The sequence below is a fragment of the Pseudomonas sp. MWU16-30316 genome (assembly GCF_020515645.1).
GTDB classification, from domain to species: domain Bacteria; phylum Pseudomonadota; class Gammaproteobacteria; order Pseudomonadales; family Pseudomonadaceae; genus Aquipseudomonas; species Aquipseudomonas cerasi.
Genome location: NZ_JAIZAZ010000003.1, coordinates 57672 through 173014, shown reverse-complemented (window position 1 = coordinate 173014; position 115343 = coordinate 57672). Strand labels below are relative to the sequence as shown.

The following is a 115343-nucleotide window of genomic DNA, read 5'->3' as shown; positions in this document are numbered from 1 at the left end:
TACAGCTTGCCGTCGTCACCGTCCTTGGCCCACTCGATGTCCATCGGGCACTTGTAGTGCTTTTCGATGATCATCGCCTGTTTGGCCAGTTCGGACACTTCGGCATCGCTCAGACAGAAACGCGCGCGATCGGCAGGCTCGACGTCGATCACCTTGACCGAACGACCGGCCTTGGCTTCTTCGCCGTAAATCATCTTGATCGCCTTGCTGCCCAGATTGCGACGCAGGATCGCCGGGCGGCCAGCCGCCAGCGTGTCCTTGTGCACGTAGAACTCGTCCGGGTTGACGGCGCCCTGCACAACCGTCTCGCCCAGGCCGTAAGCACCGGTGATGAACACCACGTCGCGGAAGCCGGACTCGGTGTCGAGGGTGAACATGACACCGGCCGTACCGGTTTCGGAGCGCACCATACGCTGCACGCCCGCAGACAGCGCGACCAGCTTGTGGTCGAAACCCTGGTGTACGCGGTAGGAAATCGCACGGTCGTTGAACAGTGAAGCAAAAACTTCCTTGGCCGCGCGGATCACGTTCTCGACGCCGCGGATGTTCAGGAAGGTCTCCTGCTGGCCGGCGAACGACGCATCCGGCAAGTCTTCGGCAGTTGCGGAGGAACGCACGGCCACAGCCAGGTTCGGATTACCCGCAGACAGCTCGGCAAACGCAGTACGAATCTGGGCGTTGAGCTGCTCGGGGAACTCGGCTTCCATGATCCATTGACGAATCTGCGCACCGGTGCGGGCCAGCGCGTTGACATCGTCGACGTCAAGGGCGTCCAGCGCAGCATGGATCTGCTCGTTGAGGCCGCTGAGCTCAAGAAAGTCACGGTAGGCCTGGGCGGTAGTCGCGAAGCCGCCGGGCACCGACACACCAGCACCTGCGAGGTTGCTGATCATCTCGCCGAGGGACGAGTTTTTGCCCCCCACGTGCTCTACATCATGGACGCCGAGCTTATCGAGGGAAACTACGTACTCTACCAAGGTGATCTCTCCACTAACTGTGTTTGTTGTTGGGAAAAGCTCATTCACCTGCGCCACATGCGGTGTGGCTTCAGGCGTGTCTGCCCGGACGTACAGATCGGGCGTTGAAAACCGTGCTTCAAAACCAGGTGTGCAAAAAAGCTGCACCTGCGGGCTCTCATGGCAGGCCAGCACGCCTATGATAGCCAGAATTCGTCAACTGCTTAAGGCCTGGGGCAAAAATGAAACGATCCGCTTTTTTCATCTCGGACGGCACGGGTATCACCGCCGAAACCCTGGGCCAGAGCCTGTTGGCACAATTTGAAAACATTACGTTCAACAAGTTCACCAGGCCCTATATCGACAGTGTCGAGAAGGCGCGGGCGATGGTACAACAAATCAATAATGCCGCCGACAAGGACGATGTGCGGCCGATCATCTTCGACACCATCGTCAATCAGGACATTCGCGAGATCCTGGCGACGTCCAATGGCTTCATGATCGATATCTTTTCGACCTTCCTGGCCCCGCTGGAGCAGGAGCTTAGTTCACACTCGTCCTACTCCGTGGGTAAATCGCATTCCATCGGGCATAACTCCAATTACATGGAGCGCATCGAGGCGGTCAACTTCGCGCTGGACAACGATGATGGCGCACGGACGCATTATTACGACAAGGCCGACATTATCCTCGTCGGCGTCTCGCGCTGCGGCAAAACCCCGACCTGTCTGTACATGGCCATGCAGTTCGGTATCCGGGCCGCCAACTATCCGCTGACCGAAGATGACATGGAGAGGCTGCAACTGCCTGCGGCGCTCAAGCAGCATCGCGAAAAGCTCTTCGGCCTGACCATCGACCCGGACCGTCTCACCGCGATCCGCCACGAGCGCAAGCCCAACAGCCGCTACTCCAGCTACGCGCAGTGCGAATTCGAGGTGCGCGAGGTGGAAAGCCTGTTCCGCCGCGAGAACATCGCGCACATCAACTCCACGCATTTTTCGGTGGAAGAAATCTCCGCCAAGGTGCTGGTCGAAAAAGGCGTGGAGCGACGTTTCAAATAGACGCTGCGGTCACCCCGCCAAACTGATCACTTCACTCGCCTGACTGCGGCACACGTACCCAGCCTTCCATCAGCACTCGGGCGCTGCGGCTCATCAGGGCCTTGGTGACTTTCCAGTCACCGCCCTCCTGGACAGCCTGGGCGCCGACTCGCAAGGTGCCGGAGGGATGGCCAAAGCTGACCGCACTGCGCGCCTGACCGCCAGCGGCCAGATTGACCAGCGTGCCCGGAATGGCTGCTGCCGTACCGATGGCTACCGCAGCCGTACCCATCATCGCGTGGTGCAGCTTGCCCATCGACACGGCGCGCACCAGCAGCTCGATATCCTGCGCAGCGACAGGCTTGCCACTCGACGCCAGGTAATCGGCAGGCGCCGCTACAAAAGCCACTTTGGGTGTGTGCTGGCGTGCGGCAGCTTCATCGATGTTGCCAATCAGGCCCATGCGCACCGCACCGTAGGCGCGGATGGCCTCCAGACGCGCCAGCGCCTGCGGGTCAGCGTTGATATCGCCCTGCAACTCAGTGCCGGTATAGCCGATGTCAGCAGCGTTGACAAAAATCGTCGGAATGCCGGCATTGATCATGGTCGCTTTCAGAAGGCCGATACCGGGCACTTCCAGATCGTCCACCAGATTGCCAGTGGGGAACATCGAGCCGCCCGCGCCCTCTTCGTCCGCCGCCGGGTCAAGAAACTCCAGTGGCACTTCGGCTGCCGGGAAGGTCACGCCATCCAGCTCGAAATCGCCGGTTTCCTGCACCGCGCCGTTGCTGATCGGCACATGGGCGATGATGGTCTTGCCGATGTTGGCCTGCCAGATACGCACCACCGCAACGCCGTCCTGCGGAACGCGGTCAGGGTCGACCAGACCGCTCGTAATCGCGAATGGCCCCACGGCCGCTGACAGGTTGCCGCAATTGCCGCTCCAGTCGACAAACGGCTTGTCGATGGACACCTGGCCGAACAGGTAATCGACATCGTGGTCGGGCCTGCTGCTGCGCGACACAATCACGCTCTTGCTGGTACTCGACGTCGCGCCGCCCATGCCATCGATCTGCTTTTCATAGGGGTCAGGGCTGCCGATGACTCGCAGCAGCAACGCATCCCGCGCCGATCCCGGAATCTGTGCGGCTTCAGGCAGGTCCATCAGCCTGAAAAACACACCCTTGCTGGTGCCGCCACGCATGTAGGTGGCGGGGATGCGGATCTGGGGTAAATGAGCCATGAATTCGTTGTCCTGTTCAAAGAGCGCGCTGCGCGCTCAAAATCGGACGCAGAGCGTCCAGAACTGCATGCCCACGCGGAGCATGGGCACGATAGTGCTCTTGCGCACGCTTATCGTTCTTCACGCTCCAGCGTAGCTACGATGCAGTAGCCTCCAGAAAATCCTGAGCAAAACGCTGCAACACGCCGCCCGCCTCATAAATAGAAAGCTCTTCAGCAGTGTCCAGACGGCATGTCACCGGCACCTCGACGCGTTCGCCGTTACGGCGCTGAATCACCAGCGTCAATGTCGCGCGCGGTGTGCGCTGGCCGATCACATCGAAGGTTTCGCTGCCATCGATACCCAGAGTCAGACGGCTGGTGCCGGGCTTGAACTCCAGCGGCAGCACGCCCATGCCGACCAGGTTGGTGCGGTGAATACGCTCGAAACCTTCTGCAGCAATCGCTTCGACGCCCGCCAGCCTGACGCCTTTGGCCGCCCAGTCACGGGACGAGCCCTGCCCATAGTCGGCACCGGCAATAATGATCAACGGCTGCTTGCGCGCCATGTAGGTTTCGATGGCTTCCCACATGCGAGTGACCACGCCTTCGGGTTCGATGCGGGTCAGCGAGCCTTTCCTGACCTTGCCATCGACCACTGCCATCTCGTTGACCAGTTGCGGGTTGGCAAAGGTCGCGCGCTGGGCGGTCAGGTGGTCGCCCCGATGGGTCGCATAGGAGTTGAAGTCTTCTTCCGGCAGTCCCATTTTCGCCAGGTACTCGCCCGCCGCACTGTCGAGCATGATCGCGTTGGACGGCGACAGGTGATCGGTGGTGATGTTGTCCGGCAGCACGGCGAGAGCCCGCATGCCCTTGAGCGTACGTTCTCCGGCCAATGCGCCTTCCCAGTAGGGCGGGCGACGGATGTAGGTGCTCATCGGACGCCAGTCGTACAGCGGCTCGACCTTCGGCCCGCTGTGTTCTTCGATGGCAAACATCGGGATATAGACCTTACGGAACTGCTCGGGCTTGACCGACGCCTGCACGACCGCATCAATCTCTTCATCGCTCGGCCAGATGTCCTTGAGACGGATTTCCCGGCCCTCGGCGACGCCCAGCACATCGTTTTCTATATCGAAGCGGATGGTCCCGGCAATGGCATACGCCACCACCAGGGGCGGCGAAGCCAGAAAAGCCTGTTTGGCATAGGGGTGAATACGCCCGTCGAAATTACGGTTACCGGACAAGACCGCCGTGGCGTAAAGGTCGCGGTCGATGATTTCCTGCTGGATCAGCGGATCGAGCGCGCCGGACATGCCATTGCAGGTGGTGCAGGCAAAGGCCACGACGCCAAAACCCAGTTGCTCCAGCTCCGAGGTCAGCCCTGCTGCGTCCAGGTATAGCGCCACGGTTTTCGAGCCGGGTGCCAGCGATGATTTCACCCACGGCTTGCGCAGCAGCCCCAGGCGGTTGGCGTTGCGTGCCAGCAGACCGGCGGCAATGACGTTGCGCGGGTTGCTGGTGTTGGTGCAACTGGTGATCGCCGCGATGATCACCGCGCCGTCGGGCATCTGCCCCGGCACCTCGTCCCATTGCCCGGCAATACCTCTGACCGCCAGATCGGCGGTGGCAACCCGCGCATGAGGGTTGGAGGGCCCGGCCATGTTGCGCACCACACTGGACAGGTCGAAACTCAGCACCCGCTCGTAGTGCACCTCGCTGAGGCTGTCCGACCAAAGGCCAGTGTGCCGGGCATACAGCTCGACCAGTTTGACCTGCTCGTCCTCGCGCCCTGTCAAACGCAGGTAGTCGATGGTTTGCGAGTCAATGGAGAACATCGCCGCCGTCGCGCCGTATTCGGGCGCCATGTTGGAGATCGTCGCCCGGTCGCCCAGGGTCAGGCTCGACGCGCCTGCGCCATAGAACTCCAGGTAAGCGCCAACCACCTTCTGTTGGCGCAGGTATTCGGTCAGCGCGAGCACTACGTCGGTGGCGGTGATGCCTGGCTGGCGGCGCCCGGTCAGTTCGACACCAATGATGTCCGGCAGGCGCATCCACGAGGCGCGCCCGAGCATGACGTTTTCGGCCTCGAGCCCGCCGACGCCGATGGCAATCACGCCGAGGGCGTCGACGTGCGGCGTGTGGCTGTCCGTGCCCACCAGTGTGTCGGGAAAGGCTACGCCGTCGAGCACCTGCACCACCGGCGACATTTTCTCCAGATTGATCTGGTGCATGATACCGTTGCCCGGCGGGATCACTTCGACGTTCTTGAACGCCTGCTTGGTCCAGTCAATGAAATGAAAACGGTCTTCGTTGCGACGGTCTTCAATGGCGCGGTTCTTGGCGAACGCCTGCGGGTCGTTACCGTCGGACTCCACTGCCAGCGAGTGGTCGACGATCAATTGCACCGGAACCACCGGGTTGACCAGCGCAGGATCGCCACCCTGCGAAGCGATCGCGTCGCGCAGTCCGGCAAGGTCGACCAACGCGGTCTGACCCAGAATGTCGTGGCAGACCACACGTGCCGGGAACCAGGGAAAATCCAGATCACGCTTGCGCTCGATAAGCTGGGTCAACGAGGCATTCAAGGTCGCCGGATCACAACGGCGCACCAGGTTCTCGGCCAGCACCCGCGAGGTGTAGGGCAGCGTGGCATAGGCGCCGGGCTTGAGCGCCTCGACGGCCGCCCGAGCGTCGAAATAATCCAGTCGGGTGCCAGGGAGCGGTTTGCGAAATTCACTGTTCATTGCGGGACTCGATCACGGAGTGTTCGGAATACGGGTGGGGAGCTCGTCGGCGGCTCCCCTGCCCCCTTTTCAGCGCTGTTCCAAGGGTACGAACGCGCGCTGTTCGACGCCGATGTACTCGGCGCTCGGGCGAATGATGCGGTTATTGGCACGCTGTTCGAAAACGTGAGCGGCCCAGCCGGTCAGGCGTGAGCAGACGAAGATCGGGGTGAACAGCTTGGTCGGGATGCCCATGAAGTGATACGCCGACGCATGGTAGAAGTCGGCGTTGGGGAACAGTTTCTTCTGCTCCCACATGACCTTGTCGATGGCCTCGGAAACCGGGAACAGCACCGTATCGCCCACTTCGTCAGCGAGTTTCTTCGACCAGCCCTTGATCACCTCGTTGCGCGGGTCGGACTCCTTGTAGATCGCATGGCCAAAGCCCATGATCTTTTCCTTGCGTTCCAGCATGCCCAGCGTGCCTTTGGTGGCCTCTTCAGCCGAGGCGAAGCGCTGAATCATTTCCATTGCAGCCTCGTTGGCACCACCGTGCAGCGGGCCGCGCAAGGTGCCGATGGCGGCTGTGACGCAGGAATACAGGTCCGACAGCGTCGACGCGCAGACGCGGGCGGTGAAGGTCGAGGCATTGAATTCGTGCTCGGCGTACAGAATCAGCGAGACGTCCATGACCTTGCGGTGCAGCTCACTGGGCGCCTTGTCGAGCAACAGGTGCAGAAAATGCCCGCCGATGGAGTCTTCTGCGGAGGTGCAGTCGATACGCTTGCCGTCATGACTGAAGCGATACCAGTAGCACATGATCGCCGGGAACGCTGCGAGCAGACGGTCGGTTGAGTCGCGCTGCTGATCGAAGCTGCGCTCCGGCTCCAGGGTGCCGAGCATGGAGGCACCCGTGCGCATGACATCCATCGGGTGAGTGTCGGCGGGTATGCGTTCCAGCACTTCCTTCAAGGCCTGCGGCAGGTCGCGCAGGCCCTTGAGTTTGTCCATATAGGCAGACAATTCGGCTTTATCAGGCAGTTCGCCGTACAGCAGCAGATAGGCAACTTCTTCAAAGCGAGCTTCGGCGGCCAGATCGCGCACATCATAGCCGCGATAGGTCAGCCCGGCACCGGCCATGCCCACCGTGGACAACGCCGTCTGCCCGGCCACCTGCCCGCGTAGTCCGGCACCACTCAATACTTTTGCTTCAGCCATGGTTTTCTCCAATTTTGTTTTTGTGTGACTGGACGCGGAGCGCGGGGACGAGTGTCAGCCTGCCCCTTTCAGCCCTTCTTCTGCGCAAACAGCGCATCCAGCTTCTGCTCGAATGTGTGGTAATCGATCGCGTCATACAGCTCCATGCGCGTCTGCATACTGTCGATCACGTTTTTCTGGCTGCCGTCACGGCGGATCGCGCCGTAGACATTTTCCGCAGCCTTGTTCATCGCACGGAATGCGGAAAGCGGGTACAGCACCAGCGACACGTCCGCCTCGCGCAGCTCATCGACCGTAAACAACGGCGTGGCGCCAAACTCGGTGATGTTGGCGAGGATCGGCACACCTGCACGGTTGGCGAATTGCTTGTACATTGCCAGTTCGGTGATGGCCTCGGGGAACACCATATCCGCGCCGGCTTCAATACAGGCAGCGGCACGCTCCAGCGCCGACTCCAGCCCTTCAACCGCCAACGCATCGGTACGCGCCATGATCACGAAGCTGTCGTCAGTCCGGGCATCCACGGCAGCCTTGATCCGGTCGACCATTTCCTGCTGAGAGACAATTTCCTTGTTGGGACGATGCCCGCAACGCTTGGCACCCACCTGATCCTCAATGTGAATCGCCGCCGCTCCGGCCTTGATCATCGAGCGCACGGTACGCGCCACATTGAAAGCCGAAGAACCGAAACCGGTGTCGACATCCACCAGCAACGGCAGGTCGCAAACGTCGGTGATACGCCGCACATCGATCAGCACGTCTTCAAGACCGGTGATTCCCAGGTCCGGAATGCCCAGTGATCCCGCCGCGACTCCGCCGCCAGATAGATAAATGGCCTTGAACCCGGCACGTTTGGCGAGCAGTGCGTGGTTGGCATTGATCGCGCCGACCACTTGCAGCGGCTGTTCGCTGGCGACTGCGTCGCGGAAACGCTGGCCGGGAGTGCTGTTGTTATGACTCATTGTTTACCTCGGTCGGAAGTCGTCTGGGAAGCCGCCTGATAATGGCGCTCGATGTTACGTCTGGACGCGCCGATATGGCGGCGCATCAACAATTCGGCCAGCTCACCGTCGCGGTCGGCGATGGCGTCGAGAATGCGGTGATGTTCGGCAAAGGCCTGGCGAGGCCGGTTGGGCGTGGTGGAATACTGAATGCGGTACATGCGCACCAACTGGTACAGCTCGCCACAGAGCATCTGGCTGAGGGTGCGATTGCCGCTGCCCTGGATGATGCGATAGTGAAAGTCGAAATCGCCCTCTTGCTGGTAATAGCCGATACCTGCCTGAAAGGCGGCATCGCGCTCATGGGTATCCAGAACGCCGCGCAGCTCGTCGATTTCGGCCTGGGTCATGCGTTCGGCGGCCAGACGACAGGCCATACCCTCCAGTGACTCGCGAATTTCATAGAGTTCGATCAGTTCGGCATGACTGAGCGACACCACCCGGGCGCCCACATGCGGCACACGAACCACCAGTCGCTGCCCTTCGAGCCGGTGAATCGCTTCGCGCAGCGGCCCGCGACTGATGCCATAGGTGCGAGCCAGTTCCGGCTCGGAAATCTTGCTGCCGGGGGCAATCTCGCCTTTCACGATAGCCGATTGAATGCGTCGGAAAACGTTCTCGGAGAGGGTTTCCGAGTCGTCGGCAACCGTCATTGTTTTTTCGACCACATTCAGCATTGTCGACACCTCATGGCTATATGCGCTCAAATCTAGTCATATTTAGTCAATCCGTCAAAGCCAAACCCAGCATTGTCGACAATCAGTCAAAGCGGGTGAACTCTGCTCGACAACGCAACCTGAACAGCTACACAGGTTGATCACTGGCAGCCGCAGGGCTTCATGCTAGAATGCGTCGCGTCCGTACAGCGCGCTCCGCAGCGGAGCCAGCGACTGCGAACCGCCTGCCCTACCATCATCAGGTCAATTCCATTTGCGCCCTGACCCTGAAGTTGTTCGCTCATCGCGCCAGGATTTATGAGACTGACTACCCTCCCCACACTGCTCAGCCTTCTGTTTTTGCCCGGCCTGACCCTGGCCGCCAACAAGACAGTCTATGGCCTCAACGAATACGCCCGGCTGATCGAAATCGATATCGAGATCGCCGCCAAGCTCGACACCGGTGCCAAGACCGCCTCGCTGAGCGCCCGCGACATCAAACATTTCAAGCGCGATGGCGAAAGCTGGGTGCGTTTCTATCTGGCCAGCGACAGCAAGCATGTACACCCCATCGAACGCCCCCTGGCGCGGGTCAGCAAGATCAAGCGGCGTGCCGACGATCTCGACCCGGATGACGACAATCGCTATTCGTCACGCCCGGTGATCAGCCTCGATATCTGCATGGGTGAATCTTTACGCACCATAGAAGTGAACTTGACTGACCGAAGTGCTTTCCAATACCCGCTTTTGATCGGCTCCGAAGCCTTGAAACGCTTTGATGCGCTGGTCGATCCAAGTCTTAAATATGCGGCAGGGAAGCCCGGCTGCGCTTCCGTCGCTCAAAACGCAGAGTAAATCCATGCGCTCTCTTACACTCCATCTGAAGATCCTGATCACTGCCCTGGTGACCCTCGGCATCGCGATCACGGCCTATCAGATTCTGGCGCTGGGCATACCCGTCAGCGAAGACGAAACCGATGACCTGTGGAATATCGACGCCAAAGTCGAATTCGTCGCCAATCCCAAGGATTCGGTGAAGGTACAGATGTTCGTGCCGCCGCTGGCCCACGACTACATCAGCCTCAATGAAAGCTTCATCTCGAACAATTACGGCGTCAGCGTCAACCGCGCCGACGGCAACCGCAAGGTCACCTGGTCGGCCCGTCGCGCCACCGGCAACCAGACCCTCTACTACCGACTGGTGCTGACCAAGCGTTACAGCGGTGAAAAACCCAAGGTCAAAGGGCCTATCTTTCGCGACAGCATGACCGTCGAAGGCCCGGAAAAGATCGCCGCCGAAGCACTGCTGGCGCCCATTCGTCAGCATTCGGCGGACGTGGAGACCTTCATCACCGAGGCCATCAAGCGCGTCAACAACCTGAATGACGATAACGTCAAACTGCTGCTGGCCGGTGATAACTCGGCGTCCAACAAGGCTCGGGTCACCGAACTGCTGCTGTCGATCGCCCACGTACCGCTGGAAAAAGCCCACACCATTCGCCTGGATGCCGAGCAGCAGACGCCGGAACTCTGGCTGCGCAGCTTCAACGGCAAGGAATGGCTGTACTTCAATCCCGACACCGGTGAAGCCGGCCTGCCGGATGACCGCCTGCTCTGGTGGACCGGCGAGGAAGGCCTGGTCAGCGTCGAAGGCGGCAAGAAGGTGCAAGTCACGTTCAGCCTCAACAACAGTGAAATGAACGCGATGCGGCTCGCCAAACTGACCGACGCCAGCACCGATTCGGACTTCCTGGCCTATTCGCTGTACGGCTTGCCGCTGCAAACCCAGCAGACCTTCATGATCATGGTCATGATCCCGATTGGCGTGCTGGTCATCCTGATCCTGCGCAACCTGATTGGCCTGCAGACACTGGGCACCTTCACCCCCGTGCTGATTGCGCTGGCATTCCGTGAAACGCAACTGGGCTTCGGCATTGCACTGTTTACCGTGATCACGGCGCTGGGCCTGTCCCTGCGCTCGTATCTGGAGCACCTGAAACTGCAAATGCTGCCGCGCCTGTCGGTGGTACTGACCTTCGTCGTGGTGCTGATCGCGGCCATCAGCCTGTTCAGCCACAAGCTCGGGCTGGAGCGCGGCCTGTCGGTTGCGCTGTTCCCGATGGTGATTCTGACCATGACCATCGAGCGCCTGTCGATCACCTGGGAAGAGCGTGGTGGCAGCCATGCCATGAAGGTCGCCATCGGTACGCTGTTCGCCGCGTCGCTGGCGCACCTGATCATGAGCGTGCCGGAACTGACCTATTTCGTCTTCACCTTCCCCGCAGTGCTGCTGATACTGGTCGGCTTCATGCTGGCAATGGGCAGATACCGTGGCTACCGGCTGACAGAACTGATGCGCTTCAAGGCATTCCTGAAAGAGGAAAAGGCCAAGTGATCGGCTGGTGGAAGACCTGGAAGGCGCTCGAAGCGCGCGGCATCATGGGCATCAATCGACGTAACGCCGACTATGTGCTCAAGTACAACAAGCGCAGCCTCTATCCGATCGTCGATGACAAGATCATCACCAAGGAGCGGGCCATCGCCGCAGGCATTCATGTGCCGGAGATGTACGGCGTGATTTCCACGGAAAAGGAAATCGACAGGCTCGACGAGATCATCGGCGCGCACCGCGACTTCGTGATCAAACCTGCACAGGGCGCAGGCGGTGATGGCATTCTGGTGATCGCCGACCGTTTCGAGGAACGCTTTCGCACCGTCTCGGGACGCATCATCAGCCACTCGGAAATCGAGCATCAGGTGTCCAGCATTCTCACTGGCCTGTATTCCCTGGGCGGTCACCGCGACCGGGCGCTGATCGAGTACCGGGTCGTACCGGACCCGATCTTCAAAAGCATCAGTTACGAAGGCGTACCGGACATCCGCATCATCGTGCTGATGGGTTATCCGGTGATGGCCATGCTGCGCTTGCCTACCCGTCAATCAGGCGGCAAGGCTAACCTCCACCAAGGCGCCATTGGCGTAGGTGTGGACCTGGCCACCGGTGTCACCCTGCAAGGCACGTGGCTGAACAACATCATCAGCAAGCACCCGGACACCACCCACTCGGTGGATGGCGTTCAACTGCCCAACTGGGATGGCTTCATGAAGCTTGCCGCCGAGTGCTACGAGTTATGCGGTCTGGGCTATATCGGCGTCGACATGGTGCTGGACCAGGACAAAGGCCCGTTGATTCTGGAGCTCAACGCCCGTCCCGGTCTGAATATTCAGATCGCCAACGACAGTGGCCTGACCCATCGTACTCAGGCCGTCGAGGCGCGTCTGGAGCAACTGGCTCTTGAAGGACGCCACGAATCGGCGCAGGAGCGGGTCAGCTTTGTCCAGGACCTGTTCGGCCACGTGCCCGGGGCCTGAACCGACATACCGCTAGGACTGCCGCACCGGCAAGGCTACAATCGCCAGCCGCGTTTCCAAGACCGATATTCGACGATGCCGATCTGCTCGATACACCCCCTGCCCTACAGCGCCGACCCGATCGCGTTCTTTGCGCGAATCCGCGAAGCGCCGGGTGCGGTGCTGCTCGACAGCGGCAGGCCAGCAGCCGTTCGGGGCCGACATGACCTGCTCAGCGCATGGCCGCTGCAGGAACTGAGCGTAACCGATGACGAGGACGGGGCTGCCTATCTCCAGCGCTTGCGCGACAGTCTCGAGGCGCTCGGCACAGCACAGCTGCCTGACGGATGCGAACTGCCCTTCGCTGGCGGCCTGATCGGTTATCTGAGCTATGAATTCGGTCGACGCCTGGAGCCTTTGCCGGATCAGGCCATTGACGACCTGCAACTGCCCGAGGCCCGTCTGGGGCTCTACGCCTGGGCGCTGATCAGTGATCATCAGGAGCAGACCAGCCAGCTGATTTTTCACCCGTCCCTGGCCACACGCGAGCGCAAACGGCTGATTGAGCTGTTCTCTGTCGATGTCCCTGAGCCGCACGCGGAGTTCCGCCTCAGCCAGCCGTTTCAAGCCAGCATCAGCGCGGATCACTATCGCCAGGCTTTCCAACGAATTCAGGCCTACATTCAGGCTGGTGACTGCTATCAGGTGAACTTCGCACAACGCTTTCAGGCGCAGTGCGCTGGTGACCCGTGGGCCGCTTATTGTGCACTGCGAGCGGCTTGCCCGACGCCGTTCGCCGGCTACCTGAGCCTGCCGGGAGCCGATGCGATTCTGAGTCTTTCGCCGGAGCGCTTCGTGCGGGTCAGCGCCCGGCAGGTCGAAACCCGCCCGATCAAAGGCACTCGCCCCCGTAGCGCGGACCCCTCGCAGGATGCCGCCTTCGCCGCCGAACTGCTGGCCAGCAAGAAGGATCGCGCAGAAAACCTGATGATCGTCGATTTACTGCGTAACGACCTGGGCCGCAGTTGCCGCATCGGCTCGGTGAAAGTCCCCGAGCTGTTCAGCCTCGAAAGCTACCCCAATGTGCACCATCTGGTGAGCAGCGTGACCGGCGAGCTGGCCGCTGGCAACGATGCACTGGACCTGATCGGCGGCAGCTTCCCCGGCGGCTCGATCACGGGTGCGCCGAAAATCCGCGCCATGCAGATCATCGACGAGCTGGAGCCGACCCGTCGCAGCCTGTATTGCGGCTCGCTGATGTACCTGGACGTGCGCGGCGAGATGGACAGTTCGATCGCTATCCGCAGCCTGCTGGTCAAGGACGGACAGATTTCCTGCTGGGGTGGTGGCGGCATCGTCGCCGATTCCGACTGCGACGCCGAGTATCAGGAAACTTTCACCAAGGTTCGTGTGCTACTGGAGACGCTTGAGGCGCTCTGAGATCCGGCTTCTGTGGGAACGAAGCGCCGGGAGTTCGCCCCGCCTAAAGCATCAGATCCCGATTCGAGGCCTTGATGAATTCTTTTTTCAGGTCATCGAACGTGTGCACCGCCGGAAACTGCGGGAATTCGCGGATCACGTTATTGGGAGCGTGGAACAGGATACCGGCGTCGGCCTCGCCCAGCATGGTCGTGTCGTTGTACGAATCACCGGCAGCAATGACCCGGTAATACAGGCTCTTGAAGGCCAGCACCGACTGACGCTTGGGGTCTTTCTGGCGTAACTGGTAACTGACCACCCGATCGGTCTCGTCAGTGATCAGACGATGACACAGCAGGGTCGGAAAACCCAGTTGACGCATCAGTGGCTGAGAGAACTCATAGAAAGTGTCCGAGAGAATCACCACCTGAAACCGCTCACGCAGCCAGTCGACAAACTCCACGGCGCCCTCCAGCGGCTTGAGGGTGCCGATCACTGCCTGAATGTCCGCCAGTTTCAGACCTTGCTCATCAAGAATGCGCAGGCGCTGCGTCATCAGCACGTCGTAATCGGGAATGTCCCGCGTGGTGGCACGCAGCGATTCGATACCGGTTTTTTCGGCAAAGGCGATCCAGATTTCCGGGACCAGTACCCCTTCGAGGTCCAGACAGGCAATTTCCACAACACACTCCTCAGACCATTCACGCTCGACGCAAGCAGCACTCTAGCCGCTGGCAACGGCCACTGAACAGCGGATTTTGTTACCATTGCCGCCATCACGAGCGCTTAAGCGCCACTCTTGCATTTTAGGAAGCCGCCTGATGAGCCAACCTTTCGACGTCGCTGAACTGGCGACGACCTATGCGAACAAGTCTGCACAAGACATTCTGAAGCTGGCCTTCGAACACTTTGGCGACGACCTGTGGATCTCGTTCAGCGGTGCCGAGGACGTGGTTCTGGTCGACATGGCCTGGAAGCTGAACAAGAACGTCAAGGTCTTCAGCCTGGACACCGGGCGCCTGCACGCGGAAACCTATCGTTTCATCGAACAGGTCCGCGAGCACTACAAGATCGAGATCGAGATCGTTTCGCCCGACCACAGCAAACTTGAACCTTTCGTCAAGGAAAAGGGCCTGTTCAGCTTTTACCGGGATGGTCACGGCGAATGCTGCGGCATCCGCAAGATCGAGCCGCTGCGTCGCAAACTGTCTGGCGTCAGCGCCTGGGCAACCGGCCAGCGCCGTGATCAGAGCCCCGGCACCCGCAGTGCCGTTGCTGCAGTGGAAGTCGACAGCGCATTTTCGACGCCCGAGCGCACGCTGTACAAATTCAACCCGTTGGCACAGATGAGCAGCGAGGAAATCTGGGGCTACATCCGCATGCTGGAGCTGCCCTATAACAGCCTGCACGAGCGCGGCTTCATCAGCATCGGCTGCGAACCCTGCACCCGCCCGGTACTGCCGAACCAGCACGAGCGCGAAGGTCGCTGGTGGTGGGAGGAAGCCACGCAGAAGGAATGCGGGCTGCATGCGGGCAACCTGATAGCGCGCAACTGACGCAGCCAGAGGCACGCCTCGACCTGCAAGCTACAAGTCAACGCGCGTCCGGCGCTGACTTGCAGCTTGCCGCTGCTCCTAGTGCACCGGCAACTCGACGTTGGCAAACAGCTCTTCCATTTCCTGCTTGTTATGGCACTGAATCGCCTTGGCCATGACTTCGCGGGTCAGGTGCGGTGCGAATTTCTCGATGAAATCGCACATGAAACCACGCAGGAAGGTGCCGCGACGGAAAGCGATTTTTGTCACGCTAGACTCGAACAGGTCACTGGCATCGAGCACCACCAGGTCGCTGTCCACTGCCTCGTCTATCGCCATTCTTGCCACGATGCCCACGCCCAGATTCAGCCTGACGTAGGTCTTGATCACGTCGGCATCCGCCGCCGTAAACACGACCTTGGGCACCAGCCCGCGATGGCTGAACGCCTCATCCAGCTTGGAACGGCCGGTAAAGCCGAAGACGTAAGTCACGATCGGGTATTCGGCGAGCAATTCCAGCGTCAGCTTCGGTGCCTTGGTCAACGGGTGCCCCTGCGGCACGACAATGCAACGGTTCCAGCGATAGCACGGCATCATCACCAGATCGCTGAACTGCTCGAGGGCCTCGGTGGCGATGGCAAAATCAACCGTCCCGTCAGCCGCCATTTCAGCGATCTGCATCGGTGAGCCCTGATGCATGTGCAGCGCGACATCTGGGTATTGCTTGATGAAGTTGCTGATTACCGGCGGCAAGGCATAACGCGCCTGGGTGTGAGTGGTGGCGATCGACAGCGTGCCCTTCTTCTCGTTGGAGAACTCCTGGGCAATCTGCTTGATGCTCTCGACCTTGCGCAGGATCTCGCCCGCTGTGGTGATGATGCGCTCGCCTGCCGGTGTCACACGCGTCAGGTGCTTGCCACTGCGGGCGAAAACCTCGACGCCCAGCTCGTCTTCAAGCAGGCGGATCTGCTTGCTGATACCGGGCTGGGAGGTGTAAAGGCTCTGGGCCGTCGCGGAAACGTTGAGGTCGTGGTGCGCCACTTCCCAAATGTAGCGCAGTTGTTGGAGCTTCATATGTATCCCTCAAAGCAGATAAACCCTATGGGTATCGGCGACGGTATATAACTGGATTAATGGTGAGACGAATAATTCTAGAACTTTTTATCACCTTTGTAAGGTGATCGCACGCTCGATTTCATTAAAACCACCAATTGGACCTTCCCTCTACCCCCGCCCCTTTTTCAACATCATCGGAACCATGTAGACCGGCACGTCGGAAAACTGCAGGACCCTGGCAGCCGTGCGGCCTATAGAGGTGCCCTCTTCCATCCTGCGGCTGTGACTGCCGACCACCAGCAAATCCACATTCAGCCTGTGCGCCTGTTCGAGAATCACGCTGGCAGGCTCGCCCTGAACGACACGCACCGTACGAATCAGGGAAAGGTCCGAGTGCCCTTCGCCCAGTTCTTCACGAAACCCGTCGAGCATTCGTTGCTCTATTCCACTCAGAAACGCATTCACACCCTTGCCGCGAAGCTCTTTCAACGCTTCCTCGCCCAGGTAACTCTGCAGCACCGACTCGGCGAACAGGCCCAAAGGCTCGACGACATGGATAACGTACAGCTCGGCGTTGAACGTTCGAGCCAGCGCCAGCGCGTGCTGCGTTACATAAGGCGCGTACAGACCGAGGTCTGCGGCATACAGCATCGAACGGACCATACAACCTCCCATACAACCGGAATGGCGGAGATTGACTCAGCGTAGCAGCGCATCCTCGGCTGCGACGGCGGACTTCTCAGCCCCCGTCGGCAAGTGGCACTATTTCGTTGCTGATGCCGTGCGGAACGTGCCCCGTCGCCACCACATCACGCGCCTTCTCGCAATGGCCGGGCTGATCGTCGAAAAACACATCGGCGGCGAACGCTTCAAGAAAGGCCGACTTTTGCAAGCCACCGAGAAACAGCGACTCGTCCAGACGAATGTCCCATTCGCGCAAGGTGCGGATCACGCGCTCATGGGCAGGTGCCGAGCGAGCCGTGACCAGCGCGGTGCGAATCGGGCAGCTCGCGTCGGGAAACTCGCGCTGCAGTTGATTGAGTGCGGCGAGAAACGGCTTGAAGGGACCGCCGCGCAACGGCTCGCGAGCCCACTCACGCTCGCTGGCCTGAAAGGCCGCCAGCCCGCCGCTCTGGTACACCCGCTCTGATTCGTCGGAAAACAACACGGCGTCGCCATCGAAGGCAATCCGCAGCTCAGCGCTGGCTGCACGCCGTGCGCCACCCGAAAGGATGGTCGCGGCCGCAAACCCCGCATCCAGGGCGCTGCGCACATCCTCGGCATGCGTGGAGAGAAACAGGTGGCAGCCAAACGCTGCGAGATACGGGTAAGGACTGCGTCCGCCGGCAAAGGCGGCGCGGCTGATGTCGAGGCCATAATGCTGAATCGAGTTGAAGACCCGCAGGCCGGTATCGGCACTGTTGCGTGACACCAGCACCACTTCGACGCGCGCCTTTTGCAGACTGGCATTGAGGCTCAGGAGTTTTTCGACCAGCGGGAACGCATCGCCCTGCGCGAGAATTTCATCCTCATGCTCGATCTGATACTTGCGGTAGGCCTCGACCCCATCGGCCATGTACACCTCATGACTGTCGCGCAGATCGAACAGCGCGCGCGATGAAATCGCCAGTACCAGCTTGTGGTCTTCAGCTTCTGTCATGAATCACTCCTTGCTTGCCGGGTGGTTGCTCCGATCGATGAACGCCAGTGCCTGATAAAGCGCCCGCACGCGAGGCATGTCAAACCCGGCGGCAAGCGCCGCTGCAAGGGGCCGGGCATAAATGGCGTCCAGCTCCAGCGGGCGTCTTTCGGCCAGGTCGTGGTACATGCTGGGCCTGTAATCCGGCATGCTTTCGGTCACTGTAAACAGATGCTGCGCGAAACCCGGCGGCAAAGTCTGCCCACAGGCCTCGGCGCCCTGCACGACCTCGTCCATCAGCGCCCGGATCAAGGCCTGGCTGTCCGGATCGGCCATCAATCGCCCGGTACTGGTCTGCAACAAGGCCGACAGCCCGTTGTAGGGCACATTCCAGACCAGCTTCTGCCAGCGGGCCTGCTGCAGATTGGCCATGACCGGGGCGTCGATGCCGGCCGTGTTGAACAGAGCCGCACAGGCTTCGACGACCGCCATGCGGCTCGCCTCATCGGCTGCCGGGCCGCTGTGATAGCCGATGCTGACCGCGCCGAAAGCTTCATGGGCAACGACGCCGGGCGCAACCCGGTTGACGCAGACGAAACACAGCCCGCCGAGTATATGCAGGCTGTCGGGCAGGACATTACGCAGTTGGTCTTCGACAGCCAGACCGTTCTGCAACAGCAGCACGCTGGCGTTCGGCGCAGCCGCCTGGCGAATGATCGGACCGAGCGCGGCATTGCCGGTGCTCTTGGTGCCAACCAGCAGCCAGTCACAAGGCGGCATTTCAGCCGCCGAGCGATACGCCTGAACGGGCTTGAGGGACAATTCGCCATGCACGGCGCTTTTGACCTGCAAACCTTCGCGCGCCACCGTGTCAAACTCGCTGCGCAGCAGAAAATGCACATCGTATCCGGCACGCGCCAGCATCAGTCCGTAAAAGCCACCGATGGCACCCGTACCTATGATGCCGACGCGCGGACGACCGGAATCAACACTCATGACCTCTCCCTTGACTGTCTCGCTATTTGCGGCCGTACACTATCCGTCGCAGCGGATTGTCTTGCAATAAGGCAGCGCATCTTGGCCAAAGACCTGGCCGATACCTCGTTTACTTATTGTCGAACAACGCGATAACGCGCTAAGGTTCGGCTCCCCGCTGCGCTCAAACCTGCTGGGCACCGCCGCACGGGGGACCGTTGGCGGCCAGTACCCGCGACCTGATGAGTAACACGATGGCTGATTTACCGATTGACGACCTCAACGTTGCCTCCAACGAGACTCTGATCACTCCGGATCAGCTCAAGCGCGACATCCCCCTGACCGATGCTGCCCTGCAGACCGTCAGCCAGGGTCGCGAAGTGATTCGCAACATTCTCGATGGCCATGATCACCGCCTGTTCATTGTGATCGGCCCGTGCTCGATCCACGACCTGAAGGCAGCCAAGGAGTACGCCGAGCGTCTCAAGGCACTGGCGGCGGAAGTATCCGACACGCTGTATCTGGTGATGCGCGTCTACTTCGAGAAGCCACGCACCACGGTAGGCTGGAAAGGTCTGATCAACGACCCGTACCTGGATGACTCGTTCAAGATCCAGGACGGCCTGCACATCGGTCGCCAGCTACTGCTGGATCTGGCCGAAATGGGGCTGCCCACCGCCACCGAAGCCCTGGACCCGATCTCTCCGCAGTATCTGCAGGACCTGATCAGTTGGTCGGCCATCGGCGCGCGCACCACAGAATCCCAGACTCACCGTGAGATGGCTTCGGGCCTGTCCTCGGCAGTCGGCTTCAAGAACGGCACCGACGGCGGCCTGACGGTTGCCATCAACGCCTTGCAATCGGTGTCGAGCCCGCATCGTTTCCTGGGTATCAACCAGGAAGGCGGCGTGTCGATCGTGACCACCAAAGGCAATGCCTACGGTCATGTGGTGCTGCGCGGCGGCAACGGCAAGCCCAACTATGACTCGGTCAGCGTCGCGCTCTGCGAACAGGCCCTGAACAAGTCCGGCATTCGTCCGAACATCATGGTCGACTGCAGCCATGCCAACTCCAACAAGGACCCGGCCCTGCAACCGCTGGTGATGGAAAACGTCGCCAACCAGATCCTGGAAGGCAACGAATCGATCATTGGCCTGATGGTCGAGAGCCATTTGAACTGGGGATGCCAGGCGATTCCCAAGGACCTGTCGGAATTGCAGTACGGCGTGTCCATTACCGATGCCTGCATCGATTGGGAAAGCACCGAAAAGACCCTGCGCAGCATGCATGCGAAACTCAGGGATGTGCTGCCAGCTCGCAAGCGCAAGTGATTGCCTGGCCGACTGCACCGCTATAACGAAAACGCCGAGCAAATGCTCGGCGTTTTTTTATGCTTGCTGTCGGTAGCTATAGGTCGTCAGAGCTTGGCCGCCTGCGACTGCAGATCATGCAACTCCATATAACGCTCTACATAAGAGCAGGACGGTATGACGGAATAGCCCATGCTGTCGGCATAATCGAGCGCCTCCTTGGTCAGCGCCGCGGCAATTCCGCGACCTCGCAAGGCGTCCGGCACAAAGGTCCGATAGAAATCCAGGGTCTGCTTGCCGAGATCCATGTAGGTCAGATAAGCACGGTGGCCGTCGATAATGATTTCGAAATGGTGGCCGACTTCGTCATGGTGGATGGACAACGCCTCGCTCATCGCTACTCCTCGCGGGTCTTGGAATTTGACCCCTACCTTACCGGTCTTTTTCAGGCGAAGGAACATCTACGCCACCCAGTGCCTGTTTTCGACACCGGTAGAGCACTGCCGATCTCGACGGACATCACATTGAGATAGTAGGCGCCATTAGCGACTATGCTCAAGCGCGGTCGATGTAAAAACACCTTTAAATGTTCGCGTGCCGACCGACAGTCGATCAGGCCAGGGCTGATGAGAACTGTCGGGAACGCTTCAGCACGGCATGGGTCCCGTTAAAGTGGATAGTTTTTGTACAGAACGCTTGAGAAGTAACGCGGAACGCTTTCAAAGCGAGGAATTTTAGCAGCTTCTTGCGCCGGGTCCGTTTACTTACTACAAACAATGGGTACTATGTACGCCGGTCGTTTTCTCATTTTCGAGAGATGACTAATTTGAAAAAAAATTCCTTGAAGGTGAACACGATGAACAACGTTCTGAAATTCTCTGCTCTGGCTCTGGCCGCAGTTCTGGCTACCGGTTGCAGCAGCGTATCCAAAGAAACCGAAGCTCGTCTGACAGCTACCGAAGACGCAGCAGCTCGTTCGCAAGCACGTGCCGACGAAGCCTACCGCAAGGCTGACGAAGCTCTGGCTGCTGCTCAAAAAGCTCAGCAAACTGCTGACGAAGCCAACGAGCGCGCTCTGCGCATGTTGGACAAAGCCAGCCGCAAGTAATAATCCCCCGGGGTTATTGAAAGCCGACCCGGCAACGGGTCGGCTTTTTTTTGCCTGTTGTCTGGCTGAGTGATTGCCTGCAGAAGCCTGAATGACTCCAGGGAGAGGGCTAAGACCCGATGACTTTTCTTTTGACTATCATGCCAACGCTGGGCATTGGCACGAGAGCAACTGCCGGCGACGATTTACTGAAAAATCACCGGTTCTTCAGCACTCGCAGGCGCTTTGCCCGGCTCTGCGATCTCCACCGGTATGCCGTCTTCGGCCGCGACTACATCACGCACCACGTCCCAGTTCATGCGCAGGTTATTGGCCAGGTCGTCACGCTTGAGCAGCGCATTGATCACCGCAGTGTGCTTGTCGACCACCGACGGGTTGCCCAGGTCATCAACCGGCGTGTGCGCTTCCAGGTAAACCTTGCCGCCGCTGATCCCGAACTTGTAAGGCTCGCTGATGATGCGCACCGTCGTACCGACCGGGGCCATGTCGGCCAGTTCCAGCACGTTATTGTTATACATGCGGAAACAACCATGACTGGTGCGCATGCCGATGCCGAACTTCTTGTTCGAGCCGTGGATCAGGTAGCCGGAAAGCCCGAGGCCGAATTTGAACGGCCCCAGCGGGTTGTCCGGACCGGCCGGCACCACGTCTGGCAGCGGATCACCATCGGCCGCATGCTCGGCCTTGATCGAGGCTGGCGGCGTCCAGGTCGGGTTCGGCGTCTTGGCCGTCACCTTGGTCACGCCGATCGGCGACCCCCAGCCTTCACGACCGACACCCAGCGGATAGGTGTGCACGACATTCTGACCCTTGGGGTAGTAATACATGCGGTATTCGGCAAGGTTGATGACAATCCCTTCGCGCGGCCCCGGCGGCAGAATGAAACGGGTCGGCAGCACGATGTCCTTGCCTGCACCCGGCAGCCAGGGATCGACACCAGGGTTGGCGGCGATCATTTCCAGGTAGCCCAGATCATATTGGGTGCCAAGGTCGGCGAAGGTGTCTTCGTATTTGGCCTTGATGACCTGCACCTGCCCCACGATGTCTTCGCCGGGCGGCGGCAACGGAAACTCCAGTGCATGGACAGAGCTCGCCGCGCACAGAGCAGCAAGCGACAGACAGCGGGTAACGGCTGGAATGCGCGACAACATCCGGGAAGATCCTTCGGGTAACGACTAAAGGGATGGAAACAAGAACTGAAGTGTACACCGGCCCTTGCCGGATCGGGGATATCTGCGGTTGCCCTTCGGGCAGTCATGACAGCTAGAGTTCAGGCCAGATCGGATTCATCCCTCTGCGCTGCGCATCCATGATGGCCTTGCACAGGGGACACAGACGCTCATCGCGCATGGCCTGCAGTTCGACGGCGCGCATTTGCGGCTGGGCCGGCAACAACGTGCCACATAATGTACGGTCGATCGAGCCGCCCAGCTCCAATTGGCGAGCGATCAAATGGACGCGCACTTCCTGACAGGCGAACAGATCCAGCTGCTCATCGGGTTCAAGCATTTGATAGGCATACAGGGACCAGGCGGGACGCGGCATGGGGGGCTCCAGATCGGGGGCGCCACATTAGCCGAAAGCCCCCGCCCGGGAAAGCCTCAAAGCAGCGGTTTCAGGCTCGGCCAGACATTTTCCAGCAACTTGCCCTGAGCAGCGGCGGCCGGATGCAGACCATCGGCTTGCATCAGTTCAGGCACCCCGCCTACACCTTCGAGAAAGAATGGCACGAAGGGGACCTTTTTCTCCTTGGCCAGGTTGCTGTAAACCTCTTCAAAGGCCTTGGTGTAGCGTGGCCCGTAGTTGGGCGGGATACGCATGCCCAACAACAGCACTTTGGCACCCGCCGCCTTCGAGCGGTCGATCATCGATGAAAGGTTTTGTTGCAATTGAGCAGGCTGCTGACCGCGCAGGCCATCGTTGCCCCCCAACTCCAGAATAACCAGCTCCGGCTTATGCTCTGCAAGCAGCGCAGGCAAACGCGCCTGGCCGCCTGCACTGGTGTCGCCACTGATCGAGGCATTGACCACCTTGTCGTCGAATCCCTCCTTGCCCAGACGCTGTTCCAGCAGGCTGACCCACCCCACGCGGGTATCCAGCCCGAAAGCCGCACTGATACTATCCCCAACGATCAATACCGTGCCCGCCAACGCGCCCTGTGACAGCAGCAGTAACCCCAGGCCAGCACTTAAAAACAACGCACGCATCGGATTCTCCATGAGTGAAAGTATTCTCAGTGCCCAAAGCCTCAGCAAAGTAGTCCCCAGCACCGAAGGTGACCTGACCATCCTGCACGAACTCTCCCTGGAACTAAACAAGGGCGACACGCTGGCCATCGTCGGAGCCTCCGGTTCGGGCAAATCCACCCTGCTCGGTTTGCTCGCCGGACTGGACCTGCCGAGCGCCGGTTCGGTCATCCTTTCAGGCCGCAATCTCAGCGAGCTGGATGAAGACCAGCGCGCCAGAGTGCGGGCCGAGCACGTCGGGTTCGTGTTTCAGTCGTTCCAGTTGCTCGACAGCCTGAACGCGCTGGAAAACGTCATGCTGCCGATGGAGCTCGAAGGCCGCAAAGACGCCCGCGAAAAAGCCCGCGATCTGCTGCAACGGGTGGGCCTTGGCCAGCGCCTGACCCATACCCCGCGTCAGTTGTCCGGTGGTGAACAGCAACGGGTCGCCATTGCCCGCGCCTTCGCTGCCGACCCCGACGTGCTGTTCGCCGACGAACCCACCGGCAACCTCGACAGCCACACCGGCGAACGTATCAGCGACCTGCTCTTCGAACTGAACAAGGAGCGCAACACCACGCTGGTGCTGGTCACTCACGATGAGCGTCTGGCGCATCGCTGCCGTCGCCTGATCCGTCTTGAAGGGGGCCGACTGGTCGCCCCGCTGGAGCCTTGATGGCACGTTTGCCTTTTGCCCGCCTGCTGAGCCTCGCTGTCCGCCAACTGATGCGCGATGCCCGCGCCGGAGAGTTGCGGGTATTGTTCTTTGCCCTTCTGGTCGCTGTGGCGGCGAGCACCGCCATCGGTTATTTCGGCGCCCGTCTGAACGGCGCGATGTTGCTGCGGGCGACCGAGTTCCTGGGCGCAGATCTGATCCTTGAAGGCTCGAGCCCGGCGCGTGCCGAGCAGGTCGAAGAAGGCAAACGCCTGCAACTCAAGCATGCGCAGATCATGGTCTTTTCCAGCGTGATCGCGACCGACGCGGGCATCCAGCTGTCGAGCATCAAGGCGGTGGACGACGCTTACCCATTGCGCGGCGAACTGAAAAGCGCCGCAGACCTGTACCAGCCGGAACAGGCTGGCAGCGGCCCGCAACCGGGTGAAGCCTGGGTCGAGGCACGCCTGCTTCCTGCGGTCGACCTGAAGGTGGGAGACGACCTCGACGTCGGCTCCAAAACCTTGAAACTGACCCGCATACTGACTTATGAGCCAGACCGGGCAGGCAACTTCTACAGCCTGACCCCGCGCGTGATGATCAACCTGCAGGACCTTGCCGCCACTGGCGTGGTGCAACCGGGCAGCCGGGTCACCTATCGGGAGATGTGGAGCGGCCCGCCGGAAGCACTGGCGGCCTATCGCAAAGCCATCGAGCCGGGTCTTGAGCCGCATCAGGAAATCAAGGACGCCCGCGATGGCAGCCAGCAGATTGGCGGCGCACTGGGCAAGGCCGAACGTTATTTGAATATGGCCAGTCTGGTTGCCGTCTTACTGGCGGGCGTTGCCGTGGCGCTGTCGGCATCCCGATTCGCTGCACGACGCTTTGATGCCAGCGCCCTGCTACGCTGCCTGGGGCTGTCGCGCGGTGAGGCGATGACCCTGTTCAGCCTGCAACTGGCGATCATCGGCTTGCTGGCCAGCCTGAGTGGTGCCTTGCTGGGTTGGCTTGCACAACTCGGGCTGTTCGCGCTGCTGCAAAATCTGCTTCCGGCAACCGTTCCGCCAGGCGGCGTGCTGCCTGCGCTGGCCGGCATGGGCACCGGGCTGGTAGCACTGGCCGGTTTCGCCCTGCCGCCGCTGGCTGCACTGGGTCGCGTGCCGCCGCTGCGTGTTCTGCGCCGCGACATGCTGCCGATCCCCGCCAGCTCCTGGCTCGTGTATGGCGCGGCGCTGCTTGCGCTGGGCCTGATCATGTGGCGTCTGAGCCTGGATCTGGTGCTGACCTTCGCCCTGCTGGGTGGCGGTATCGTCGCCGCGCTGCTGCTCGGCAGTCTGCTGTTACTGGCGCTCAACAGCCTGCGCCGTCTGCTGTCCGGCGCCTCGCTGCCCTGGCGACTGGGCTTGGGGCAACTGCTGCGTTACCCGCTGGCCGCTGCCGGACAATCACTGGCTTTCGGCCTGATCCTGTTGTCGATGGGCTTGATCGCCCTGCTGCGCGGTGAGCTGCTCGACACCTGGCAAAATCAGCTGCCCAAGGATGCACCGAACTATTTCGTGCTCAACGTACTGCCAGCCGATAAAGAAAACTTCGCCCAGACCCTGAGCAAGCTGTCCACTCACGCTGCGCCCCTTTACCCGGTGGTGCCAGGACGCCTGACCAGCATCAATGGTGAACCGGTCAGTAACTTCGTGACCAAGGATTCGCGCGGTGAAAATGCCACGCGTCGCGACCTGAGCCTGACCTGGGCCGCCGAGCTTCCCGAGGGCAATACCCTGACTGCCGGCAGCTGGTGGAAGGCGTTGCCTGACTCCGGGCAACGTGATGCAACGCCCGGTGTCTCGATCGAGGCCAAACTGGCCGACAGCCTGAAAATCAAGCTGGGCGACCGCCTGAGCTTCATTGTCGGCGGACTGACCCGCGAAGCCGTGGTGACCAGCCTCAGGAATGTGAACTGGGATACCTTCCAGCCCAACTTCTTCATGATTTTCCAGCCCGGCACCCTCGCCGACCTGCCGACCACCTACCTGACCAGTTTCTACCTGCCACCCGGCCAGGACAAGCAGATCGTCGAGCTGTCGCGCGCCTACCCGTCCATCAGCATTCTGGGTGTAGAGGCTTTGCTGGCACAGGTACGCAGCATCCTCGATCAGGTCACCCTGGCCGTGCAGTTCGTCCTGCTGTTCGTGCTGGCCGCGGGTATCGCCGTGCTGTTTTCCGGATTGCAGGCCACGCTGGATGAACGCATTCGGCAAGGCGCACTGCTGCGGGCACTGGGCGCAGAGCGAGCACTGCTGATCAAGTCGCGACGCATCGAATTCGGTTTGCTGGGCGCCGCGAGCGGTGTATTGGCGGCACTCGGTTGTGAGCTGGTGAGCTTTGTACTGTACCGCTACGCCTTTTCGCTGGAATGGCAACCGCATCCGTGGCTATTGCTGCTCCCGGTGATCGGTGCCCTGCTGGTCGGCGGTGCCGGTGTATTCGGCACCCGCCGCGCATTGAACGTCAGTCCGCTGACCGTGCTACGCGAGGGTTGAGGCTACTCACCAATCCAGTGGGAGCGAGCTTGCTCGCGAAGAGGCCGGTACAGCCTTCGGAAATAGGGCGTTTGGACCAACGTCTTCGTGAGCAATGCGGATCGCCGCCCCGGTCACTCGCACAGAGATCTGCACCCTGCCTGACGCTACGGTTTTAGCACCACTCTCCGGGCTCATCAGGAGTTGTGTATAGCGATGAGCGCATGAGAATGGAGGTCCGGGCGCTCTGCGTCCGGCCTCACTTCTCGTAATCAATCGAGTTCACGAACCACAGCTTCTCGCCTTCGGGCGTATTGACCAGCACCTCGTCGCCGACTTCCTTCTTCAGCAAGGCGCGCGCCATGGGCGAGTCGATGGAGATGTAGTCGTTGCGCCCATAGATTTCGTCATAGCCGACAATGCGGAATTTCTTGAGATCGCCCGCTTCGTTTTCGATCTCGACCCAGGCACCGAAGAACACCCGCCCTTCCTGCTCCGGCGAATACTGCACGACACGCATGTCTTCGAGGCGCTTGCGCAGGTAGCGCACGCGTCGGTCGATCTCGCGCAGCAGCTTCTTGTTGTACTGGTAATCGGCGTTTTCGCTGCGATCCCCGAGCGATGCCGCCCAGGCGACCTTTTGCGTAATGTCAGGCCGGTGCTCTCGCCACAGGTAGTCGAGCTCTTTCTTCAGGGCTTCATGCCCGTCACGGGTGATGATCTTTGTACTCAAGCGGTTTCTCCGGCCCTGCGAAAATCAGTTCGACAGGCGACAAAGACTCAACGTCGCGCCACCTCGTGCTGGATGCAGCCGTCGTAATAGACCTTGGTCACCGCATCAGGCTTGAGCCGCGACTCGCTGTCGTAGGTCTGTTCCGTGATACGCAATGCCATGGGCCGCATCCATTGTTTGGCAAACTTGCGCGCCTGCAGCTTCTGCCGCGCCCCATAGCGGGTAACGCCTGACAACTTGGAGGCCTGCGCACCGCCCGCAATGGCCGAGCCCCAACGACACAGATAACGCTCGTTTTCCGTCGCGTTTCTGGCCTGTACGGAGAAAGCCAGCCCGGAAAGCGTCAGGCACGCCAGAGCACAATAGACCAAACGCATGCGAAAACCACCTAATCCTTTGATAAGGCGGCGATTTTGCCTGTCCGTTCACACGTCGGGGGCCAGCAATATGCCTTCTATGCCAATTGGCTGACTCAGGCCATTCAACCCAGCGTAATCAAGCCCTGCCGGGCAATGCGGGTCAGGTCACTAATCACCTGCCCGACATCATCTGCCTGCGGCGATTGCACCACGGCGAGGTCGAATTGATCGTCGGCAAAATGGCTCAGAGACTGGTGGGTCTCGACGAACTGAATCAGAAACGCACAGGAACCGCCACGCCGACGGGGCCAGCCGTCGAGATAGCGCAACAGCGTGGGCTGATGGGAGCCGCTGAGAAGGATTTTCGGGTTCTTGCGTGACAAGACCGTGCTGATCGGGGAAAGACGAATGAGGGGGCGCAGGTTGTTCATGGTTGTTTCTCTGCCTCGCAAGATCCGCTGGGCAGCGGTGAGAGGCAACACCGAACCAACGTTTTAGCGGTATTTCGACAAGGCCTCAGCCTTGCCAGGCGCCCCGCAAGTAGTTGTTAAATCGGCGCTTGAGCACGCATCCTAGAGAAACGTCCCATTCATTGTCAATTGCCATTCATGGCGGGTGCCTGCAAACGCGCAAGGCCCGCCACAAGAGCGGGCCTTGCAGAGCAAGCGTAGCCGGTTATCGGGCGATGATACGGTCCAGCGACAACTTGCCTGCACCTTCGATGAGTACCGCCACGGCACCGCCGAGCAGTGCCAGCGCGTACTCGTAGCCGTTTTTGGCCATGAAGAAACCGTTGTGGATGTGAACGGTGAAGATCGCCACCAGCAACAGCAGGATCACCACGACCGCAGCCGGACGAGCCAGCAGCCCCAACAACAGACCCAGACCGCCAAAGAATTCGGCGCTGCCTGACATCAGCGCCATCAGGTAACCCGGCGTCAAGCCCAGGCTTTCCATGTACTGCGCAGTGCCTTCCAGGCCATAACCGCCGAAGGCGCCGAACAATTTCTGACTGCCGTGCGCGATGAACGCGATACCGACGATGACGCGCAGGACAGTCAGGCCGTAACCGGCGCGAGTGGTGAGGACCGACTTGATCAATGTGTTCATGGGCGACGTTCCGTGAGTGGTGAGTGATTAACAACGAGTGGCGCCATGATAATCAAATTCACTCATGTAAAAACCGCAAATAACGGCGCATACAAATCGAATAAATCGATCTTTAGCGTTTTACCGCAGGTTTCGTGCCGCTCTTTTCCAGCGAGTCACGCTCGCGGTCGAAAGCCAGGTAGTACTTGTTCACGCTGTTCACGAACGCAACGACATTGGCACCGCCCTGCTCCATTGCCACACGTTCGGTCTGGAAGAACCACTGATTCGGGTTCAGCCCGCGACGCCGCGCTTCCTCGCGCATGCCCTGCACGCGCTCGGGCCCCAGGTTATAGGCGGCCATCACGAATGCCATGCGCTCGCGTTCGTTGACCCGGTTACTGGAGAAATACTTGCGCTGGATCAGCGCCATATAGCGCGAGCCGGCACGGATATTGTCGTCAGCGCTCTGGATACTCGGTACGCCAACGCTTTTTGCCGCCGACGGAGTGATCTGCAACAGACCTGTCGCGCCGCCGCTGCCCTTGGCAGTCGGGTCGAGTCGGGATTCCTTGAACGCGAGGGCAGCCAGGTCCAGCCAGTCCATGCCCTGCGCATCGGCATGGCGCTGCAGCATCGGACGCAGTTGTTCCAGGCGCTGCAGGTTGTTGCGCACCAGCGGGTTGTTGACCTTGTAGGTGTTCTTGTACGCCTTGGCCAACACCTGATCCTGCTGGGCCGAGGGCTTATAGCCTTTGAGGAAATCATCGACACTGGCCCGCAGCTGGGTGGCATTGTCACGCACGAACCAGCTGATATCCCCGTGGGTCTGCAACGTAAGGCCGCGGTCGATGCGCAGTTTGGGCATGATCTTCGCCCAGCGCTCGGCAATCGGCTGCTCGACCAGCGTCATCGGGTAAATCCCGGCCTGGACCATTTCCAGCACATCCTCGACGGCCAGACTGGGGTCGACCCATTCGATTTTTGCCAGGGGCAGCTTGCGCAGCTCCAGTTGTCGATTGACCTGATGCAGGGCTTCGTCGGCCGCACTGCCGGTGGGCAGGCTCAGGGTCTTTCCGGACAATTGCTCCACACGGCGCACACTGCGCTGACCACTAACGCCGACCAGCACCAGAGGCACGTCATGCACGATCGGTGCGCTGGCCTGAATACCCTTGGCGTCGCTGACATCGAGCAGTTCCCCCGGTGCGATCATGTCGCCTTCTCCGCGCTGCAAGGCTGTGAGCAACTGGTTCTTGGCCTTGGGGATGACCTTGATCGTGACCCTCTGCCCCGCTCGGGCATGGCTGTTGAGGTACTGCTCAAAGGCTTGCAGGCGATGGTATTCGATGCCGATTTCCTGGCCCTTGACGTCACCGGAGCTGTTACGGCTCTGATTGACCAGCACGCGCAGCACCTTGCTGCTGCGAATCGCTGGCAAATCGCGCACCTGCACAGTGTGCTGCACCACCTCGGGACCGGTCTGACGAGCAGAAACCTGCAGGGGCAGCAGCGGTAACAGGCACATCAAAGACACAAGCGCGGATCGGATCATTCACTTCCCCAGGGCAATGCCGGAAAAAATCAGGAAAAAGGAAATCTTGAGGTCACGCAGCAGCATCGAACAGCGAAGGAAATCGTTGAACCCTCAGGTTCAATCGCTTGAATACCCAGCGTTTTCTTGTTGTGGCCAGAGCTCTGGTATGCTCGACAGCCTTCAGCTGGAGGTAGCACCATGCAACTCATCGACATCGGCGTCAATCTGACCAACGCAAGCTTCGCCTCGCAGCGACAGGCGGTACTCGACCGCGCCTATGCCGCAGGCGTCCAGCAACTGGTGGTGACCGGCACCAGTGTCGAGGGCAGCGAACAGGCCCTGCAGTTGTGTCACGAGCTGGATGAGAGCGCGCAACGCCTGTTCTGCACGGCGGGTATTCACCCGCATTCGGCGAGCGATTGGACCGGCGACACCGAGAAACAGTTGCATGCCCTGCTCAAGGAAAATCGCGTTCGCGCCGTGGGTGAATGCGGCCTGGATTACAATCGCGATTTCTCGCCTCGCCCTCAGCAGGAAAAGGTCCTCGAAGCGCATCTGGCCATGGCCGTGGAACTGCAATTACCGGTGTTCCTCCACGAACGCGACGCCAACCAGCGGCTGCTGGAGATTCTGCGCGACTACCGCGACCGCCTGCCCGCGGCAGTCGTGCATTGTTTCACCGGTGAGCGCGCCGCGCTGTTCAGTTACCTGGACCTTGACCTGCATATCGGCATCACCGGCTGGATCTGCGACGAACGACGCGGCACCCACCTGCACGCGCTGGTGAGCAACATCCCTCGCGGCCGATTGATGCTGGAAAGCGATGCGCCCTACCTGCTGCCACGCAGCCTGCGTCCCAAGCCGAAAAACGGTCGCAACGAGCCGGCTTACCTGCCGGAAGTCTTGCGCGAAGTAGCCTTGCACCGGGGCGAAACGCAGGAAGACCTCGCACGCCACAGCACAGATTGCGCACGGCAGTTTTTTGCCTTGCCAGTGCTGAAAATAAACCCGGAGGATGAAAATCTGCAGCTTTCTTGACCCGCATCAAGAGTCTCTTCGTTGGCTGAGGCACAGTGATGGCATCTTGCTGCTATCTCAACCGATCACCGAAGAAGACCACTCATGGGCTCATGGCTTGGCAACCTGTCACTGAAATATAAGTTCTGGGCCGTCAACGCGGTCGCTTTCGTCACCACCCTGTTGCTGGTGCTGTACGCCATGCAGACAGAGCAACAAGCGCGGACCGATGCGTCGCGCCAGGCAGCACAAGCGCAGGCGCGGCTGCTGACCGACTGGCCCGTCGACGCAGCGCTGCCCTCCAACGATACATTGCTGACTTACCGCCAGGGTCAGACACCGGTCGTCGATGGCCTTGCGCTGCCGGAACTGGCTGACGCCCGCGACTGGGTGACGCTGGACAAGCCCGCTGGCGATCGATGGCTGAGCGGTGCGCAGATCATCACCCGGAACGCCGAGCAACGGATTGCGCTACTGGCATTCACCCCGACGTTCATGCACGTCGTGCTGGATCGCTTTACGCACTACGCGATTGCGGTTTTCGTGCTGATGTTATTGATGCTCTGCGCTTCGCAACTGCTGATCCGCTTTCTACTCAGCCAGCTCAACGCGCTCAAGGATGTGATGCTGCATGTGGAAAAAAGCGGCGACCTGGCGGCCCGTGTTCCCAATCGCAGTGACGATGAGGTCGGACAGATGGCCAAAGCCTTTAATGCCATGCAGGCCGGTTATCAGCGAGTGGTCAATACCGTTTCACAAACCGCTGGCCGCCTTGATCAGGGTGCCGCGCACCTGGCGGCGGGCATGAAGGAAGTGCGCCAGGGCATGCTCGGCCAGCAAAGCGAAACCGACCAGGTGGCCACGGCCATCAACGAGATGACCGCTACGGTTCATCACATTGCCCAGCACGCCACGGCTACCCGTGATCAGTCGCAGACCGCCGACGCGCTGGCGGGCAGTGGCAAAGTGGTGGTCGACCGCGTGCAGGTGTCCATCGCAGGGCTGTCCAGCGGCGTGCAGCAGACGGCGGAAATGATCCAGCGCATGGCCGAAGACAGCCAGAAGATCAACGGTGTGGTCAACGTGATCCACAGCATCGCCGAGCAGACCAACCTGCTCGCCCTCAACGCAGCCATCGAAGCCGCACGCGCCGGGGAAATGGGTCGGGGTTTTGCCGTGGTCGCCGACGAGGTACGCAATCTGGCCAAGCGGGTGCAAACCTCCACTGATGAAATCACCACGATGGTCTCGACCCTGCAAAGCGGCACCCGCGATGCGGTGGATTTCATGCAGGAAAGCTCGTACAAGGCCGACGAATGCGTGCAGCAGGCGCGGGAAGCCGGTGATGCGCTGGCGGCGATTGCCGGTGCCGTGGCACAGATGCGCGAAAGCAACACGCAGATCGCCGTCGCGGCTCAGCAACAAAGTCAGGTCGCCGAGGAGATGAACCGTGCGGTGGTGAGTATCCGCGATGTCACCGAACGCACGGTGATCCAGACGGTTGACTCGGCCAGCACCAGTGACGAACTGGCCACGCTGGCAGGCGAACTGAATGCCGCCATTGGCCAGCTCAAGCTGTAACAGGCTATCGCCACGATAGACAGGCTTGACTCGTCAGCCATCGGCGCGCGGGCCTATCCTTCAGGCATTGAACGACGCTTTACGCGTTACCTGAAGAGGACCGCATCATGAACAAGCCACTTTCCGATCTGCAGTTGAATCAATGGCGTGACAGCAACGACAGTCAGGAGCACTCGACCAGTCTGGCCCTGTACCTGATCGCCGTACCGCTGTTCATTCTGGCGGCCCTGCTGATCCTCAACGGTCTGTTTTCCGAAAGCCTTTCATCGGTTGCCATCGGCGTGATCGGCCTGGTGGCGGCGCTGGGTTTTCAGCGCCAGGACGCCGCTCGGGCCGCTCGCAAACCTTGATCCGGTTGCCGGTCAGCCAAACACGGTGACCGTCTGGCGACTGATCGCGATCAGCTCGCCGTCGGGGCTCCACAATGCCGCGGCGGTGTGACCATAGCCATCGCGGGCATGCTCGATGACTGCGCGATAGCTGCACCACTGCAGGGTATCCAGCGACGGCTGGGGCTGGACGAACTCAATGGTCCAGGTCAGTGAACTGCCGGGTGCCGGCTTGTCCAGGTGCGGCAACACCGCAGGCGGCCAGGTGTCCACCAGGGCCAGAATATGCGCTTCGCTCATGGGCGTGGCGTGCGGCTCATCGCGAAAGCGCACGTAGCCGCCTATCGCCGGCGATTGGGTGTTACTGAAAGGCATGCCGCCCAACGCCCAGCGGATGTCCATGAAACGCAGGTAATCAGGCATCACGCCGCTGGCGAACGGTAGCTCCGGGCATTGTTCGACCGGTTTGAGGACCGGCGCGGCCTCTGCGGCAAAGGTGATCATTGATTCTCGAGGGGCACCGAAGCTCCCTTGTATCAGGGTCATTACCTGACCATTCTGCACTGCGCGCCCCAGCACCTGACTGACTGCCTTGCCATGGCGCAGGATGTCGACCTCGAAAGCAATCGGCACCCCGGGCGCCGCCGGCCCGACAAAGGTGATCGCCAGCGAACGAACCGGCCGCCCTTCCGGCACCTGTGCACGCATCGCTTCGTAGGTCAGCGCAGCCATCAGCCCGCCAAAGCAGGCACGCCCCTGCGACCATTCGGCAGGGATCGTGACAGCGCGAGGATCACGACGCAGCGCATCGATCAGTTCAGAAAAGGTCATGTTCACTCCACACGTCAACACACAAGTGGATGGATGATAACCATCCTCTTAGTTATCGACAGGCCGCATAATGGCCATTTTTGCGGCCTGAATGACATGCCTCACGATAAATTACCGGATCAGAAACAGGCCTTGGCCAGGCGTTTGAGCGACGCTTCGGCCTTGCGTTCGGCACCTACTATGCCGATTTGCCAGCCCGGCACGCAGGGGGCCAGATCAGGTTGTTCCGCAGCCTGCGCCAGCCATTGCAGATGATCATGCCAGTCGCCCAGTTCGCCTTGTGCGGATTTGAGCCGGGCTTGCATGTTTTTCGGCTGATGACTGAGTTGCGGATAGGCTTCGGCAGCGTAGCGCACGCGCTTGATCAGCAAACGCAGGTCATGCCGATCGTGTCCCGGCTCAGCGATGGCAACACGCAGCTTGTGCCATTGCTTGTCCATGCGTTTTTCAATGGTCTTGCGCAGACCCCGCAACATGCCCTGGCGCTGTTGCAGACGCAGCATTTCCGGGAACCGGTCAATCAGCTTGAGCAGACGGGTCAGCTCGGACGAGCTGGCGACCTTGGGGCAGGCGGTTTCCAGGTAGCGGTTGCGTGTGAACGCGGCCTCGTTCAAACCCTGCTCTTCAAGAAACCCGGCGAGCACCTGCATGTCACGCAGCGGCGTGGTCAATTGGCCGACCGCCTTGGCCGCCTCTTCCAGCTCTGCCGCACTCGGGTTTTCCCGCAGGGGCCGCAATACGCTGCGCAGACGGCGCACCGTGGTACGTAAATCGTGCAGCGCTTCGCTGTCAGTCGAAACGGCAAGGCGTGCCTGACACGCGAGTAATTTGACATCCAGCGCCAGCACTTCGGCGACCAGATGATCCACCATTGAAGACATGCAATTCCCCTTCGACAAACTGATTCATGAATGCCTGTCCCTGACGGCTGACAACCTCCATGGCAAACCCCGACGCAACGTGCTCAGCGCCTGCCTCAAGCGGCTCGCCGAAGCCAGCCGCCCAGCGTAGCGCTGCGCCTGAAATTCGCGGATGAAACCTTCAATGGCCTCGGCATGCTGCGGAAAGTAGAGTACCGCCCTGCGGCAGAATGCGTCAGCGCCTTCACCCGGCATACGACGCAGACCATGACGGGCGAGCAAGCGTTCAAATGCGTTGAACACGCGCAGCTGCGAGTCGCTTTCGCGTTGCCAGGGTTTGAACAGCCATAACGCCACCAGCCCCAGTGAAAACAGGGTTCCCAGGACGAAAACCGGCGCCTGGAAGCCTGAAAACCAGCGACCGAGAATTTGTAACTGCTGTTGTCCCTGATAGCCCAGTACCCAGCGCTGCCAGCCGTAATTGAGGTTATCCCAACTGAGGCGCAGGGCGTTGACCCAAGCCACGTTACGATAGCGCAACGCTGAATAGGGAGAGTCCTGCAGAAATGCTTCGTCCGCCGCCAGCGCCTGCTCCAGACCTTGCTCGATACGTTGCGGCGCCACGGCGGCAGTCGGGTCGACGCTGCGCCAGCCCACGCCTGGCTGCCAGTATTCCACCCAGGCATGCGCATCGAACTGGCGAACAGTCAGGTACTGCCCGTCGGGGTTCAGCTCACCGCCCTGATACCCGGCCACCACCCGCGCCGGAATGCCTGCCGCGCGCAGGACAAAGGTCATGGCTCCGGCGTAGTGGGCGCAAAAACCCTGACGACTGGCAAACAGGAATTCATCGATGCTGTCATTGCCCAATGGCACCGGTTTGAGGGTGTAGTGAAACGGCTGATCGCTGAAGTAGCCGAGCAGCGCGGCGACCATAGCGTCTGGTGTGGTGTAGCGCCGGCGCAGTTCATCGGCCCATTGCCGCGCCTGATCATTGCCCTTGGCAGGCAGTTGCAGGTCCTGACGCTGGATCTGCTCGCTGGACAGCGGATCACGGACGCTCTGCGGCCATGAGTTGACGGCGTACAACAACGACTGCTCGATGGGGCGTCTGCGCTGCAGGCGGAAGTCGCTCATCTGCCGCACGTCCGGCAACGTGGTTTCTGCCACGTCGAGGCTCGGCAACCAGGGCCGGCCGCTGGCTTCCATGACAACGCTGTAGGCCAGCGGCTCACCGCGTTTCTCCCACTGCGCAATCTGCACGGTCTGGGCACGTGCCGACTGCGACCAGCGACGTCCATCGAACTGCTCAAGGGTCAAACCGCGCCAGTAAAGCTGATTGCGCGCCGGGATAGGCCCTTCAAAACTGGCGCGGAACACCAGCGCAGGCGATTTGCTCAGTTCCGCCATGTCGCCGGGTGCCATGTTGTCCGACAGGCCGGTGACGCCTTTGTTACTCGGCTGCGGCAGCGACCAGAGCGGGTCCAGGCGCGGAAAGAATAGAAACAGCAGGAGCATCAATGGCAGTGCCTGCGCCATCAGCTTGAACGCCAGCTTGAGCGTGTCCGCCGACCTGCCGGCCAGGTCTGTGTGTTGCAGGCCGATCAACGCAGCCAGCAGCGCGCTGACCGGCAGCAGACTGAAGAGCGCCCACAGCAGGTTGTCTTCGAACAGATAGCCAACCGCCACGCAGAAGAAACCGAGGAAAATCAGCACGCGCGCGTCACGGCGACTGTTCATTTCCAGCATTTTCAGAACGAATGCAGCCACCAGTAACGCAGCCCCGGCATCCAGCCCGACCAGGCTGCCGCGCGCCAGATAAACGCCACCTGCGGTGCCCACCAACAGCCCGGACTTGACCCAGGTGCCAGGCAAGCGCACGCGCATCCGGAACGCCTGCACGCGCCACACCGTACAGCCGAGCCAGAGGATCGTGATTGACACCGGCACATGCAGCGCGAACGGCAACACCACCAGTGCCTGCGCCACCAAGAGCCAGGTGAGGCTGACGCGCGGAATGGGCGCGGATTGAACTGTCTTGACCTTGTCGTTCATGATCGATGGCCGTACAGCGCAAGGGCGCGCAGACAGACTTCGCGGTGTGCATCGCCGCTGTCCACCGCCGACAAAAAGCCCGGTAACCGCAGGGCAAACGGCTGCTGCCGCTGCGACAGCTCCAGCACCCAGTAACACAGGCGCGACAGGCGCTCTTCGATATCGCCGCCCAGCGCCATGAAGTCCAGGCACAGGTCATGGCCACTGAGGTCGGTGAAATCCTTGATCAGCAGCCCCTGCCCGCGGGAATAGGCTTTCCAGTGCAAGCGACTGCGATTGTCACCCGGCTGGTAACTGCGCAAGCCCTGATAATCATCGACACCGGCCCCTTGGGTGGCATGGCCATCGTCCTCGGCATGCGGCTGCACGCCCTTGAGCAGCGGCATGGTCCCGGACAAGGGTCGAGGGTAGATCAAGGCGCTCTGCTCCAGGTCTAGCCAGCTCCAGGCGCGAAAGATACCCAGCGGAAACACACTCTCGATGCGCAGCCTTGGCGCACGCAGCCAGCCGCGCTTTTCGGCGGGCAGAGTCAGTTCCAGGTCGGTCAGCCCACGGGGCTGCACGTCGCCTGACTGCAATGCTGTCGCACTCCAGCCCAATCCCAATGCCTGGTGGGCCTGCCCGGCACTTTCCAGGCGCAGGCGCAATTGCACCGGCTCGCCGACGAATACCGAACGCGCCACGCCCGCACTCAGAACCAGACCGCTGATGTTGCGGTAGGTGTGCAGGATGGCCAGCACGCCTATCGACAGCAATAGAAAGGTCAACCCGTAGGCCAGGCTGTTCTGATAATTGATCGCCACCAGCAGCATAAGCACCAGCACTAGCGCGTAAATCATGCCGGTGCGTGTCGGCATGATGAAAATGCGCCGGTGGTCGAGGGTAATGCGTGACGCTGGAGGAATTCGCCTCGACAGCCAGCGTTGCCAGAGCGGTTTGAGCGGTTCGATCAAAGCACGGGCACCTCGCGCAACAGCCATTGAACCAGCGCACCGCCGCCATGCCCGGTCGGATCGCTGCGTTCACGCAAACGGTGTCCGATAACCGATGGCAGCACCGCCTGCACGTCTTCGGGAATCACGTACTCCCGCCCCAGCAACATCGCCCAGGCCCGTGCTGCGGCCAGAATCGCCAGGCTCGCCCTGGGTGAAAGTCCGTACGCGAACTGCGGCTGACTGCGCGTCGCCTCGACCAGTCGCAGGACATAATCAACCAGCGCGTCACTGGCACGCACCTGCCGCGCCTGCGTCTGGAGCTGGCCAAGCAGGGCGTGATCCAGAATCGGTTGCAGACGCGGCAACAGCTCGCGGCGCGACTCGCCCAGCAGCAGGGCTTTCTCTGCGGCTCTGGCCGGGTAGCCCATGGAAATGCGCATCATGAACCTGTCCAGTTGCGACTCGGGCAACGCAAAAGTGCCGCCGGAACTGAACGGGTTCTGGGTCGCGATCACAAAGAACGGATCGGGCAACAGACGCGTCGCGCCTTCGATGGACACCTGCCCTTCTTCCATCGCTTCCAGCAACGCGCTCTGGCTCTTGGGCGTGGCGCGGTTGATCTCGTCGGCAAGCACCAGCTCGGCGAAAATCGGACCGGGATGAAAGGTGAACTGCCCACTGTCCCGATCAAATATCGAAGTCCCCAGGATGTCACCTGGCAGCAGGTCAGAAGTGAACTGAATACGCTGATAACTCAGGCCGAGAATTTTCGCCAGCGCATGACTGAGGGTCGTCTTGCCCATCCCCGGCAAGTCCTCGATCAACAAATGCCCGCCGCCGACCAGACACGTCATCGCCAACCGTACCTGCGCCTCCTTGCCCAGCACCACCTCATTGATCGCGCTCAGGCACGCATCGAGTTTTCTACCCATCGAAAGCCCCTTCCGGCAACTGCTTCATGACTGTGGGACTGCAAGCGATGCCAGTGTCCGAACACTTTAAAGTGAGCGTAGGCCGTTTCGCCAGAGTTGGTTAGGCTTACCGTCTCGCCAGACTGAAAGATTTGTGACGCAGAGCGTCACCAACGGCATTCCACGCGGAGCGTGAGGAACGATAGCCATCAGCTCCCGGGCCGTGCCTTTAGCCAAATGGCCTAAAATGCTTTTCGAGCGCGATGGCACAGACGACGCAGAGTACGACGTCAGTGACAGGGCAAAGGAACCCGACGAAGTCGGACCGGAAACGGAGCTTGGGGGTTTGCTTACTAAGTGAGTCGCCGAGGGGCGAAAAGGCGACTTGAGTCAGATGGAGAAGTCACTGAAACCACAGAACAGCTGCGTGACGCAGAGCGTCACGAACTGCATGCCAACGCATTGGCACGATAGTCATTGTCCAGACGCCCCATTTTCAGGGGCTTTAATAGCCTCTTCGCGAGCAAGCTCGCTCCCACGGCCTTCGGCCAGAATCAAGAGCAGACCTGTGTATCGTCAGGTATCAACGGCCAGCGCGGGACTCGCGGATGTAGAAGCGGGCTTTCTCGGACTTCTCGGTGCAGCCTTCAAACGCCTCGAACTGCTGCTGAGTCTTGGCACCCGTCAGCAGCGACAAGGCCTTGGAGTAACTGACCGTTCCGGCGAAGCCTTCAGCCTTGGCCAGATCAAGCTCATGCCAGGCAGCGTCGAGCTGAGTGGCACAGCTGTCGCGATATCCAGTCTTGCCAGCACAACCTGCAAGAACCAAAACAAGCAATGGCAGACAGATAAGGGCTTTCATGCGGGTGTTACCTCAGAGTGAACAGGGAGTGTGCGGCTTTGACGGTGCGGGGCAGTAAAAGTGCCGCAGCACGGGGCTATGCTCGCTTTTTTCATCTAGTGATCAGCCAGCAGACGATACCCTATTCCAGGCTCGGTGAGGATGAACCGCGGAGCGGTCGGATCGTCCGCCAGCTTCTGCCGCAAATGCCCCACCACGATACGCAGATAGTGACTGTCTTCGGTGTGCGTGGGGCCCCAGATATCCTTGAGCAACTGCTGCTGGGTAATGACCCGCCCGGGATGCCGCGCCAACTGCGCCAGCACCGCGTATTCCTTGCGGGTCAGCGCCACTTCCTGGCCGTCGAGCAGCACACGCCGATAGGCCAGGTCCACGGTAAGCGGCCCGAACTCAAGCGCAGACTCGGGCTTTTCGCTGCCCGACGCCTGCCTGAGCAGCGCCCTGATTCGGGCCAGAAACTCCTGAATGCCAAACGGCTTGGTCACGTAATCGTTGGCGCCGGCGTCCAGCGCCTGAACTTTCTGAGCCTCGCTGGCGCGCACCGAGAGCACCAGCACCGGCACTCCCGACCACTCGCGAAACTCACTCAGCACCTGCTGGCCGTCCATATCCGGCAACCCAAGGTCGAGCACCAGCAAATCCGGTTTGTTCAGGGCAGCTTGAGTCAGGCCCTCAGCGCCAGTGGCGGCTTCCAGCACCTTGTAGCCCTGCGAAACCAGACTGATGCGCAGGAACTTGCGAATCTGCGGCTCATCATCGATGACCAGAATGGTGGTCGCCTGGCTCAAGCGGATTCCTCCAGTTCTACGTCCGGCTGCGCCTGCAGCGGCAGAAACAGCGTGATGCGCGTGCCCAGCCCGTCAATGCCGTCCTCGACCGTGAGCCGTCCACCGTGTGCGCCGATCATGCCCTGACAGATCGCCAGGCCCAACCCTGTGCCCTGCCCGCCCCGATCGCCGCGCGCGGCGGTGTAGAACATGTCGAAAATCTTCGCTCGCTCATCCTCGGGAATGCCCGGGCCTTCGTCACTGACCGAGAAAAACAGTTCACTGTCGACCACACCGGCTGCTACCTGCAAGCGCCCGTCGACGGGTGAAAAGCGCGCAGCGTTCTCAAGCACATTGACCAGCGCCTGCTCGATCAGCGCCGCGTGCACATACAGCAGCGGCAGCTCGCCGGTCACCTGGGTGCTGACCTGCAAGGGCGCCAGTACGGCACGCAGCCGGTTGAGCGCGCTGCCGACGATATCGGCGGGCGACACCCAGTCGCGGGCGAGCTTGAGAGCGCCATGCCCCAGACGCGTCATGTCGAGCAGGTTCTGGATATAGCGGTCCAGGCGCTCGGCTTCGTCACGGGTACCCTCCAGCAGCTCGCGGCGATCCTCCAGTGGAATGGCTTCGCCCAGAGCCAGCAGGCTGTCGATGCTGCCGCGCATCGAGGTCAGCGGGGTACGCAGGTCGTGGGACACCGAAGCCAGCAAGGCGCTGCGCAATTGCTCGGTTTCGCCGTGCAGACGCGCCGCCTCGAGTTCCTGAGCCAATTGCGCACGGGCCAGTGCCTGCGCCAGTGGCTGGGTAAGCGCGGCCAGCAGACGTCGATGCTGCGCGGTAAACGACTGGCCTTCTCGCGCGCAGACTCCCAATAGAGCCAACGGCCCTTCTTCTGCGGTGATCGGCCACCACCACCAGCGCCCGGATGGCAAGGTGCCGGTGCCGCTGCCCGCGGGTTGATCGTGCTGCCAGGCCCAATCGGCAGCAGCGCGCTCGGGCTCCGAAAACGTCAGTGGCCCACCGGTTTCGACCACCCAACCGCCCTGCCCGTCGCGATCGACCAGGCACAGATGCAGTTCCTTCCAGCCGGAAAAATGCTGTTCGGCGGCGGCGAGCACCGCCTTGCGATCCGTGGCGGCGGTCATCTTGCGCGACAGGTCGAGCAGCTCGCTGGTCTGTTCCTGGGTATCGCGCAACGCCTGCAACTGCCTGCGCTGGCGCGCCGCGAGCTTGCCGGTCAAGGCCGACATCAACAGGAAGAACAACAGCGTCAGCACGTCTTCTTCGCGCTGGATGTTCAGGGAAAAACTCGGCGGAATGAACAGAAAGTCATAGGCCAGGAACGATAACCCGGCACAGGCGAGCGCTGGGCCCATGCTGCTGCGCACGGCGACCAGCAATACCGCAGCAAGAAAGATCAGGGATATGTTGGGCAGCGCCAGCACGCCTGCAACGCCCCAGGCGACCAGACTGGCGATCAGCGTGGCGACGAAGGCCAGACCGTAATCGAACCACACCACTTCGTGAGCCGGACGGGCACGCGGCGGCTGATCAGGCAGTTCCTCGCTGTCGTCGAGCACCGAGATTTCCAGCCCGTGCCCTTCGCGCAATAAGCGTGCCGCGACGCCGCCACCAAACACGCGACGCCGCCAATGCCGTCGCGACTGGCCGACCAGCACCACGCTGGCGCGCCGTTCGATGGCATGCTGCACCAGCGTTCGGGCGACCTCCCCGGCGCGCAGCGAAACCGCCTCGCCACCGAGCCGCTCGGCCAGTTGTTGGGCGCTTTGCAGACGCGCGCGAGACTGCTCGTCGAGGGTTTGCCCGTCGTCCACATGCACGGCGCTCCACGGCAGATGGCGACGCTGGGCAACCCGACTGGCGTGACGCACCAGACGCTCTGCATGGATATCACCGTCGATGCCCACCAGCATCCGCCCACGAACTGCCGGGGCCGACTGGCCCAATTGCCGGTAGCCCTGCGCCAGATCGTTATCGACCTGGGCAGCCGCCGTCTGCATGGCCATTTCACGCAGTGCAGTGAGGTTGGTCTGGGTGAAGAATGCGTCGATGGCCGCGCGTGCCTGCTCAGGCACGTAGACCTTGCCGTCGCGCAGGCGCTCCAGCAGTTCGCGGGGCGGCAGGTCGATCAGCACCAGATCAAAGGCTTCCTGCAACACCCAGTCCGGCAGCGTTTCGCGCACCTGCACGCCGGTGATGCCGCGCACCTGGTCATTCAGGCTTTCCAGGTGCTGGACGTTGACGGTGGTGTACACATCGATGCCGGCCGCCAGCAGTTCCTGAATATCCTGCCAGCGTTTCGCGTGGCGACTGCCGGGCGCGTTGGTGTGCGCCAGTTCGTCGACCAGTACCAGGCTCGGCGCAGCCTTGAGCAGCGCGTCGAGGTCCATTTCTTCGAGGGTCATGCCGCGATACTCAGTGCGCAGCAAGGGCTGTTGCGGCAGACCGTTGAGCAGCGCCTCGGTTTCTGCGCGGCCGTGGGTTTCGACCACACCCGCCAGCACCTTCACGCCTTGGCGCAGCTGCGCGTGAGCCGCCTGGAGCATCGCGTAGGTCTTGCCGACGCCTGGCGCGGCACCCAGAAACACCTTCAGCCGCCCGCGCCCCTCGCGGGGCAACTGGGCCAGCAGTGCGTCAGCTCGACCGGAATCACTCACGTTGGTTACCACCCTCTTTCTGATCAGCTACAGCTTAGTGAATCTGCTGCGTACAAGGCGTACTTTGTTACAACTGCGCGTTGCGCGGTGCAGACGGTAACTGATTCAGGCTCATATTCAAGGCCAATACGTTGACCACGGGTGGGCCGATCAGCGGACGCTGGGTATTGGCGTCGATCAGCGCCTGAACCTTGTCCAACGGCAACTGGCGCGCCGCTGCAACACGACCGGCCTGCCAGGCAACCGCTTCAGGCGAGAGGTGCGGGTCCAGTCCGCTGCCGGAGGTGGTCAGCAAGGCCATTGGTATCGGTTCCTGAGAAGCGTTGGCCAGTTTCGCAGCGTCCTCTTTCACGCGAGTCGCCAGCGCCGGATTGCTCGGGGCAAAGTTACTCGCGCCGCTGGCCACGGTCGCGAATGCGCCCGCCGAAGGACGCGACTGGAACCACTCATCGCCGGTGAACGACTGGGCGATCAGCGTCGAGCCGCGCACCTTGCCCGACGCGTCATACACCAGGCTGCCGTTGGCCTGCGCCGGAAACGCCACTTGCGCAACCCCGGTGACCACCAGTGGATAGGCCACGCCGGTGATCAGGCTCATCAACACGATCAGGCTCAAGGCCGGACGCAATACATTGGACATCTGCACATCCTCAATCAGGTGAGGCTGCACGCCGACCGGCATGCAGCACAGGCTTCAAACAAGGCCGAGTGCGACCAGCAGCATGTCGATCAGCTTGATGCCGAGAAACGGCACAACGATGCCGCCCAGGCCATAGATCAGCAGGTTGCGACGCAGCAAGTGAGCGGCGCTGGCCGCCTGCACACGCACGCCACGCAGGGCCAGCGGAATCAGTACGACGATGATCAGCGCGTTGAAAACGATGGCCGAGACAATCGCGCTCTGCGGGCTGGCCAGTTTCATGACGTTGAGCACGCCCAGTTGCGGGTAGATCGAGGCAAACAGTGCGGGCAGTACCGCGAAGTACTTGGCCACGTCGTTGGCAATCGAAAAGGTGGTCAGCGCACCGCGGGTAACCAGCAGTTCCTTGCCGATCTGCACCACGTCCAGCAACTTGGTCGGGTCGCTGTCGAGGTCAACCATGTTGGCCGCTTCGCGCGCCGCCTGGGTGCCGTCATTCATCGCCATGCCGACGTCGGCCTGCGCCAGTGCAGGTGCATCGTTGGCACCGTCGCCACACATCGCCACCAGACGCCCTTCGCCCTGCTCCTGGCGAATGCGCTCCAGTTTTTTCTCCGGCGTGGCTTCGGCCAGCACGTCGTCGACACCGGCCTCGGCAGCAATCGCTGCGGCAGTCAGCGGGTTGTCGCCGGTGACCATCACGGTACGGATACCCAGTTTGCGCAGCTCTTCGAAGCGTTCGCGAATACCTGGCTTGACCACATCCTTGAGATGGATCGCGCCCAACAACCGACCGTTGGCGCAGACCAGCAGCGGTGTGCCACCGGTCTTGGCAATTTTGTCGACCTCACGGGCCAGTGCAGGCGGCAGCTCGCTGCGCTGCATGTTGATGAAAGCCAGCAGCGAATCCACCGCGCCCTTGCGATACACGTGGCCCTGATAATCAACGCCGGACAGACGTGTGTCAGCGCTGAACGGCACGGCCGTCACCGAGCTCAGGGTCGGCTCGTTCATCGGGTGCAGGTTGCGCAGAAACTCGACGATGGATTTGCCTTCTGCCGTATCGTCGGCCAGCGAGGCCAGCAAAGCACCCTCGCCCAGCTCCTTGGGCGTCACACCCGGTGCAGCGTAGACAGCAGCGCAGCGACGGTTGCCAAAGGTGATGGTGCCGGTCTTGTCAAGCAGCAGCACATGCACATCGCCCGCGGCTTCCACGGCGCGACCGGACTTGGCAATCACATTGAGGCGCACCAGGCGGTCCATACCGGCAATGCCGATGGCCGACAGCAAACCACCAATGGTGGTGGGAATCAGCGTGACCAGCAGCGCCACGAGAAATACCAGCGGCAGGCTGCCACCGGCGAAGTGGGCGAACGGCTGCAAGGTGATGACCACCAACAGGAAGATCAGGGTCAGGCCGATCAGCAGAATATCCAACGCGACTTCGTTGGGGGTCTTCTGCCGTTTGGCGCCTTCGACCAGCGCGATCATGCGGTCCAGCGTCGATTCGCCGGGGTTGGCGCTGATGCGTATCAGCAGCCAGTCGGACACCAGCCGGGTATTGCCGGTCACGGCCGAGCGGTCACCACCGGATTCGCGGATCACTGGCGCAGATTCGCCGGTAATCGCGGCCTCGTTGACGGCCGCGATGCCCTCGATGACTTCGCCGTCACCGGGAATCATTTCGCCGATCTCGACCCGCACCACGTCGCCCTTGCGCAACTCGCTGGCATTGATGATGCGCAGGCTGCCGTTGTCGTCCCTGATACGAGCCTTGAGCCCTTCGCTGCCCGCCTTGAGGCTGTCGGCGCGCGCCTTGCCACGGCCTTCGGCCAGCGCTTCGGCGAAGTTGGCGAACAACACGGTGAACCACAGCCACAGAGCGATCTGCACGCAGACCGAAGTCGGCACCTGCGGGTTGGGGATCACGCACAGCACGGTGGTCAGAATGGCGGTCAGTTCCACCACCAGCATGACTGGTGAACGCTTGAGCTGACGCGGGTCGAGCTTGACGAACGCCTGCACCAGCGCCGGACGCCACAGGGCCGCGATTCCGGTTTTTGCCGATTCGGCGGCCTGCGATTCAGTAGATTTCGCAGCAGCATTTTTTGCAGGATTAATAGGTAAGTTCATGATCGGTTCCTCAGAAACCCAGGCTCAGGTGTTCGGCAATCGGCCCCAGTGCCAGGGTAGGCAGGAAGGTCAAGCCACCCACCAGCAGAATCGTGACGGTCAGCAGGGTGACGAACAGCAAGCCGTGGGTCGGGAAGCTGTTCTGGCCCTGCGGCGCGGTCTTCTTCATGGCCAGGCTACCGGCCAGGGCCAGCACCGGCAGGATGTAACCGAAGCGGCCGATGAAAATCGCCAGGCTGAGCATCAGGTTGTGGAACACGGTGTTGGCACTGAAACCGCCGAACGCCGAGCCGTTGTTGGCCGTGGCCGAGGTATAGGCGTACAGCAACTGACTGAAACCGTGTGCGCCAGGGTTGCTGATCGCACCGGCCGGGCCTGGCAGGCTGGCAGCAATCGCGCCCAGCACCAGCACGCCCACCGGCATCACCAGCAAGGTGGCGACCAGCAGTCGGACTTCCTGCGCTTGCAGCTTCTTGCCCAGGTATTCCGGGGTACGGCCAATCATCAGACCTGCGAGGAACACAGCGATCAGTACGTTGAGCAGCATGCCGTTGAGGCCGACACCGACGCCGCCGAAGATCACTTCGCCAACCATCATGTTGACCAGCGCGACCATGCCGGTCAGCGGGTTGAGGCTGTCATGCATGCCATTGACCGAGCCGTTGGAAGCCGCAGTGGTAGCGACTGACCACAGCACCGTACCGGTGGTGCCGAATCGGGTTTCCTTGCCTTCCAGCGGTGCGGTCTGTTCGACACCGGCGATGTTCAGTGCCGGGTTGGGCTGGTACTCGGCCCACAGCGAGACCGCGCCGCCGATCAACAGCAGCGCCAGCATGCAGCCGAGAATCGCGCGGCTCTGGCGCATGTCCTTGACGTAGTGACCAAAGGTGAACACCAGTGCAGCCGGGATCAGCAGGATCGATACCAGCTCGAACAGGTTACTCCAGGCAGTGGGGTTCTCGAACGGATGCGCCGAGTTGACGCCGAAGAAGCCGCCGCCATTGGTGCCCAGTTGCTTGATCGATATCTGACTGGCCGCAGGGCCCATCGGCAGGCTCTGGTCAGCGCCTTGCAGGGTCAGTGCGTCGATGTAGTGGCCAAAGTTCTGTGGCACGCCCTGCCAGACCAGAAACACCGCCAGCACGATACTGATCGGCAACAGGCCGTAGAGCGTGGCGCGGGTCATGTCGGCCCAGAAGTTACCCAGGCTCTGCGACGAGCGACGGCTGATACCGCGACACAGCGCGACCAGCACTGCCAGGCCGGTCGCGGCGCTGACGAAGTTCTGCACGGTCAGGCCGACCATCTGGCTCAGGTAGCTGAGCGACGCTTCGCCGCTGTAGGCCTGCCAGTTGGTGTTGGTGATAAAGCTCATCGCCGTGTTGAAGGCCAGCGACCACTCCATGCCCGGCAATTGCTGCGGGTTGAGCGGCAGCATGCCTTGCAGCATGAGGATGGCGAACAGCACGACAAAGCCCGCCAGGTTGAACGCCATCAACGCCCAGGCGTATTGCTTCCAGGACTGTTCGGTTTTCGGGTCGACGCCGGAAATCCGGTAGCAGGCGCGCTCGACCGGCCCCAGCACCGGGCTCAGCCAGGTGCGCTCGCCTTCCATGACCCGGTAATAGAAACGTCCCAGCCACGGCGCGGGGGCCAGCAGCAGGACCAGAAAGGCCAGGATCAACAGATAATCGTAACTGTGCATGATCACTCCTGACTCTGGTCGGCGCGCAACAGCGCCACCAGCAGATAGATGAACAGCCCGACTCCCATCAGCAGAGAGATACCATCCATAACGCTCATTGAAATTTCCCCCATCAGGCAACACCGGTACGGCGCAGGCCGCGTGAGGTGATTGTCCGCAGGCAGGGTGTAAAGGCGCGAGATCGACAGGCTGGCCGGGGCGTAAAGAAGCTGTAAAAAAGCGCTACAGCCTTGACGGCGCAAGGCCTTCACGGCCCTGCGGCGCTGTCATTTATGTCAGGTTCGCGTTAGGGGATGCAGGGGTATCGTGGTGCGGCGATCTTCAGGGAAAGGACTTCACCATGCTTCGCGACAATGGAAAACCACCCGGCACCACGCCGCCTTCCCAAGCAACACCCGCCACTGTCCAGTTGACTGTCAAGGAACGACAAGTCCTGGAATGGGTGGCGCTCGGCAAATCCGCCTGGGAGATATCCCGAATACAAGGCTGCTCGGAAGCGACCGTGCACTTTCATACCAGCAATATCCGCCGCAAGTTCGGGGTGACGTCATTGAAGGCGGCATTGGTGATGGCGATCAGGCAGGGGGTTATTTTGGTGGAGTGATATACAAACGTACTTCAAGCGTCTGGTTTAAACCGGGCAACGGGAGGTAGGTCGTTGACCGGTTATGCTAAAGCACCAGGTTAGTAATCAGGATTCGAACCCAAGTAATGTCTTTCACCCTCGGGGAGTCTTATGTCACTGGGCTTCGCCCGTTTGTTACCCAGCGCTATCCTTTGTTGTTGAGCAGCGACAGCCTCATCAATATCAAACTCTTTCGCCGAGCGCTTGAACACATCTCTTGCATATGGAGTGATCGCTCGTTGCCCGACATTAGTTTTGGCAAACGTTGAAGCCTCGTACAGGTCCTGAAACGGTTGATAGTTTGCTTGTGCTTTTTTGTATTCTTTGGCGAGCCTTGAAGTATCAAGCCCTTTGGAAACTGCAAGATCAAGTTTCGTCTGAACACTTTTCAGTTCCTTGAACGCGACATCCGATTTTACCGCCTGTCTCGCCACGTGCTTGTCAATATTTACGACATCCTTAGCCGTCACTCTACTTAATCGGGCTGACTCACTGTATCTGGTCTTGAGGAGGCTTTTGGGGATATTCTTGGCCGTCGAACTGAGAGGCGCCGTAAGAAGCCTGATCAACGCCCCCCAAGGACTATGCCCCGACGGATCCACCCTGTTCACCGGATCGCCCTCAACATACGCATACCCATTCACCCCTCCCTCGCCAAACGGACTCCAGCTATCGGGACTGTTGAAGCGCATCAACACCGGGCTGTAGGCCCGATAGCCATTACCCAGCATTTGCCAGCCGGTATCCGCCTCGCTCAGTTCGCCGTTGAACCCCAGTCTGCCGTGCGGTGGATCTTCGCCGCTAGCGTGGCCGTAAGCCGTATACCACCTCCGATTGATCCCGTTGGCATCGACTTCACCGAGCACGCTGTCACTGTCGTTGGTGGCAAGCAGCACCGTCCGATCGATCTGCTGTTCGGCCAGCAGGTAGTCGTCGCCACGCATGAAGGTGCTCTGGGCATGGCTACCGAGTTGATTGGCCAGCTCTCCGTCGCGATAGAAGCGCAGGTGCCTGTCGCCGCCACGGGTCTCCCCGGTCAGTTGGTCCTGGGGGTCATACTGGTAGTGAATGCCGGCTGACGGCGTGCCTACTTCGATCAGGCGGCCGAGGGGATCGTATTTGAGCGTGCGCCCGGCTTCGTCTATGTCCAGATTGCCGTCCAGGTCATAGCGAAGTTTGATTTCAGCCGGGTAATATTGATCATTGCTGTTCGTTACCCGGCTCAACTGCACGGGATCGTCACCTTCGTAAAAATACCGGGCATTGTTGGTACCGCCATCGAAGCGGGTCGTGACAACCGTCAGGTTGTTCGCGCCATCGAAAATGAAATTCTGCGCGAGCAGGGTCCTGCCATAGGGGTCCACCGGCCGTTGAGTTCCCGTGCATTGGTATTGAATCAGGCGACCGGATGTATCGTAGCGGTAGGCTTCGTCACGGAGTATTTCCGTGCCCTGGCTCAGGGTACGCTGGACCATGTCATCCACATCGTCATAGACCTGAACCATCTGTTGCTCGACACCGTCGAGGTCAAACGTACGCTTTACTTCCCGACCCAGGTCATCATATTCAAGGCTGATCGCGACGGTTCTTTCGCGGCTGCTGTCGGCTTTGTCGGTGGTGGTGATTTTTGCGAGGCGACCAAAGACAGTGTCGTAGTCGAACGTTGAATAGACCTCACCCAGCGAGGTTTCGTAAAGACGACCGCAGTTGTCATAGCGATTGACCTGCTCCTGTCCCAGTACGTCGGTGTAAGACAGCAGCAGACCCTGTCGGCTGTAGCTGTAGAACATGTCGTAGGTTTTGCCTGCCGAGGTACGCTTCTCGCTTTTCAGCGATCCGGTACTGTAATACGTGCGATCCAGTGTCTCGCCCTGCTCCGAGGAATGAATCAGACGAGCATTCTGCTCATCGTAAGTGTAATCGGCAGCCACACCCGGCTCCGCAATCCGGGCCGGCCCCGACTCTTTCAGCGGATCGACTTCGCGAGTGGTTTCAGGTTCAGGCACAGCTTCGGACTGCACCCTGCGCCACGGCTCATCGCCGACCTGGGGCTTGTATTCATAGTCGATTTTCCGCTTGCTGGGCAGGGTTACCGTTTTGGGTTGCAGCAGACCGGGGTCGTAAACAAGCGTACGTTTACGCCCACCGGTGACAGAACTGACCAGACGATCCAGCCCATCGAACTCCTGCTCTCCCAGCACAATGCTTTTGCCGTTGTGCTCGATGCCGATACTGACGGGCAAGTCTTCGCTGCTGTAGCTTGCATAGCTGCGACGCACGATGGCCCGGCTTGGTAATGTGGACTCGATCACCCGATCGAAGACGTCGTAAACAGAGGTGGTGCGCCGCCCGCCGTTTGCCTCCCCGACAATTTCCTCGACACGGCGGCCAAGGCCGTCGTAATGGTACTGGCTCAGGCTGACCGAGTTTTCAGCCTGATCCTTTCGCTCGCTGCGGGTCGGCTGTTCGAACAGGTTCATCCAGGTCTCGGCGAACTCGCTCTTCCCGCCACCGTTGCCTTCGATCCAGCTACGCTGAATCGGGCCCTGCGATTGCGCCGTACCAATGGGGTCGGTCTCTTCGAACGTCTTGACGTTATCCGGGCCGGTGACGCAGCGCTGTTCGCCCCAATCGTCGTATTCGAAGACGCTCTTGAGCGCCAGATCCTGCTGGCCCAGCCAGTCGAACTCGGTTTCACTGACCATGAGCCCCCACGCATCGTAAACAGCCGCGTAGGTCTGGCGAGGCTTGCCGGCGCGCGCAGGGTTATCTGCGTCATCCCGCTCCTCATAGACGACTCGGTTGAGGCCATCGAAATGACTGCAGGTTTTTACCCCCTTGACGTCGATGAGCGTCTGCATGGCCCGATCAGTCGCCTTGGCACATAGCTGATACTCGTAACTTCTGGTCGCCCTGTAGGTTTCATCATTTGGTGCCACGGTTTCACTCAGTACACGACGCAGGCTGTCGTAGACGTAGCGAATTTCCACATTGTTGTCATCGCGATTGAGCAAGGGTTCGCCGTTGAGCAGAGAATCCTCCAGCGTGATGACCTTCTTCGCGCCATCGAAGCCGGTCACGGTCTGTACGGTTTGCAGCACCATCGCGGCGTAACGGTTGCTCTCAGGGGAACCCTTAACGAAGCGCTCAGCGAAGCCATCAGGCGAGCCTTGGGCCGGGGTCTCGAAGGAGCGCTTGCAGATGCTGTAGGCATACGCTGTGCTGGTCACCTTCCCGCCCATGATCACTTGCTGCAGTTTGAGCCGACCGTGCAGGGCTGCGTTGCTCGGCTCATCGAAGTATTCATAGGTCGTGCGTTGCTGTTCCTGCTCAGGGGCCTGCGTCAATAAGGTCTCGCTTTGCGGTGCAAGCCATTCCTGTCGCTGGCCGCCATCCACCGCAGGCAACGCCAGGTAGCGATAGCGGGTGACAAGGACCGGTGCCTTGCCGTAGCTGGACAAGGCCGGGATGACCTTGCTGCTTTTCATCCAGCGGACGAAGCCTTCGGGGTCTGGCGGGCATCCGTCCTCACCGGCGGCCGGATACCACTCACTGACCTCGACCACACCGTTGGCCTGAGTCTGAGTGAGCAGATTACCGTGCTTGTCATACGTGCTGCTGACAGTCTCGCTGCGCGGCACACTGCCGTCTGACGACAGCCGCCAAGTGGTCTGCACCTCTTTGGGTAACTGGCAGTAGGCTGGCTGAGTCAAAAAGGGTTGTCCCGGCTCGATGTAGTAACGAGTGTCCACCTGCTTGACGGTGAGGTTCTTGCGCGTGGTTTCTCGAGTGAGCAGGTGAAACTGGTTGAAGGTCCGTTCGATGCTGCGCTCGGCATCAGCCTTGCCCGCGACCTGGACACGCCATGTCTCGGTCGACGAATACTCGTACGGCTCCGCCCCGAGGTATCGATACAGATTGTCCAGACCATTGTCTTCCCAGGCGATATCCAGCCCTGCGCCCAGAAAGTTGCGCTCGCGCCCGGCGCTGTCCTGGTAAGTGTAATAAACGTCCATTTGCGCCTGACCCAGGCCGGGCGTCGTGCGATGGCGCGTGACTCTGGGCAGAGCGGGACGTGCCGCCCTCGCAGGAAACTGATGGCCGCTGTCGGTATAAAAGACCTCTTCCCGACCGCCAACGGGTGTTTCCACCGACGTGATGCATAAATGCTCACGGATCGTGCTGTATGCAAAACGCCAGGAAGCAGCATTGTCGGTCGGCAATTCGATACGGTTGACATGGTGATTCGATCCGGCCAGCACCATCACGAAGGTCGCATCCGGGCCCTCGCCAGTGGTCATGCGCAGCTTCACCGACGTTGCGTCGCGGCTGATGCCGAGCAGGACCTGACCCGAGTCATCCTTGATTTCGCTGAGCATTTGATGCACGCCGAAAGAGGCATAACCCAGCGTGACACTGTGGCCTTCAGGGGCAAATACGCGCACCGGCAGCGCGACTCTGTTGGTGCCGCTGCCGCGCATTTCAAGCTGCTCAACCAGACCGGACTTGTGCATCACCCGGTAGTGGTTATCGTCCTCCTTGTACAAGTGGAAGCTGTCGATTTTCTTTTCCGACATCAGCATCTGGCCGTTGCCGGTACTATCGACCTTGAATGTCTCGCCGCTGCTCAGCGATACGATCTGGTTACCAGGATCGTACTGCGACAATGGCAGGTTCCAGCCAAGACCAAAGCCGCTGTCCAGGCGGTTGAGAGGGTTATAACTGAGTGCCAGCGGCATGCCCGGGCCACGCAATCCGTTGGTCTTGACGTCGGGCAAGGTGATCGCCACCGTGTATTGCCCGGTGCGGGGGTCAACGCCGCTCTGTACATAACTGAGAAAGTTGAACGCGTTGGAGTGTACGGAAGTCGATGCTGTCATGTTCCATGAACCTCGAACGTTATGTATTAAGATAACCGCCGCCCACGGGGGCGACGGTTAAGCAGGCCTGACAAGTTCAGTTGTACTAACGACTAACTCGATACATCGACACGGACGCAGGACAACTTGCCTTTTATATTTTCATCACCGTCATACGCTTTGATCACAACAACGCCGCGACTGACGATGGTGCCGACCGGTTTGCTTCTGAGCTGGTCGATGGATATCCATTTTGTTGTCAAGGGGTCGATATACGTCTCGAGCCCAAATACCCAGCCTCCCGAATCATTACAGTCTCTGGATTCCAGGTAAATCTTCATGGCTGAGCGCACATTATCCAGCTTGATAAAACTCATCTCATCGTTCGTGCACGAATGATCGCCCTTGTTGAGATAAACCGTGTCGTCCTGGGCGGTAAAGGTGCAGTTCTTGCCTCCGCCATCAGCGTTTGCTGCGAGCATGATCAGTCGAACCGCCTGTGCCTGGGGCTTTGGCACGGGGCTGTGGGACGGGACGAGCGTACAGCCTGTCAAACCCGTAAGCGCCATGCAGGCCAAGGTTTTACTTAACGCATTCATGATAATGACTCCCTGTCAGTGTGTTGCATCAATGCCTCATTCGGGCAGCGTTTCCGAATAGAAGGTATGCATGAGACGGTTGCGCCTACCGGCGCCGTCGGCCAGAAAACCGATTCGCCGTTTATGGGCATTGCCTTGCTTATCGACCAACAGAACTACCAGTTCACCCGTCAATTTATCGCGTGCGGGGTCACCTTCCGGGATGTATTGAAGGCCCCGGAGGCGGTGCAGGCTGATGACCAGTTTGCCGGCCTCGAATACGGACATCTTGACGTCAATGTCCAACGACTTAATATCGCCCATCACGTCCTGAAGCGCGTCGTCGAAGTGCACTTTGCTTACATCACCGGGAACCGCCGGGTCGTCGAAGATAAATCCCGTCCAGCTGAACATGACTTCGTTTTCCTGCTGGCTCTCCCAAAGAATGATCGACGTATTGATCACATCACTGTCAGGCTCGGAGGGCAGAAACTTCAGCGTCTGGAAACTCACCCATTGCTGGGTATCGGGGTTAATGGCAGCCAGCGTCCAGTAATCAGTAGTCTCGAACTGGTAATCGAAATGCACATCCTCACCGAAGTCCGGAGGCCCCTCCACCGGCGGCTCAACCGGAGGATCTCCGCCATCCCCATGAGCACGCCGAGGAAGGAAGGTGTAATTGCGGGAATCGAACGTTGGCAAGCGTCGCGGCGTTATTTCAACCGTGCTGTTCACATCTTCATACCGCACAGAGGTCCACCAAAAGCCGGTAGCGTCGGCCCGGAAGGTCGCGTGGAAGACGCCGACAAAACCCGTTTCCGCCCGACTGTGCAGGTAGAAGTCCTGCACGACTGGCCGTTGCGCATCCAGGCCCGATTCAGCAGCGGAGATGCCGGTCCCGGACAGCTCGAAACGGTTATGTTGACTGCGCACGCGCCACGCCTGCTTATCGCCCTCGGACATGCCGTCGAGAGGGGGGAGTACTGACTCGATATTTTGGCCGGTTTCATCGTCTACCAGACGCATGGAGGCCCTTTCAGTGGGACTCAGCTCGTACTCGATTTCGTTGTCCGGCATCACCTGGGTCTTGACCTGCAGCCTGATTTGCTGATAACCGTTGGGGTACAGATTACCTTTGGTATTGTCAGGCGATGACGAGCCAGGGACCGTGATGGTAAACATCGACATTTCGGTCCAACTGCCTTCATCGATGACCTCGGATAATTCGATGACGCTATAGCCGCACGCCAGAACCACCCCGTTGTTCACCACTTCACAGCTCACCACGCTACTGGCGACAAGCGTCTGATCGGGAGGCATGAAAAGCCCCTGCCGATCAACAGTGCCTGGCCCCCCCACCACCTTCCAGCGTCGCTCAAGCCCGGGCAGCAGTGCGCGGTCATCCTGTAGCTGCACCGCTACCTTTGGCCGTGCTCTGGGTACGAAAGCCGGCTCGACACGCAGCATTTGCTGCCCGTTGGCAACAAGCACCGTTGCGATGCCAAGGTCATTGCCCGACGCTTCTATCTGTTGCACGGCCAGCGCTCTTTTCCCGGACCTGGCATCCGGACTGAAAAGCGCGCCCTTGCCGGCCTCACTCAACCTGCCAAGCTCGGAGCCCAGCAACGCCCAGCTCACCGGGCTGCCGTCAAGCGTCGAAGCCGCCAGCGAGACCGTTTGCAGCGCAGCCCCCCCTGGCACTACCGTTACACGTGGCGCCAACTCCATGCTGCGTGATACCACACCCACCAGCGCCGAGACCTTGACGACAGCGCCTGACTCTTCATACGTGGCTGTGATTACCACGCGCAGCGCGTCATGGCCGATCGCCTCAATACCCGCCGCCGTGTAGACGCCGCTGGAAGAGATGCTGCCGCTTCCGGCAGCCAGGTGGCTTTGAATGCTTAATGCACTCCAGCTGGTGGCCGGTATTTCTTCGTCTTGCGGGTTGCACAGGACAAAACGCTGGGTCTGCCCGGCCGTCAGGGTCGAGAACAGGGGTGTGATACTGGCCTGTTTCGACCGAAGGCCGCCAAACAACAGCAGGTCATCCGGGCGGTGCTGCTCAAGTGGTTCGAATACGCATCCACCGGTGAACTTCAGGCTGTCCGCCACCTGCAGGCCTTCACGCTCGATCATCGACTGAGTCTCCTGCGAGAGCATCAGCACCGTGCCGTAGGTTGACTGACCGTCTGCCCCACGATCATCAGGTATCGGATAAACGAAATCATCTGTCGGCGGAAACACGCCTTCGGCGTCGCTATCCTGCGCGTGCATGAACAGCACAAGCGCGCCATCACCGGTCGTGTCCATGCGCGCATCGCTTGAACGCGGCGCGGCGCGGGTAACAAGCCGCAAGCTGCCTGGAGTCTGAACATGGTAGCGATTGAGCTGTGCCTGCAGCACTGAGAAAACCCGGCGATGAAGCGCAATGTCCTTGAACGCCTCAGCAAAGAAATCCGCCAGTCGCTGGTTGATCGCCTCATTGACGCCCCCCAGACTACAGGCAACGCCAGCCCCGCCGGCCAGATCGAGCAGCACATGCCCCTCCTCATCCACGAAGAGCTCGACAGTCATCGCCAGCCTGAAGCCCATGGGCTCGCTGATGATGAAGCTGCCGGACACGGTAGTTACACTCCCCTCCGGCTGATGCAAGCCGCTGTAACGGCCAGACACGATGTTCATCGTGACGAGGACACTGCTGGAGCCCGGCGAGTCAGGCAGAAACGACAGGACCGGCACGCCCAGCTCGACCTGTTTCAGACGAACAGTGTCGCCTTGTCGCTCATCCACCACGATGTCGCCGGTGAACAACGGCAAGAAGGCCAGATCCTGATAGCGCTCGATGTATTGTTGCTCTATATGCCGGTTGAGCTCGCTGCGACTGACTGCCGCGACGGCTCCCCAGCCTTGGGTCAAGGTACCTGCACCCGCTCGCTGCACAATACCGCTCAATGAACGGGGCATTGCGTTAGCCGCCGTGCCCCCCGCTGTCCCGGTCAGTGCCTGCAACACACCGGAGGAACCACTCAATGGCAGCGGCAGAATCAAGTGCCCGGCCATTGTGCCAAAAACCTCGTCTTCAAATTCTGCAAACACGACAACGTAGCGTTCGGGTGCTTTGGCATCACTGCTGTACACACCCGTGGCGTCTATAGAGCCCGGCCCGTCAATACTCCAGGTGACTGGAAGGTCACGGCCATTGACGACGACTTTCAGCTCGGCACGCTGATCATTGACGCTGGCAAGCGTTATGAACAGCATCGGAGGGTGGCGAACGACCAGTACCTGAATCGATTGGGTGTGCTGATCGTCGCTGACCGTTATTGTGTCAAGGACATAGGTATTCCCTGCCCCCCCTGCACCGGCGACGTAAAACTTCTCATGCGATGCATCAACGCCGTCCTCAAGCGTCCCGCTTTCTCCGGCTACCGGATCGACCACCGTCCATTTCAGGCTGGTTGCACGCGAACTGCGTGCTGTAAGCGCTACCCGCTGACCGTGATTACACACCTGAATCAACGGGCTGACGCTGACGCTGCTGGTGAGCACCGTCACCACAGCGGTACTGTAATGCCCCGACACCGGGTCCATCGCCTTGATCAGTACACGCTGAAAACCCTGCTTTGCGGGCAGCGCTGCGGGCGCCGTATACCGACCCTGCTTATCGATTTCTCCCAAACCTTCAGTACCGTCATCCGATGGATCTTCCAGGGTCCAGACGATGCCCGACCGCGCAGGCTGGGTGGTCAATTGCAGCGCTTCTCCCGTAGCGATCAATGCCTGGTGCCCGGCGATACTGAACGTCGACGCACCGGGATCGATGCGTCCGAACACGACCTGGTCATAAGGCAGGCGCTTGAGTACAGGTTGCAACACTTGCTCGTCAGGCAATAACCAGCCGCCCAGAAAACGCTCGGCGCCCGTTGCATCCAGGGTTTTGCTCAACCCTTGCAGCAACGCGTGCTTGACGGTGTAGGCCACGAAACCATTGACCTGCTCCAGCTCCCCGGAACTCAGGTTGTTCAGTGTTCCTGGAGCGGCGCTGACTTCATGGTCGAACAGGTAAGGTGTATAAAGATGCCCTTCCACTGCCTGACCATCCGACCCACCTTCGGTCAGATGAAACTCATGCCTGAGGCTGATGTTGAAGGTAGCGTTGTGCGATTGCCATTCATCGCTGTCCAGCGCTCTGTAGCGAAAGCCCAGCGTGCAGGGAAATTCCCAGGTCTGCGTGGTCTGGGCGTACTCGAAGTCAATGGTCAGGGGATGCTGGGCGTTGAAGGCCTGAACGCTGAACGGTTCCGATTCAAAGACGAATTCCGCGCTGCGATATTCTCCAGCCGGAACTGCAAACGTGCCGGCCTGAGCGACCATCCGCTGCAGCGGTTTATCGTCCGGAACGCTGAAACTGAAGTCAGGCGCTTGCAGCATTTGTATCACCGCATGGCCAAAGGCAGCACGGTGCAGTGCGTGAGAGGAAAACACAGCGGTCGCCGAGTACGACTGCTGAGCATCGTTGGGAATCAGGTAACGGAAGTCGGAGTCGCCACCCGGAATCCCGCCCGTCACGCCGTATTCCATGGTCGCAAACAGCAGCAACGCGCCTTTTTTATGGACCGATACAGCATCGGGGCTTTCAAGCTGTGATCGCACATCGATTCTACGTACATTGAGCAATTCGTTGCTCTGCTCGTTGAAAATACCCAGCCTGAACTGCTGCTCATGATTTTCCGGGTTGCTGAACCAATCCTGAAAAAAGTCGCCGATCTTCTCTCGTTCGGTAGAACCGCCCGGAAAATCCAGTGAAAGGTTTTCAGCCAGACCAAGGTCCACCACCAGATCCGCGCTTTGACTGCTCAGTTCCAGATCGAAATCCAGGCCTGGCGCGTTCAGTGGGTCGTAGGCTGCGATTCTGTGAATATTGTGCTGCCCTTGAGCGTTCTCTATCACGGTATGCAAACCGGCGATAACTGAAATGCGCCAGGCCAGCAGCGAATGCTCCAGAACGCTGTGCTTGAACGACAAGCCTGGTGGCCCGAGAACGCAGCCCGAGAAAATATGGCAATCATGTGTATCGGGAATCGTGATACTTCCGTCCGGCACCGGACGCGACATTCCCTGGGCCAGACTCTGTTGGTAAACCTGGTCGAGGAGCTCGTTGACCTTGTCGCCATCCAGAGCAATGATCGCGTCCCAGCCTCTGAGACGCGTGGTATTTTTCATCCATGCCAGCAGACTTTCCGCTGAATAACCAGCCATGACATCACCTCCTGTGATGTTGATATACAAAGACCGATGCGCATTCGGTCAGGACGCCGGTACTTCTTTGCCCTTCATCAATTCCAGCTCCGGGGCAAACCCGCCCACCGGTAGCGGCAATATGATATGCCCCTCCATGACGTCAAAGACTGGATGATCGGCCTCGGCAAAAATAAGCACAAACCGGTCAGTCGACGATATGTCGGGGGTGTACAAGCCGTCACTGATGCTCCCGCTCCCGGCGCCTACTCTCCATTTGACGCCAGGCAGCGCAACGGCATTGGCAAACGCTTGCAGTTGAACCTGATCGGCACGAATGGTCACAACGTCCACGGGCTTGTCGACCTTCGCAACCTCCAGAACTTCAGAAACCTCCACGGTTTTTACGACTTTCACCGTTATCAATGGGGTCTGATGCTTTACCAATACCCACGACGAAACACTCGCCTGCCCGCCGGTCACGACTATCTGATCCAGAACATAGGTTTTGCCGGGCACCTTGTGCGCCGCGACGTAACGGTGATCACCATCAGCCAGTGCACTGCCCTCCAGAACACCGCTTTCGCCGGGAACCGGATCCTTGAGCGACCAGTGCATTTCTTCTGTGCCGAGCGAACCTGCCTCAAGCTCCACAATCTGCCCGGCGTCACACACCTGAATCAACGGATTGACGGTGATCGGGTTGGTCACGATCGTGACCAGCGCCGAACTCTGATAGTTGGAGTTCATGTCAGTGGCCGTCACCCGAACACGCGTGAACGCAAGCTCGGTCAAAGAGGCTTCTGGCGCGTAATATCGGCCGGTGCCATTGATGGCACCGAAGTTCTGCGCATCGCCCTGCAGACGTTCGACACTCCAGGTCACATTCGCACCCGGCGGTTGAATGGAGAAGGTGGTGGAACTGTCGACCACCATCAGATGCTCCGCCGGGCTGACGACAAAGTCTGCCCCGGAGCTGTTGATGCGGCCGAAGGCGGCTATGTCTCTGGGCCCACGCAGTACATCAGGCACAATGGCTTCGTTGAAATTGAGATCGATACTGTCCCGGATGAACGAACTGATCGGCACACGAGTAGCGAGTTTGCGTGCCAGTGCGGCTTTGATGTCGGACTCGAACGGGTCCTTGTTCAACTTCTCAAAATTGCTTTTTACCGCCTCTATTAAAAACAGTAATGAAAAGCTGTTTGCTGGTGGAGGGATCTCCACGAAAGTCAGGCCATCGATGATGGTGTTTATCGTGAGGCTGGGGATCAAAACCAAGTCGTTGTTTTCTTCGGCGAAGGTATAAATGCACCGTACATCGACCGTGACGACCTTGCTCATGACCAGCAGCGCCCCATGGCCTGGCAACGTAAGCACAACGCCGGGGGTTGCTTTGGACTTCCAGGTCAATGCCACCGTGCCATCGGCAATGAGCTCCACAGACAAAGGCGTGCTCCCCAACGCATCAAGCCAGGTCTCGGTTTTGTAAACATTTGCCAGGACTGACACGCCATCGATTTGAACCTGGACATCCTGGCTGCTCGACTCGGACGTCTTCAGTCTCCCCGACGTGGCCGTCGCCTTGACCAGTCGGCCGGAGCCATCATGAACAGGTTTGAACACCACGCCTTCAATAACCGAAGCAATGGTCTTGGTCACTTCACCTATGAACAGTGCCGCCTTGAACGTACGCTCCGCACTGAACAACACGGTGGCCGAGTAATCTTTCCCGACATCATCCGGTATCAGGTATTGGTACTCTACCGGGATGTCGCCGCCTTCCTGACTGCCTTCCAGACGAATGAACACCAACACGGCCCCGTCGCCGTAGTTGGCGGCATGCGGGTCGAGAGGTGAAGCGGGATTGGTCTGGGTGCGCAGTTTGAAAGACTGTGGGTGCATCAGATTATTCGTGCCACGCTTGATCACGCCAAGCGTCCATATGCGCTCCTCGTCCGGCAACGCATTGAACAAGGCTTTGAAAAAAGCTCCGCCGAGTGCGCGGTCAGTCCTGTCAGCCGCGAAGGTAAGAATGAAATTGTCACTGTCCTTGAGGTCGAGCCGCAGCCGGCCATCGCTCTCGATATTGCCCGGGACCCTTTCCAGCGCGAGATCCAGTGTCAGCTTCGGACCTTGCAGCGCATCGATATGGATGACCCTGTAGGCTTCCCAATTATCGACGTTATTCTTCATCGTCAATTGGGTTCCGCCCAGGATCGAACAGGTCAATGTCGCATGAGACTGACCGAGGTTATCGTTCGAGAAGGCCAGCCTGGGCGCATCCAGAATAAAATTGTGAATGCATTCTTTAAACCCTTCGCTCAGTCTCACCTCTCCGCTCACAGGCTTTAGATAGGTATCCGACGAAAAACGCGCGACATACTCCTGAAGCAACAGGTTATTCACCTTGCCTCGGGCCATTGCAGCGATGGAGTCCCAACCCCACATAACATTATTGTCGAGGTCTTTCATCCACTCAGTCAGGTGGTTCAGCGTGTTATTGGCCATGGGGTTACGTCCGTGTATGTGTGGGGTCATGCCAGTGGCTGTTGCGTCCTGCGCCAGCCTGCCGGCCTATAAAAAAAGACCATCCAGTACGATGAAATTAATAGACGGAAACTGTGTGTAATTCGCCCCGTCATCAAAGCTGACTTCGACCGTGACGATGTTGGTCAGACTCTTTCTTTGCAGACTGTCCAGGAAATCCCTCGGGATGATCACCGGCACCTGCCTGGCATCGTATTCCGCCTCAGTGAGCGGTTCGGCGGCGCCGGTACGTAGCCCGAGCGCTTGTGGCGAACCCGACTGGGACAAGCCAGTAACCTTGATTCGTACCCGTTGCCCGGGTGCCATGTAGGCCCAGGATGCCAGCTCGAGAAGCGCACCTTCCGGTGGCACACAGCCAAGGTAAAGCAGGGTATCGGTAACGCGTGGTCGCATGATCTGGATATATGGCCAAACGGGGCCCAGGCCTCTGACTTCCAGCTTGAAGACTGGCGAAGTGCCTGATTGCAACGGTGAAACGACGCTGTAATAGACGCTCACCCACTTGTCCATATTGGCCGGGACCGCTGTGGACGGGATGATGAACAGGTGCGGGTTGTCTGGCGAAGGATCGGCGATAAAGCTGCCCGTGCCTGTATTGCCCTCCCAGTGCATCTGTATCGTGTAGTCGTCGCCGATGAACACATCTTTCGGTATGCGAATTCTCACCCCGCTCAGCAGCAACGAGGCATGGATATAGCCCACTACTCCCCATTCTTCAGCGCTCTCGATCTGGGCGTCGTCGATAACGGGCACAGGAAGATCGAGCGGACGGCTCAGCGTTACCTTGAGCGGCAACGAGCTGGCGGCATGGCCCGGTCGCGCATACTGATACATCAGCTCGATGTTCTTGCCGTTATTGGCAGAAAGCCAGGCCTTCGCCAGCGAGAACTGCAGCACGCCACTGTCGATATTGGATATGTCGGCCCTCAGGGTCTGCACCAGCTGATTGCCGCTGGAGATGTAAACCACGACATCGTCATTGATCTGCATGCCGAAAGGATCGATCAGCAGGGTGATGCCGCCAGGGAAGGCTTCCGGGTCCAGTGAGCCGCCGCTGAAATCCTTGATCTTCAAGGCCGGCAATAACGCCAAGGAGGGTATGACCATGGCCAGCGACTGGGTGACCGAAACCGTTGTCAATGCGGGATCGCCGTACTCGATGAGGTAGCTCATCAGCGCGAAGCCACCCGTTTCAATTGGCACCAGTTCGTTAGTCGGTATCGACCACTGCAAAGGCTGGCCCACCTCTTCCAGCGCCAATACCCGGGACAGGATAACAGGGAGCGCGAAACTGCCGTCACTGTAATAAAGATCCAGTGTGAGGGTCACTCTGTCGCCCTCGCGCATGGCCAGATACGACGGCGTCACGATCGACAGCTCAGAAAGATCCCACAGCAGGCCGGGGTCAAGCTTCAGATCGTGAGACTCCTTGCATTGCGGCACCCCCAGCCCGGCGGCGGCTGACGGACGTTTGCCGACATAGAAGAACAGGCGCTGGGATTCCTCGATGCTGCCTTCGACTACATACGAGTAAAACACCCAGCCCTGGTCAAGCCTCATCAGCAACGGGTTAGTGATCATCAGCAGCATACCTTCAGGCTGCAGCCCCGCGACCTCGATCAAATCGTTGACGTAGTCGTCCACTTCGCCCAGGGCGCCGCAACCTCGCCAGTTGGGCATGAACCGATCGCCGTTCTTGATCCCTGGGTAGTCGATCCAGGTGGTCAGGTCGGCACTGCCCAACTGATCCAGATCGAGGTAGTTCCCGGGCTGCTGCAAGTCAGGCACCTTGGGGGCGGGGAAATTCAGCGCCATGAGTGAGACTCCTTTCTCGTTTCCGCTGAAATGGGTAGGTCGCAAGGGTTGACCCTGCAAGTGCGGATAGGACTTTTTTTACGCCGATGCCCATCGGTTGCCCACTAGCACTACTGCTAGGTTGTTGCCCGGGTAAGGACTGTTAGGGTTAGGCAAGACTTCCAGCCACACGGACGCCTCAGGGCGTTCAGGCTTGGGGGTCGTCAATGACCAGAGCGCAAGGACTGCACAATCGTCAGACACCGCTGCGCTTGGCACGCATCAATCAGCGAGGTCCGCTCCATGGCTGCTTCCACTTCCGTGCACTCCAACGCGCTCAATTTCATGAGTTGTCTGAAAAGCGGCGTCGACCCACGCACCGGGCTTTACAACATATCGATCAGCATGCCCGATCTGCAGAGCAATGACCTGCGCGGGCCAGGGTTCCGACTCGACCTGTCCTACAATCAGCTCAATACGCTGGACAGCGGCTACGGCCTGGGCTGGAACCTGCAGTTGTCGCAGTACGACCCTGCCACCCAGATCCTGTCCCTGAGCACAGGCGAGACCTTCCGGGTCGACGGCACCGGCAGCAACGGTCTACTGACGATGACCGAGAAGAAAATTGACACCTTCCACTTCTACAAACAGGACGATACGTCTTACCGGGTGGTGCACAAATCAGGTCTGATGGAAATCCTCAAGCTGCACAGCAGCGGTAATAAAAAAATGGCCTGGGCGGTAAAGATCATCGCCCCGTCGGGACACAGCATCGCGCTCGAGCACACGGTGTTCAACAGCAGCACCTACAGACTTGCTTCGATCACTGACGACCTGGGTCAGACGCTGTTGGCAATTGCACGCAGTAGTACATCCGTCGAGCTGAAACTGCATCCGTACGCGGGCACTGGCGGTACTCCACTGGCGCGCTTTTTGATGACCCTCACCGGCACAAAACACGTAACGTGCATCACCCTGCCCACCGAGAACAATGCGTCGTGGCGCTTCGAATATGCCCTGAAGAACGGCAATCAGTTATGCATCAACCATGTAGAGACGCCCTCTGGAAGCAGCGAAGAAATTTACTATCAGGATGAAGGCCATGCGTTTCCATCCAGCGCCGCTCGCCAGCCCATACCCAGAGTGACAAGACACATCACCGATCCCGGCCTCAGTCAGGCAAAGGTCGATGTGCGATATACCTACAAGGACGGCCAGCAACGCTCACGAAATTTTCTCGGTGCCGGGTTGCCCATCGCCTGGAAAGACGACGGCCTGGACAACCTCTATAAATATCTGCAGGAGTACAACTATGTCTGTACCGAAAGCCTGTGGGTCGACAACAAGGCCGTGCGCAGCATAGAGCGCACCTTCAACCGCTTTCACTTGCAGACCCGCGAAGTCACCACCCAGAACAAAAACCAGCAAACGGTCACCACCGCCTACAACATCCTGGAGGACGTGCATTACTCCAGACAGCCCGACGATTGTCAGCTACCCAGCGAAGTCACCACCCGTTGGCAACGGCTGGACGAGCCTGAGCGCACGCGCACAGAAACCGTCACCAATACCTATGACCGTTACGGCAATCCGCTGGTGCATACACGCGCCGACGGGATCCAAGAAGTCAGCAGTTGGTACCCGGCCGCCGGTGGCGACGGTTGCCCGGCCGATGCGGAAGGGTTTGTCTCACGACTGAAAGAAAAAGTGGTCAAACCCGCCCTGTCGTCGCAGCCAGGGGCCCCTACCCTGTCCAAACGTTATCGCTACAGCGCGCTGCCTGCACTGACCGGCAGCGAGTTACCCGACTGGATCGTGCCGGAAACCGAAACACTGCTGCAGCTTGAAAGCGATGGAACCTCTGTGGAGTTGCAAAAGATCCTGCTGGAGCACATCAACCAGCCGGACGCGCCTTTCCAGCATGGTCGAACCGGGAAAAATATCGAGTCCCTGAATGGAAAGGACACCGTTACCGTCTACGAGTACAGCCACGCCAGCATCAGTCACAGCAACAGCAGCAACCGCAAGAACAAGGGTAAGGGCAACAACAAGGACAACAGCGAACACTTGCAGGTCCCGGTACAGCTGATAGAGATCACCACTATCGGCTTCGACAATGCCCGCATAAGCAAGCAGCAACAGCAGTCGTTGTTGACCGGCCAGGTGCTGATGACCCTGGAAGAAGGCGTGGAGATCCGCTATGCCTATGACGCGCTCAACCGGCTTACCAAGGAAACGATCGCACCGAATTCAAGTGCTGGCTATGAAGCCAGTCGCGAGTACGAGTACACCCTGTGTTCCGCTCCGGGACAGCATGCAGAACAAGTGCTGACCGACGCCCGCAAGGTCAGGACTCGCTCTGTCATGGATGGCCTGGGCCGGGCAATACTCGAGGAACGGGACCACATCGACAGCAATGATCTGAAAGCGATGCGCATGATCCATACAGCGCAATACAACGCCTGGAACAATGTGCAATACGAAATGGATTACGACTGGTTCGACAACCAGCAACGGTTCACCACGCAAAGTACCTACACCTACGACGACTGGAACCGCCAGTCTGTCATTACCTCGGATCACGGCGTACAGACCCACCAGTACTACGACCCCATCGGCAGTGAAGAACATAACGGTCCGGTCCAGAAGACGTGGGTGCAAAGCAGTGACGCAGAACCTCTGATCAGTGGTCGTAGCGAGACCTGGCTGAACATGTTCGGCAAACCGGACAAGATCAAGAGCCAGAACGCAGCAGGAGAAGATCTGGGCTCACAAACCTTTCTCTACGACGGAATGGGGCGCTGCACGCAGCAGACTGACGAGTCAGACGACACAACCCTGTTCAGCTATGACGCCTGGTCGCGCATGGTCAGAACACGCTTGCCGGATAGCAGCGAGGCACATCGTGAATATGAACCGTTCAGCACCACCGAGCTGCCGACCAGCCTGAGCGTGATTCATCGGGACGGTATTACCAAAACCCTGACAGGCGAACAGAAGTTCGACGGGCTGGGCCGTCTGACACGGACGCAGGCAGGGCAGCGTGTGGAGCACTACAAGTACGAGGATGGTCAAATGCAGGTCAAAACCCGCACGACGGCCATGGGTGATGCCATCAGCTACACCTACAAGCGGGAGCTCACCGACCAGATCGTCTCCAGTACTGCACCGGATGACGCTGCCCGTTTCGACTATGACAACGTCAGTGCCCGCCTGGTCTCTGCCACTAATCAGCAGGGCAAGCGCGCTTACGCTTATGACGCGCATAACCAGCTGACCAAAGAGACCTGGGAAGATCTGCAAGGCCGGACCTGGCAAACCCTGCATCGGACATCCTTGCAGGGCCGTACGATGTATCGCACCGATGTCGAACAAAAAGAGGTCAAAAACCCGGTTAAAGACGTAGTCAAGGGCCGGGTTAGAGGCGGCGTCAAAAACAGTGTCAAAGGCGTGGAAACGACTTACCGGTATGACTCGTTCGGCCGACTCGAAAGTGCCGCTCAGGGCAACGTGAAGGTGACCACCCGGTATGACACACTGGGTCAGCCCTGCGAGATGACAACCCATGACATCGTCGCCGGGACCCGCCTGATAAACCGTATGGAATATGACGACCAAGGGCAGGAAGTGCTCAGGACGCAGATTGCCGGCAATCACCCTGTACGTACGCTGGAACAGCAATGGCAACCCGACGGGCTCATGCGAAGCCGCCACTTGCGGGAAGCGGGCAACACGCTGCTGCTGGAAGAGTTCAGGTATGACACCCGAGCCCGGCTGACCGGCATCACCTATTCAGGCAGTAAGTTGCCAGTGCACGCTTCCGACAAGGCGATGCTCAGCCAGACGTTCACCTTCGACGAGCTGGACAACATGACCCTGAGCTATACCAAATTTGCCGACGGCAACACTGAAACAGCCACTTTCCGCTATGGCAAAGAGGGTGACCCCGACTCCGAGGACCAATGCCAGTTACTGGGCATCACCTACAGGCCTCCACGGGACACGCCGGACCCGACGTTCAGCTATGACGCCAACGGCAATCAGTGCACTGACGAGCATGGCAACCAGTTGCACTACGACAGCCAGAGCCGCCTTCTTCGGGTGGCAAAACCGGCGGGTGAGCCCATCAACACCTACACGTACGACGGCCATAATCATCTGGCCACCACCCGCAATGGCAGTGACAGCGAAATACTGCGTTTTTATCAGGGCCAGCAGTTGAGCAGCACGGTGCAGGACGACCGACGTACTCAGTTTCTGCACATTGACGAGCAACCCATAGGCCAGCAGATCATCGGAGAACCTGCCAAAACCCTGCTGTCGCTGACGGATGCGAACCAGAGCGTTCTCGGTGAGTTCCAGCAGGACACGTTGCGAACGGCTGTCTACAGCGCCTACGGAGAACGCCACAGCGATGACGTGCTGCTCAGCGTTGCCGGGTTCAACGGCGAGGTGTGCGAGACAGATACGGGCTGGTACCTGCTGGGCAACGGCTACAGAGCCTACAACCCGGGCATGATGCGTTTTCACAGCCCTGACTCCTTGAGCCCCTTTGGTGCAGGCGGGGTCAACCCCTATACCTATTGCCTGGGCAATCCCATTGCCTGGCGCGACCCCACCGGGCATGACGCCAGCTCCCAGAGTGGCAGGCTGCGACGACCCGATGAGGATGAGATACCTGCAGAGATGTCGGGGGGTATTGGAATGATGACCTGGGTCATGCTTGCGGTTGGCGTAGCGTTCACGGCAGCAGGTGCCTACGCGACATATGCATCGTTTGGATTGGCCGCGCCCGCCTCGGTTCCTGTAACGGTCCTGGGTATCACGATGACCTCACAGGCGGCGGCCTACGTCGCAACCGGGGTGCTGGCGGCAGGGACCGTTCTGGGTGCTGCATCAACGGCTGCCACTGCTTATGGTGCGGCGAAAGGAGACGACACAGCCCTTCGGATAGGGGAATACGTCGGCTACGCCGCGATACCTTTGGACGTCGGTGGGATGCTATTGAAAAGTGCGGTTAAAAGCGCGCTCAAGGCTACGACCAAGGCTTTAGACCAAGGAAGTAAGATATTGAGGAGATCACTTGACGATTTGCAGGCCGCGCCTGGAATAGCTGCGCGACGTGGGTCTGCCCCAGCGAATTTGGCCGTACCCGGATTGGTTAGGGATGGGGAGATTCCAAGAGCGTCCATCTTGAGGGGTGTGCCACCTCAACCGAACCCGCGGCCGACGAAAGGGCCTAACGCCAGGGTCAACCAGCAATCGGCAACTAATACAGCAGCATCCAGTGGCCCTTCATGGCTTCTACAGCGAACGGCTTTTCTTAAACCGATTCCCGGCTTAGGGCCAGACGTATTCCAGGTTATACGCGATATTCGCATGTACCAAAGCTGAACTTCCCGCCGCTGACAAAAAACTCGTGACTGTCGGCGGCATTTCAGTCATCGCCTCTAATTCTATACCGTTACATTTGCCCTTCGGGTTCTCTGCCCGAACAAAAAATCACAGCCCCATGAAAAACCCGGAACAACATAAAACTCAAGATTTTAAATGTATGACACTAGTTTAGGAAATATCCTACACCTCCCGCCATTAAACAAAGTGCTTCAGAGACTTTGCAACTAACGCTCCTGCTGTAAACTCCCGCCCCGTCATGACACACAACACAAACCGTCTACCAAGACACCATTAATAGTTACATTTTTAGTCCTGCAACTTTAATACTTATAAGGTTTTAATCGTGAACAAAATGCTATCCGTATTGGGCCTTGCTCTGGCGACTACACTGACCGGCACTGTCGCATCCGCCAACCCCGGCCCCGGCACCATCCGTTTCGAAGGCAAGATCACCGCCACCACCTGCCCTATCGAAGTGGTCAATCCGGGCGATGGCTCTATCGGCAACGTGGTGAACATGGGCTCTATCGAAGCCAACCGTTTCACCGGCATCGGTGACGAACTGTCTGGCAAGAGCTTTGCCCTGCGCGTCAATGACGACGGTAGTTGCGGTCTTACGTCTGGCGGCGCCGCGAACACTGCCAAAGTCACCTTCATCGGCGCCCCTGACAGCAGCGGCGACTACTTCGGCGTCACCCCTACTGTCGACGGGGCAAAGGGCGTTGCGATCGTGATCAAGGACCAGACCGGTACCTCCATCAAACCAGGCGACGCCTCGGCGCCTTATCCACTGGTCGAGGGGGGTGTCACCGACATGGTGTTCAACGCCTACTACCGTTCGACACTGGCTACCGTTCAACCCGGTGCTGCTTCGGCGGATGTCCAGTTTGTTGTCGCGATCAACTGATACATCGACCCACTCGCTCACTGTGTAAGGATCAATAGTCTTTTCACGTGAAGCATCTTCACTACGTTCAGGTCCGTTCGGATCTGAACGTACAAGGTAACTTTCCATGATTTGCCAACAGGCTTTTAAAAGACCTGCCCTCGCGGGGTGCATGATGTTATTCATATGCGCAGCTTATATACCCGCCAGCCAGGCAGCACTGACCGTCAACGCAACGCGTATAGTGTTCGACGGCGACAAGCGCAGTACGTCGGTGGTCATATCCAATCCTAGTGATCGCCCGTTCGCGGTGCAGACCTGGGTAAATACGGAGGCAGACGACACTGTCACCGTCGTTCCATTCGCACCTTCGCCGCCACTTTTCCGCCTTAATCCGGGCAAGGAACAACAGGTACAGATCAATGGCCTGCCCCACGACCTGCCCTCTGATCGTGAGTCATTGTTCTACTTTAACGTGCAGGAAATACCTCAAGCCGACTCTTCGCAAGGCAATGTACTGAATATTGCCCTGCGTACCCGTATCAAACTGTTTTATCGCCCGGTTCTGCTGACTGACAACCCCATTGCCCGCCTCAAGGACCTGCAATGGTCGGTCCGGCAGATTGCCGGCAAGGCAGAGCTGACCGCCATGAATCCGACGCCCTTTCATGTGTCGTTCATTCGCCTCGACGTCTCCGGCGGTGGCAGGACTGAAAAGGTCAGTGAAGTCGCCATGCTTGGCCCGTTCAGCTCTCGCCATTACACGCTCAACGAAACGAAAGCGGTACCGGGCCTGCAGGTGGTGTTTGCCGCGATCAACGATTACGGCGGCTACAGCCAGCCGCAGACAGCTACGGCCACGCTGACTGACTGAAACAGCGCTGGCACGCTTCATCCCCAGGACATTGAACATGACCCTATTACCCGATTCCGGGTTCATACCGGTGCGCCTGCGTTTTATGCAGGTGCTGATTGTGTGCGGCAGCGTGACCGTTCCGCTGGAACTGACCAAGGCGGCAACCCCTGTCAATTTCCAGTCCGGCTTCCTGCGTCAGGGCCAGGACTATGACAGTGCGGCCGCGGCCAGCGTGCTGAACCAGTTGTCAGTTGTCGAGAGCCTCGGGCCAGGCGACCATTGGGTAGAAATCCACGTCAATATGCGCTATTTCGGCCAACGGCAAATCCGTTTCGATGCCGACCCGCAAGGCAACGGCCTGCTGCCCTGCCTGTCGTCGGAATTGCTGGAGCAGATCGGCGTACGCCTCGACAGTCTGGCCGACCCGGCCTCGTTGCAAGTCGCCTGTGTCGCGTTGGGGCAATTGATTCCGGACTCCAGGGTCGTACTCGACGGCGGCAAACTGCAACTGTCGATCTCGATACCGCAGATCGCCATGCGCCGCGATGCCAACGGTCGAGTGGACCCGGCGCTTTGGGATTACGGCATCAACGCCGCCTTCATCAATTACCAGACCTCGGCGCAACAGACGACCCACAGGGAGACAGGCACCAGCAGCAGCGCAGACCTGTACCTAAACACCGGTATCAACCTGGGATCATGGCGATTGCGCAGCAATCAAAGCGTGCGCCAGGATGCACAGGGACATCGCGAATGGACCAGAGCCTACGCTCATGCACAGCGAGACCTGCCCGGCACGCACGCTAACCTGACCCTGGGTGAAACCTACACCGGCGGCGATGTCTTCCGGAGCGTGCCGATCAAGGGCGGGTTGATCAAAACCGATCAGGAGATGCTCCCCGATTCCCTGCAGGGTTACGCACCGGTGATTCGTGGCGTGGCGCAAAGCAGGGCCAAACTCGAAGTGCTGCAGAACGGATACCCGATCTACTCCACGTATGTCAGTGCGGGCCCCTATGAAATAGATGACCTGAACACGGCGGGCAGCGGCGAACTGGAGATCGTGCTGACCGAGGCCGATGGTCAGGTCCGGCGCTTTACCCAACCTTACTCGACTATCAGCAACCTGTTGCGCGAAGGCGTCTGGAAATACAGCACAGCCCTGGGCCGCTTCAACGGCGCCTACGCCACCGAGCATCCCTGGCTGTGGCAAGGCACTCTGGCCGTTGGAACAGGCTGGAACTCGACCCTTTATGGCGGACTGATGACCAGCGACTTCTACCACGCCGCTGCACTGGGCGTGTCGCGGGACATGGGCCTGCTGGGGGCAATGGCGTTCGATGTGACCCGGTCACGCGCCAATATCGATCAAACCGGTCGGTCCAGCGTGCAGGGCATGAGTTACGCCATCAAGTATGGCAAGGCGTTCACTACCCATACCAATCTGCGCTTCGCAGGTTATCGCTACTCCACCGAAGGCTATCGGGATTTCGACGAAGCCGTCAGTCAGCGCAGCAACGACGCTACGTTCACAGGCAGCCGCCGAAGCCGTCTGGAAACTTCGATTCATCAAAGAATCGGCGCACGCAGCAGCGTAGGTCTGACGCTGTCGCAACAGGATTACTGGGGCCGCGATATCGAGCAGCGGCAATTTCAACTCAACGTCAACACCCATCGTGCCGGGATCACCTACAACTTCTACGCCTCACAGTCACTGAGCGTAGACAGTAGCCGCGGCAACGACCGGCAGTTCGGCCTGAGTATCTCGATGCCCCTCGACACCGGCCATTCGAGTAATGCCACACTCGACCTGCAGAGCAGCGCCAATCGCCACAGTCAACGGGGCAGCCTGAGCGGCAGCTTCTATGAAAACCGCGTCAATTATCACGCCAGTCTTAGCAACGATGACGGCAAACAGCAAAGTGCAGGCCTTGCGGCAGGCTATCAGGCGCCCTTCGCCAGCCTCGGCGCCGGCGTGACCCAGGGCAATGATTATCGAAGTGCATCAGTCAACGTCAGTGGCGCCTTGTTGCTGCATGCGGACGGCATCGAGTTCGGCCCGAATCTGGGCGACACCATCGCCCTGATCGAAGTACCCGATACACCCGGCGTTGGCATACAGAACGCTACCGGTGTCAGGACCAATAGTCGCGGCTACGCATTGATGCCCTATCTGCGCCCCTACCGCTATAACCCGATCACCTTGCAAACCGACCGACTGGGGCCCGAGGTGGAAATCGATAACGCCAGTACTCAAGTGGTACCTGCCAGGGGGGCCGTGATCAAGACCACCTTCGCTGCGCGCAAGGTGACGCGCCTGGTCATCAATGCAACCACTGACAGTGGCAAGCCGCTGCCATTCGGCGCCCAGGTCAGCGATGCGCAGGGCAACATCCTGGGCATCGCAGGGCAAGGCGGGCAGATTTTGCTGTCTACCGGCATGCAGGCCCAAATCCTCGATGTCCGCTGGGGTGAGAAAAGCGACCCTCAGTGTCGTCTGCACATAGACCCCGCGGGCATGCCTCTGGCCAAGGGTTACCGAATGCAAGACATGACGTGTACCCAGTGACATCAGATCTGAGCCGTCCGCGACATTGTTATTTCAGGAATCACTCCATGAACACTGCATTGAATGCCCTGCTCCCCAGTCTGATCCTGTTGGGGACCAGCTATAGTGCTGCGGCTTACTCCGAAGAACCGGATGACACACCGAGCAACGATTGTTATTGGGTTTCCTCACCGGGAATAAAGGATTACCGGCGCGACATCGGCACGCTCTACGTCCCCAAAGACGCCGCAGTGGGTACCTTTATCGGCAGCATCGATATGCTTAACGCCACACCAGACCAGGCAGGCCTGGAGGCGGCCTGCAAAAATGACGGCACGGCGCTTCTGGAATTCAACGCTACGGCAACGGCTCCGATCTTTCCGGGCACGGTGGACCCTATAAACGGGGAAGACCTCACAGGCAAGATACTGCAAACCAATATTCCGGGCGTCGGGGTGCGGGTAAGACTGGAGTTTCCGTATGACAGGAACTGCCCCAATTGCTTCACGCCTGTAGGTGGCAGCGCCTCCGTTCCGTTCATCGGCCTCAACGACCACGAGAAAATGCTCACGAGCCTGCGTTTTCTTCATCTGAACAACTATGTCACGCTGGTCAAGACCGGACCGATTCCCTCCGGCCCCAATGTGCTCAATGGCAGTGAACTGTTCTCCGGAAGCGTGACAACGCTTGGCAGGATCATGAAGTTCGGGCTAACCGGCACAATACTTCAGGCACAGTGCAGCGTCGGTGCAGATCCGGTCAGTGCCGACACGGTGCAGTTGGGTGAGTGGGACAGCGCTGACTTCACCGGTCCCGGTTTCACCACACCTGCGGTGCCATTCAGTATTGCGTTGAGCAACTGCGAGACCTATACGGGTGACGGCTTCGTGGCAACGGCGCATATCCAGCTCGATGGTGTCGAAGGCTCGGTCCCCGAGGGCCCTGTCGGCAGCGGGGTTTTCACCCTGACCAGCGATTCGGACGCCAAGGGCATGGGGATTCAGGTTCTCAAAGGTGATGGAGTCACGCCCATGGAGTTGCAGACCGAAGTGCCAATCATGGCGATCACACCCGGTAACGTTGTGCTGAACTTCTACGCCCGCTTCTATCAGACACAGGCCAGCAGCGCGATCCGGCCGGGCAAGGCCAAAGGAGCCCTCAGCTTCACGATGACCTACAAGTAGCAATGCATCATGGACTGCCAACTGGCGGTCCATGACCTCCTCCTCAGGGGTACAACGTTGGTCTGAGCGAAGGAAAAGACTGCCAGGAGAGCGTCTGGTCGAAACTCACACGCACCCGGACATCGAGCTGAGTGCCTATATTAAATGCCTTCAAATCCGTTTTGCTGATAACACCGGCGTCGATTTTATCGTCCACCCGCGGCACCGGGTATTCATCCAGAACGTTAACGATCAACAATTGATTATCAGCACTGCTGACACCATGCACCTCGATGGTGAGGAACTGGTCAGTGCCCATGAATGACCAACTGTCGAGCGTGAACCGTGCGTAGCCTCCCTCTGCAATGTCCTGCAGGCTCAGACGCCCCCCGGAGACTTTGTCACACTGCACCACCGGAAAGCCTGTCATGACCATGATACTCAGCGTATGCAGGTCCGAAAGATAAGGCGGGGCGGCGCTTTTTTCGAATACCTCATAATAAACGGGGATCGACTTGCCGAAATGCTGGGCAATCTGTGTGGAAGGAATGTTGAACAGTCTCGAGTCTGCTACCTCCGTAAGAAAGGCCCCCACACTGCCGGGCTCGGCCCATTGGACGCGGACGGTGTCACCGGGAGCAATCACGGCACTCTCAGGTATCGATACCACGGCGCCCTGATAGGCATCCAACGGATCGAGCGTACTGGCGCTTGCCGAGCCTGACGCCTTCTGAACCCGCGGGGGTGGCAGCACACGCGGTACTGGCTGAGCACGCACCAGCAGCGAAACAGCCAGCGCACGGGGCCCGGCATTCCCCGAGCGATCCTTCAACCTGTAGGACACATAACGAATGCCATCGCCACTCTCGAGAACCATTTGCTTGTCGAAGGCAATATTGATCGTGCTACCGATGTCGGACGCTTCAAGCGTCAGGGTTCCGGTGTGCTCCGAGCCCGTCAGCGTACTGCTCCAGTACCAGATAATGAGATCCCCGGCGCTCGGCGAAAAATACGCGGGCACTTCGGCCAGCACGGTGTTGCCATGAGAGTCCAGCCAGGCCGAGGTAAGACCATCCCTGATGATTTCTTCCGGAAAAATCAGCGCCCCTTCGTCTGCGAATACCGGTGCCGTTTTATCAATGACAAAGGCCAGTGTTTCGGATTCGGTCTGCACCTGATTGGCGGTCTCGACGCTATAACGGAGTCGATGCTGGCCTTCGCCCAGGTATTGCTGCGCGATCATGATGAACAGATCGACAGGCTGTACAGGTTTGGTCCAGACCTTCTCCTCCAACAGCAGGTCATTCCAGTACACGCGCAGATACTCAGGGTCGCCCGGAGTGGGCTCGGAGTTTTGCCACATGGGAAAATCGACCCGCAACGGCACGAGCCAGGCACTGCTGGGAAGCAGATTGGGTTCACCGCCGGGTACGTCAGGCAGGAGTTCGGCGATCACAGGCGGCGCAAGCAGCATGCTCTTGCGTCTTGAAGCCGGCCAGAAGAGGACTCTGATCCGTTCGATCCACTTTGAAATGACAGACATGAGCCAGGCCTCCAGTAGGAGAAAGCGGTGGCCGACCCGTTTGCCGACCGCCATGCCCGTCAGTTAACACCCTGTTTTTTTTTGCGGATACTGGCACAAGTGATAGGACCGTTGGCGCATCAGCGCCATCGATCAAGCATCAGCCCCCCGCTTCGCTGTCGCTACCAGCTGTAACGCAAGCCTGCACTGGCGCCCCATGGCTGCTCAATGGCATCGCCATTGCTGTAATCGAAATCAGCATGCAACTGCAGGTTGTCAGACAGTGACACCGAAACGCCCGCCCCCAACTCGCCACGGGAACCGGAGAGGTCGTTACTGAAGACGTTGTCGTTGACCTTGACCTCGTTCCGGTTGACGAATTCGTGAGCCACGGCAACCCGCACGTAAGGTTGCAGCGTACGTCCCTGGCCCAGATCGAAACTGCGCCCCGCCGTCGTACCGACCTTGCCGAGCAGCGACCGGCTGCGGTCACCCTCAGCGCGCATACCGTTGTCCAGTGCGTAGTCCTTGCCCTGAACGACCAGGCCCGCCAATTGGGTATAGGGTTCAAGAAAATAACCGTTGTTCAGTTTGATGTGCCGACCCAGTTCCAGCGACGCGCCAACACCCAGATTGTCGTAGTTGCCGCGCGTGCGGGAACCATCGCTGAGATTGACTCTGGCCTTGTTTTTGAACTGATTGAGTTTGATCACGCCATCGACGTAGTAGCCGCTCTCGCTGTCCAGCCAGGTGCTGTAAGCGCCCAGCGAGTAGCTGTCGACCTTGCCACTGGCACCGTGATCCAGGCTGAGGTCAGACGAGCTCTGCCCGATCATCACACCCGCCAGCCATTGTCCCGACCCCACAGGCAGCTTGCCATCTGCGCCGAGAGCAACACCGTTCTGAACCTGCCGATATCCGAAGCCCGAGGCGTCGGCCACGTTGAATTTGTTGCCGTAGGTCCGTATCCAGCCGCCGGAACGGGCCTCGTCCATGCGCAACTCCCCCATGCGCGAACGCAACGTGCTCAACTCCCCATACCAGACAGTCGGCGCCGTGTTGAACAACGCCATGACAGTCTGTGCTCCCGGGCTGATGGTCCGGGTGGCGGTATCCAGATACCAGTCGTTATCGCCCTGTTTGATCAGGTCATAGGACCAGGCGCCCAGGTCCACTGCGCCGCCTGAGAGCGAAAAGCTGGCATCGCCGGCTGCCGCATGCACGACGTGCAAGCTGGTATCGCTGAGCGGATCAGCCCCCGTGCTACCGATAAGCAAGGTATGACTGCCGGTCGCACTGCCCGTGATGTCAAGAAAGTCAGTGGTCTTGCCACCGAAATCCACGTCCATCATGAACGTACCATTCCCCGACAGGCTGGCGAGCGACAAGGTGTAAAACGAGGCCGCATCGCCAAACCTGACCGATCCGCCGTCCATGGACAATTCATTCACCTGACCATTCTCGACCATCACCCACTGGCCTCGGCTGCTGAGCGACAGGCTGGATACGTTCTCCAGGCGTCCGGTCAGGGTCGCGTTATTTTGCAGTGACAGGCTGGCGGTACTGCCCTCACCCGCCGATACATCGCCCTGCAGATGGCTGTTGTCCACGGTCATCTGCGCCGTTGAGCCGTTGATCAACTCCAGTATCTTGCCATTGCCGCCGGTCAGCGTAGAACCATTGTTGACCTGGATATCGGCAGTCGCGGGCGCACCGGTGGGCGTTCCGACGATCAGCGCCGACCCGGTGATACCTTCGACCCGGGTTCCCTCAAGGACCAACAAATTGCTTGAGGGTACGGCCGGGTCAGCGCGCAAGCGCACGCCATATTGCTGCCCGGTGAGGGTACTGCCGGACGCCTTCACCGTGGAGTCAAACATCTCCATGCCTCTGCCATTGGTGCCGGTGGCCGTCACCGAAGTACTTTCCAGGGTCAGGTTGCTGAGCGAGCCAGCATTTATCCCGCGATTCGTGGCAGTGATCGTGCTGCCGATGACGGTGGCAGTGGAACCGACCAGTCGTGCACTTTCATTGCCCATCCCCAGGCCATCCGCACCACCTGTCAGGGCGCTGCCGACAATCAACGCATCTGCCCCGGTCAACGAGACGGCTGAAGAGCTGGTGCCTGCACTGACCTGACTGCCAGTGAGCGTCAGCTGCGCCCCGGTGATCGTGGATATTTGCAGGGTTGTCGCGCCGTTGGCCGTCAGATTTCCGGTGCTGACAACCCGATAGCTGTCCAGCGGACCTGTTGCATCAATGGTCTGCGGCGTGTTGACAAGGATTTGCGCAAAGGCATGACTGCCAGGCAGCAAGGGAGAGAGAAAAATAACGGTTTTCAATGTCCATGAAAGCGGACGCAGCACGAATGGAGCATTCATGACGATGCATTACCTTGAGGTAAACCTGGTTGAACCCCGTGAAGACTGCCCGAAAGCGGTCTCGGGAGAGAGGCCGAAAGACTACGGGGATCCAACCGAATGCTCTGTAGGACGTTTCCTAGGTAAACGTAGGGAGGTTCTGACAGCAGAAGATCGTCGGGGAAAATACCAATAAGCGTAGGTGACATGACCCGGTACGCGCCGGCCTTCCTAAATCGTTTGGGAGCAACCTGAGCCTGCTTATACCCCACAGGGTGCCTGCCGCCTGCCGCAGGCACCCTGAACCGGCGACCTTCCTTACTTTTTCTTCGGTTTACGTGACTTGAACACGATAGGACACGCCCCAACTGCGTCGTACATCCCTACCCGGGCGGTGGTTTCCAACGAGGTAATGGTTTCGGTTGCGCCGCTCATGATGAAGGAGTACTTGATCCTCGCGCTCCCGTTCGGGCTGCCGCTTGCAGGATTATAGACAGGCAGAATGTGTGTCGCGTAGGGCGTGACCAGCCAGGTGAAACCGGTAGCCGGATGGTCGGCTCCCAGCACGATAGCCTCCTCTTTTTCTGTGCCCGGAATAAGAGCGTCGCCTGTAGTTCCTGTAGAGGCGTACCAGTGCAAAGTAACAGTCTCACCGTCCGACAGATATTTCGAAAGATCCGGAACGCGGACCCGTATCCCCGGCTCACCCGTAGCCGGATTTCCGATGCCGTTGGCGAAGAGTGAATCGCAGTTCAGCCAGCCACTTGTACTGGTGCCCTCGAAAAGCGGTGCGTCCGGGGTGATAACAATGGCGCTTACGTTGACCAGAGTCTCTTTCGAGTGCTGGGTGTTTGCTGAACCGGGCGCATGGATGCGGTAATGAACCGGCAAATCAACGCGATTGCCTTCCGCAAAGATATCATCCCAGGGTATTTCAACCTCACGATCGGAACCCGCTGCGTCTGAAGGCAGTACGGTGTAGGTGGCCGATGAAGTGAGCCTTGTGCCCCAGTAGAAATCGATCATTTCACCCGGCTGAAGATTGATATACAGCTTGAAAAGGACCCTGGCAGCCTCGCCTTTATCCGCTGCTGTCAGGACGTTCGCTGAATCGGAAGTCTTGCCACGGACCTCGACCAGCGGCAACGCATCGTTGACTGGATCCGGCCATACAGGATCGGTTATGGGATCAGGTCCGATAGTGGAGAAATTGACATTGACGCTGGTGCTTTTCACTGCGGAAGGGAGAATGCCACGCAGGATTCGATAACTCACATTAGTGGCCTGGTCACCGCCAGTCGCTAAATTGTATTGAGCACGCAGAACCTCACCAGGGACCCTGATCAAAAGCGGAAACTCTGGATAGCTGCCGACTTCCTCGGATCTCAGCATTCCTGCGCCCCAGGTGACTTCGATACGGTCGGTCGGCTTCCAGTTATCGAACGACTTGATCGATACCTGGACCCCGATTCCTGCGTCAGGCAGGTCGATCAAGTTATCATTTTCTGCCAATGGCACGACGGGGTCTTGCAGGTTGTCGGGCAACAGTCCCAGCGCTACGTCTATGCGCTTGTAGTTGGAGAGCGGAGTGCGGTTGGTGGCCTTGTCGATCAGAAAGTAGGCGATGTAGTAGGCATCGTCCCTGGACGCTCCAATGACCGAAACCGGGAATTTCAGCGTATTGTTAGTCGGGCCGGGCAGGTTAACGACATCGACCGGAGGCGGCAGATCTTCGGGTTTTTCGGGCAACGGATTGCCGACGTAATAGAAAGCTACCCTGTGGTCAGGCGCCCAGTCGTAATAGTCAGGCAGCGTGCCGACCAGACCGTCCGGATGTTCATCCAGATACGCCTGGGTCAACTGATCTGTATCCAGAATCATCTGCTCTGGCTCAGAATGCCCGCCCGGCGGCGTGGTATCGACGATCAGGTTGATCGACGGGCTGGTGGTCTGTTGATCATTCGGTTGTCTGATCCGGTAGCGCAAACTGTAAGTACCGTCTGCAGGCTTTTCCAGGCCTTGCATCAAACTGCTCAACGGAATCTGGATCTTCTTGGGAAAGGTGCCAGGAGCCACCGGTGCGGTAATGATATCGCTAAACACCTCTTTAAACGCGTCCGTCTCCGCCTCTGCACCGATGGCCCAATCGATGAAAAAAGTATCGAAGTCGCCCGGATCAGTGACCAGTCCTGCCCACTGAAGCAAGGTGACCTCAAGAAACTCACCGAGCAGGACATCTTTGTTCAGCGTTCCATCGACAGGGTCCACAACGCCCGTCACCTCTGCCAGAGCAAGGTCTGCGTCGAGCTCCGAATCGGGTCCACTGCCCGCCAGCCCATGGGCGATACGCTCTTTTTGATTGTCATCTAAAGCCGTTGTTGTTTTTGAATCGACCATCATCAGCACTCCTTTGCTATCCGATTGCCGCCCCTGTTTATGCAGAAAACGTACGGGCGGATTGATCATGCCCCCAAGGACTGTCGTCCTTTCATCCCGAGCCGCGATGAAACGGCAACAGACCCTGGCTTTCTCGACAAAAACTTGTCTGCCCAGAACCAGCCATCCAGGCCGGTAGCCCGTTCGATTAAACGGCAGTTGCGCGACACTGGATACTGTCATAACTATCAGGGTGAGCTTCGCAGGGCAGGCTCGACAGGCGCTCGTATCAATCTCGATACATTTATGACATGCGCACGACATCCGGTCGCGCCACCCTACCGCCGAGCCTCCCGGCGAAGTAGCATGAGGGGCAGCGTTGATCTTCAACAGCAGCCAGTCCATGGCGGCACAAGCAGGCGACAGACGCATTATGCAAGCACTTCCCGATACCCCCCTGGATGCCACATCGACCGAGCAGCGCTGGAGCGTTCGTGCGCTGATCGTCGATGACGATGTGGCCATTCGCGAGCTGCTCTGCGATTACCTGACGCGCTTCAATATCAACGCTCGTGGCGTCACCGATGGCACGCAGATGCGTCAGGCATTGACCGATGAAACCTTCGATGTCGTGGTGCTGGACCTGATGCTGCCCGGTGAAGACGGGCTGTCACTGTGCCGCTGGCTGCGCAGTACATCGGATATCCCTATTCTGATGCTGACCGCACGCTGTGAACCGACTGACCGGATCATCGGCTTGGAACTGGGTGCCGACGATTACATGGCCAAACCGTTCGAGCCGCGTGAACTGGTCGCGCGCATCCAGACCATTCTGCGCCGGGTCCGCGACGAACGCAGCGATCAGCGCACCACCATTCGCTTTGACGCCTGGCGCCTGAATAGCGTCCTGCGTCAGTTGACCGCCGCCGACGGCCTCGTGGTGCCGCTGTCCAACGCCGAGTTTCGCCTGTTACGTGTGTTTCTCGAACGGCCGCATCGGGTGCTGAGCCGCGAGCAGTTGCTCGATGCTGCCCGAGGCCGCTCGATCGAGGCGTTTGACCGCAGCATCGATTTACTGGTCTCGCGCCTGCGCCAGAAGCTCGGCGATGATCCGAAGAATCCGCAACTGATCAAAACCGTGCGCGGTGAAGGCTATCTGTTCGATGCCAGGGAGCTGGGTTGATCCGCAGATTCGATACACTGTTTGCGCGTCTGTTTGGTGGCGCCTTGCTGGCCATTCTGCTGGCGCACCTGCTGGCCTTCATCTGGTTCACCCAGTACGGCATGCGCCCCCCGCCGCCGCCGTCCAACGAGTTCAACGCCGAACATGGGCAATTCGATCAGCGGCCCATGCACAGACCGCCGATGCTCGGTGGCCCGGTCATCTTGCTGTTTTTCCAGTTCATCACCCTGATCATTGCCGCGTGGTACGGCGCCAAGGCCCTCAGCCGTCCCGTGCAGAGCCTGAGCGAAGCAGCCGAGCGCCTGAGTGAAGACCTCGACAGCCCGCCACTGGAAATCAGCGGTCCGCAGGAAGCCCGACAGGCTGCGCACACCTTCAATCTGATGCAACGCAAGATCCGCGAACAGATGCAGCAGCGCGGGCGCATGCTGGCTGCGGTATCCCATGACCTGCGCACCCCCCTTTCGCGGCTCAAGCTGCGTGTCGAACAGATCGAAGAGCCCAGGCTGCATGGCCAGATGACTCAGGACCTCAATGACATGATCAGCATGCTCGACGCCACGCTCGCCTACCTCAATGAACACCGACGCAGCGAAGGCCTGCAGCAGTTCGACCTGCAGGCACTGATCGAGTCGCAGGCCGAGAATGCCCAGGACAATGGCGACGACGTACAGTACGAAGGCCAGTGCAAACCGCTGAAGACGCAGCCGATGGCACTGCGCTCGTGCCTGCAGAATCTGGTCGACAACGCTCTGCGTTATGCCGGCAGCGTACACATCGTGATCGAGGACAGCAGCGAGCGGGTGCGCATCTCCGTGGTCGATCACGGGCCTGGCATTGCACCTGAGTTTCACGAAGCCGTGTTCGAGCCGTTCTACCGACTGGAAGGTTCTCGCAACCGCAACTCCGGCGGTATAGGCATGGGCATGAGCATTGCGCGGGAAGCGGCGCGGCGTATCGGCGGCGAGCTGTCGCTCGCGCAAACGCCAGGCGGCGGCCTGACGGCGATACTGGACCTGCCACGACTGTGACGCACTCTGTAACGCTCCGCGTACAAAGCCTACATCCCCTCGACAACTGACGCCCCGAGTCTGCAAAAGCCGGTACACCGTTACCGGGTACATTCATCTCAGGGGAGTGAGACCAATGATCAGTGGGATAAGCAGCAGTTTCTCCAGCTACACCAGTTCGACCAGTGCAACCTCCAGCACCAGCAACAAGAAGTTTCAGGAAGAGCTGCTGGCCAAGCTGGACACCGATGGCGACGGCAGCATTGGCAAGAACGAGCTGAGCTCGGCCCTGTCGTCGAACAGCAAGGATGGCATCACTGTGAGCCTGAGCAAGGCATTCAGCGATCTGGACAGCAACGACGATGACAGCCTCGATGCCGACGAGCTGGCCGCGATGACACCACCTCCGCCGCCGCCCATGCAGTCGGTCGATGAACAGGCAGAAGATCTGCTCGGCGCGCTGGACAGCGATGGCGATGGCGCCATTAGCAGCGACGAGCTGACCACCGGCCTGAGCAATGCGGGCAGTACGGCGAACAGCAGCCAAGTGTTCGATGCACTGGACACTGACGAGGACGGCACAGTCAGCCTTGAGGAGCTGGTCGCCGGTATGCAACCGCAACAGCCTCCTGCCGGTATGCCGCCTGCGCAGATGAGCACCTCCGGCAGTACTGACAGCGCCAGCCTGTTCAGTGCGCTGGACAGCGATAGCAACGACAGTATCAGCGTCTCCGAGTTGTCTGCCGCGTTGAAACAGAGTGACAGCACCATTGATCAGGGCAACACCAACCAGATTGCGACTCAGGCCTTGAACAAGATGATCGCCGCACTCAGCGAAAAATATGACACCCAGAGCAGCAAGCCGGTCGGCAAGTACCTGGATACCGCTGCGTAAAGCGAGGCTCCGCCGCCCGTCGTGGCGCGGCGGAAACTTTCGCCGTCAGCGGCTGCGGGCACGCTCGCTGCCGACCCAGTCGGTCAGCAGGCTGTAAGCGACTGCCAGCAGCGTCGGGCCGATGAACAGGCCGATGAAGCCGAACGCCAGCAATCCGCCGAACACACCCAACAAGACAATCACCAGCGGCAGATTGCCGCCCCTGCTGATCAGGTATGGCTTGAGCACGTTGTCCACGCCACTGATGATGAACATCCCCCAGATGCCCAGAAATATCGCCATGCCGTACTCGCCCTGCCAGACCAGCCAGGCAGTGGCAGGCAGCCAGACCAGGGGTGGGCCCATCGGGATCAGACTGAACAGAAAAGTCAGAATACCCAGCACCAACGCGCCGGGAATGCCCGCGATCAGGAAGCCGATCAGCGCCAGTACCGCCTGGGCCGCTGCCGTACCGATGACCCCGTTGACCACGCGTTGCACCGTGCCAGCGACCAGATCCAGATAATACTGGGCGCGCTCCCCGATCAGGCGCTCCAGCAGGCTGAGCACGAATGCGGCCAGGCGCGGACCGTCCCTGTAAAAAAAGAAGGCGAAGACGATGCTCAGGGTCAGTTCCAGAATCCCGCTGCCAATCTGCGCACTGCGTGCCAGCACCCAGTTACCGACCTGACCCAGATGCGGTTTGAGCGTCGCCATGAACGCCGCGCCTTGCTGATCGATGGTGGTCCACAGCGCTACCAGTCGTTCGCCCACCAGCGGAATACCCGCCAGCCATTGCGGTGGATCGGGCAAGCCGTCGACCTGAATATCCTTGATCAGGCCTGTAGCGTCACGCACATGGTCGGCGAGATTGAAGCCCAGCCATACCAGCGGCGCCGCGACCAGCAGCATCCAGCACAGGCACATCACCAGCGCGGCCAACGACTCACGGCCCTTGAACCAGCGGGTCAGCAAACGCATCAACGGCCAGCTGGCGAAGGCCAGTACCGCGCCCCAGACCAGCGCCGACCAGAACGGCGCCATCACCCAGAGACAGGCACCAAACAGCGCCAGCAGCAGAATCTGCACCAACAGACGGTCATTGTTGAACATGCGCTATCCACTAAAAAGGATCGGAGGGAGCGAGCATAATGGCGAACCTGCGCGTCCGCCATCGCTGTTCTAGCGGATAACCTCGATCTTGAGCCCTTTGCCTTCAGTGACGCCCGCCTCGAGCCGGGCAGCGCGAACACCTTTGGCGATCAGGGCGTCAAGCCAGGCGCCGGCACTGGGTCCGGACACCGTGGCGCGCAGGCTGCTGTCCTGATTGAGGGCGCGGGAAACGAGGGTAATCCAGGCATCCTGTGGTTCGCCGCTCAGACGGGGCAGTTCCAGCTTGCCGGTGCTTCGCAGCTGGCGCAGCAAGGTGGCCGAGGTCGGCAGCAGTTCGCCCAGTGGCGCAGAGGATTCAAACTGCTCGACATGCAGGTAGGCCCGGCGGTTGCCACGGGTGATGCTGTAAAGCGCTACCAGCGTGTCGCTGCGCGGCTCTGCCAGACGCAGCAACAGGTAAGCCTGGCGGTCATCCGCGCCATACAGTTTGGCGTTGCCGAACACTTCGTTGGCCCACAGGCTGCTTTCTCCGCAGTCGCGCGCCTGGCACCAGAACAACAGCTCGGCGCCCTGCTGCTGCAAGGTTTCACGAGCCGCGGTGAAGGCGTCGTCGGAAGTCCGCTCTGCAGGTAACTGATAGGTGACCGACGTCAGATTGCCACGCGCACTGACCTGGCCGTCGAAACGCAACTGGCCGCTGATCTTGCGGATCGAGCCCATGGGATAGACCCGTTCGAGCTCGGCAGCCGGACGATAATCGACGATTTCCGTGTCGGCCAGACGCGGCAGGATCTGCAGATCGCTGCTGCCTGGTACATCGGCGGCGCACAGCACAGCGCTGAACATAGACATGCACAAGGCAACAACGGGAACACTTGATAAACGCATGAGTGCTCTCATTGGCAGGCAAGCAGGGAGTGAAAATATAAAAGATCGCCAGCGAGGCGGTCACCAGAGGCTGCGGATTGATCCATCACGGTTGACTCCTGTTTCAACCCGTCCAGCGTCGGCAGTTGCCGGTCTCAAGTCAAGAAGCAGCGAAGAAGCGATTGATACAGTGTGCAACAGCGCTCGCACCCTGCTGGTCATCCAGGTGCAGATGATGGCCACCTTCAAGCTGCACGACGTCGAAAGGCAGTCCGGACAGCACAAGCTGGTTTTTCGCCAGCATACCGCCCGCAGCGACCAGCAGTTGCGTCGGGCAACGGATAGCATTGACGAAAGACATTGCCTGCTGATGCGTGAGACGTATCGCAGACGGCAAGGTCAGGCGACTGTCGCTGCGCCAGGTATAGCCGCCGGGTACCGGCATCAGGCCGCGCTGCGCGAGTAATTCTGCAGCCTCGCGACTGACCGGAACGGTGCCTTTCATTCGCGCCTGGACAGCGCGTTGTAGATCTTCGTAAACCGGCTTTTTCTTGCCCGACAGCCTGAGCTGTGCCTGCATGGCCGAGCCCATGCGCTCGGCAGCGGATTCGGGGTCACTGGTCAAGGGAATCAAACCATCGATCAGTGCCAGCCGCGTGATGCGCTCCGGCAACGACCCGGCCAGCAATACCGAAATGATCGCGCCCAGCGAATGTCCCATCAGGGCGAAGCGCGGCCAGCCCAATTGCTCGGCGACCTGCAGCACATCAAACACATAGTCGGCCAGCGCATAGGACGCCCCGGCAGGCCGATGCTCTGAATGACCATGCCCGGCCAGATCAAGCGCCACAATGCGCAGGCCCTCCAGTTGCGGTGCCAGACGGGCAAAGCTGTTGGCGTTGTCGAGCCAGCCATGCAGGGCAATCACCGGCTGGCCGTCCTCGGGGCCGTAAAGATGCGCCGCCAGTTCGATATGGCCCAGATTGAAACGCACCTCCTCCACGGTAAACGTCACGCCGTCCCCCTTGAGGCGCTGCGCGCGTCCCAGCGAGCCAGCAGCGCCTTGAGCAGCAATGCGGTTTCATCCGGTCGTTCAAGGGGAAACATGTGCCCTCCGGGCATGGACAGGTATTCGCCTTCGCGCATGCGTCGGGCCAGATAACCATGATGAGGCATGATCACCCGGCTGTGTTTGCCGCGCACCATGGCCAGCGGCACCTTGAGTTGCCGTGACGGCATTGGGCTGGTGTGCGGGATACTGCGGTAGATGCTGATCTCGGTCGCCGGGTCGAAACGCAGACGCCACTGCCCGCCGTCTTCGCGCAGACCATGTTGCAGGTAGGCGGTCAGGCAGTCGGGATCGAAGCGGCTGAACAGGGTCTTGCCCGCGAAGTAGGCGCGTGCCGACTGCAGATCGTCAAACGCCTCACGCCGGCCCAGGGTGCGACCCGCTGGCGTGATGCGGTCGATAAAACCCAGCCGCTTGGCAGCGCGTATGACTAACTGATCAGCCAGCCCCAGGACCGGTGAGTCCAGCATCACCACGCCCCGATAGAGTTCCGGGCAGCGCAATGCGGCATGCAGGTGCAACACGCCGCCGAGCGAGTGCCCTACCCCCCACACCGGGCCCGGCTGCTCACGCAGATGGTGGAGCAACTCATCGACCAGATTCAGCCAGTTGTCATCTACCGGAAAACGCGGATCATGGGCGTGTTGCTCAAGATGAGCCACCGAATACTCCGGTGCCAGCGCGCAAAACAGCTTGTTGTACGTCGCTGAAGGGAAGCCATTGGCGTGAGCAAAGAACACGGGTTGCGACATGCCAATACTTCCATGAGCGGGCGAGTCACGATTGTGCCAAGTTGCTTTGCAGATCGGCAATGACTGGAACCGCCATCGCAGGTGTCACTCCGGCCATCAGGATTACCCGATACGGCGGTCGGAGCGGCGTGAAGGCCTATAAAGCTTGGGTAAAACGGTCCAGGCAAGCCTTTATATAGGCGACCTGAAAACCAAAAGACTGTTTGGCAAGGGCCTTGGCCTCAGCAGAGGGCTTGGCCTTTCTGAAATCCAGGATGGCTAACTGCATGGCTTGTACTGCGACATCCGACAACGGCTGGAACAGCGCGAGGGCACCATTGTCGGGAAACTGGACCTTCAGCTTGTCGAACAGCATGTCGGCATCATCACGCAAGGCCATGAACTCGGCTGAGGCCATCAGGTTATCCGCATAGACCGCCTTCAAGCGCTTTTCCAGATTCAATTCACCGTGTTGCGGTGGAGCCTTGGCAGCAGGCGGAGTTGCAGCAGATATCGGTTGACCGGTGAGTATTCCGCCAAAGGGCGGTGAACTGCCCGGCAAAGCAGGCGTTTCAGACGCAACCGTGTGTTCAGGCGCAGGGCTCTCTCCGGGTGAGGCTGGCTTTTCTTCGGTCATTATCAATCCTCCTGAGAATGAGTGCTCCTTCCAGGGAACACTCAAACACTAAGAGAAAAGATACCCTCTCACAACGGCCAAACCGGACCTGAGAATGCGTCCGTAATAGCTGAAAACACTCAATTGACTGGAGGCTCTTTGCCATGCGGTACAACGGCCACCGTCAAGCGCGAAATGCAGCTTGGCTTGCCTTCGTCGTTGCTGATACGGATGTCCCACACATGCGTGGTCCGGCCTATATGCACGGGCCTGACCACACCGGTGACACGGCCGGCACGCACACCGCGCAAATGGTTGGCGTTGACCTCCAGCCCGACGCAAAAGTACTTGCTCGGGTCGACTATCAGATAACTGGCCATCGATCCCAGCGACTCGGCCAGGACCACGGATGCGCCGCCGTGCAGCAGTCCGAAAGGCTGGTGGGTACGTTGATCGACCACCATGCTGGCCGTAAGGGAATCATCGGTGAAAGACTCGAAGCGAATGTCCAGCACCTCGCCAATGGTGTTCTTTTGAGCCGCCATGAGGGCTTCGATATCGGGAGCCTGACGCCATATGCTCATGCTAAATCCTTTTTCCGGAAGAGCCGCATTCGCGGCGGTCATTCATTGCTCGCACAGACCGTTCAGACGTGCCTGACGCTGTTGAGGCGCATCCCGCCTGCCACTAAGAACTCGCCTTCCAACTCGGCAAGACTGGCCGTGCTCATCGACTCGGCCTGCTGCGGGCTGCCGTGCGCCAGTACCCCGATCAGTTCGCCCACCAGAGGCTGATGGCTGACCAGCAGCACTTCGTCGACACCCAGCTTGTCCAGTTGCGCCAGCACCTCACGCGGGCTGCTGTCGGGTGTAAGCCAGGGCGCGGTGACGATCGAGTCATCGAATGCCAACGACTGACGCACCAGCTCGGCAGTCTGTTGTGCTCGCACGTAGGGACTTGCGATGATCCGTTGCACGGGCTTGTCTGTCAGGTGCAGCGCACTTTTCAGCACTTCCTCACGTCCGTGTGCAGTCAACTCGCGTTCGGCATCACTGCGCGCCCGCGACTGCGCTTCGCCATGACGCAGTACCCAAACCTTCATGGCCTTGGCTCCTCATCGCGCACCGGCTGGGCCGCTGACGGGACATGATGGGCCGCCTCGCCTTCGGGCGCGCGCGGCGCTGGCCAGTCGCCGAAAGGCCAGGGTTTGTGGTCGCTATGAAAGGTGCCGAAACGACCGATCTGCGCCAGGTACTGGCTGATGCTGTCGCCGAAGTTCATCAGGCCGCCATTCGGCGCGCCGTAAATCAGGCGATAAACCAATTGCACCAGCACCACGCCCGCCAGAATGATTTGCGCGACGTGCCATACACCCAGAAACAGCAGCATCCACAGAATGCGCAGCAGGATCGATTCGTTGTGCTGGATTTTCGATTCGTTCAAGACCTTCTCCTGATCAGACTGAATTCAATTAAAGCCGGTAATCGAAATGAAATCGACGTCCGTCTTGGGCTCGGCCCGCATCAGTGCCTCGATGACCTGGCTGAGCGTACGGCCTTCAAAAAGAATCGCATGCAGCCCGGCGACCAACGGCATGTAGACCTGCACTTCCTGCGCCTTGACCTTGAGCACCTTGAGGGTGTTCACGCCCTCGGCCACCTCGCCCAGGCGGGTGACCGCTTCATCCAGCGTCAACCCCTGGCCCAGCGCAAAGCCGACCTGATAGTTGCGGCTTTTCGGCGAGGAGCAGGTGACGATGAGATCGCCCACCCCGGCCAGGCCGAGAAAGGTCATCGGGTTGGCGCCCTGGCTGACCGCAAAACGGGTCATTTCCGCCAGCGCCCGGGTGATCAGCATGCTCTTGGTGTTTTCGCCCATGTCCAGCGCCACCGCCATCCCGGCAATAATCGCGTAGACGTTCTTCAGTGCCCCGCCCAGCTCGACACCAAAGCGGTCATTGCTGGCATAGACGCGAAAGGTGCGCCCGTGCAATGCAGCCTGAGCCGCCTGACACAGCGCTTCGTCTTCACTGGCAACCACTGTTGCAGTCAACGCATGCTCCGCGATTTCCCGCGCCAGGTTGGGCCCGGACAACACGCCGATACGCGCCTGCGGGACGATCTCTTCGAGGATCTGACTCATCAGCTTGAAGCTCTGCGCTTCAATTCCCTTGGTCAGGCTCACCAGCATCTTGCCATTGAGGCGCTCGACGTGAGGCGACAGCACCGAGCGCAAGGCACTCGATGGCAAGGCGACGAAGATCAGTTCGCTGGCGTCGAGCACCGCCGTCAGGTCGGTGACCGGCTCGACTTCAGGACGAATCTTGATACCCTTGAGGTAACGGGGGTTTTCACGATTGACGCGAATGGCCTCAGCCTGCTCCGGATCGCGCATCCACTGACGAACCTGATGGCCGTTCTCGGCCAGCAGATTGGCAATGGCCGTACCGAAGCTGCCACCGCCAAGCACCGCGACGGGTTGCTGTGTGGTCATAAAACTATCCATCCAGAGCCATTCAAGTGGCGATGCCGTCATTATACGGAGCAACACGTTATCAGCCAGCGACAAAGCTGATCTGTTATGCACGCAGGATGGCATCCATCAACAAGTTCGCTGGAAACACGCGCCATCTCGGTTAACATGCGCGCACAGCATGAATCATCACGAATCGGCCCTGCCTTGTGCAGCCGGAGCGATTCGCGACCACCGGGCGAACAGGCATGGACGCATCAATCGAACCACCTCCGCAGTGCGTTGCGCGCGAGGCCCACAGTCGATGAAGTTTCGGCATTGGGACATCAATACCCGCACACAGATCATCAGCCTTGGCCCTGCCCTGTTGCTGACAGCTCTGTTGATCAGCTTTTTTACGTTCGTGCGTATTCAGGACCTGCGTCAGGAGCTCAATCACACCGGGCAACTGATCGCCAATCAGCTGGCGACTGCGGTCGAGCCAGGCGTGACCTCGGGCGATATCGAAGGGCTCAAGGCGTTGATGCGCGCCACCTTGTCCATGCCCAGCGTTCGCTATGTGGAAATTCAGGACAGCTCCAACACCGCCGTAATCTACATAGACCAGCCGCGCGAAAACGAGCAGCAGACCCGGCAGATGGAAGTGTTTCTGGCCCCCGTTCAGCCGCAGCGCACCACCATTCATGGCAATCCAGGCACCCCCGCCGCAGGGAAAAGCCAACCCGCGCAGGGCGCTTCACAGAGTTATCTGGGCCGGGTGCTGGTAGGTATGTCCAGCGAAGCATTCAGCCGACGTCAGCAAGAGATCCTGCTCAAGGCTGGCGTCCTGGCGATGGTGGCCTTGCTGTTCGCCTTTCTGCTGGCGCGCAGCCTGGCCTTGAGCCTGTCCAGACCCATCAGCGCTATGGGCGAAGCCCTCAAAGCGATTCAACAGGGCGATTACCACACACCCATGCCGGTCAGCGATGATGCCGAGCTGGGTGCGCTGGCGCGGCACATCAACAACCTGGCGGAGAACCTGCACCGCGCCAGCCTCGAGCAGCAACGCTCGGTGGCACAACTGATCCAGACCCGGGAAGAAGCCGAACAGGCCAACCGAGCCAAATCGGATTTTCTGGCCATGATGAGTCACGAACTGCGTACGCCCATGAACGGTGTACTGGGCATGTTGCAGTTGCTGGAAACCACGCAGATGACCCACGAGCAGAGCGAGTACGCAACGCTGCCGACCGAATCCACCGAGCATCTGCTGCGGGTCATCAACGACATCCTCGATTTTTCCCGCATCGAGCGCGATGCCCTGCAAATGGAAGGCATACCGTTCAACCTGGCTGAACTGGTCAGCGCCTCGACCCACGCCTTCAACCACAGCGCCGCGCAACGCAAGCTGCTGTTGGAACTGCACATTCAGCCAGGTCTTGAGGCGATAAACGTCATAGGCGACCCGACCCGCATTCGCCAGATTCTGGTAAACCTGATCGGCAACGCGCTTAAATTCACCGAGCAAGGCAAGGTCTGCGTCGACGCCAGGTGGGCAATGCTCGACGATGAGCGGCTGCACTTTACCTGCGCGGTTCAGGACAGCGGCATCGGTATCGACGCCGAGCGACTGGAATCGATGTTCGATGCGTTCAAGCAGGCCGACAGCTCGATTTCCAGACGTTACGGCGGCACGGGGCTGGGGCTGCCGATTGCGCGGACCCTGGCCGAACGCATGGGCGGCACCTTGCACGCCGAAAGCGCGGAAGGTTCGGGCTCGCTGTTCACACTGCAGATCCCCCTGCCCGTCTCGCGCGACGCTTCGGTGGATATTGCCAAGCCGCTGTCGATACTTGATGCACATGGCCGGGAGCGCAGCATTCTGCTGGTCGAAGACAACCCCGTGAACCGCACGGTGGTGCAGGCCATGTTGCGTAATCTGGGGTGCGAGGTCGACATCGCTGTCGACGGTGCCGAAGCGGTGGCGAAGGCAAGCGCAGGCAACCACGCGCTGATTCTCATGGATTGCCGACTGCCGGTCATGGATGGCTATGAGGCCACCCGTCGAATCAGGCAACTTTCCGGGCTGGAGCGAATCCCAATCATTGCCCTGACGGCCAACGCGTTACAGGGTGATCGGGACGCCTGCTTGCAGGCAGGAATGGATGATTACCTGCCCAAACCCTTCAAACATGCTGATTTACAGCAGGTTTTACAGCGCTGGCTGTCCTTTGAAGCACCTGTGACTGGCGATAAATGTTAAATTGCGGCAGTCTTGGCATCCAGATCGGCCAGCAAAATCGGCTGAATGACAAAATTCAGTGTACAGGTGTACCTTGATTTCACCTGCGCTGTGACTTTCATTACAACGCAACAGTCTATGAGTAGGCTGCCGGACAGGGTCCTGGCGAAAATAACACGCCAGAACTGGCGTTCGGGCCAGTGGCGCCACAACCTGCCGCACAAGATTATTGAGGAGCTCGCATGACCAAACAACACGCCTTTACCCGGGAAGACCTGCTGCGCTGCAGTCGTGGCGAGCTGTTCGGCCCAGGTAATGCGCAACTGCCCGCCCCCAACATGCTGATGGTTGATCGCATCACGCACATCAGTGATGAGGGCGGCAAGTTCGGCAAGGGTGAGTTGGTCGCCGAACTGGATATCAATCCGGACCTGTGGTTCTTTGCCTGCCACTTCGAAGGTGATCCGGTCATGCCTGGATGCCTGGGCCTCGACGCCATGTGGCAGTTGGTCGGTTTCTATCTTGGCTGGCAGGGCAACCCCGGCCGTGGTCGTGCCCTGGGTTCAGGCGAAGTGAAGTTTTTCGGTCAGGTGCTGCCTACCGCCAAGAAGGTCACTTACAACATCCACATCAAGCGCGTCCTGAAGGGCAAACTGAACCTGGCCATCGCCGACGGTTCGGTCAGTGTCGACGGTCGCGAAATTTATACCGCCGAAGGCCTCCGGGTCGGCGTGTTCACTTCCACTGAAAATTTCTAAGGGTACTCGCATGCGCCGCGTCGTTATCACTGGTCTGGGTATTGTTTCCTGCTTGGGCAATGACAAAGACACCGTCACCGCTAACCTGCGTGCTAACCGCCCTGGCATCCGCTTCAACCCGGAATATGCCGAAATGGGTCTGCGCAGCCAGGTTTCCGGCTCCATCGACCTGAACCTGGAAGAGCTGATCGATCGCAAGATCTTCCGTTTCGTCGGCCATGCGGCAGCCTATGCCTACCTGGCGATGAAAGACGCCATCACCGATTCTGGCCTGACCGACGAGCAGGTTTCCAACGTGCGCACCGGCCTGATCGCCGGCAGCGGCGGCGCCTCGACCCTGAACCAGATGGAAGCGCTGGACACCCTGCGCGAGAAAGGCGTCAAGCGCGTCGGCCCGTACCGCGTCACGCGGACCATGGGCAGCACCGTTTCGGCCTGCCTGGCCACGCCGTTCAAGATCAAGGGTGTGAACTACTCCATCTCGTCCGCCTGCGCCACCAGCGCACACTGCATCGGCAACGCTGTCGAGCAGATCCAGCTGGGCAAGCAGGACATCGTCTTTGCCGGTGGCGGCGAAGAAGAGCACTGGAGCCAGTCGTTCCTGTTCGACGCGATGGGTGCACTGTCCACCCAGTACAACGAAACGCCGGAAAAAGCCTCGCGTGCCTACGACGCCAAGCGTGACGGTTTCGTCATTGCCGGTGGTGGCGGCATGGTCGTTGTCGAAGAACTCGAACACGCTCTGGCGCGTGGCGCGAAGATCTACGCAGAGATCGTCGGCTACGGCGCGACCTCCGATGGCTACGACATGGTCGCACCAAGCGGTGAAGGCGCCATTCGTTGCATGAAGATGGCGCTGGGCGACATCGATTCGGGTGCCATTGACTACATCAACACCCACGGCACCTCGACTCCGGTCGGCGACGCCAAGGAGATGGAAGGCGTGCGCGAAGTATTCGGCGCCAACGCTCCGGCGATCAGCTCCACCAAGAGCCTGTCGGGCCACTCGCTGGGCGCCGCAGGTGTCCACGAAGCGATCTACTGCCTGTTGATGATGGAAAACAACTTCATCGCAGGTTCGGCCAACATCGACGAGCTGGACCCGGTGGTTGCCGACATGCCTATCCTGCTCAAGACCCAGGAAGATGCGAAGATCGATCTGGTCATGAGCAACAGCTTCGGCTTCGGCGGCACCAACGCCACGCTGGTCTTGAAGCGCTGGGCGGGCAAGTAATACCGCTTTTGCGACAAACAAAGAAGGCGCCTTTCGAGGCGCCTTTTTTGTGAATGGGGAAAAGTGGCTGGTGTTCTCCGGTATGCCCACGCGGAGCATGGGCACGATAGTGTTCTCCGGCACGCCCTAGGCGCGATAGGTATTCATTCAGCCGAACACTTCTTTCAGCAAATCATGCATCGACTTGAACGCGCGGTTCGACACTTTGGCGTCGTACATCATCATGCCCGGCACGTTGGCGTGCGGATCTGTGAAGGAGTGGAATGCACCACCGTAGCTGTACAGCTGCCAGTCCACGCCTGCGGCATTCATCTCGTCTTCGAAAGCCGGCAGTTGCTCTTTCGGCACCAACGGGTCAGAAGCACCGTGCAGGACCAGCACCGAGCCCTTGATGTTTTTGGCGTCAGCCGGGTTAGGCGTATCCAGCGTGCCGTGGAAGGAAATCGCGGCTTTCAGTTCAGCACCGGTACGCGCAAGCTCCAGAGAGCAGCAGCCGCCGAAGCAGAAGCCGAAGGTTGCGATTCTGCTTGAGTCCAGAGCCACATCCCCCTGGCTCAACAACTGGTCGAGTCCTGCCTGCATACGCTTGCGCAGCAGGCTGCGATCGTTCTTGAGCGGCGTCATGGCAGCGCCCGCCTCGTCATTGTTACCGGGGCGAATCTGCTGACCATACAGGTCAGCCAGCAACACGACATAGCCCTCGGCTGCTACCGCTTTGGCGATGTCTTCGGCGCCCTTGCTGACGCCCATCCAGTTGGGCGCCATCAACAGACCTGGCTGTGCAGCAGTAGCATGGGTGTCGTACACCAGACGGCTTTCATAGGGCTGACCATCAATCTGATAGACCACAGAACGAATTTCGATATTGCTGCTCATTACTGACTCCTGATCGTTGGAGAGATGAAAGACGTGTCGCGGGAACTGAAACAAAAAACCCGCCGAGGCGGGTTTCTTGTCAACCGGCTATCAAACCGACAGTTCTACCAGCAACTTGTTCAGACGGCGCACGTAAGCGGCCGGATCCTTGAGGCTGTCACCGGCGGCCAGCGCGGCCTGATCGAACAGGATGTGCGACAGATCGCCGAAGCGGTCTTCGCTCTGTTCGGCATCAAGCTTGCCGATCAACGGGTGAGCCGGGTTGAATTCGAAGATAGGCTTGGAGTCTGGCACCTTCTGCCCGCTGGCCTCCAGAATCTGACGCATTTGCAGCCCCATATCCTGCTCGCCAATGGCCAGAATCGCAGGCGAATCGGTCAGACGATGGGAAACCCGCACTTCGCTCACCGACTCACCCAGCGCGGCTTTCAGGCGCTCGATCAGACCTTCCTTGTCCTTGGCGATCTCTTCCTGAGCCTTCTTGTCCTCTTCGGAGTCAAGATTGCCCAGATCCAGGTCACCACGCGCCACATCCACAAAGCCCTTGCCATCGAAGTCGCTCAGGTAGCTCATCAGCCACTCGTCGATACGATCGGTGAGCAGCAGCACTTCGATGCCCTTCTTGCGGAAGACCTCAAGGTGCGGGCTGTTCTTGACCTGTGCGTAGGATTCGCCAGTGAGGTAGTAAATCTTGTCCTGACCTTCCTTGGCACGCGCCAGGTACTCGGCCAGAGAAACGCTCTGTTCGCCGCTGTCGTCGGACGTTGATGCGAAACGCAGCAGACCGGCAATTTTTTCCTTGTTGGCGAAGTCTTCTGCAGGACCTTCCTTGAGGACCTGACCAAAGTTTTTCCAGAAACCCTTGTACTTCTCGGGCTCGTTTTTCGCCAGCTTCTCCAGCATGTCCAGCACGCGCTTGGTCAACGCCGACTTCATCGAGTCGATGATAGGGTCTTTCTGCAGGATTTCGCGGGAAACGTTCAGCGACAGGTCATTGGAGTCGACCACGCCCTTGACGAAGCGCATGTACAGCGGCAGGAACGACTCTGCCTGATCCATCACGAACACGCGCTGGACGTAAAGCTTGAGGCCACGCGGGGCTTCACGCTGATACAGATCGAACGGCGCACGCGCAGGCACGTACAGCAGCGAGGTGTATTCCAGCTTGCCTTCGACTTTGTTATGGCTCCAGCTCAGCGGGTTCTCGTAGTCGTGCGCGACATGCTTGTAGAACTCCTGATACTCCTCGTCCTTCACCTCGGTGCGCGGACGGGTCCAGAGTGCGCTGGCGCGGTTGACGGTTTCCCACTCCAGCGCCGGCGCCTCCTCGCCTTCGGCTGCCGGAGCCTGCTCTTTGGGCAGTTCGATCGGCAAGGCGATATGGTCGGAGTATTTCTTGATGATGTTACGCAGGCGGTAGCCGTCAGCGAATTCCTCTTCACCGTTTTTCAGGTGCAGAACAATGCGGGTGCCACGATCAGCCTTGTCGACGGTGGCAACTTCGAACTCGCCTTCGCCCTTGGAGGACCAGTGCACGCCTTCGCTCGCTGGCGTGCCGGCACGGCGGCTGAACACTTCGACCTGATCGGCTACGATGAACGCCGAGTAGAAGCCCACGCCGAACTGACCGATCAGGTGCGAGTCCTTCTTCTGGTCGCCCGACAGGTTTTTCATGAAATCAGCGGTGCCGGACTTGGCGATCGTGCCCAGGTGGGTGATCACGTCTTCACGGCTCATACCGATGCCGTTGTCTTCAAGCGTAACGGTCTTCGCGTCCTTGTCGAAGCTCACACGAATTTTCAGCTCCGCGCCGCCTTCCAGCAACTCGGGCGTGGACAACGCTTCAAAACGCAATTTGTCGACCGCGTCAGACGCGTTCGAGATCAATTCGCGAAGGAAAATTTCCTTGTTGGAATACAGCGAATGGATCATGAGGTGCAGCAGTTGCTTTACCTCGGTCTGGAAGCCCAGGGTTTCCTTTTGAGTTTCCACACTCATAATCATCAAACTCCGATCTGGATGGTATAAGCCGTCACGGTCAGGCAGCAGCCTGTGTGACAGCGGGTAGTCATCAAGGTGGGGGCTGGGTCGGGGATTTCAAGAGCCAATGATGCGTGGAGCTTGTTTCGTGTACCGGTCACAAGGCGAACCGGCTTGCTCGGCGCTCACCGGAAAGGCTCATGATCGGCCCGGTTTCATCAGTGTGTAACGGCCGTGCAACAGCGCTCCCCATTATTGTCGTCACGGGTGGAACTTAACTCGCGGGGGCAGGCTCTTAGGCTCGTGAATACTTAATAAGGAGAAACACCCCATGCGTAAATCTTTAGCCTATGCCTTGATGCTTTCTGCCACCCTGGGCCTTGCCGCCTGTGACAAAAAGTCCGAAAACACTCAGCAAGATGCCAACAAGGCAGCTCAGCAGTCCCAGGAGTCGATGGAAAAGGCTCAGGAAAAAGTGAATGACGCGGCCAAGGAAAGCCAGGAAGCCGCTCAGAAGAACGCTGAAGCCGCTCAGCAGCGCGTCAATGAAAACGCCGACAAGGCGCCAGAAGCAGCACCAGCCACCAAGTAAGGCTGATACGCTCGCAGAACTAAAAAGGCCCGCTTATAGCGGGCCTTTTCATGCAACACGGTTTTTCCTGCGCAATCGTCTAACGCACGGCCTTCAAGCCAGCGCCTCGCTACGCTTGCCCATGGCCCTGTCGACCACCACCGCGACCACCAGCGTGACAACAGCAGGCACCAGCCACGCGAGCCCCTGATCACCCAGCGGCAGATGGCTCAGAACATCGGGCAGCGCGTCGGCGAAACCGGCGCCCTTCAGCGCATCGATCAGGCCAAACACCAGCGAAACCAGCATCACAGGTGCCACTACGCGTCCCTGGCTCTGCCAGAGTTCCTTGCAGAAGCTCAGCGCGACCAGAACGATGCACGGCGGATAAATCGCCGTGAGCACCGGAATCGAAAACTGGATCAGTTTGGTCAACCCGAGATTGGACACCAGCAGCGAGAACACGGCGAGGATAATCACCAGCGTTCTGTAGGACAGCGGCAGCACCTTGGCAAAGTATTCGGCGCAGGCACAGGTCAGGCCTACTGCAGTGACCAGACACGCCAGGGAAATCAGCACGGCAAGGAACCCGCTGCCCAGCGAACCGAAGGTGTGTTGCACGTAGGCATGCAGAACCGCTGCGCCATTGCTCGCACCGGCCGCCACGGCGTGGCTGCCGGAACCAAGGCGAAACAGACTGACATACACCAGCGCCAACCCCACCCCGGCGATCAGCCCGGCAATGATCGCGTAGCGAGTGATCAGACGGGGCGATTCGACACCGCGAGAGCGGATCGCATTGACGATAACGATACCGAAGACCAGCGCCCCCAGCGTATCCATGGTCAGGTAACCATTGATGAACCCCTGGGAAAACGGTGCTGCGGCGTACGCGGGCTCCGCCTCCCCTATTCCGCCCGCCGGCAAGGCGAATGCCGCAATGCCCAGAACCGCCAGCGCAATGATCTTCAGCGGCGCCAGAAAGCGTCCGACGGTATCGAGCAAGCGCCCCGGGTACAGCGAAACCCAGAACACCACCAGAAAATACACCAGGCTGTAGAGAAACAATGCCATCGGGGTGTCGCCGGTCAGAGGTGCCAGGCCGACTTCGAACGATACCGTGGCGGTACGTGGCGTGGCGAACAGCGGACCGACCGCCAGATAGCAGACGGCAGCGAGCGCCCCGCCAGCGATCTTGCCAATCGGACTGCTCAGGGCATCCATCGCGCCGCCGACCCTGGCCAGAGCAATCACGGTAATGACCGGCAAGCCAACCGCAGTGACCAGAAAGCCCAGCGCTGCCATCCACACATGCGGCCCGGCTTGCAGGCCAACTATAGGGGGAAAGATGATGTTGCCAGCCCCGACGAACAGGGCAAATGTCATAAAACCGAGTGCCAGGATGTCCTGGCCTTTCAACACTTTCATTACGAGGGACCACACGGAATCGAAAAAGGGATGGGACGTCACCCATGAATGGGGCAGACGCAGCCCGTCGGCGTAAGACGTGGCAGTACCTTGCGAAACGCCCCTCGTGAGGGCAACGCAAAAACGGCGGACAGGGTAGCCAACTTCGCTCGAAAATGCACTGTCTCAGGGCGAGTCACCCGACAACGCACCCTGAACTGGCAGCTGCAAAAGCCGCTGTAAAACGAGAAATGCCTGACAGACCAACCGTTTCCTGACAGATAGATTGGGCCTCCTCTCTATACCCGGCAGCTTATTTCCATGCCTGACATCACCCATCCGAGTGCGATACCCACGCCGACCCTGTATTCGCCACGCCTGGTCCTGCGCCCCTTAATGAAGCGTCGTGCCGCCTGTCGCGGCGCGAAGGCATGCGCCTTGTGACCGTTCAGGAAGCACAGTTTGTTTGCGGGACCACTCAGGAACAGATATGGGAATTGACCTGTCAGGAATGGCAGATGAATAACAATCGATAGACGCAAGCAGCACAAGGACGCACCGCTGCGTTTTTCAGCGGCCCAAACAAAAGCCACCCGAAGGTGGCTTTTGTCGATTACCCGAAAAGCAAGCGAGGCTTACTTGGTCGGCCAACCGGTCAGCTCGGCCAGGGCCTTGCCGATGTCTGCCAGGGAGCGCACGGTTTTCACGCCAGCGTCCTGCAGTGCAGCGAACTTCTCGTCTGCAGTACCTTTACCACCCGAGATGATTGCACCGGCATGGCCCATGCGCTTGCCCGGAGGAGCAGTCACACCAGCGATGTAGGAAACAACCGGCTTGGTCACGTGCGCCTTGATGTAGGCAGCGGCTTCTTCTTCAGCCGAACCGCCGATCTCGCCGATCATGACGATCGCTTCGGTCTTCGGGTCTTCCTGGAACAGCTTCAGGATGTCGATGAAGTTCGAGCCCGGGATCGGGTCACCGCCGATACCGACGCAGGTGGACTGGCCGAAACCGGCGTCAGTGGTCTGCTTCACAGCTTCGTAAGTCAGGGTGCCGGAGCGCGACACGATGCCTACCTTGCCTGGCAAGTGAATATGACCTGGCATGATACCGATCTTGCACTCGCCCGGAGTGATGACGCCTGGGCAGTTAGGGCCGATCAGGACCACACCCAGCTCGTCGCACTTGACCTTGGCTTCCAGCATGTCGATGGTCGGGATGCCTTCGGTGATGCACACGATCAGCTTGATGCCGCCGAACGCTGCTTCAAGGATGGAATCCTTGCAGAAAGGAGCCGGAACGTAGATGACGCTGGCGGTTGCGCCAGTGGTGTCTACCGCTTCTTTCACAGTGTTGAACACTGGCAGGTTCAGGTGCGTGGTGCCGCCCTTGCCTGGTGTCACGCCGCCAACCATCTTGGTGCCGTAGGCAATGGCTTGCTCGGAGTGGAAGGTACCTTGCGAACCAGTGAAACCCTGGCAGATAACCTTGGTGTCTTTATTGATCAGGACGCTCATTACTTGCCCTCCGCGGCTTTGACAACTTGTTGAGCAGCGTCGGTCAGGCTGGTAGCCGCGATGATGTTCAAACCGCTTTCTGCCAGTACTTTAGCGCCCAGCTCAGCGTTGTTGCCTTCAAGGCGAACAACAACCGGGATTTTAACGCCGACTTCTTTCACTGCGCCGATGATGCCTTCGGCAATCATGTCGCAACGAACGATACCGCCGAAGATGTTGACCAGAACTGCAGCGACGTTGGCGTCGGACAGAATGATCTTGAACGCTTCGGTAACACGTTCCTTGGTGGCACCGCCGCCAACGTCAAGGAAGTTTGCAGGCTTGCCGCCATGCAGGTTGACGATGTCCATGGTACCCATGGCCAGACCGGCACCGTTGACCATGCAGCCGATGTTGCCTTCCAGCGCAACGTAGTTCAGTTCGAACTTGGCGGCGTGAGCTTCGCGAGGATCGTCCTGCGAAGGATCGTGGAAGCCCTTCAGCTTTGGCTGACGGTACATGGCGTTGGCGTCGATGTTGATCTTGGCGTCCAGGCAGTGCAGATCGCCGTCAGCCTTGATCACCAGCGGGTTCACTTCCAGCAGTGCCAGGTCATGGTCCTGGAACAGCTTGGCCAGACCGGTGAAGATCTTGGCGAACTGAGTGACCTGCTTGCCTTCCAGACCCAGCTGGAATGCCAGATCGCGACCCTGGAACGGCTGAGCGCCAACCAGTGGATCGATGGTGGCCTTGAGAATCTTTTCAGGAGTGTCGTGCGCGATCTTCTCGATGTCCACGCCACCTTCGGTGGAAGCCATGAACACGATACGACGGCTGGAACGATCGACCACAGCGCCCAGATACAGCTCTTTGGCGATGTCGGTGCAGGACTCGACCAGGATCTTGGTCACTGGCTGACCGTTGGCGTCAGTCTGGTAAGTCACCAGGCGCTTGCCCAACCACTGTTGAGCGAACGCTGCAGCGTCTTCCTTGCTGCGAACCAGCTTTACGCCGCCCGCTTTACCGCGACCACCTGCGTGAACCTGGGCTTTGACGACCCACTCGGTCCCGCCGATCTTGTCGCAGGCTTCTGCTGCTGCTTCCGGGGTGTCTACCGCGTAACCCTTGGATACTGGCAGGCCGTACTCAGCGAACAGCTGCTTACCCTGATACTCGTGAAGATTCATGCTTATTACCGTCTTCGTTTAGGTACTGCGCATTCGGTGCTGCACGTCGGCGTGCCGCACCACCTGTGACCGCTACTCCGGGTGGACTCCGCAAGTGCCGTGGGACACTCGTGAAGCCGCCTGAGAGGTCGAGTCCGGCGCAGATTCCGCGGTAAGCCCTGCTTGCAAGGCCAACGACGGGCACTGCGCCGTGGTTTCTCTTGTTGTCTTAGCGTTTCTTGCGATTCTGGATATGGATGGCGCCGCCATTCACAGCCAGTGCAGCTTCATGCAGCGCTTCGGACAGGGTCGGGTGCGAAAAGACCATCATGCCGATGTCCTCTGCGCTGCTGCCGAATTCCATCGCGATTGCGCCCTGCTGTACCAGTTCTGCAGCGCTCGGGCCAATAACGTGAACACCCAGTACGCGATCGGTCTTGGCGTCGGCAATGATCTTGACGAAACCGCCGGTGTCATTGGCTGCCATGGCACGGCCGCTGGCTGCGAACGGGAACGTACCGACGTTGACTTCAACGCCTTCGGCCTTGAGCGTCTGCTCGGTCTTGCCGACCCAGGCGATTTCCGGGTGGGTATAGATAACCGACGGGATCAGGTTGTAGTTCATCTGGGCCTTGTGGCCCTTGATGCGCTCGACAACCATGATGCCCTCTTCCGAGGCCTTGTGCGCCAGCATCAGGCCGCGAACCACGTCACCAATGGCGTATACGCCCGGAACGCTGGTGGTGCAGTAGTCATCAACGTAGATGAAACCGCGCTCGTCCAGATCGACGCCGCTGTCCGAAGCCAGCAGATCAGTGGTAACCGGACGACGGCCCACGGCAACGATCAGACGGTCGAAGGTGATCGACTGTTCGCCGGCAGCGTCGGTGTAGCTGACCACAACCTGCTCGCCTTCGACCTTGGAACCGGTCACGCGAGCGCCCAGCTTGATGTCCAGGCCCTGCTTGTTGAAGGTTTTCAGCGCTTCCTTGGAAACCGCTTCGTCGGCTGCCGGGATGAACTTCTCCAGCGCTTCCAGAACGGTAACCTGGGCACCCAGGCGAGCCCAGACAGAACCCAGTTCCAGACCGATCACGCCAGCGCCGATCACGCCCAGACGCTGTGGAACCTGTTGGAATTCAAGAGCACCAGTCGAATCGACGATGACTTTCTGGTCAACAGGCGCTGGCGGAATGTCGATAGGACGCGAACCCGAAGCCAGGATCACATGATCCGCTTCAATGATTTCGACAGTGCCATCGGCTGCGGTCAGTTCAACTTTCTTGCCGGCCAGCAGTTTGCCGTGGCCCTGCAACGTGGTCACGCCGTTGGCTTTGAACAGGCTGGCAACGCCGCCGGTCAGGCCTTTGACGATGGTCGACTTGCGGCCGATCATCGCTGGGACGTCGATGTTCAGTTCAGAGGTCGAGATGCCATGCACGCTGAAGCCGTTCTTGGCTTCATAGAATTTCCAGGAGCTGTCGAGCAGTGCCTTGGAAGGAATGCAACCCACGTTCAGGCAGGTACCGCCGAGGGCCAGTTTGCCCTCCTTGTCCTGATACTTCTCGATGCAGGCAGTCTTGAGACCAAGTTGCGCAGCCTTGATGGCGGCAACATAACCGCCAGGGCCTGCGCCAATCACTACCACGTCGAATTTCTGGGACATAAAAAAGAATTCCTCTATAGCTGCGAGCTTTAACCTGCAAGCTGCAGGCAGGTCTGTGATGCTTTACAGACGAGCGTTGCAACCTGTTCATTAGATGTAATCTGCAAGACCCGGGCTGTGCGACAGACTGCGCTCTTGCGCAGCCTGTCGTGTGCAGCCCGGGGCTGCGTCATCAAATATCCAGCAGCAGACGAGCCGGATCTTCCAGCAGGTTCTTGATGGTCACGAGGAAGGTTACCGCTTCCTTGCCGTCGATCAAACGGTGATCATACGACAACGCCAGATACATCATCGGGCGAATCACAACCTGACCATTGACCGCCATCGGACGCTGCAGAATGTTGTGCATGCCCAGAATTGCAGCCTGTGGCGGGTTGACGATCGGCGTCGACATCATCGAACCGAAAGTACCACCATTGGTGATAGTGAACGTACCGCCGGTCATCTCGTCGATGGACAGTTTACCGTCACGGGCTTTCTTGCCGAAGGTGGCGATGCCGCCTTCGATTTCAGCCAGGCTCATGTGCTCTGCGTTACGCAGAACCGGTACGACCAGACCGCGATCGCTGGAAACCGCGACACCGACGTCAGCATAGCCGTGGTAAACGATATCGGAACCGTCGATCGACGCGTTGACGGCCGGGAAGCGCTTCAGCGCTTCAGTGGCAGCCTTGACGAAGAACGACATGAAGCCCAGGCGTACGCCATTGTGCGACTTCTCGAACAGGTCCTTGTACTTCGAACGCAGTGCCATGACTTCGGTCATGTCGACTTCGTTGAAAGTGGTCAGCATCGCCATGTTCGACTGGGCTTCGACCAGACGCTTGGCAACGGTTGCACGCACGCGGGTCATCGGCACACGCTTCTCGGTGCGATCGCCAGCAGCGACCACAGGAGCCGCGGCGGCAGCAGGCTTGGCGGCAGGCGCAGCGGCCGGAGCGGATTTCTTCGCTTCAACTGCAGCAACCACGTCTTCCTTGGTGATACGGCCGTCTTTACCGGTGCCCTTGACGCTGGCCAGGTTGATGCCGTTTTCTTCAGCCAGTTGACGCGCAGCAGGCGCAGCAATCGGGTCTTCTTCGCCAGCGCCGGCAGGTGCAGCGGGAGCCGCAGCAGGAGCCGAGGCAGGCGCGGCCGCAGCGGCAGCTGGCGCAGCAGAAGCAGTAGCACCAGCGTCCAGCGTTGCAATCACTTCGTTGGACAGGACAGTGCTGCCCTCGCCTTTCACGATCGATACCAGCACGCCGTCGGCTTCGGCCAGTACTTCGAGAACGACCTTGTCGGTCTCGATGTCGACCAGCAGCTCGTCACGTTTTACCGCATCGCCCGGCTGCTTGTGCCAGGTGGAAATGGTGCCGTCGGCAACGGATTCCGGGAAAGAGGGGGCTTTGATCTCGATAGCCATTATCTGTAATTCCTTAATTCGGTTTCTAATGCTCGAAGGCGTTAAACAGTGAAGGCATCTTGCAGCAGTTTTTCCTGCTGCTCGGCGTGCATCGAAGCGTAACCACATGCTGGAGCGGCAGAAGCATCACGACCGGCGTACTCGAGAACGAGTTCACGTTTGTGGTTGCCCATGCTGCGACGCAGATGGTGTTGGCTGCTGTACCAGGCACCCTGGTTCATCGGCTCTTCCTGACACCAGACCACATGCTGCAGGTTGGTATAAGGCGCGATGGTTTCCATCAAATCATCTTCAGGGAACGGATACAGCTGCTCGAGGCGAACGATGGCGATGTCTTCACGCCCTTCGGCACGGCGTTTTTCCAGGAGATCGTAGTAAACCTTGCCGCTGCACAGCACCAGACGCGTGACCTTGGCCGGATCGAGGGTATCGATTTCCGGAATGACGGTCTGGAACGAGCCTTCGGCCAAGTCTTCCAGAGTCGAAACAGCCAGCTTGTGACGCAACAGCGACTTCGGTGTCAGCACGATCAGCGGCTTGCGCAGCGGACGGATGACCTGACGACGCAACAAGTGATAGATCTGCGCCGGAGTCGTCGGTACGCACACCTGAATGTTGTGCTCGGCGCACAATTGCAGGTAACGCTCCAGACGGGCCGACGAGTGCTCTGGCCCCTGCCCTTCATAGCCATGAGGCAACAGCATGGTCAGACCGCACAGACGGCCCCACTTGTGCTCGCCGCTGGTGATGAACTGGTCGACAACCACCTGAGCGCCGTTGGCGAAGTCGCCGAACTGAGCTTCCCAGATAACCAGCGCATCAGGCTGGGTAGTCGAATAACCGTATTCGAATGCCAGTACGGCCTCTTCCGAAAGGAAGGAGTCGTACAGGTCGAAACGTGGCTGACCGGAGTACAGATTCTGCAGCGGGATATAGGTCCCGGCGTCTTTCTGGTTGTGCAGCACGGCGTGACGGTGCGAGAACGTACCGCGACCGATGTCCTGCCCCGTCATGCGGATCGGGTGACCTTCGAATGCCAGTGTGGCGTACGCCATGGTTTCGGCGTAACCCCAGTTGATCGGCAAGCCACCGGCCTGCATCTTCTGGCGGTCTTCGTAGATTTTCTGAACCTGACGCTGCACGACGAAGCCTTCCGGCAGCTCCATGAGCTTGGCGGACAGTTCCTGCAGGGTCTTGAGATCGAAGCGGGTGTCGTGACGCGCAGTCCAGGCATGGCCCAGGTATGGACGCCAGTCGACGAACAATTCCTTGTTCGGCTCCTTGACCAGACTTTTCACCACGTGCAGACCGTTGTCCAGCGCGCTGCGGTAGTCGTCGACCTTGGCCTGAACGCGGGCATCGTCGAGAACGCCGGTCTTGATCAGATGCTCGGCATACAGCTCGCGCGTGGTGCGCTGCTTGGTGATCTGCTGATACATCAAAGGCTGGGTGCCGCTCGGCTCGTCAGCTTCGTTGTGACCACGGCGACGGTAGCAGACCAGATCGATCACGATGTCGCGCTTGAACTGCATGCGGTAATCGATGGCCAGCTGGGTCACGAACATCACGGCTTCCGGATCATCACCATTCACATGGAGGATCGGCGCCTGGATCATCTTGGCAACGTCGGTGGCGTACTCGGTAGAACGCGAGTCCAGCGGGTTGCTGATGGTGAAGCCCACCTGGTTGTTGATGACGATGTGGATCGTACCGCCCGTCTTGAAGCCGCGAGTCTGCGACATCTGGAAGGTTTCCATGACCACGCCCTGGCCGGCAAAGGCCGCGTCGCCGTGGAGGGAAATCGGCAGAACCTTGTCGCCGTTCGGATCGTTGCGACGATCCTGACGCGCACGCACCGACCCCTCGACCACCGGAGACACGATCTCCAGGTGAGACGGGTTGAAGGCCATGGCGAGGTGAACCTCACCGCCTGCGGTCATGACGTTGGAAGAGAAGCCCTGGTGGTATTTGACGTCACCGGAACCCAGTTCCACTTTCTTCTTGCCTTCGAACTCGTCGAACAGGTCGCGAGGATTCTTGCCGAAGGTGTTCACCAGTACGTTGAGGCGGCCACGGTGGGCCATGCCGATCACGACTTCCTTGGTGCCATAGGACCCGGAACGCTGAATCAGCTCGTCCAGCATTGGAATCAGGCTTTCGCCGCCTTCCAGACCGAAACGCTTGGTGCCCGGGTATTTGGTACCCAGGTATTTCTCGAGGCCTTCAGCTGCGGTAACACGCTCGAGCAGGTGGCTCTGAATGTCAGCCGAGAACACCGGACGGCCACGAACACTCTCGAGACGCTGCATGAACCAGTTGCGCTGCTCTGAATCCACGATGTGAGTGAACTCGGAACCGATGGTGCGACAATATGTCTGCTGCAACGCTTCATGAATTTCGCGTAGGCTCGCTTCCTCTTTGCCGATGAACAGGTCGCCGGCACGGAAGGTCGTATCAAGATCGGCATTGGTCAAGCCGTAATGATTGATGGAAAGATCCGCAGGCGCAGGGCGCTGCCACAGGCCCAGCGGATCGAGTTGGGCAGCCTGGTGGCCACGCATCCGATATGCCTGGATCAGTCGCAGCACTTCAACCTGCTTCTTCTCGTGTTCGCTGCTCACACTGCCGGCGGACACCGGTTGAGCGCGGCGCTGGTTTTTGGCCAGCAACACGAAATGATCGCGAATGGTCGAGTGCGATACATCAGTGGCAGAGCTGCCGTCTGCTGGCAACTTCTGAAAGTAGGTGCGCCATTCTTCTGGCACAGCGTTAGGGTCGTGCAGGTAAAGCTCATAGAGCTCTTCCACATAGGCAGCGTTACCACCGGATAGGTGGGCACTGTTCCACATGCGCTGCATCACGCTTTCTTGCATGCTTGGTCACCCTCGGTAAGGGGACACCACCGGCGAAGACACCAGAGCAATCCTGAAATAGTCGTGTGCAGCGACTGTATCAAGTCACCAGGGATCACGCAGATAGTCCGGGTACCAGCCCGGATGCCCCTGCTGGTCTCATTTCTTCAAAATAAGAGCCGCAGCTTTGCGAGCTACTGCTCAGGTTAAAACTACGGCGCCGGTTGAAGCCTGCGCCGTAGCCACTTCAGTACAACGGTGTAACAGATAAAGCGATGAATCAGACGCCGTTCTGCAACAGCATGTTGCGTACGTGACCGATAGCCTTGGTTGGGTTAAGGCCCTTCGGACAGACGTTGACGCAGTTCATGATGCCGCGGCAGCGGAATACGCTGAACGGATCATCAAGCGAAGCCAGACGCTCACTGGTGCGGGTATCACGGCTGTCAGCCAGGAAACGGTAGGCTTGCAGCAGTGCAGCAGGACCCAGGAACTTGTCGGGGTTCCACCAGAAGGACGGGCAGGAAGTCGAGCAGCAAGCGCACAGGATGCACTCGTACAGACCATCGAGCTTTTCGCGCTCTTCCGGTGTTTGCAGACGTTCGATGGCCGGAGCCGGCGTGTCGTTCTGCAGGAACGGCTTCACCTTCTCGTACTGCTTGTAGAAGATGCTCATATCGACGACCAGGTCACGAATAACCGGCAAACCAGGCAGCGGACGTACGATCAGCTTGTTCTTGGCAACGACAGCCGACAGCGGCGTGATGCAGGCCAGGCCGTTCTTGCCGTTGATATTCATGCCGTCGGAACCGCACACGCCTTCACGGCATGAGCGACGATAAGAGAACCCCTGATCCTGTTCTTTGACCAGGGCGAGCACGTCCAGCACCATCAGGTCCTTGCCACCGGTATCGACCTGAAACTCCTGCATGAACGGCGCGGCGTCCTGCTCAGGGTTGTAACGATAAACACTGACTTGCAACATATCGGCCACCCCTTAATAAGTCCGAATCTTGGGTTCAAAAGTCGGAACAGTCTTCGGCGAGAAGTTCACGGCACGCTTGGTCACGCGCTTGTCACCCGGGAAATACAGGGTGTGGCACAACCAGTTCTCGTCGTCGCGATCTTCGAAGTCTTCGCGAGCGTGAGCGCCGCGGGACTCTTTACGATGCTCTGCAGCAATCGCCGTGGCTTCGGCAACTTCCAGCAGGTTTTGCAGTTCAAGCGCTTCGATACGGGCGGTGTTGAACGCCTGGCTCTTGTCGTTGATCTTGACGTTGGCGATACGCACGCGCAGATCAGCCAGCTGGGCAATACCCTTCTGCATGTATTCGCCAGTACGGAATACACCGAAGTAGTTCTGCATGCAGCTCTGCAGTTCTTTACGCAGGGACGCGACGTCTTCACCGGTGGTGCGTTCGTTCAGGCCGGCAAGGCGCGCGAGGGCAGCATCGATGTCGGACTCGGAAGCGCGCGCATAATCGACGCCTTCACGCAGCGCCTGCTCGAGGTGGATACCCGCAGCGCGGCCGAACACCACCAGATCGAGCAGCGAGTTGCCGCCCAGACGGTTTGCGCCGTGAACCGATACGCAAGCCACTTCACCTACCGCGAACAGACCTGGAATGATCTGATCGACGCCCGCCGCATCCTGAGTGATCGCCTGACCATGAATGTTGGTGGCAACGCCGCCCATCATATAGTGGCAGGTTGGTACGACAGGGATCGGAGCGGTCGCAGGATCGACGTGAGCAAAGGTCTTGGACAGCTCCATGATCCCTGGCAGACGGCTGTGCAGCACTTCTTCGCCAAGGTGATCGAGCTTGAGCATCACGTGATCGCCATCGGGACCACAGCCGTTACCGGCAATGATTTCCTTGACCATGGAACGTGCCACAACGTCACGACCGGCAAGGTCCTTGGCGTTCGGAGCATAACGCTCCATGAAACGCTCACCGTGCTTGTTGATCAGGTAACCGCCTTCACCGCGGCAACCTTCGGTGACCAGTACACCTGCACCGGCAATACCGGTCGGGTGGAACTGCCACATTTCGATGTCCTGAACAGGTACACCGGCACGCAGCGCCATGCCGATACCGTCACCGGTATTGATCAGGGCATTGGTGGTCGACGAGTAGATACGGCCTGCACCGCCAGTCGCCAGCACGGTTGCATTGGCGCGGATGTACGAGGTTTCGCCTGTCTCGATGCAGATTGCGATGATGCCGACAAAGGCGCCGTCGTTGTTCTTTACCAGATCCACTGCATAGTATTCGTTGAGGAATACAGTGCCTGCCTTCAGGTTGGCCTGATACAGGGTGTGCAGCAGTGCGTGACCGGTACGGTCGGCGGCAGCGCAGGTACGGGCAGCCTGCCCGCCCTTGCCGAAGTCCTTGGACTGGCCACCGAACGGACGCTGGTAGATACGGCCCTGCTCGGTACGGGAGAACGGCAGGCCCATGTGCTCGAGCTCGAAGACCGCTTCCGGACCTACGGAACACATGTATTCGATAGCGTCCTGGTCACCGATGTAGTCGGAGCCCTTGACGGTATCGTACATGTGCCAGCGCCAGTCATCGTTCGGATCGGCGGAGGCGATTGCACAGGTGATGCCACCCTGCGCGGATACGGTGTGCGAGCGGGTCGGGAAAACCTTGGTGACCACGGCAGTCTTGTGACCGCCCTGGGCGAGCTGCAGCGCAGCGCGCATGCCGGCACCGCCACCACCAATGATGATGGCGTCGAAAGAAAGCGCATTAATGTTAGCCATGGATCAGATACCCCAAAGAATCTGCACGCCCCAGACGAAGTAGGCGAACATCAGAACGCCGCATACCGCCTGGAACAGGAAACGTACTGCAGTTGCGGACTTGCCCAGCGCCATCGGCGTCAGGTAGTCGGTCGCGATGGTCCACATGCCGACCCAGGCGTGAGCGCCAAGGGCAACGAGGGCCAGGAGACTGAAGATACGCATTCCGTTGTGAGCGAACAGACCATGCCATTGGGCGTAGCTCAGACCCGGGTGAAAGACCATGTAACCGATCAGGAAAATGAAATAAGCCGCGAGCACGACTGCGGAGACACGCTGAGCCATCCAGTCATAGAGGCCCGAACGCGACAGGTTGGTGACGTTGGTTACCATATCCATACTCCCGCCAGAAGAATCAGAATCACGGAAACCGCGATAACGATTTTGGAGCCCAGCTTTCCGCCTTCAAGCGTCTCGCCTACCCCCGAGTCCATGATGAGGTGACGAATACCGGCCACCAGGTGGTACAGCAGGGCAGACAGAAGTCCCCAGATGATCAGCTTGGCCAGCGGACTGGTCATATACGCCTTGACTTCACCAAATCCCTCTTCGGAGGCCAGCGACTTGTCCATTGCATACAGCATGATTGCAATACCGACAAAGAGGATGACACCGGAGATGCGGTGAAGGATGGACGTGTAAGCGGTGACTGGGAGCTTGATGGTCCTTAGGTCTAGATTTACAGGTCGTTGGCTATTCACGGCTTTTTTTCACACTGAAGAGCCCCTAACAATCAGGGCAAGTTGTTGGGAAGTGCACTGGTCAGGTACCCACCACCCAGGAAGTGACGACCCCCTTGAAACAGGCCAAAAGCCTCTGGCGGTCGGACGCCGAGTATAGACAGTTAGGTTACTAATGACAACGCGCAGACGTACCGCCAATAGCGGATTGCGTTGCCGCGACAAAAGGCGTAAATGGCAGTAAACCGTCTGAAAAATCCACGGTCGAGCCCTTGCGGAACACGACTTTAGGCAAATTGACTTTAGAATTTATCTCACTATAGTGATGCGGGCCCTGCGTGGGGGGCCTGTCTGATGATTTGAAGCATAAATAGGAGGCCACATGGCTGACAAAAAAGCGCAGTTGATCATCGAGGGCGCTGCCCCCGTCGAGCTGCCAATTCTGACCGGTACAGTGGGTCCGGACGTGATCGACGTACGCGGCCTGACCGCCACCGGCCGCTTCACATTTGACCCTGGTTTCATGTCCACGGCCTCTTGCGATTCGAAGATCACCTACATCGATGGTGATAATGGCATTCTGCTACACCGCGGCTACCCGATCGAACAACTGGCCGAGCAGTCCGACTACCTCGAGACCTGCTACCTGCTGCTCAACGGTGAACTGCCCACCGCCGAGCAGAAAGCCCAGTTCGTGGCCGTGGTCAAGAACCACACGATGGTTCACGAACAACTCAAGACCTTCTTCAACGGTTTCCGCCGTGACGCCCACCCGATGGCCGTCATGTGTGGCGTAGTCGGCGCCCTGTCGGCGTTCTACCACGACTCGCTGGACATCAATAACCCGCAGCACCGCGAGATTTCCGCAGTCCGTCTGGTCGCCAAGATGCCGACCTTGGCAGCGATGGTCTACAAGTACTCCATGGGTCAACCCATGATGTACCCGCGCAACGACCTCAGCTACGCGGAAAACTTCCTGCACATGATGTTCAACACCCCGTGCGAGATCAAACCGATCAGCCCGGTGCTGGCCAAGGCGATGGACAAGATCTTCATCCTCCACGCCGATCACGAGCAGAACGCGTCGACCTCCACCGTACGCATGGCGGGCTCTTCGGGTGCCAACCCGTTCGCCTGTATCGCAGCCGGTATCGCAGCGCTCTGGGGCCCTGCCCACGGCGGAGCCAACGAAGCGGTACTGACCATGCTCGATGAAATCGGCGACGTGTCGAACATCGACACGTTCATTGCCAAGGCCAAGGACAAGAACGATCCGTTCAAGCTCATGGGCTTCGGTCACCGCGTGTACAAGAACCGTGACCCGCGCGCCACCGTAATGAAGCAGACCTGCGACGAAGTGCTGAAAGAGCTGGGCATCACCAACGATCCTCAACTCGAACTGGCCATGCGCCTCGAAGAGATCGCCCTGACCGACCCGTACTTCATCGAGCGCTCGCTGTACCCGAACGTCGACTTCTACTCGGGCATTATCCTCAAGGCCATCGGCATTCCGACCAGCATGTTCACCGTGATCTTCGCCCTGGCGCGGACTGTCGGCTGGATCTCGCACTGGAAGGAAATGCTCTCCAGCCCCTACAAGATCGGTCGCCCTCGCCAGCTGTACACCGGCAACGTGCAACGCGACATCGTCGCCCTGCAAGACCGCAAGTAAGCGCCACACGCAAAAAAAGGGCTGCCATTGGCAGCCCTTTTTTGTGCGCGTTATCCGATGCACATCATGGGGTTTGCGCAGCACGCTCCCTGAGGGCTTTCAAGGTGTTGAACGGCGCATCGACAACGAACTTGTTGGCCAGCATCGAAGGCACACTGCCACCCGGCTCGGTATGAACCTGATAGGTCACTTCAGTCTGGTTCGGCCCTTTGGGCACCATTTTCCAGAAGCCCTTGACCTCGGTTACGCGCACATAGCCCTTCTCTTCGGGGATGTACGAAGGCTGCTCTTCAAGATTACGGGTAACACTCCCGTCAGGGCCTTCCTGAGTGGTGATCAACAGCACGGAATCGCGGGGCGTCACTGGCCAGGGAGTGTTGAACTGGCTGTAGGTCCAGGTCTTGTTGCCTTCGTGCTTGAGCACTTTCTGCAACTTGCACTCATGAATCCAGGCGCAGGCGCCCGTGACATCCTCCTGAAGCGCGCGCAACTTGCTCACGCTGGCATTGATCAGCGCTATACCCTGATAAGCCTTGTAATCAGACCCGGGCACGTCGCTCAACGAAACCTTGATGCCCTCCTGATTCTTGACCTCTTTCCACTCTTCAGCCTGCGCCGTTCCGGCAAGCATTACAGTCAAACCACAAGCAACAGCCATGCGATACAGCGGACCCATTGTTTTATTCCTTGTTTTGAAGTTCCGAAGAAGCATTTGTGCTCGAAAACACTTTTTCAGGCCACCGCAGTGGCTTTTTCCCACCAACCGATCAGGCGAATGGCATCCGCCTGGTCGACACCGCAGACATCCTCTGCCGCCTTGAACTGACTGCATACGGCGGGCCGCTCAGCCCTGCCAAACAAGGCGCACAAAAACTCGACCGACAGGTGCAGACAACGCTCGCCTGCAGGCTTTCCGTCGGGCATACCGGGTATGGGAGACGTTATGGAAGGCGCTATGCAGCACGCTCCACAACCGGAACGGCAGTCCATGACCAGACACCCTTTTGTGAAAATTGAAAAAGAGGAAGGATATTAACCGTCAAAACGTCTGTTTGAAAACGCTGTATCGGACGACAGGCAGGGCTTACTGCTTGAATTTGAAGTCCAGCGCAGCGCCTTCCACGTCGCGACGGTTTTCGTTGCGCATCTGCAATTGCATTTCGTTGGTCAGCAATCGCCCTTCGAGCTCGAACGGACCAGGGTTCGCAGAGTCGCCCTTGTCGCTGAACATCTGCGGCAATATCGGCTTGCGCTTGCTGGTAATCACCTTGGCAGGCGGGTCGAGTTCCTTGACCAGTTCGGGAGGCAGGCTCAGGTCCAGCTTGGGCGATTTGATTCGCACATCCTTGACGCTGGCCGTCTTGGCATCCTTGGCGTTCTTGCGCTTGCTCGCAGGCGCCTTGGCTGCCGCGACCTTGGAAGACGCTTTTTCGGACGCCGCCGATTTGGCGCTTTGGGGTGCTGCAGGTTCTGACTTTTCCTTTCCGACCACCACAGGCACGACTGGCACCCCCGGCATCAGCTGATGCATGGTGTCCGGCGCCTTGATTTGCCTGGCATCGGTGGCGGCTGCCTCCGCAGGTGCCTCGGTCTTCAGATGCACCTCGGGCGATACCGGCGCGGTGATGACCGCCTCGGTCTTGGGTTTGGGCACAGAGGTATCCGGAGCGTCACAACCACTCAGAAGTACGACGACAAGCAATCCGAGACAGCGAAAAACATTCATAGGCAAAAAGTCAGGCAAGACAGTGGCAAAAAGCCGGAAAGAAACACATGCTGTCCTTTTGAGGCCAACCTGACAAGACAAGAGTTCCGAAGAATTGACAAATATCTTTGCCAATCAATAAGCCTAGACAGCTTCCTGACATAACTGCTTGGCCAGAATCCCCAATGTCATCAATGCCCGCTCGGCTTCCTTGTTCCATTTCATGCCGCAATTCAAACGAATACAGTGATTGAACTGCTCGGTATTACTGAAAATCAGCCCGGGTGCAATGCTGATGCCCTGCTCGAGCGCACGCACGTGCAATTCCTGGGTATTGACCCTGCCCGGCAGACTGACCCAGAGGATAAAGCCCCCTGCGGGACGGCTCATCTGCGTGCCTTCGGGAAAGAACTGCTGCACCGCCAGCTGATACGCACTGAGGTTCTTGCGATATTCGAGCCGAATGAAGCGCAGGTGCCGATCATAGCCGCCGTTTTCGAGGTACGCGGCGACGGCCATTTGC

Annotated in this window: 92 protein-coding genes and 1 pseudogene (2 of these 93 cut by a window edge); 28 read left to right on the top strand and 65 right to left on the bottom strand. The window is 59.4% G+C overall.

Translation table 11 applies throughout. The annotated features are described in order from the left end of the window. Window positions 1–977: the start of a phosphoenolpyruvate synthase gene (gene ppsA / locus LCH65_RS11840; protein ID WP_054081871.1), read on the bottom strand. It extends 1399 nt beyond the left edge of the window; 977 of the gene's 2376 nt are visible here — the first part of the coding sequence; the start codon lies at window positions 975–977; the stop codon falls past the left edge of the window. A 221-nt stretch (window positions 978–1198) separates the two neighbouring features. Here ppsA and LCH65_RS11835 point away from each other — a divergent pair, with 221 nt between their 5' ends. Continuing rightward, window positions 1199–2017 (top strand): pyruvate, water dikinase regulatory protein, encoded by an 819-nt coding sequence (locus LCH65_RS11835; protein WP_003347114.1) that lies wholly within the window; start codon window positions 1199–1201, stop codon window positions 2015–2017. Window positions 2018–2048: 31 nt separating this feature from the next. Here LCH65_RS11835 and prpF read toward each other — a convergent pair whose 3' ends face one another. The 5 genes from prpF to LCH65_RS11810 all read right to left on the bottom strand — a co-directional run bounded on the left by prpF (window position 2049) and on the right by LCH65_RS11810 (window position 8839). Continuing rightward, window positions 2049–3239, bottom strand: a complete 1191-nt coding sequence (gene prpF, locus LCH65_RS11830) for a 2-methylaconitate cis-trans isomerase PrpF (RefSeq protein ID WP_054081872.1) — start codon at window positions 3237–3239, stop codon at window positions 2049–2051. A 136-nt stretch (window positions 3240–3375) separates the two neighbouring features. Then, window positions 3376–5964 carry a Fe/S-dependent 2-methylisocitrate dehydratase AcnD gene (gene acnD, locus LCH65_RS11825; RefSeq protein ID WP_226439491.1) on the bottom strand — a complete coding sequence of 863 codons (2589 nt, stop codon included), beginning with the start codon at window positions 5962–5964 and terminating at the stop codon, window positions 3376–3378. A 69-nt stretch (window positions 5965–6033) separates the two neighbouring features. Further along, entirely contained in the window at window positions 6034–7161 is a 1128-nt protein-coding gene (prpC, locus tag LCH65_RS11820; protein ID WP_003433049.1) for a 2-methylcitrate synthase, read from the bottom strand. A 68-nt stretch (window positions 7162–7229) separates the two neighbouring features. Continuing rightward, window positions 7230–8123, bottom strand: a complete 894-nt coding sequence (gene prpB, locus LCH65_RS11815; protein ID WP_003433051.1) for a methylisocitrate lyase — start codon at window positions 8121–8123, stop codon at window positions 7230–7232. Continuing rightward, the gene (locus tag LCH65_RS11810) at window positions 8120–8839 is read right to left on the bottom strand and encodes a GntR family transcriptional regulator (RefSeq protein ID WP_003366836.1); all 720 of its coding nucleotides are present in this window, start codon (window positions 8837–8839) and stop codon (window positions 8120–8122) included. Before LCH65_RS11810 ends, prpB begins: the two co-directional genes overlap by 4 nt. 297 nt (window positions 8840–9136) lie before the next feature. Here LCH65_RS11810 and LCH65_RS11805 point away from each other — a divergent pair, with 297 nt between their 5' ends. The 4 genes from LCH65_RS11805 (at window position 9137) to pabB (ending at window position 13609) form a co-directional block, all read left to right on the top strand. Next, window positions 9137–9673 carry an ATP-dependent zinc protease gene (locus LCH65_RS11805; protein ID WP_003366834.1) on the top strand — a complete coding sequence of 179 codons (537 nt, stop codon included), beginning with the start codon at window positions 9137–9139 and terminating at the stop codon, window positions 9671–9673. Between the two features lie 4 nt (window positions 9674–9677). After that, the gene (locus LCH65_RS11800; protein WP_003433053.1) at window positions 9678–11213 is read left to right on the top strand and encodes an inactive transglutaminase family protein; all 1536 of its coding nucleotides are present in this window, start codon (window positions 9678–9680) and stop codon (window positions 11211–11213) included. Further along, a complete protein-coding gene (locus tag LCH65_RS11795; RefSeq protein ID WP_161428781.1) occupies window positions 11213–12190 on the top strand; it encodes an alpha-L-glutamate ligase-like protein in 978 nt (325 codons plus the stop codon). Before LCH65_RS11800 ends, LCH65_RS11795 begins: the two co-directional genes overlap by 1 nt. 75 nt (window positions 12191–12265) lie before the next feature. Next, a complete protein-coding gene (gene pabB, locus LCH65_RS11790) occupies window positions 12266–13609 on the top strand; it encodes an aminodeoxychorismate synthase component I (protein ID WP_103735568.1) in 1344 nt (447 codons plus the stop codon). Between the two features lie 43 nt (window positions 13610–13652). Here pabB and thrH read toward each other — a convergent pair whose 3' ends face one another. Continuing rightward, window positions 13653–14270, bottom strand: coding sequence for a bifunctional phosphoserine phosphatase/homoserine phosphotransferase ThrH (gene thrH, locus LCH65_RS11785; RefSeq protein WP_054081877.1), 618 nt, complete (start codon window positions 14268–14270; stop codon window positions 13653–13655). Between the two features lie 139 nt (window positions 14271–14409). On the opposite strand from thrH, the gene LCH65_RS11780 reads away from it, so the two are divergent. Next, complete coding sequence (locus LCH65_RS11780; RefSeq protein WP_003366821.1) at window positions 14410–15144, top strand: phosphoadenylyl-sulfate reductase; 735 nt, start codon at window positions 14410–14412, stop codon at window positions 15142–15144. 78 nt (window positions 15145–15222) lie between these two features. Here the strand turns inward: LCH65_RS11780 and cysB are convergent, their stop codons facing one another. From cysB to LCH65_RS11760, 4 genes are all read right to left on the bottom strand, one after another. After that, entirely contained in the window at window positions 15223–16197 is a 975-nt protein-coding gene (gene cysB / locus LCH65_RS11775; RefSeq protein WP_003315705.1) for an HTH-type transcriptional regulator CysB, read from the bottom strand. A 150-nt stretch (window positions 16198–16347) separates the two neighbouring features. Then, window positions 16348–16842 carry a universal stress protein gene (locus tag LCH65_RS11770; RefSeq protein WP_003433056.1) on the bottom strand — a complete coding sequence of 165 codons (495 nt, stop codon included), beginning with the start codon at window positions 16840–16842 and terminating at the stop codon, window positions 16348–16350. Window positions 16843–16918: 76 nt separating this feature from the next. Next, window positions 16919–17839 carry a 5'-nucleotidase gene (locus LCH65_RS11765; protein WP_003347087.1) on the bottom strand — a complete coding sequence of 307 codons (921 nt, stop codon included), beginning with the start codon at window positions 17837–17839 and terminating at the stop codon, window positions 16919–16921. Between the two features lie 3 nt (window positions 17840–17842). Then, the gene (locus LCH65_RS11760; protein ID WP_226439490.1) at window positions 17843–18814 is read right to left on the bottom strand and encodes a putative 2-dehydropantoate 2-reductase; all 972 of its coding nucleotides are present in this window, start codon (window positions 18812–18814) and stop codon (window positions 17843–17845) included. 233 nt (window positions 18815–19047) lie between these two features. On the opposite strand from LCH65_RS11760, the gene LCH65_RS11755 reads away from it, so the two are divergent. Further along, window positions 19048–20124, top strand: a complete 1077-nt coding sequence (locus LCH65_RS11755) for a 3-deoxy-7-phosphoheptulonate synthase (RefSeq protein WP_003366814.1) — start codon at window positions 19048–19050, stop codon at window positions 20122–20124. 86 nt (window positions 20125–20210) lie between these two features. Here LCH65_RS11755 and LCH65_RS11750 read toward each other — a convergent pair whose 3' ends face one another. Next, window positions 20211–20498 (bottom strand): GNAT family N-acetyltransferase, encoded by a 288-nt coding sequence (locus tag LCH65_RS11750; RefSeq protein WP_003315710.1) that lies wholly within the window; start codon window positions 20496–20498, stop codon window positions 20211–20213. 461 nt (window positions 20499–20959) lie between these two features. Here LCH65_RS11750 and oprI point away from each other — a divergent pair, with 461 nt between their 5' ends. Further along, window positions 20960–21211 carry an outer membrane lipoprotei OprI gene (gene oprI, locus LCH65_RS11745; RefSeq protein ID WP_002553018.1) on the top strand — a complete coding sequence of 84 codons (252 nt, stop codon included), beginning with the start codon at window positions 20960–20962 and terminating at the stop codon, window positions 21209–21211. Between the two features lie 185 nt (window positions 21212–21396). Here oprI and LCH65_RS11740 read toward each other — a convergent pair whose 3' ends face one another. From LCH65_RS11740 to LCH65_RS11730, 3 genes are all read right to left on the bottom strand, one after another. Beyond that, on the bottom strand, window positions 21397–22362 hold the full coding sequence (locus LCH65_RS11740) for a L,D-transpeptidase family protein (RefSeq protein WP_003433060.1): 966 nt from the start codon (window positions 22360–22362) through the stop codon (window positions 21397–21399). Between the two features lie 112 nt (window positions 22363–22474). Beyond that, window positions 22475–22756, bottom strand: a complete 282-nt coding sequence (locus LCH65_RS11735; RefSeq protein WP_003315714.1) for a hypothetical protein — start codon at window positions 22754–22756, stop codon at window positions 22475–22477. A gap of 56 nt (window positions 22757–22812) precedes the next feature. Next, a complete protein-coding gene (locus LCH65_RS11730) occupies window positions 22813–23418 on the bottom strand; it encodes an arylesterase (RefSeq protein WP_054081879.1) in 606 nt (201 codons plus the stop codon). A gap of 10 nt (window positions 23419–23428) precedes the next feature. On the opposite strand from LCH65_RS11730, the gene LCH65_RS11725 reads away from it, so the two are divergent. Both LCH65_RS11725 and LCH65_RS11720 read left to right on the top strand, forming a co-directional pair. Next, entirely contained in the window at window positions 23429–24112 is a 684-nt protein-coding gene (locus LCH65_RS11725; RefSeq protein WP_003366807.1) for an ABC transporter ATP-binding protein, read from the top strand. Next, on the top strand, window positions 24112–26628 hold the full coding sequence (locus LCH65_RS11720) for an ABC transporter permease (protein WP_226439489.1): 2517 nt from the start codon (window positions 24112–24114) through the stop codon (window positions 26626–26628). Before LCH65_RS11725 ends, LCH65_RS11720 begins: the two co-directional genes overlap by 1 nt. Before the next feature lie 238 nt (window positions 26629–26866). Here the strand turns inward: LCH65_RS11720 and greB are convergent, their stop codons facing one another. The 5 genes from greB to LCH65_RS11695 all read right to left on the bottom strand — a co-directional run bounded on the left by greB (window position 26867) and on the right by LCH65_RS11695 (window position 30343). Next, window positions 26867–27340, bottom strand: a complete 474-nt coding sequence (gene greB, locus LCH65_RS11715; RefSeq protein WP_003316622.1) for a transcription elongation factor GreB — start codon at window positions 27338–27340, stop codon at window positions 26867–26869. Between the two features lie 47 nt (window positions 27341–27387). Beyond that, window positions 27388–27717 carry a hypothetical protein gene (locus tag LCH65_RS11710; RefSeq protein ID WP_003316621.1) on the bottom strand — a complete coding sequence of 110 codons (330 nt, stop codon included), beginning with the start codon at window positions 27715–27717 and terminating at the stop codon, window positions 27388–27390. A 104-nt stretch (window positions 27718–27821) separates the two neighbouring features. After that, window positions 27822–28130: a hypothetical protein gene (locus LCH65_RS11705; protein WP_003366800.1), complete on the bottom strand. Its 309-nt coding sequence runs from the start codon at window positions 28128–28130 to the stop codon at window positions 27822–27824. Between the two features lie 244 nt (window positions 28131–28374). Beyond that, window positions 28375–28809: a DoxX family protein gene (locus tag LCH65_RS11700; protein WP_003366798.1), complete on the bottom strand. Its 435-nt coding sequence runs from the start codon at window positions 28807–28809 to the stop codon at window positions 28375–28377. A gap of 112 nt (window positions 28810–28921) precedes the next feature. After that, window positions 28922–30343, bottom strand: coding sequence for a transglycosylase SLT domain-containing protein (locus tag LCH65_RS11695; RefSeq protein WP_058396451.1), 1422 nt, complete (start codon window positions 30341–30343; stop codon window positions 28922–28924). A gap of 180 nt (window positions 30344–30523) precedes the next feature. Between LCH65_RS11695 and LCH65_RS11690 the strand changes: the two genes are divergently transcribed. From LCH65_RS11690 to LCH65_RS11680, 3 genes are all read left to right on the top strand, one after another. Next, complete coding sequence (locus LCH65_RS11690) at window positions 30524–31363, top strand: TatD family hydrolase (protein WP_060707568.1); 840 nt, start codon at window positions 30524–30526, stop codon at window positions 31361–31363. Window positions 31364–31447: 84 nt separating this feature from the next. After that, the gene (locus LCH65_RS11685; protein WP_226439488.1) at window positions 31448–32923 is read left to right on the top strand and encodes a methyl-accepting chemotaxis protein; all 1476 of its coding nucleotides are present in this window, start codon (window positions 31448–31450) and stop codon (window positions 32921–32923) included. 107 nt (window positions 32924–33030) lie between these two features. Continuing rightward, on the top strand, window positions 33031–33273 hold the full coding sequence (locus tag LCH65_RS11680; protein ID WP_003366791.1) for a hypothetical protein: 243 nt from the start codon (window positions 33031–33033) through the stop codon (window positions 33271–33273). A gap of 12 nt (window positions 33274–33285) precedes the next feature. Here the strand turns inward: LCH65_RS11680 and LCH65_RS11675 are convergent, their stop codons facing one another. The 12 genes from LCH65_RS11675 to kdpF form a co-directional block, all read right to left on the bottom strand. Continuing rightward, window positions 33286–34083, bottom strand: coding sequence for a thioesterase family protein (locus LCH65_RS11675; RefSeq protein ID WP_054081884.1), 798 nt, complete (start codon window positions 34081–34083; stop codon window positions 33286–33288). Window positions 34084–34202: 119 nt separating this feature from the next. Beyond that, window positions 34203–34964: a CHAD domain-containing protein gene (locus tag LCH65_RS11670; protein WP_063613797.1), complete on the bottom strand. Its 762-nt coding sequence runs from the start codon at window positions 34962–34964 to the stop codon at window positions 34203–34205. Window positions 34965–34988: 24 nt separating this feature from the next. Beyond that, the gene (locus LCH65_RS11665) at window positions 34989–36998 is read right to left on the bottom strand and encodes a DUF3488 and transglutaminase-like domain-containing protein (protein WP_003433068.1); all 2010 of its coding nucleotides are present in this window, start codon (window positions 36996–36998) and stop codon (window positions 34989–34991) included. Then, window positions 36995–37978, bottom strand: coding sequence for a DUF58 domain-containing protein (locus tag LCH65_RS11660; RefSeq protein WP_032609408.1), 984 nt, complete (start codon window positions 37976–37978; stop codon window positions 36995–36997). Before LCH65_RS11660 ends, LCH65_RS11665 begins: the two co-directional genes overlap by 4 nt. Further along, window positions 37948–38865 (bottom strand): AAA family ATPase, encoded by a 918-nt coding sequence (locus tag LCH65_RS11655; RefSeq protein ID WP_226439487.1) that lies wholly within the window; start codon window positions 38863–38865, stop codon window positions 37948–37950. Before LCH65_RS11655 ends, LCH65_RS11660 begins: the two co-directional genes overlap by 31 nt. Window positions 38866–39427: 562 nt before the next feature. Beyond that, complete coding sequence (locus LCH65_RS11650; protein ID WP_003316607.1) at window positions 39428–39706, bottom strand: lipoprotein; 279 nt, start codon at window positions 39704–39706, stop codon at window positions 39428–39430. Window positions 39707–39801: 95 nt separating this feature from the next. Further along, window positions 39802–40494 carry a response regulator gene (locus LCH65_RS11645; protein ID WP_003366785.1) on the bottom strand — a complete coding sequence of 231 codons (693 nt, stop codon included), beginning with the start codon at window positions 40492–40494 and terminating at the stop codon, window positions 39802–39804. Continuing rightward, window positions 40491–43154, bottom strand: a complete 2664-nt coding sequence (locus LCH65_RS11640; protein WP_044308249.1) for a sensor histidine kinase KdpD — start codon at window positions 43152–43154, stop codon at window positions 40491–40493. The genes LCH65_RS11645 and LCH65_RS11640 overlap by 4 nt, the downstream gene beginning before the upstream one ends. Before the next feature lie 67 nt (window positions 43155–43221). Continuing rightward, window positions 43222–43794: a potassium-transporting ATPase subunit KdpC gene (kdpC, locus tag LCH65_RS11635; protein WP_032609430.1), complete on the bottom strand. Its 573-nt coding sequence runs from the start codon at window positions 43792–43794 to the stop codon at window positions 43222–43224. Window positions 43795–43848: 54 nt separating this feature from the next. Further along, on the bottom strand, window positions 43849–45927 hold the full coding sequence (kdpB, locus tag LCH65_RS11630; RefSeq protein WP_054081885.1) for a potassium-transporting ATPase subunit KdpB: 2079 nt from the start codon (window positions 45925–45927) through the stop codon (window positions 43849–43851). Between the two features lie 10 nt (window positions 45928–45937). Further along, on the bottom strand, window positions 45938–47632 hold the full coding sequence (gene kdpA, locus LCH65_RS11625) for a potassium-transporting ATPase subunit KdpA (protein ID WP_003433073.1): 1695 nt from the start codon (window positions 47630–47632) through the stop codon (window positions 45938–45940). Window positions 47633–47634: 2 nt separating this feature from the next. Continuing rightward, window positions 47635–47730 (bottom strand): K(+)-transporting ATPase subunit F, encoded by a 96-nt coding sequence (gene kdpF / locus LCH65_RS11620; protein ID WP_003406089.1) that lies wholly within the window; start codon window positions 47728–47730, stop codon window positions 47635–47637. Window positions 47731–47972: 242 nt separating this feature from the next. On the opposite strand from kdpF, the gene LCH65_RS11615 reads away from it, so the two are divergent. Then, window positions 47973–48236: a helix-turn-helix domain-containing protein gene (locus LCH65_RS11615; RefSeq protein ID WP_003433074.1), complete on the top strand. Its 264-nt coding sequence runs from the start codon at window positions 47973–47975 to the stop codon at window positions 48234–48236. 80 nt (window positions 48237–48316) lie between these two features. Here LCH65_RS11615 and LCH65_RS11610 read toward each other — a convergent pair whose 3' ends face one another. The 5 genes from LCH65_RS11610 to LCH65_RS11590 all read right to left on the bottom strand — a co-directional run bounded on the left by LCH65_RS11610 (window position 48317) and on the right by LCH65_RS11590 (window position 63300). Beyond that, window positions 48317–53137: an RHS repeat-associated core domain-containing protein gene (locus LCH65_RS11610; RefSeq protein WP_058415990.1), complete on the bottom strand. Its 4821-nt coding sequence runs from the start codon at window positions 53135–53137 to the stop codon at window positions 48317–48319. Window positions 53138–53229: 92 nt separating this feature from the next. Beyond that, entirely contained in the window at window positions 53230–53715 is a 486-nt protein-coding gene (locus LCH65_RS11605) for a hypothetical protein (RefSeq protein ID WP_058396457.1), read from the bottom strand. 36 nt (window positions 53716–53751) lie between these two features. Next, window positions 53752–58956 carry an imidazole glycerol phosphate synthase gene (locus LCH65_RS11600; RefSeq protein ID WP_226439486.1) on the bottom strand — a complete coding sequence of 1735 codons (5205 nt, stop codon included), beginning with the start codon at window positions 58954–58956 and terminating at the stop codon, window positions 53752–53754. Between the two features lie 48 nt (window positions 58957–59004). Then, a complete protein-coding gene (locus LCH65_RS11595; protein ID WP_058415988.1) occupies window positions 59005–61446 on the bottom strand; it encodes a hypothetical protein in 2442 nt (813 codons plus the stop codon). A gap of 66 nt (window positions 61447–61512) precedes the next feature. Further along, window positions 61513–63300, bottom strand: a complete 1788-nt coding sequence (locus tag LCH65_RS11590) for a hypothetical protein (RefSeq protein ID WP_096105290.1) — start codon at window positions 63298–63300, stop codon at window positions 61513–61515. Between the two features lie 282 nt (window positions 63301–63582). Between LCH65_RS11590 and LCH65_RS11585 the strand changes: the two genes are divergently transcribed. From LCH65_RS11585 to LCH65_RS11565, 5 genes are all read left to right on the top strand, one after another. Beyond that, complete coding sequence (locus LCH65_RS11585) at window positions 63583–68673, top strand: RHS repeat-associated core domain-containing protein (protein WP_226439485.1); 5091 nt, start codon at window positions 63583–63585, stop codon at window positions 68671–68673. Window positions 68674–69019: 346 nt separating this feature from the next. Beyond that, window positions 69020–69583 carry a fimbrial protein gene (locus LCH65_RS11580; RefSeq protein ID WP_003366760.1) on the top strand — a complete coding sequence of 188 codons (564 nt, stop codon included), beginning with the start codon at window positions 69020–69022 and terminating at the stop codon, window positions 69581–69583. A gap of 106 nt (window positions 69584–69689) precedes the next feature. Continuing rightward, the gene (locus LCH65_RS11575; RefSeq protein WP_032609410.1) at window positions 69690–70436 is read left to right on the top strand and encodes a molecular chaperone; all 747 of its coding nucleotides are present in this window, start codon (window positions 69690–69692) and stop codon (window positions 70434–70436) included. Window positions 70437–70473: 37 nt separating this feature from the next. Further along, window positions 70474–72987 carry a fimbria/pilus outer membrane usher protein gene (locus LCH65_RS11570; protein ID WP_058415986.1) on the top strand — a complete coding sequence of 838 codons (2514 nt, stop codon included), beginning with the start codon at window positions 70474–70476 and terminating at the stop codon, window positions 72985–72987. 47 nt (window positions 72988–73034) lie between these two features. Beyond that, window positions 73035–74150 carry a fimbrial protein gene (locus LCH65_RS11565; RefSeq protein ID WP_003366756.1) on the top strand — a complete coding sequence of 372 codons (1116 nt, stop codon included), beginning with the start codon at window positions 73035–73037 and terminating at the stop codon, window positions 74148–74150. Between the two features lie 43 nt (window positions 74151–74193). On the opposite strand, the gene LCH65_RS11560 is transcribed toward LCH65_RS11565, so the two are convergent. From LCH65_RS11560 to LCH65_RS11550, 3 genes are all read right to left on the bottom strand, one after another. Beyond that, window positions 74194–75726, bottom strand: coding sequence for a hypothetical protein (locus LCH65_RS11560; RefSeq protein ID WP_058415985.1), 1533 nt, complete (start codon window positions 75724–75726; stop codon window positions 74194–74196). Between the two features lie 107 nt (window positions 75727–75833). Continuing rightward, window positions 75834–78032: an autotransporter outer membrane beta-barrel domain-containing protein gene (locus LCH65_RS11555; RefSeq protein WP_058415984.1), complete on the bottom strand. Its 2199-nt coding sequence runs from the start codon at window positions 78030–78032 to the stop codon at window positions 75834–75836. A 297-nt stretch (window positions 78033–78329) separates the two neighbouring features. Continuing rightward, a complete protein-coding gene (locus LCH65_RS11550; RefSeq protein ID WP_161437879.1) occupies window positions 78330–80408 on the bottom strand; it encodes a hypothetical protein in 2079 nt (692 codons plus the stop codon). Window positions 80409–80820: 412 nt separating this feature from the next. On the opposite strand from LCH65_RS11550, the gene LCH65_RS11545 reads away from it, so the two are divergent. From LCH65_RS11545 to xopAW, 3 genes are all read left to right on the top strand, one after another. Next, window positions 80821–81570 carry a response regulator gene (locus LCH65_RS11545; RefSeq protein ID WP_004661894.1) on the top strand — a complete coding sequence of 250 codons (750 nt, stop codon included), beginning with the start codon at window positions 80821–80823 and terminating at the stop codon, window positions 81568–81570. Further along, complete coding sequence (locus tag LCH65_RS11540; RefSeq protein WP_058396467.1) at window positions 81567–82601, top strand: HAMP domain-containing sensor histidine kinase; 1035 nt, start codon at window positions 81567–81569, stop codon at window positions 82599–82601. Before LCH65_RS11545 ends, LCH65_RS11540 begins: the two co-directional genes overlap by 4 nt. 115 nt (window positions 82602–82716) lie before the next feature. Continuing rightward, window positions 82717–83475 carry an EF-hand domain-containing protein gene (gene xopAW / locus LCH65_RS11535; protein ID WP_003366739.1) on the top strand — a complete coding sequence of 253 codons (759 nt, stop codon included), beginning with the start codon at window positions 82717–82719 and terminating at the stop codon, window positions 83473–83475. Window positions 83476–83520: 45 nt separating this feature from the next. Here the strand turns inward: xopAW and LCH65_RS11530 are convergent, their stop codons facing one another. The 9 genes from LCH65_RS11530 to LCH65_RS11490 form a co-directional block, all read right to left on the bottom strand. Further along, window positions 83521–84567 (bottom strand): AI-2E family transporter, encoded by a 1047-nt coding sequence (locus LCH65_RS11530; protein ID WP_044308390.1) that lies wholly within the window; start codon window positions 84565–84567, stop codon window positions 83521–83523. A gap of 69 nt (window positions 84568–84636) precedes the next feature. Next, window positions 84637–85455 carry a DUF4892 domain-containing protein gene (locus tag LCH65_RS11525; RefSeq protein WP_044308391.1) on the bottom strand — a complete coding sequence of 273 codons (819 nt, stop codon included), beginning with the start codon at window positions 85453–85455 and terminating at the stop codon, window positions 84637–84639. 139 nt (window positions 85456–85594) lie between these two features. Continuing rightward, window positions 85595–86449 carry an alpha/beta hydrolase gene (locus LCH65_RS11520; RefSeq protein ID WP_072364656.1) on the bottom strand — a complete coding sequence of 285 codons (855 nt, stop codon included), beginning with the start codon at window positions 86447–86449 and terminating at the stop codon, window positions 85595–85597. Beyond that, window positions 86446–87255, bottom strand: a complete 810-nt coding sequence (locus tag LCH65_RS11515; protein ID WP_065350102.1) for an alpha/beta hydrolase — start codon at window positions 87253–87255, stop codon at window positions 86446–86448. The genes LCH65_RS11520 and LCH65_RS11515 overlap by 4 nt, the downstream gene beginning before the upstream one ends. A gap of 136 nt (window positions 87256–87391) precedes the next feature. Further along, window positions 87392–87871, bottom strand: coding sequence for a hypothetical protein (locus tag LCH65_RS11510; protein ID WP_226439484.1), 480 nt, complete (start codon window positions 87869–87871; stop codon window positions 87392–87394). A 119-nt stretch (window positions 87872–87990) separates the two neighbouring features. After that, window positions 87991–88434, bottom strand: coding sequence for a hotdog fold thioesterase (locus tag LCH65_RS11505; protein WP_003366728.1), 444 nt, complete (start codon window positions 88432–88434; stop codon window positions 87991–87993). A 62-nt stretch (window positions 88435–88496) separates the two neighbouring features. After that, the gene (gene sixA / locus LCH65_RS11500) at window positions 88497–88952 is read right to left on the bottom strand and encodes a phosphohistidine phosphatase SixA (RefSeq protein WP_054081895.1); all 456 of its coding nucleotides are present in this window, start codon (window positions 88950–88952) and stop codon (window positions 88497–88499) included. Further along, complete coding sequence (locus LCH65_RS11495) at window positions 88949–89293, bottom strand: DUF4389 domain-containing protein (RefSeq protein WP_003433099.1); 345 nt, start codon at window positions 89291–89293, stop codon at window positions 88949–88951. The genes sixA and LCH65_RS11495 overlap by 4 nt, the downstream gene beginning before the upstream one ends. A 24-nt stretch (window positions 89294–89317) precedes the next feature. Further along, window positions 89318–90343 (bottom strand): NAD(P)H-dependent glycerol-3-phosphate dehydrogenase, encoded by a 1026-nt coding sequence (locus LCH65_RS11490; RefSeq protein ID WP_226439483.1) that lies wholly within the window; start codon window positions 90341–90343, stop codon window positions 89318–89320. 283 nt (window positions 90344–90626) lie between these two features. On the opposite strand from LCH65_RS11490, the gene LCH65_RS11485 reads away from it, so the two are divergent. From LCH65_RS11485 to fabB, 3 genes are all read left to right on the top strand, one after another. Beyond that, window positions 90627–92564: an ATP-binding protein gene (locus LCH65_RS11485; RefSeq protein ID WP_226439580.1), complete on the top strand. Its 1938-nt coding sequence runs from the start codon at window positions 90627–90629 to the stop codon at window positions 92562–92564. 221 nt (window positions 92565–92785) lie between these two features. Further along, entirely contained in the window at window positions 92786–93301 is a 516-nt protein-coding gene (gene fabA, locus LCH65_RS11480) for a 3-hydroxyacyl-[acyl-carrier-protein] dehydratase FabA (protein ID WP_003316569.1), read from the top strand. 10 nt (window positions 93302–93311) lie between these two features. Then, on the top strand, window positions 93312–94535 hold the full coding sequence (gene fabB, locus LCH65_RS11475; protein ID WP_054081897.1) for a beta-ketoacyl-ACP synthase I: 1224 nt from the start codon (window positions 93312–93314) through the stop codon (window positions 94533–94535). A gap of 147 nt (window positions 94536–94682) precedes the next feature. On the opposite strand, the gene LCH65_RS11470 is transcribed toward fabB, so the two are convergent. Beyond that, window positions 94683–95411 carry a dienelactone hydrolase family protein gene (locus LCH65_RS11470; protein ID WP_003366714.1) on the bottom strand — a complete coding sequence of 243 codons (729 nt, stop codon included), beginning with the start codon at window positions 95409–95411 and terminating at the stop codon, window positions 94683–94685. Window positions 95412–95501: 90 nt separating this feature from the next. Then, window positions 95502–97409, bottom strand: a complete 1908-nt coding sequence (htpG, locus tag LCH65_RS11465; RefSeq protein WP_003366712.1) for a molecular chaperone HtpG — start codon at window positions 97407–97409, stop codon at window positions 95502–95504. Window positions 97410–97722: 313 nt separating this feature from the next. Here htpG and LCH65_RS11460 point away from each other — a divergent pair, with 313 nt between their 5' ends. Then, window positions 97723–97983: a hypothetical protein gene (locus LCH65_RS11460; RefSeq protein ID WP_226439482.1), complete on the top strand. Its 261-nt coding sequence runs from the start codon at window positions 97723–97725 to the stop codon at window positions 97981–97983. Between the two features lie 93 nt (window positions 97984–98076). On the opposite strand, the gene brnQ is transcribed toward LCH65_RS11460, so the two are convergent. Further along, entirely contained in the window at window positions 98077–99390 is a 1314-nt protein-coding gene (gene brnQ, locus LCH65_RS11455) for a branched-chain amino acid transport system II carrier protein (RefSeq protein WP_003433107.1), read from the bottom strand. A 365-nt stretch (window positions 99391–99755) separates the two neighbouring features. Here brnQ and LCH65_RS11450 point away from each other — a divergent pair. Further along, a pseudogene (locus tag LCH65_RS11450) lies at window positions 99756–99905 on the top strand (GNAT family N-acetyltransferase); the annotation flags it as partial. A 99-nt stretch (window positions 99906–100004) separates the two neighbouring features. Here LCH65_RS11450 and sucD read toward each other — a convergent pair. From sucD to sdhC, 9 genes are all read right to left on the bottom strand, one after another. Next, window positions 100005–100886, bottom strand: coding sequence for a succinate--CoA ligase subunit alpha (sucD, locus tag LCH65_RS11445; RefSeq protein WP_003316562.1), 882 nt, complete (start codon window positions 100884–100886; stop codon window positions 100005–100007). Continuing rightward, window positions 100886–102052: an ADP-forming succinate--CoA ligase subunit beta gene (gene sucC, locus LCH65_RS11440; RefSeq protein WP_003316561.1), complete on the bottom strand. Its 1167-nt coding sequence runs from the start codon at window positions 102050–102052 to the stop codon at window positions 100886–100888. Before sucC ends, sucD begins: the two co-directional genes overlap by 1 nt. A gap of 208 nt (window positions 102053–102260) precedes the next feature. Next, on the bottom strand, window positions 102261–103697 hold the full coding sequence (gene lpdA / locus LCH65_RS11435) for a dihydrolipoyl dehydrogenase (protein ID WP_003409846.1): 1437 nt from the start codon (window positions 103695–103697) through the stop codon (window positions 102261–102263). Between the two features lie 172 nt (window positions 103698–103869). Next, window positions 103870–105102 carry a 2-oxoglutarate dehydrogenase complex dihydrolipoyllysine-residue succinyltransferase gene (odhB, locus tag LCH65_RS11430; protein WP_003433108.1) on the bottom strand — a complete coding sequence of 411 codons (1233 nt, stop codon included), beginning with the start codon at window positions 105100–105102 and terminating at the stop codon, window positions 103870–103872. A gap of 41 nt (window positions 105103–105143) precedes the next feature. After that, entirely contained in the window at window positions 105144–107975 is a 2832-nt protein-coding gene (locus tag LCH65_RS11425; RefSeq protein ID WP_003366703.1) for a 2-oxoglutarate dehydrogenase E1 component, read from the bottom strand. A 259-nt stretch (window positions 107976–108234) separates the two neighbouring features. Then, complete coding sequence (locus LCH65_RS11420; protein ID WP_003343563.1) at window positions 108235–108939, bottom strand: succinate dehydrogenase iron-sulfur subunit; 705 nt, start codon at window positions 108937–108939, stop codon at window positions 108235–108237. Window positions 108940–108951: 12 nt separating this feature from the next. Further along, the gene (gene sdhA, locus LCH65_RS11415; RefSeq protein ID WP_003419913.1) at window positions 108952–110724 is read right to left on the bottom strand and encodes a succinate dehydrogenase flavoprotein subunit; all 1773 of its coding nucleotides are present in this window, start codon (window positions 110722–110724) and stop codon (window positions 108952–108954) included. Window positions 110725–110727: 3 nt separating this feature from the next. Continuing rightward, window positions 110728–111096, bottom strand: coding sequence for a succinate dehydrogenase, hydrophobic membrane anchor protein (gene sdhD, locus LCH65_RS11410; RefSeq protein WP_003316551.1), 369 nt, complete (start codon window positions 111094–111096; stop codon window positions 110728–110730). After that, complete coding sequence (gene sdhC / locus LCH65_RS11405; protein WP_003423585.1) at window positions 111090–111464, bottom strand: succinate dehydrogenase, cytochrome b556 subunit; 375 nt, start codon at window positions 111462–111464, stop codon at window positions 111090–111092. The genes sdhD and sdhC overlap by 7 nt, the downstream gene beginning before the upstream one ends. A 361-nt stretch (window positions 111465–111825) precedes the next feature. Between sdhC and gltA the strand changes: the two genes are divergently transcribed. Then, complete coding sequence (gltA, locus tag LCH65_RS11400; protein WP_003366698.1) at window positions 111826–113115, top strand: citrate synthase; 1290 nt, start codon at window positions 111826–111828, stop codon at window positions 113113–113115. Between the two features lie 64 nt (window positions 113116–113179). Here the strand turns inward: gltA and LCH65_RS11395 are convergent, their stop codons facing one another. From LCH65_RS11395 to LCH65_RS11380, 4 genes are all read right to left on the bottom strand, one after another. Next, window positions 113180–113791: an START domain-containing protein gene (locus LCH65_RS11395; RefSeq protein WP_003366696.1), complete on the bottom strand. Its 612-nt coding sequence runs from the start codon at window positions 113789–113791 to the stop codon at window positions 113180–113182. Window positions 113792–113847: 56 nt separating this feature from the next. Further along, on the bottom strand, window positions 113848–114105 hold the full coding sequence (locus LCH65_RS11390; RefSeq protein WP_003366694.1) for a YkgJ family cysteine cluster protein: 258 nt from the start codon (window positions 114103–114105) through the stop codon (window positions 113848–113850). Between the two features lie 94 nt (window positions 114106–114199). Then, complete coding sequence (locus tag LCH65_RS11385) at window positions 114200–114841, bottom strand: translation initiation factor 2 (protein WP_072364648.1); 642 nt, start codon at window positions 114839–114841, stop codon at window positions 114200–114202. A gap of 123 nt (window positions 114842–114964) precedes the next feature. Then, on the bottom strand, window positions 114965–115343 hold the final stretch of the coding sequence (locus LCH65_RS11380) for a PLP-dependent aminotransferase family protein (protein WP_226439481.1). 1052 nt of this gene lie beyond the right edge of the window; the window shows 379 of its 1431 coding nt (coding positions 1053–1431); its start codon lies off the right edge, out of view; it ends in the stop codon at window positions 114965–114967.

What these genes read in the sequence shown, in the direction of transcription:
- LCH65_RS11835 (WP_003347114.1), top strand. Translation starts at nt 1,199, where the DNA reads ATGAAACGATCCGCTTTTTTCATCTCGGACGGCACGGGTATCACCGCC.
- prpF (WP_054081872.1), bottom strand. Translation starts at nt 3,239, where the DNA reads ATGGCTCATTTACCCCAGATCCGCATCCCCGCCACCTACATGCGTGGC.
- acnD (WP_226439491.1), bottom strand. Translation starts at nt 5,964, where the DNA reads ATGAACAGTGAATTTCGCAAACCGCTCCCTGGCACCCGACTGGATTAT.
- prpC (WP_003433049.1), bottom strand. Translation starts at nt 7,161, where the DNA reads ATGGCTGAAGCAAAAGTATTGAGTGGTGCCGGACTACGCGGGCAGGTG.
- prpB (WP_003433051.1), bottom strand. Translation starts at nt 8,123, where the DNA reads ATGAGTCATAACAACAGCACTCCCGGCCAGCGTTTCCGCGACGCAGTC.
- LCH65_RS11810 (WP_003366836.1), bottom strand. Translation starts at nt 8,839, where the DNA reads ATGCTGAATGTGGTCGAAAAAACAATGACGGTTGCCGACGACTCGGAA.
- LCH65_RS11805 (WP_003366834.1), top strand. Translation starts at nt 9,137, where the DNA reads ATGAGACTGACTACCCTCCCCACACTGCTCAGCCTTCTGTTTTTGCCC.
- LCH65_RS11800 (WP_003433053.1), top strand. Translation starts at nt 9,678, where the DNA reads ATGCGCTCTCTTACACTCCATCTGAAGATCCTGATCACTGCCCTGGTG.
- pabB (WP_103735568.1), top strand. Translation starts at nt 12,266, where the DNA reads ATGCCGATCTGCTCGATACACCCCCTGCCCTACAGCGCCGACCCGATC.
- LCH65_RS11780 (WP_003366821.1), top strand. Translation starts at nt 14,410, where the DNA reads ATGAGCCAACCTTTCGACGTCGCTGAACTGGCGACGACCTATGCGAAC.
- cysB (WP_003315705.1), bottom strand. Translation starts at nt 16,197, where the DNA reads ATGAAGCTCCAACAACTGCGCTACATTTGGGAAGTGGCGCACCACGAC.
- LCH65_RS11770 (WP_003433056.1), bottom strand. Translation starts at nt 16,842, where the DNA reads ATGGTCCGTTCGATGCTGTATGCCGCAGACCTCGGTCTGTACGCGCCT.
- LCH65_RS11765 (WP_003347087.1), bottom strand. Translation starts at nt 17,839, where the DNA reads ATGACAGAAGCTGAAGACCACAAGCTGGTACTGGCGATTTCATCGCGC.
- LCH65_RS11760 (WP_226439490.1), bottom strand. Translation starts at nt 18,814, where the DNA reads ATGAGTGTTGATTCCGGTCGTCCGCGCGTCGGCATCATAGGTACGGGT.
- LCH65_RS11755 (WP_003366814.1), top strand. Translation starts at nt 19,048, where the DNA reads ATGGCTGATTTACCGATTGACGACCTCAACGTTGCCTCCAACGAGACT.
- LCH65_RS11750 (WP_003315710.1), bottom strand. Translation starts at nt 20,498, where the DNA reads ATGAGCGAGGCGTTGTCCATCCACCATGACGAAGTCGGCCACCATTTC.
- oprI (WP_002553018.1), top strand. Translation starts at nt 20,960, where the DNA reads ATGAACAACGTTCTGAAATTCTCTGCTCTGGCTCTGGCCGCAGTTCTG.
- LCH65_RS11740 (WP_003433060.1), bottom strand. Translation starts at nt 22,362, where the DNA reads ATGTTGTCGCGCATTCCAGCCGTTACCCGCTGTCTGTCGCTTGCTGCT.
- LCH65_RS11735 (WP_003315714.1), bottom strand. Translation starts at nt 22,756, where the DNA reads ATGCCGCGTCCCGCCTGGTCCCTGTATGCCTATCAAATGCTTGAACCC.
- LCH65_RS11730 (WP_054081879.1), bottom strand. Translation starts at nt 23,418, where the DNA reads ATGCGTGCGTTGTTTTTAAGTGCTGGCCTGGGGTTACTGCTGCTGTCA.
- LCH65_RS11725 (WP_003366807.1), top strand. Translation starts at nt 23,429, where the DNA reads ATGAGTGAAAGTATTCTCAGTGCCCAAAGCCTCAGCAAAGTAGTCCCC.
- LCH65_RS11720 (WP_226439489.1), top strand. Translation starts at nt 24,112, where the DNA reads ATGGCACGTTTGCCTTTTGCCCGCCTGCTGAGCCTCGCTGTCCGCCAA.
- LCH65_RS11710 (WP_003316621.1), bottom strand. Translation starts at nt 27,717, where the DNA reads ATGCGTTTGGTCTATTGTGCTCTGGCGTGCCTGACGCTTTCCGGGCTG.
- LCH65_RS11705 (WP_003366800.1), bottom strand. Translation starts at nt 28,130, where the DNA reads ATGAACAACCTGCGCCCCCTCATTCGTCTTTCCCCGATCAGCACGGTC.
- LCH65_RS11700 (WP_003366798.1), bottom strand. Translation starts at nt 28,809, where the DNA reads ATGAACACATTGATCAAGTCGGTCCTCACCACTCGCGCCGGTTACGGC.
- LCH65_RS11695 (WP_058396451.1), bottom strand. Translation starts at nt 30,343, where the DNA reads ATGATCCGATCCGCGCTTGTGTCTTTGATGTGCCTGTTACCGCTGCTG.
- LCH65_RS11690 (WP_060707568.1), top strand. Translation starts at nt 30,524, where the DNA reads ATGCAACTCATCGACATCGGCGTCAATCTGACCAACGCAAGCTTCGCC.
- LCH65_RS11685 (WP_226439488.1), top strand. Translation starts at nt 31,448, where the DNA reads ATGGGCTCATGGCTTGGCAACCTGTCACTGAAATATAAGTTCTGGGCC.
- LCH65_RS11680 (WP_003366791.1), top strand. Translation starts at nt 33,031, where the DNA reads ATGAACAAGCCACTTTCCGATCTGCAGTTGAATCAATGGCGTGACAGC.
- LCH65_RS11675 (WP_054081884.1), bottom strand. Translation starts at nt 34,083, where the DNA reads ATGACCTTTTCTGAACTGATCGATGCGCTGCGTCGTGATCCTCGCGCT.
- LCH65_RS11670 (WP_063613797.1), bottom strand. Translation starts at nt 34,964, where the DNA reads ATGTCTTCAATGGTGGATCATCTGGTCGCCGAAGTGCTGGCGCTGGAT.
- LCH65_RS11665 (WP_003433068.1), bottom strand. Translation starts at nt 36,998, where the DNA reads ATGAACGACAAGGTCAAGACAGTTCAATCCGCGCCCATTCCGCGCGTC.
- LCH65_RS11660 (WP_032609408.1), bottom strand. Translation starts at nt 37,978, where the DNA reads ATGGCTGTTGCGCGAGGTGCCCGTGCTTTGATCGAACCGCTCAAACCG.
- LCH65_RS11655 (WP_226439487.1), bottom strand. Translation starts at nt 38,865, where the DNA reads ATGGGTAGAAAACTCGATGCGTGCCTGAGCGCGATCAATGAGGTGGTG.
- LCH65_RS11650 (WP_003316607.1), bottom strand. Translation starts at nt 39,706, where the DNA reads ATGAAAGCCCTTATCTGTCTGCCATTGCTTGTTTTGGTTCTTGCAGGT.
- kdpC (WP_032609430.1), bottom strand. Translation starts at nt 43,794, where the DNA reads ATGTCCAATGTATTGCGTCCGGCCTTGAGCCTGATCGTGTTGATGAGC.
- kdpB (WP_054081885.1), bottom strand. Translation starts at nt 45,927, where the DNA reads ATGAACTTACCTATTAATCCTGCAAAAAATGCTGCTGCGAAATCTACT.
- kdpA (WP_003433073.1), bottom strand. Translation starts at nt 47,632, where the DNA reads ATGCACAGTTACGATTATCTGTTGATCCTGGCCTTTCTGGTCCTGCTG.
- kdpF (WP_003406089.1), bottom strand. Translation starts at nt 47,730, where the DNA reads ATGAGCGTTATGGATGGTATCTCTCTGCTGATGGGAGTCGGGCTGTTC.
- LCH65_RS11615 (WP_003433074.1), top strand. Translation starts at nt 47,973, where the DNA reads ATGCTTCGCGACAATGGAAAACCACCCGGCACCACGCCGCCTTCCCAA.
- LCH65_RS11610 (WP_058415990.1), bottom strand. Translation starts at nt 53,137, where the DNA reads ATGACAGCATCGACTTCCGTACACTCCAACGCGTTCAACTTTCTCAGT.
- LCH65_RS11605 (WP_058396457.1), bottom strand. Translation starts at nt 53,715, where the DNA reads ATGAATGCGTTAAGTAAAACCTTGGCCTGCATGGCGCTTACGGGTTTG.
- LCH65_RS11600 (WP_226439486.1), bottom strand. Translation starts at nt 58,956, where the DNA reads ATGGCTGGTTATTCAGCGGAAAGTCTGCTGGCATGGATGAAAAATACC.
- LCH65_RS11595 (WP_058415988.1), bottom strand. Translation starts at nt 61,446, where the DNA reads ATGGCCAATAACACGCTGAACCACCTGACTGAGTGGATGAAAGACCTC.
- LCH65_RS11590 (WP_096105290.1), bottom strand. Translation starts at nt 63,300, where the DNA reads ATGGCGCTGAATTTCCCCGCCCCCAAGGTGCCTGACTTGCAGCAGCCC.
- LCH65_RS11585 (WP_226439485.1), top strand. Translation starts at nt 63,583, where the DNA reads ATGGCTGCTTCCACTTCCGTGCACTCCAACGCGCTCAATTTCATGAGT.
- LCH65_RS11575 (WP_032609410.1), top strand. Translation starts at nt 69,690, where the DNA reads ATGATTTGCCAACAGGCTTTTAAAAGACCTGCCCTCGCGGGGTGCATG.
- LCH65_RS11570 (WP_058415986.1), top strand. Translation starts at nt 70,474, where the DNA reads ATGACCCTATTACCCGATTCCGGGTTCATACCGGTGCGCCTGCGTTTT.
- LCH65_RS11565 (WP_003366756.1), top strand. Translation starts at nt 73,035, where the DNA reads ATGAACACTGCATTGAATGCCCTGCTCCCCAGTCTGATCCTGTTGGGG.
- LCH65_RS11560 (WP_058415985.1), bottom strand. Translation starts at nt 75,726, where the DNA reads ATGGCGGTCGGCAAACGGGTCGGCCACCGCTTTCTCCTACTGGAGGCC.
- LCH65_RS11555 (WP_058415984.1), bottom strand. Translation starts at nt 78,032, where the DNA reads ATGAATGCTCCATTCGTGCTGCGTCCGCTTTCATGGACATTGAAAACC.
- LCH65_RS11550 (WP_161437879.1), bottom strand. Translation starts at nt 80,408, where the DNA reads ATGGTCGATTCAAAAACAACAACGGCTTTAGATGACAATCAAAAAGAG.
- LCH65_RS11545 (WP_004661894.1), top strand. Translation starts at nt 80,821, where the DNA reads ATGCAAGCACTTCCCGATACCCCCCTGGATGCCACATCGACCGAGCAG.
- xopAW (WP_003366739.1), top strand. Translation starts at nt 82,717, where the DNA reads ATGATCAGTGGGATAAGCAGCAGTTTCTCCAGCTACACCAGTTCGACC.
- LCH65_RS11530 (WP_044308390.1), bottom strand. Translation starts at nt 84,567, where the DNA reads ATGTTCAACAATGACCGTCTGTTGGTGCAGATTCTGCTGCTGGCGCTG.
- LCH65_RS11525 (WP_044308391.1), bottom strand. Translation starts at nt 85,455, where the DNA reads ATGCGTTTATCAAGTGTTCCCGTTGTTGCCTTGTGCATGTCTATGTTC.
- LCH65_RS11515 (WP_065350102.1), bottom strand. Translation starts at nt 87,255, where the DNA reads ATGTCGCAACCCGTGTTCTTTGCTCACGCCAATGGCTTCCCTTCAGCG.
- LCH65_RS11510 (WP_226439484.1), bottom strand. Translation starts at nt 87,871, where the DNA reads ATGACCGAAGAAAAGCCAGCCTCACCCGGAGAGAGCCCTGCGCCTGAA.
- LCH65_RS11505 (WP_003366728.1), bottom strand. Translation starts at nt 88,434, where the DNA reads ATGAGCATATGGCGTCAGGCTCCCGATATCGAAGCCCTCATGGCGGCT.
- sixA (WP_054081895.1), bottom strand. Translation starts at nt 88,952, where the DNA reads ATGAAGGTTTGGGTACTGCGTCATGGCGAAGCGCAGTCGCGGGCGCGC.
- LCH65_RS11490 (WP_226439483.1), bottom strand. Translation starts at nt 90,343, where the DNA reads ATGACCACACAGCAACCCGTCGCGGTGCTTGGCGGTGGCAGCTTCGGT.
- LCH65_RS11485 (WP_226439580.1), top strand. Translation starts at nt 90,627, where the DNA reads ATGAAGTTTCGGCATTGGGACATCAATACCCGCACACAGATCATCAGC.
- fabA (WP_003316569.1), top strand. Translation starts at nt 92,786, where the DNA reads ATGACCAAACAACACGCCTTTACCCGGGAAGACCTGCTGCGCTGCAGT.
- fabB (WP_054081897.1), top strand. Translation starts at nt 93,312, where the DNA reads ATGCGCCGCGTCGTTATCACTGGTCTGGGTATTGTTTCCTGCTTGGGC.
- LCH65_RS11470 (WP_003366714.1), bottom strand. Translation starts at nt 95,411, where the DNA reads ATGAGCAGCAATATCGAAATTCGTTCTGTGGTCTATCAGATTGATGGT.
- htpG (WP_003366712.1), bottom strand. Translation starts at nt 97,409, where the DNA reads ATGAGTGTGGAAACTCAAAAGGAAACCCTGGGCTTCCAGACCGAGGTA.
- LCH65_RS11460 (WP_226439482.1), top strand. Translation starts at nt 97,723, where the DNA reads ATGCGTAAATCTTTAGCCTATGCCTTGATGCTTTCTGCCACCCTGGGC.
- brnQ (WP_003433107.1), bottom strand. Translation starts at nt 99,390, where the DNA reads ATGAAAGTGTTGAAAGGCCAGGACATCCTGGCACTCGGTTTTATGACA.
- sucD (WP_003316562.1), bottom strand. Translation starts at nt 100,886, where the DNA reads ATGAGCGTCCTGATCAATAAAGACACCAAGGTTATCTGCCAGGGTTTC.
- sucC (WP_003316561.1), bottom strand. Translation starts at nt 102,052, where the DNA reads ATGAATCTTCACGAGTATCAGGGTAAGCAGCTGTTCGCTGAGTACGGC.
- lpdA (WP_003409846.1), bottom strand. Translation starts at nt 103,697, where the DNA reads ATGTCCCAGAAATTCGACGTGGTAGTGATTGGCGCAGGCCCTGGCGGT.
- odhB (WP_003433108.1), bottom strand. Translation starts at nt 105,102, where the DNA reads ATGGCTATCGAGATCAAAGCCCCCTCTTTCCCGGAATCCGTTGCCGAC.
- LCH65_RS11425 (WP_003366703.1), bottom strand. Translation starts at nt 107,975, where the DNA reads ATGCAAGAAAGCGTGATGCAGCGCATGTGGAACAGTGCCCACCTATCC.
- LCH65_RS11420 (WP_003343563.1), bottom strand. Translation starts at nt 108,939, where the DNA reads ATGTTGCAAGTCAGTGTTTATCGTTACAACCCTGAGCAGGACGCCGCG.
- sdhA (WP_003419913.1), bottom strand. Translation starts at nt 110,724, where the DNA reads ATGGCTAACATTAATGCGCTTTCTTTCGACGCCATCATCATTGGTGGT.
- sdhD (WP_003316551.1), bottom strand. Translation starts at nt 111,096, where the DNA reads ATGGTAACCAACGTCACCAACCTGTCGCGTTCGGGCCTCTATGACTGG.
- gltA (WP_003366698.1), top strand. Translation starts at nt 111,826, where the DNA reads ATGGCTGACAAAAAAGCGCAGTTGATCATCGAGGGCGCTGCCCCCGTC.
- LCH65_RS11395 (WP_003366696.1), bottom strand. Translation starts at nt 113,791, where the DNA reads ATGGGTCCGCTGTATCGCATGGCTGTTGCTTGTGGTTTGACTGTAATG.
- LCH65_RS11390 (WP_003366694.1), bottom strand. Translation starts at nt 114,105, where the DNA reads ATGGACTGCCGTTCCGGTTGTGGAGCGTGCTGCATAGCGCCTTCCATA.
- LCH65_RS11385 (WP_072364648.1), bottom strand. Translation starts at nt 114,841, where the DNA reads ATGAATGTTTTTCGCTGTCTCGGATTGCTTGTCGTCGTACTTCTGAGT.